The organism is Paraburkholderia tagetis (assembly GCF_022213065.1).
Taxonomy (GTDB): domain Bacteria; phylum Pseudomonadota; class Gammaproteobacteria; order Burkholderiales; family Burkholderiaceae; genus Paraburkholderia; species Paraburkholderia tagetis.
On sequence record NZ_JAKLJA010000031.1, the window covers coordinates 1 to 89213 of the forward strand.

At 59.9% G+C, this 89213-nt stretch carries 75 protein-coding genes and 7 pseudogenes; 48 read left to right on the top strand and 34 right to left on the bottom strand.

All coding sequences use genetic code 11. The annotated features are described in order from the left end of the window. Nucleotides 1–151 precede the first annotated feature (151 nt). The 4 genes from L5014_RS27540 to L5014_RS27555 form a co-directional block, all read right to left on the bottom strand. Nucleotides 152–1594: an aldehyde dehydrogenase family protein gene (locus L5014_RS27540; protein ID WP_238466967.1), complete on the bottom strand. Its 1443-nt coding sequence runs from the start codon at nucleotides 1592–1594 to the stop codon at nucleotides 152–154. A gap of 76 nt (nucleotides 1595–1670) precedes the next feature. Continuing rightward, entirely contained in the window at nucleotides 1671–2975 is a 1305-nt protein-coding gene (locus tag L5014_RS27545) for an MFS transporter (protein ID WP_238466968.1), read from the bottom strand. 78 nt (nucleotides 2976–3053) lie between these two features. After that, the gene (ydiJ, locus tag L5014_RS27550) at nucleotides 3054–6104 is read right to left on the bottom strand and encodes a D-2-hydroxyglutarate dehydrogenase YdiJ (RefSeq protein ID WP_238466969.1); all 3051 of its coding nucleotides are present in this window, start codon (nucleotides 6102–6104) and stop codon (nucleotides 3054–3056) included. 228 nt (nucleotides 6105–6332) lie between these two features. Then, the gene (locus L5014_RS27555; protein WP_028221464.1) at nucleotides 6333–7139 is read right to left on the bottom strand and encodes a phytanoyl-CoA dioxygenase family protein; all 807 of its coding nucleotides are present in this window, start codon (nucleotides 7137–7139) and stop codon (nucleotides 6333–6335) included. Between the two features lie 104 nt (nucleotides 7140–7243). Between L5014_RS27555 and L5014_RS27560 the strand changes: the two genes are divergently transcribed. Further along, the gene (locus tag L5014_RS27560; RefSeq protein WP_238466970.1) at nucleotides 7244–8152 is read left to right on the top strand and encodes a LysR family transcriptional regulator; all 909 of its coding nucleotides are present in this window, start codon (nucleotides 7244–7246) and stop codon (nucleotides 8150–8152) included. A 670-nt stretch (nucleotides 8153–8822) separates the two neighbouring features. Beyond that, nucleotides 8823–10012 (top strand): annotated as a pseudogene (locus L5014_RS27565) (IS110 family transposase). A gap of 485 nt (nucleotides 10013–10497) precedes the next feature. On the opposite strand, the gene L5014_RS27570 reads toward L5014_RS27565, so the two are convergent. Then, the gene (locus L5014_RS27570) at nucleotides 10498–12183 is read right to left on the bottom strand and encodes a sensor domain-containing protein (protein WP_238466971.1); all 1686 of its coding nucleotides are present in this window, start codon (nucleotides 12181–12183) and stop codon (nucleotides 10498–10500) included. 246 nt (nucleotides 12184–12429) lie between these two features. Here L5014_RS27570 and L5014_RS27575 point away from each other — a divergent pair, with 246 nt between their 5' ends. The 7 genes from L5014_RS27575 to L5014_RS27605 all read left to right on the top strand — a co-directional run bounded on the left by L5014_RS27575 (nucleotide 12430) and on the right by L5014_RS27605 (nucleotide 18691). Then, nucleotides 12430–13131, top strand: coding sequence for a FadR/GntR family transcriptional regulator (locus L5014_RS27575; RefSeq protein ID WP_238466972.1), 702 nt, complete (start codon nucleotides 12430–12432; stop codon nucleotides 13129–13131). A 132-nt stretch (nucleotides 13132–13263) separates the two neighbouring features. Further along, nucleotides 13264–14472 (top strand): porin, encoded by a 1209-nt coding sequence (locus tag L5014_RS27580; protein WP_420800150.1) that lies wholly within the window; start codon nucleotides 13264–13266, stop codon nucleotides 14470–14472. 47 nt (nucleotides 14473–14519) lie between these two features. Further along, a complete protein-coding gene (locus tag L5014_RS27585; protein WP_238467033.1) occupies nucleotides 14520–15239 on the top strand; it encodes a ribonuclease activity regulator RraA in 720 nt (239 codons plus the stop codon). A gap of 136 nt (nucleotides 15240–15375) precedes the next feature. Continuing rightward, on the top strand, nucleotides 15376–16698 hold the full coding sequence (locus L5014_RS27590) for an MFS transporter (RefSeq protein WP_238466973.1): 1323 nt from the start codon (nucleotides 15376–15378) through the stop codon (nucleotides 16696–16698). Between the two features lie 160 nt (nucleotides 16699–16858). Continuing rightward, nucleotides 16859–18040, top strand: a complete 1182-nt coding sequence (locus L5014_RS27595; protein WP_238466974.1) for an alpha-hydroxy acid oxidase — start codon at nucleotides 16859–16861, stop codon at nucleotides 18038–18040. Nucleotides 18041–18336: 296 nt separating this feature from the next. Next, the gene (locus L5014_RS27600; protein ID WP_238466975.1) at nucleotides 18337–18534 is read left to right on the top strand and encodes a hypothetical protein; all 198 of its coding nucleotides are present in this window, start codon (nucleotides 18337–18339) and stop codon (nucleotides 18532–18534) included. Between the two features lie 55 nt (nucleotides 18535–18589). Next, nucleotides 18590–18691, top strand: a complete 102-nt coding sequence (locus L5014_RS27605; protein WP_238467034.1) for a response regulator — start codon at nucleotides 18590–18592, stop codon at nucleotides 18689–18691. On the opposite strand, the gene L5014_RS27610 is transcribed toward L5014_RS27605, so the two are convergent. From L5014_RS27610 to L5014_RS27670, 13 genes are all read right to left on the bottom strand, one after another. Continuing rightward, the gene (locus L5014_RS27610; RefSeq protein WP_238466976.1) at nucleotides 18647–18925 is read right to left on the bottom strand and encodes an EAL domain-containing protein; all 279 of its coding nucleotides are present in this window, start codon (nucleotides 18923–18925) and stop codon (nucleotides 18647–18649) included. The two genes, L5014_RS27605 and L5014_RS27610, sit on opposite strands and share 45 nt — an antisense overlap. Before the next feature lie 391 nt (nucleotides 18926–19316). Further along, nucleotides 19317–20447, bottom strand: a complete 1131-nt coding sequence (locus tag L5014_RS27615; protein ID WP_238466977.1) for a porin — start codon at nucleotides 20445–20447, stop codon at nucleotides 19317–19319. Nucleotides 20448–20568: 121 nt separating this feature from the next. Beyond that, entirely contained in the window at nucleotides 20569–21621 is a 1053-nt protein-coding gene (locus tag L5014_RS27620; RefSeq protein ID WP_238466978.1) for a 2,5-dihydroxypyridine 5,6-dioxygenase NicX family protein, read from the bottom strand. A 49-nt stretch (nucleotides 21622–21670) separates the two neighbouring features. Then, nucleotides 21671–22294 (bottom strand): N-carbamoylsarcosine amidohydrolase, encoded by a 624-nt coding sequence (locus tag L5014_RS27625; RefSeq protein ID WP_238466979.1) that lies wholly within the window; start codon nucleotides 22292–22294, stop codon nucleotides 21671–21673. Between the two features lie 19 nt (nucleotides 22295–22313). After that, nucleotides 22314–23093 carry a maleate cis-trans isomerase family protein gene (locus L5014_RS27630; RefSeq protein WP_274389539.1) on the bottom strand — a complete coding sequence of 260 codons (780 nt, stop codon included), beginning with the start codon at nucleotides 23091–23093 and terminating at the stop codon, nucleotides 22314–22316. Between the two features lie 16 nt (nucleotides 23094–23109). Further along, nucleotides 23110–23934: an alpha/beta fold hydrolase gene (locus tag L5014_RS27635; RefSeq protein ID WP_238466980.1), complete on the bottom strand. Its 825-nt coding sequence runs from the start codon at nucleotides 23932–23934 to the stop codon at nucleotides 23110–23112. A gap of 22 nt (nucleotides 23935–23956) precedes the next feature. Further along, on the bottom strand, nucleotides 23957–24619 hold the full coding sequence (locus tag L5014_RS27640; RefSeq protein ID WP_238466981.1) for a hypothetical protein: 663 nt from the start codon (nucleotides 24617–24619) through the stop codon (nucleotides 23957–23959). Further along, the gene (locus L5014_RS27645) at nucleotides 24616–27027 is read right to left on the bottom strand and encodes a xanthine dehydrogenase family protein molybdopterin-binding subunit (protein ID WP_420800153.1); all 2412 of its coding nucleotides are present in this window, start codon (nucleotides 27025–27027) and stop codon (nucleotides 24616–24618) included. The genes L5014_RS27640 and L5014_RS27645 overlap by 4 nt, the downstream gene beginning before the upstream one ends. A gap of 5 nt (nucleotides 27028–27032) precedes the next feature. Next, nucleotides 27033–27548: a (2Fe-2S)-binding protein gene (locus L5014_RS38855; RefSeq protein WP_238466983.1), complete on the bottom strand. Its 516-nt coding sequence runs from the start codon at nucleotides 27546–27548 to the stop codon at nucleotides 27033–27035. 11 nt (nucleotides 27549–27559) lie between these two features. Next, a complete protein-coding gene (locus L5014_RS27655) occupies nucleotides 27560–28207 on the bottom strand; it encodes an SRPBCC family protein (protein WP_238466984.1) in 648 nt (215 codons plus the stop codon). Further along, nucleotides 28204–29118: an FAD binding domain-containing protein gene (locus tag L5014_RS27660; RefSeq protein ID WP_238466985.1), complete on the bottom strand. Its 915-nt coding sequence runs from the start codon at nucleotides 29116–29118 to the stop codon at nucleotides 28204–28206. Before L5014_RS27660 ends, L5014_RS27655 begins: the two co-directional genes overlap by 4 nt. Next, nucleotides 29115–30218: a PEP/pyruvate-binding domain-containing protein gene (locus L5014_RS27665; protein WP_238466986.1), complete on the bottom strand. Its 1104-nt coding sequence runs from the start codon at nucleotides 30216–30218 to the stop codon at nucleotides 29115–29117. Before L5014_RS27665 ends, L5014_RS27660 begins: the two co-directional genes overlap by 4 nt. Beyond that, nucleotides 30211–32076: a PEP-utilizing enzyme gene (locus L5014_RS27670; protein ID WP_238466987.1), complete on the bottom strand. Its 1866-nt coding sequence runs from the start codon at nucleotides 32074–32076 to the stop codon at nucleotides 30211–30213. The genes L5014_RS27665 and L5014_RS27670 overlap by 8 nt, the downstream gene beginning before the upstream one ends. Nucleotides 32077–32540: 464 nt before the next feature. Here L5014_RS27670 and L5014_RS27675 point away from each other — a divergent pair, with 464 nt between their 5' ends. Then, the gene (locus L5014_RS27675; RefSeq protein ID WP_238466988.1) at nucleotides 32541–33974 is read left to right on the top strand and encodes an ammonium transporter family protein; all 1434 of its coding nucleotides are present in this window, start codon (nucleotides 32541–32543) and stop codon (nucleotides 33972–33974) included. A 202-nt stretch (nucleotides 33975–34176) separates the two neighbouring features. Then, on the top strand, nucleotides 34177–34890 hold the full coding sequence (locus L5014_RS27680) for a GntR family transcriptional regulator (RefSeq protein WP_238466989.1): 714 nt from the start codon (nucleotides 34177–34179) through the stop codon (nucleotides 34888–34890). Nucleotides 34891–35340: 450 nt separating this feature from the next. On the opposite strand, the pseudogene L5014_RS27685 reads toward L5014_RS27680, so the two are convergent. Next, a pseudogene (locus L5014_RS27685) lies at nucleotides 35341–35703 on the bottom strand (integrase core domain-containing protein); the annotation flags it as partial. Nucleotides 35704–35856: 153 nt separating this feature from the next. Here L5014_RS27685 and L5014_RS27690 point away from each other — a divergent pair. From L5014_RS27690 to L5014_RS27700, 3 genes are read left to right on the top strand one after another with little or no spacing between them, the layout of a single operon-like run. Beyond that, entirely contained in the window at nucleotides 35857–37080 is a 1224-nt protein-coding gene (locus L5014_RS27690; protein WP_238466990.1) for a tyrosine-type recombinase/integrase, read from the top strand. Next, the gene (locus tag L5014_RS27695; RefSeq protein WP_238466991.1) at nucleotides 37077–38021 is read left to right on the top strand and encodes a tyrosine-type recombinase/integrase; all 945 of its coding nucleotides are present in this window, start codon (nucleotides 37077–37079) and stop codon (nucleotides 38019–38021) included. Before L5014_RS27690 ends, L5014_RS27695 begins: the two co-directional genes overlap by 4 nt. Next, nucleotides 38014–39012: a tyrosine-type recombinase/integrase gene (locus L5014_RS27700; protein ID WP_238466992.1), complete on the top strand. Its 999-nt coding sequence runs from the start codon at nucleotides 38014–38016 to the stop codon at nucleotides 39010–39012. The genes L5014_RS27695 and L5014_RS27700 overlap by 8 nt, the downstream gene beginning before the upstream one ends. A gap of 101 nt (nucleotides 39013–39113) precedes the next feature. Here the strand turns inward: L5014_RS27700 and L5014_RS27705 are convergent. Then, nucleotides 39114–39663: pseudogene (locus L5014_RS27705) on the bottom strand (transposase); the annotation flags it as partial. Between the two features lie 585 nt (nucleotides 39664–40248). Between L5014_RS27705 and L5014_RS27710 the strand changes: the two are divergent. From L5014_RS27710 to L5014_RS27765, 12 genes and pseudogenes are all read left to right on the top strand, one after another. Continuing rightward, nucleotides 40249–40518 (top strand): annotated as a pseudogene (locus L5014_RS27710) (IS110 family RNA-guided transposase); the annotation flags it as partial. 261 nt (nucleotides 40519–40779) lie between these two features. Then, nucleotides 40780–41091: pseudogene (locus tag L5014_RS27715) on the top strand (IS110 family transposase); the annotation flags it as partial. Nucleotides 41092–41119: 28 nt separating this feature from the next. Continuing rightward, entirely contained in the window at nucleotides 41120–41338 is a 219-nt protein-coding gene (locus L5014_RS27720) for a hypothetical protein (RefSeq protein WP_238467042.1), read from the top strand. A gap of 118 nt (nucleotides 41339–41456) precedes the next feature. Next, nucleotides 41457–42011 (top strand): 3'-5' exonuclease, encoded by a 555-nt coding sequence (locus tag L5014_RS27725; RefSeq protein WP_238466995.1) that lies wholly within the window; start codon nucleotides 41457–41459, stop codon nucleotides 42009–42011. 602 nt (nucleotides 42012–42613) lie between these two features. Beyond that, on the top strand, nucleotides 42614–43126 hold the full coding sequence (locus L5014_RS27730) for a Csu type fimbrial protein (protein WP_238466996.1): 513 nt from the start codon (nucleotides 42614–42616) through the stop codon (nucleotides 43124–43126). Nucleotides 43127–43142: 16 nt separating this feature from the next. Further along, entirely contained in the window at nucleotides 43143–43868 is a 726-nt protein-coding gene (locus tag L5014_RS27735; protein WP_238466997.1) for a fimbrial biogenesis chaperone, read from the top strand. 31 nt (nucleotides 43869–43899) lie between these two features. After that, a complete protein-coding gene (locus L5014_RS27740; RefSeq protein ID WP_238466998.1) occupies nucleotides 43900–46158 on the top strand; it encodes a fimbria/pilus outer membrane usher protein in 2259 nt (752 codons plus the stop codon). A 23-nt stretch (nucleotides 46159–46181) separates the two neighbouring features. Beyond that, entirely contained in the window at nucleotides 46182–46619 is a 438-nt protein-coding gene (locus L5014_RS27745; protein ID WP_238467036.1) for a Csu type fimbrial protein, read from the top strand. 568 nt (nucleotides 46620–47187) lie between these two features. Continuing rightward, nucleotides 47188–47424, top strand: coding sequence for a hypothetical protein (locus L5014_RS27750; RefSeq protein ID WP_238467037.1), 237 nt, complete (start codon nucleotides 47188–47190; stop codon nucleotides 47422–47424). A gap of 69 nt (nucleotides 47425–47493) precedes the next feature. Continuing rightward, nucleotides 47494–47703, top strand: coding sequence for a hypothetical protein (locus L5014_RS27755; RefSeq protein ID WP_238466999.1), 210 nt, complete (start codon nucleotides 47494–47496; stop codon nucleotides 47701–47703). A gap of 53 nt (nucleotides 47704–47756) precedes the next feature. Next, nucleotides 47757–48551 (top strand): EAL domain-containing protein, encoded by a 795-nt coding sequence (locus tag L5014_RS27760; RefSeq protein ID WP_238467000.1) that lies wholly within the window; start codon nucleotides 47757–47759, stop codon nucleotides 48549–48551. 188 nt (nucleotides 48552–48739) lie between these two features. After that, nucleotides 48740–50188 carry an EAL domain-containing protein gene (locus tag L5014_RS27765; RefSeq protein WP_238467001.1) on the top strand — a complete coding sequence of 483 codons (1449 nt, stop codon included), beginning with the start codon at nucleotides 48740–48742 and terminating at the stop codon, nucleotides 50186–50188. On the opposite strand, the gene L5014_RS27770 is transcribed toward L5014_RS27765, so the two are convergent. Next, a complete protein-coding gene (locus L5014_RS27770) occupies nucleotides 50185–50526 on the bottom strand; it encodes a helix-turn-helix domain-containing protein (RefSeq protein WP_238467038.1) in 342 nt (113 codons plus the stop codon). The genes L5014_RS27765 and L5014_RS27770 overlap by 4 nt on opposite strands. Before the next feature lie 333 nt (nucleotides 50527–50859). Here L5014_RS27770 and L5014_RS39080 point away from each other — a divergent pair. Together L5014_RS39080 and L5014_RS38860 are read left to right on the top strand one after the other, a co-directional pair. After that, nucleotides 50860–51042 (top strand): annotated as a pseudogene (locus tag L5014_RS39080) (GntR family transcriptional regulator); the annotation flags it as partial. A 51-nt stretch (nucleotides 51043–51093) separates the two neighbouring features. Beyond that, nucleotides 51094–51609, top strand: coding sequence for an aminotransferase class I/II-fold pyridoxal phosphate-dependent enzyme (locus L5014_RS38860; RefSeq protein WP_238467002.1), 516 nt, complete (start codon nucleotides 51094–51096; stop codon nucleotides 51607–51609). 27 nt (nucleotides 51610–51636) lie between these two features. Here the strand turns inward: L5014_RS38860 and L5014_RS27780 are convergent, their stop codons facing one another. Beyond that, nucleotides 51637–52950: an IS256 family transposase gene (locus tag L5014_RS27780; RefSeq protein ID WP_238467039.1), complete on the bottom strand. Its 1314-nt coding sequence runs from the start codon at nucleotides 52948–52950 to the stop codon at nucleotides 51637–51639. 277 nt (nucleotides 52951–53227) lie between these two features. Here L5014_RS27780 and L5014_RS27785 point away from each other — a divergent pair, with 277 nt between their 5' ends. Then, a complete protein-coding gene (locus L5014_RS27785) occupies nucleotides 53228–53881 on the top strand; it encodes a TetR/AcrR family transcriptional regulator (RefSeq protein ID WP_238467003.1) in 654 nt (217 codons plus the stop codon). Between the two features lie 51 nt (nucleotides 53882–53932). Here L5014_RS27785 and L5014_RS27790 read toward each other — a convergent pair. After that, a pseudogene (locus L5014_RS27790) lies at nucleotides 53933–54037 on the bottom strand (IS5/IS1182 family transposase); the annotation flags it as partial. 142 nt (nucleotides 54038–54179) lie between these two features. On the opposite strand from L5014_RS27790, the gene L5014_RS27795 reads away from it, so the two are divergent. Continuing rightward, nucleotides 54180–54398 (top strand): hypothetical protein, encoded by a 219-nt coding sequence (locus L5014_RS27795; protein ID WP_238467004.1) that lies wholly within the window; start codon nucleotides 54180–54182, stop codon nucleotides 54396–54398. 8 nt (nucleotides 54399–54406) lie between these two features. Here L5014_RS27795 and L5014_RS27800 read toward each other — a convergent pair whose 3' ends face one another. The 6 genes from L5014_RS27800 to L5014_RS27825 form a co-directional block, all read right to left on the bottom strand. Then, on the bottom strand, nucleotides 54407–54631 hold the full coding sequence (locus L5014_RS27800; RefSeq protein ID WP_238467005.1) for a hypothetical protein: 225 nt from the start codon (nucleotides 54629–54631) through the stop codon (nucleotides 54407–54409). Next, nucleotides 54628–55398 (bottom strand): IS21-like element helper ATPase IstB, encoded by a 771-nt coding sequence (gene istB, locus L5014_RS27805; RefSeq protein ID WP_238467006.1) that lies wholly within the window; start codon nucleotides 55396–55398, stop codon nucleotides 54628–54630. Before istB ends, L5014_RS27800 begins: the two co-directional genes overlap by 4 nt. Continuing rightward, a complete protein-coding gene (gene istA / locus L5014_RS27810) occupies nucleotides 55379–56887 on the bottom strand; it encodes an IS21 family transposase (RefSeq protein WP_238467007.1) in 1509 nt (502 codons plus the stop codon). The genes istB and istA overlap by 20 nt, the downstream gene beginning before the upstream one ends. Before the next feature lie 1533 nt (nucleotides 56888–58420). Continuing rightward, a complete protein-coding gene (locus tag L5014_RS27815) occupies nucleotides 58421–59416 on the bottom strand; it encodes a hypothetical protein (protein WP_238467008.1) in 996 nt (331 codons plus the stop codon). A gap of 143 nt (nucleotides 59417–59559) precedes the next feature. Then, nucleotides 59560–59757 carry a hypothetical protein gene (locus tag L5014_RS27820; protein ID WP_238467009.1) on the bottom strand — a complete coding sequence of 66 codons (198 nt, stop codon included), beginning with the start codon at nucleotides 59755–59757 and terminating at the stop codon, nucleotides 59560–59562. A gap of 54 nt (nucleotides 59758–59811) precedes the next feature. Next, nucleotides 59812–60717 carry a hypothetical protein gene (locus tag L5014_RS27825; protein WP_238467010.1) on the bottom strand — a complete coding sequence of 302 codons (906 nt, stop codon included), beginning with the start codon at nucleotides 60715–60717 and terminating at the stop codon, nucleotides 59812–59814. Nucleotides 60718–61098: 381 nt separating this feature from the next. Between L5014_RS27825 and L5014_RS27830 the strand changes: the two genes are divergently transcribed. Next, nucleotides 61099–62004 (top strand): M48 family metallopeptidase, encoded by a 906-nt coding sequence (locus L5014_RS27830; RefSeq protein ID WP_238467011.1) that lies wholly within the window; start codon nucleotides 61099–61101, stop codon nucleotides 62002–62004. A 228-nt stretch (nucleotides 62005–62232) separates the two neighbouring features. On the opposite strand, the gene L5014_RS27835 is transcribed toward L5014_RS27830, so the two are convergent. From L5014_RS27835 to L5014_RS27845, 3 genes are all read right to left on the bottom strand, one after another. Next, nucleotides 62233–62640, bottom strand: a complete 408-nt coding sequence (locus L5014_RS27835) for a DUF3800 domain-containing protein (RefSeq protein ID WP_238467012.1) — start codon at nucleotides 62638–62640, stop codon at nucleotides 62233–62235. A gap of 84 nt (nucleotides 62641–62724) precedes the next feature. Next, the gene (locus L5014_RS27840) at nucleotides 62725–63267 is read right to left on the bottom strand and encodes a hypothetical protein (RefSeq protein ID WP_238467013.1); all 543 of its coding nucleotides are present in this window, start codon (nucleotides 63265–63267) and stop codon (nucleotides 62725–62727) included. After that, complete coding sequence (locus L5014_RS27845; RefSeq protein ID WP_238467014.1) at nucleotides 63264–65096, bottom strand: hypothetical protein; 1833 nt, start codon at nucleotides 65094–65096, stop codon at nucleotides 63264–63266. Before L5014_RS27845 ends, L5014_RS27840 begins: the two co-directional genes overlap by 4 nt. A 3351-nt stretch (nucleotides 65097–68447) precedes the next feature. On the opposite strand from L5014_RS27845, the gene L5014_RS27850 reads away from it, so the two are divergent. From L5014_RS27850 to L5014_RS27860, 3 genes are all read left to right on the top strand, one after another. Further along, nucleotides 68448–69101 carry a ParA family protein gene (locus L5014_RS27850; protein ID WP_238467015.1) on the top strand — a complete coding sequence of 218 codons (654 nt, stop codon included), beginning with the start codon at nucleotides 68448–68450 and terminating at the stop codon, nucleotides 69099–69101. Between the two features lie 2 nt (nucleotides 69102–69103). Then, nucleotides 69104–70132: a ParB/RepB/Spo0J family partition protein gene (locus L5014_RS27855; RefSeq protein WP_238467016.1), complete on the top strand. Its 1029-nt coding sequence runs from the start codon at nucleotides 69104–69106 to the stop codon at nucleotides 70130–70132. A gap of 1198 nt (nucleotides 70133–71330) precedes the next feature. Further along, nucleotides 71331–72173, top strand: coding sequence for a replication initiation protein (locus tag L5014_RS27860; RefSeq protein ID WP_238467017.1), 843 nt, complete (start codon nucleotides 71331–71333; stop codon nucleotides 72171–72173). On the opposite strand, the gene L5014_RS27865 is transcribed toward L5014_RS27860, so the two are convergent. Beyond that, the gene (locus tag L5014_RS27865; protein ID WP_238467018.1) at nucleotides 72127–72813 is read right to left on the bottom strand and encodes a hypothetical protein; all 687 of its coding nucleotides are present in this window, start codon (nucleotides 72811–72813) and stop codon (nucleotides 72127–72129) included. The two genes, L5014_RS27860 and L5014_RS27865, sit on opposite strands and share 47 nt — an antisense overlap. Nucleotides 72814–73276: 463 nt before the next feature. Between L5014_RS27865 and L5014_RS27870 the strand changes: the two genes are divergently transcribed. Genes L5014_RS27870 through L5014_RS27935 form a run of 14 tightly spaced genes read left to right on the top strand, consistent with a single transcriptional unit; the run spans nucleotide 73277 to nucleotide 88124 of the window. Further along, complete coding sequence (locus L5014_RS27870) at nucleotides 73277–73981, top strand: VirB8 family type IV secretion system protein (protein WP_238467019.1); 705 nt, start codon at nucleotides 73277–73279, stop codon at nucleotides 73979–73981. Beyond that, nucleotides 73978–74850 carry a TrbG/VirB9 family P-type conjugative transfer protein gene (locus tag L5014_RS27875; RefSeq protein ID WP_420800151.1) on the top strand — a complete coding sequence of 291 codons (873 nt, stop codon included), beginning with the start codon at nucleotides 73978–73980 and terminating at the stop codon, nucleotides 74848–74850. Before L5014_RS27870 ends, L5014_RS27875 begins: the two co-directional genes overlap by 4 nt. A 4-nt stretch (nucleotides 74851–74854) precedes the next feature. Continuing rightward, nucleotides 74855–76129, top strand: a complete 1275-nt coding sequence (locus L5014_RS27880; RefSeq protein WP_238467020.1) for a TraB/TrbI/VirB10 family type IV secretion system protein — start codon at nucleotides 74855–74857, stop codon at nucleotides 76127–76129. Further along, on the top strand, nucleotides 76122–76931 hold the full coding sequence (locus L5014_RS27885; RefSeq protein ID WP_238467021.1) for a transglycosylase SLT domain-containing protein: 810 nt from the start codon (nucleotides 76122–76124) through the stop codon (nucleotides 76929–76931). The genes L5014_RS27880 and L5014_RS27885 overlap by 8 nt, the downstream gene beginning before the upstream one ends. A gap of 56 nt (nucleotides 76932–76987) precedes the next feature. Then, nucleotides 76988–78163, top strand: coding sequence for a TrbG/VirB9 family P-type conjugative transfer protein (locus L5014_RS27890; protein ID WP_238467022.1), 1176 nt, complete (start codon nucleotides 76988–76990; stop codon nucleotides 78161–78163). Beyond that, nucleotides 78163–78579: a lytic transglycosylase domain-containing protein gene (locus L5014_RS27895; RefSeq protein WP_238467023.1), complete on the top strand. Its 417-nt coding sequence runs from the start codon at nucleotides 78163–78165 to the stop codon at nucleotides 78577–78579. The genes L5014_RS27890 and L5014_RS27895 overlap by 1 nt, the downstream gene beginning before the upstream one ends. 5 nt (nucleotides 78580–78584) lie before the next feature. Continuing rightward, nucleotides 78585–79232 carry a TcpQ domain-containing protein gene (locus L5014_RS27900; RefSeq protein WP_420800152.1) on the top strand — a complete coding sequence of 216 codons (648 nt, stop codon included), beginning with the start codon at nucleotides 78585–78587 and terminating at the stop codon, nucleotides 79230–79232. Nucleotides 79233–79234: 2 nt separating this feature from the next. Further along, on the top strand, nucleotides 79235–80851 hold the full coding sequence (locus L5014_RS27905; RefSeq protein ID WP_238467024.1) for a type II secretory pathway protein: 1617 nt from the start codon (nucleotides 79235–79237) through the stop codon (nucleotides 80849–80851). An 8-nt stretch (nucleotides 80852–80859) separates the two neighbouring features. Continuing rightward, nucleotides 80860–82158, top strand: a complete 1299-nt coding sequence (locus tag L5014_RS27910; protein ID WP_238467025.1) for a hypothetical protein — start codon at nucleotides 80860–80862, stop codon at nucleotides 82156–82158. Beyond that, nucleotides 82145–82900: a hypothetical protein gene (locus L5014_RS27915; RefSeq protein ID WP_238467026.1), complete on the top strand. Its 756-nt coding sequence runs from the start codon at nucleotides 82145–82147 to the stop codon at nucleotides 82898–82900. The genes L5014_RS27910 and L5014_RS27915 overlap by 14 nt, the downstream gene beginning before the upstream one ends. Then, a complete protein-coding gene (locus tag L5014_RS27920; protein WP_238467027.1) occupies nucleotides 82900–85146 on the top strand; it encodes an ATPase, T2SS/T4P/T4SS family in 2247 nt (748 codons plus the stop codon). Before L5014_RS27915 ends, L5014_RS27920 begins: the two co-directional genes overlap by 1 nt. Further along, on the top strand, nucleotides 85143–86282 hold the full coding sequence (locus L5014_RS27925) for a type II secretion system F family protein (protein ID WP_238467028.1): 1140 nt from the start codon (nucleotides 85143–85145) through the stop codon (nucleotides 86280–86282). Before L5014_RS27920 ends, L5014_RS27925 begins: the two co-directional genes overlap by 4 nt. A gap of 12 nt (nucleotides 86283–86294) precedes the next feature. Next, nucleotides 86295–86894 carry a type 4 pilus major pilin gene (locus L5014_RS27930; protein WP_238467029.1) on the top strand — a complete coding sequence of 200 codons (600 nt, stop codon included), beginning with the start codon at nucleotides 86295–86297 and terminating at the stop codon, nucleotides 86892–86894. Nucleotides 86895–86903: 9 nt separating this feature from the next. Next, nucleotides 86904–88124 (top strand): hypothetical protein, encoded by a 1221-nt coding sequence (locus tag L5014_RS27935; protein ID WP_238467030.1) that lies wholly within the window; start codon nucleotides 86904–86906, stop codon nucleotides 88122–88124. 612 nt (nucleotides 88125–88736) lie between these two features. Here the strand turns inward: L5014_RS27935 and L5014_RS27940 are convergent. Further along, the coding region (locus tag L5014_RS27940) for a hypothetical protein (protein WP_238467031.1) at nucleotides 88737–89213 on the bottom strand (477 nt) is incomplete at its 5' end.

Sequence of the window (89213 nt, forward strand, 5' to 3'; positions counted from 1 at the left end):
CGGAAGAAAGTCAAAGTCAGTTTGTGTGTCAGTCATAAGTTGCGTCCGCAATGTTGAAGTTGCGGACGCAGCTTGATCCTCTTGATCCGGCCGCGCTAGGCGCGGCAGAAACTACCGCTTACCATCAAACAATGGGGCGAGGGACCCTAGGTCACACGACACCCGCCGCGATGTAAGCGGTCTTCACCGTCGTGAAGAACTCTTGCGCATAGCTGCCCTGTTCTCTCGCTCCGTAGCTGGACTTTTTGCGGCCGCCGAACGGCACATGGTAGTCGACCCCGGCCGTCGGCGTGTTGATCATCACCATGCCGGCCTCGACGTTTCGCTTGAAATGGCTTGCGTACTTGAGCGACGTCGTGCAAATTCCTGCGGACAATCCAAAGCGCGTATCGTTGGCTACGGCAAGCGCCTCGTCATAATCATTGACCTGAATGACCGACGCAACCGGGCCGAACACCTCTTCCTGATTGATCGTCATGGATGGGTGCGTACCGGTCACCAATGCAGGCGCAAGAAAAAATCCTTCCGTGTCGGCATCTACACGAGCACCGCCGAACACGCTTCCCCCTTCACGCCCTGCGAGTCGAATATAACGTTCGTCCTGCGCAAGCTGCCTCGCATCGACGACCGGCCCTATTTGCGTCTGCGAATCCAGCGGGTTGCCTACCTTCAGCAGTCTCATGCGTGCATGCATTGCTTCGACGAACAAGTCATGAATGCCGCGACCGACGATTAGACGACTCGATGCAGTGCAACGCTGTCCAGTCGAATAGAAAGATCCGTTGATGCAGACATCGACCGCGACGTCCATATCGGCGTCGTCGAGCACGACCATCGGATTCTTCCCCCCCATTTCTAGCTGGACCTTTTTTCCGCTCGACACGCATTTTTCGGCGACAGTCTGACCCGTCATCGCCGAGCCCGTGAAGCTTATTGCATCGACGTTGGAAGACCGCACGAGCGCTTCACCCACGGCCGCACCGGGTCCCATCAGCAGGTTGACGACACCAGGCGGCGCCCCGGCGTCAGACAGAATTTTCACGAGTTCCCACGCACATCCCGGCACCAGTTCTGCTGGCTTGATCACGACACAATTCCCGTACGCAAGAGCCGGTGCGATCTTCCAGGCCGGTATTGCGATCGGGAAGTTCCACGGTGTGATGAGACCAACCACGCCTATCGGTTCCCGGGTGACCTCGACCGTCAGACCTGATCTAATCGATGGAAGTAGTTCGCCATTGATTCGCAATGCTTCTCCGGCGAAGAACTTGAAGATCTGCCCCGCTCGCTGCACTTCGGCGGCGGCTTCCGAAAGCGTTTTGCCCTCCTCTCGCGATAGCAGTCTCGCCAGCTCCGCCTTCCGAGACAGGATGATCGAGGCCGTCTGGTCTAGTAATTCAAAGCGTTCCTGTGGACCACTCTTTGACCATGAGCGAAAGGCCTCACGTGCCGCAGCGGCTGCGATCTCAGTCTGCAGCGCATCGGCGTCGGCGTACTCACCGATTACATCTTTGCTATCTGAAGGACTCACATTGGGTCGCCAGTGATCGCCGGCCACCCACTCACCGTTGATCAGGTTTCTATACTGATTCATTTAACTTCGCCAAATAAAAGAAGTCTTTCCGTGTATTGGAGATCTTATGAACGGTTATACCGCCCTGCGAAAACCCTCACGTCGCGAGCGGCGGTGTCGACACGACGACCTTCGGCTCATCGACGCGCTTTCCCACCACAAATGCATAGACGAGCGCAGCCAGAAGCGCGATTCCGGCACTGATAAGGAATGCGTCGACAAATGAATGCGTCCGATCGACGACAACACCGGTGACGAAAGGCGCGAACGAGCCGCCGAAATAACCGCCGAAGTTCTGAATACTCGCAAGGGATGCCGCCATGTGCCGGGGCGCAGCCACAGACACGAGCGCCCAACTCGCACCACATGCCATCTGGACAAAGAACATCGCTACGCTGAGATAGAAGATCGCAAGTGTCAGATTCGGGGTGAACGCGGCGGGAACCGTGAATACAGCCCCGCCGATCAGACCAACACAGATAGGCCATTTTCGACTGCGAACCGGCGCGACACCGCGGGCCTGCAACGCATCAGCGACGAAGCCGCTCGATAGCATGCCGATCGTGCCGAAAAGATAGGGGATCGACACCAGCCATCCCGTGCTGGCGAGCGACAAATGACGCTCGCGCTCGAGATACGCAGGCAGCCATGTCAGATAGAGCCACAGCATATAGATAATGCCCGCATTGCCGAGAATCATGCCCCAGGTGGTACGCGTCAGAAACAGATTGCGCCATTCCGACATGGTCATCTTGCGCTCGACCTTAGCATCGCTCGCACCTTCGTTCAGATAGGCAGTTTCTCCATCCGAGAGCTTTACGCTTTTCCGGTCACGATAGATCAAGTACCAGCCGATCGACACCGCAATTCCGAAGCCACCCATGATCATGAACATTTGCCGCCAGCCGAACGACAGCATCATCACAGTCAAAATCGGGGGCGCGAGAGCCGGCCCAATCGTCGAGGAAGTAATGAAGATGCCCGTCGGTCGACCTCGCTCACGAATGCCAAACCACTCGCTGACTACTTTTGCGCCAGCCGGAAAGTTTGGCGATTCACCTACTCCGAGCGCGATACGCGCGATGATGAACTGATGAAGGCTTGCTACGAGTCCTCCGCTAAACTGAGCGGCGGACCAGACGAACATCCCAAGTCCGAGCATCACTCGCGAACCAAATTTGTCGAGAAGCACCCCGACCGGCAGTTGCGCAAAGGCGTAAGCAAACGAAAAGGCAGACAGCAATATTCCCATCTGAGATGCCGACAACCCTAGTTCACTGCTGACGGAATGGTTCGCGATAGACAACGTGCTCCGATCGAGATAGTTGACAATCCCGGCCAGCGTCAGAAGCGCTATTGATGCTACCTGTATGCGCTTTAATTTCTTGGACTTCTCGATCATTCCGTCTCCTTATATTCTCGGAAAGTAAGTATCAGTTTACGTATTGAACAGCGCGACGTCCGGAGTTACATCTAACGACTATCGGCGGTAGATATCCGCGAGCACCTGCACGGGGTGACGAAGCGTCTTGCCCCGCAGACGCTTGACCTGACAGCGACAGGAATAGCCTGTCGCCAGGACCTCTGGGCTTTCTTCGTTGATGGTCGGGTAAGCAGACTCAGGAATCTGGTACGCCCACGACAGCGCGAAAATGTCGGTCGATGTAGCCAGGTTCCTCGCTTCATGACCGTAAGTGCCCGACATCCCGCAACACCCCGTCGTGGGCATCGCCAAGTCCAGACCCGCCGCGGCAAAGACCGCTTTCCAAAGCGCCGTAGCTTGCGCGGCATTCGTCTTCTCCGTGCAATGAGCTAGTAACTTGAACGACTTGCGTCTCTCGATAGGCGTGTGTGACGAAGTGATCGCAGCCGCGAGCCACTCTTGTGGCAGCAACACATTCGGGACGTTTTCGCTCCCGAGTACCTTGGAATATTCCTGGCGATACGTCAGCGTCATGGCCGGGTCGACTCCAACCAACGTGACGCCCGTATTAGCAATATCGAGCAGCGTCTGGGCGTTCTTACGTGCGGCTCGCGCAAATCGTGTCAGAAAGCCCAGAACGTGAAGCGGCTTACCATTTGGATGAAAGGGTGCAAAAAGGACGCGAAATCCCAAAGATTCCGCGAGTTCGACAAAAGCAGTTTCGACGTCTCCACCAAAGAAACGCGTGAAAGTGTCGCGAACAATGACCACGCAACGCTCGCGTTCGCTTGCGTCCATGCGCATCAGAAGCTCAGGCGTCGCAATAGCGCACCGGATCGCTTTCCTGACTTCGCTCTGGGCGATACTCGGTGTGTCGACCACTCCAACAACGTGCTTGAGCAATAGTCGCGCGAACCGGCTTTCCACAACGCCGTTGTAAAACTGTCGCCCACCGGGCATGGAGACTAGCCGTGGGATAGTGTATTCGAGAGAAGCAATCATGTAGTCGCGAGCCGGGCGAAGATATCGCGTGTGGTAATGCTCCAGGAATCGCGATCGGAACTCCGGGACGTTCACCTTGACAGGACACTGGGCGACGCAAGATTTGCAGGCGAGGCAGCCGCTCATCGCCTCATACACCTCGTGCGAAAAATCTTCTTTGTTTCGACCGCGACGCAGCGAATTCAAGAAACGTACGGGTAAGCGCATCGCACGCGGTCGTGCGATCACGTCGGTACCTGCCGCTACCTGCAGACGTAACCACTCACGCATCAACGACGCACGGCCTTTCGGCGAATGAATGCGTTGACGTGTCGCTTTCCATGACGGACACATCGAATCGTCCGGATCGAAATTGAAGCAAGCGCCATTTCCATTACATTGAACTGCGTCACTATTCGCTTCCCATACGGCGTCGCTGATCTCACGATTTAGCTCACCTGATAAGGTGATGGCATCGATCTTGAGAAGCGTGCTATCGACGCCTTCAGGTACGGCGATCTTTCCCGGATTGAGCTGGTTAAACGTGTCAAACGCTGCCTTGATTTGCTGCAAGGAGGGGTAAAGGCGCCCAAAGAAGGCCGGTGCATACTCCGAGCGCACACCCTTCCCGTGCTCGCCCCAAAGAAGTCCGCCGTACTTCATGGTGAGCGCGGACACGGCATCCGAGATGGGCCTGATCAAGGCAACATCATCGGGGTCTCTCAGATCGAGCGCAGGACGCACGTGCAGCACGCCAGCGTCGACATGGCCGAACATCCCATACTTCAAACCATGGGAATCGAGCAACGCACGAAACTCTGCGATGTACTCCGCAAGCTGCTCCGGAGGGACAGCCGTGTCCTCGACAAACGGCTGTGGCCGCCTGCTACCGCGTACGTTGCCAAGAAGGCCGACTGCGCGCTTTCGCATTGCATAAACACGGTTGACCGCCACATGTCCCCAGGCGATCGTGTGGCCGAGACGCCGAACGCTCTGGTCCGTCCTGATGTGCTCGACAAATTCAGCGACACGGCTTTGCAGCTGACCGAGATCATCGGCGCTAAATTCAACGAGGTTGATACCTTGAGCGCTTCGCTTGTCGTTATAGTCCGGGAAGAACTCGGATATGGAAGTCCAGACAACGTCATCGCGGGCTAGCGCGAGTACCGTGGAGTCCACCGTCTCGATAGACAGCGGTCGATGTTCCATCAGAGCGCGCGCATCCCTCAGCGCATCCATGAATCCTTCATACTGGACGTTCACCAGCGCCGAATGAAGCGGTATCGGCAACACGTTCAATGTCGCCTCTACAACGAAGCCGAGCGTACCCTCCGCGCCGCAAATCAGGCTATTCAGGTTCAGCCTTCCGTCCCGTTCGCGAAGATGCGCGAGATCGTAGCCCGTCAGGCAGCGATTAAGCGGCGGGAAAGTGTCTCGTATGAGTTCAGCCTGGTTGTCGGAAATCTCGCGGGCAGTTCTGTAGGCCCGTCCGACAATATCCGTCCGTGCGCAAAGCTGTTCCAGTGCTGCATCATCGACCGGCTCGGAGACGAGCGGAACGCCTCCAAGCAACACGCTTTTCAGAGCGATGACGTGGTCGCGCGTTTTTCCATAGGTGCAGCTGCCTTGTCCGCTGGCGTCCGTGCTGATCATTCCACCAATTGTGGCGCGATTCGACGTGGACAGTTCCGGAGCAAAGAATAATCCGTGCGGTTTGAGAGCCGCATTCAATTGATCCTTGACGACGCCTGCCTCAACCCTTGCCGTGCGTTTAATTGGATCGATTTCAATGATGCGGTTCATGTGACGGGACAGGTCGACGACGATACCGTCGGTCAAGGACTGGCCGTTGGTGCCGGTGCCACCGCCTCGGGGCGATACCACGACGCTTCGAAATCGCTCCTCGGCGAGCAGCCGCGCGATGCGCTCAACGTCAGCGGCGTTGCGAGGGAAAATCGCAGCCGTGGGTCTGCGCTGATAGATCGAATTGTCCGTTGCGAGTACCGTGCGCGTCGCATGGCTGACGTCGATCTCGCCCTCCAGTCCCGCAACCCGCAGAGCTTCGAGAAACGCTGCTTCGGAAGTAGTGTCTCGTGCTTCTTCCAGTTTTATCTTTATGACCTTCATGTCGCTTACCTTTCATGCGTCCTTGCGCGGCACTCTGCGTACGTATCGCTTCACTTGCGTCCATCAGAGCAACAGGCCCGACGCGTTGTCGTGATGGCCGCATTCGGAGAGAAGACGCGAGGTCACGCGTCGGCTGCCCGACATTCAGGAGATAAGGCTTACCCTGTTGATGTGACTTGCCGCTGCTCGCCAGGTACATGCGTCCCGGCGAGCGGCGCGCGCGCAAGTTCAGCCGATCTGAACTCTGTCGAGAATCTCGTCTGAGCCAACCTCGAGAGGAACGAAATTAGTCGAACGCACATAATCCGGTCGCGGCTGCTCGACCTGTTCAGGCTTGTTCTTCACCTGGTTGTAGACGACATAGGCCTGCCATCGATCGTCACCGGAGAGGTTGTGACCCGAGGAATGCACGATGTTGGCGTCGAAGAACACGACTGTTCCCGGGCGGCCCATGATAGGCACGGCCTTGGGATGACTGGACAAAATATCGAGCATCGTCGGCTTGGGTACAACGTAGAAGCGGTAACCGGTTGCCTCATCGAACGTCGGATCGAGTGAACCAAGCTTGTGGCTTCCCGGGATGAAGTAGAGACATCCGCCCATTTCGGTCGGCTCGTCGAGCATGACCAACGCGGTTGTCATCTGCGGTTCTTTCACGCCGTCGATATGCCAGGTGCCGAAGTCCTGATGCCATTGCCAGACGGAGCCGTCGATAGCCGTCTTCAGATTGCACTTCGTGTGATAGACGTAGAGTTCGGGATCGCCGATCAGTTGTTGGGCCGGCTGGAGCAATCTGGGGGAGCGCACTGCCGAGTGAAAGACCGCCGATGCCGTCGGACTTTCTGTTTCGTGAACTTTGTAGATCGTCTTCGCGATGCCGCCCGTTTTTTCACGGACGAGATGGTCGGTGTCGATCTTCTGAATCCGGCGCAACTCGCTCTTCATATGCTCGACTTCTTCTTCCGAGAAAAGCTCCGGCAGAACAACGAATCCATCGCGCTCGTACGCTTCCAACTGTGACGCGGTAAGTTTCATGAGGGGATCTCCTGACTTGTTGGTGTGCTGTCATGATCCTAAGACCCCACGAGTCCAATGTAAAAGATATAATAAGTTGCGTATTGATACCTAAAAGGTTCCAAATGGAGCTACGTCATCTTCGCTACTTTCTGGTAGTGGCACGCACACTCAACTTCACGAAGGCGGCGGAGGAACTGCACATGGCCCAACCGCCGTTGAGCCGGCAGATACGGGAACTGGAAGAGGAACTCGGCGTGGCGCTTTTCGAGCGCCAAGGCAAACGTGTCTTTCTTTCATCGGCGGGCCAGGTTTTCGAAGAACGGGCCAGGCGAATTCTGGCGGACACGAACTCCGCGATCGTGGATTCACAACGCGCAGCAAGAGGGGAAATCGGCCGGGTGGCGGTCGGGTTCTTCGAGCACATCGCGTACACACTGCTGCCACCGCTCTTGCGTGAATTCCAGCATCGTTATCCCGCGGTGACAGTCGAACTTCGATGGTTTTCCTCTGCGGAACAGATCAATGCTCTGGACCGAGGGGAGGTCGATCTGGCGTTCGTCCGCTCGTTGCCGCCGGATACTCAACTGAACAGCGTCTTGTTGCTTCAGGAGCCGTTTTACGTTGCCATCGCCAAGGACAACCCTCTCGCAGCCAAACGGCAGATTTCCATCAAGGACTGTATGCACCTGCGCGTCATCAATTACCGGAAAGATGTCGCGCCGGACTATCACGCCACCATAAACCAGTTGTGCGCACTGGCCAGCTTCTCTCCCTCCACGAGCTTCGAAATGGGACAGATCTACGCGTCCCTTGGACTCGTAAGCGCCGGGTTTGGTGTGACGCTCGTACCTGCGTCGGTTCAGCGAACGCACATGGACAACGTCGTTTATCGTCCGCTGCGCGAACAGCACGCGCAAAGCGAACTCTACCTCGCGTGGAAGGAACCCAACCCGCCCGCTGCGCTAGGCTCTTTTGTTCAACTCGCGTGCGAAATAGCCGCGCACGCACCGGGCAAAGCGAAGGTCGAGTAAGGCAAGCGGTACGACTTCAATTGCGATGAACAGGTTAGTTTTTCCGGTTGAACTGTCAGCACAACTGCTTTGATTTGCGTCCGACGTATGTAGCGTTGATTTGACTGCTTGTCCGGTCGCGTTAGAAAGCAGTGTGAAGCCGCTGAAGCAGTTCATTTAACGTCATGTCTCGCTTTGGCACGATCCGCATCAGCTAGGACAGCGGCCAAATTATCGGGGGATATAGTCGGCGCACGGAGATGTCTTGATCACAATAGCTGGGTGACGGACAGCTATACGGTGCAAAGCCGCCGTTCGACTGTCCTTTCATGCCGTCGAAACCAACGATTGCACATGGCCGAGCCCGGCCAGACGTGGACGGCGCGCGAGGTCGGCCATAGATTGGCCTCGTCGGCCAGCAGTCGACTATAGATACTCCGTCCCGCTTTCATCGATACACTGGTGGGACTGGCAGCTCGCTGCCAGTCGAGGCGGGACATGCACCTGTGGACTACGAATAAGTCGACCCAAACGCCTGGACGATTGCCGAGTTAGCTTCGAGTCCACCGGGTGCGCTTGCGTCCGATAACGAATACTCAGGGTTCGCCGTCGCACCGGCTCACTATATTGCCTTCGCTGAACGCAAGCATGCATGTCCCTACCGGGTAATCTATCAGTTGCGGAGGTTCAGATGGCACCTCTATCAAACCAGCATTTCAAGGCTTTCGTCGGCATCGACTGGGCCGATACCAAACATGACATCTGCCTGCAGCAGGCTGGCGACGACAGGCGCGAGTTCGACTGCATCGCTCACCAGGTTACACGCATTGCTGAATGGGCAAAGGCGTTACATCAGCGCTTTGGTGGCCCCATCGCGATTGCTCTGGAGCTGGCCAGAGGGCCAATCGTCTCCGTGTTGCAGAAACATGCGTTCTTGACACTGTTCCCGATCAACCCATCAATGCTTGCGAAGTACCGTGAGGCGTTCAAGCCGAGCCGGGCCAAGGACGATCCCACCGATGCCGAACTGGCACTCGACCTGCTGCTACGCCATCCCGAGCGGTTCAGCGCGCTCAGGCCGCAGAGCGCCGGCATGCGTTCCTTGCTGAGCCTGATCGAACCTCAAACCCTGGAATGGTTCGAGGACATCGATACGGTGCTGTTCTGTGATTTCCTGACCCGCTGGTCAACTCTGCCAGCAGTCAGGCGTGCCAGCAGGAAGACCCTTGAAACTTTCTTCCATGTGCACAACTGTCGCCGGGCCAAACTTATCGAAGAACGTCTGCAGTCGATCCGCTGCGCTGTGCCGCTTACTGACGATCCCGGTATCGTTGCACCTCACCGGTTGCTCGCCCTGATGCTGGTGGCGCAACTGCGCACAGCGCTCGCTGCGATCGACGTGTTCGACAAGGAAATCGCGGCAGTCGCACGCACGCTCCCTGACTTCGGCCTGTTTGACAGCCTGCCCGGCGCAGGTCCGCATCTGATGCCGCGCCTGCTCGCCGCATTCGGCGAGCAACGTGACCGCTTCCAGGGCGCTGATGAACTGCAGAAGTACTCCGGCATCGCGCCGGTCACCGAGCGCAGCGGCAAGAAGTGCTGGGTCCACTGGCGCTGGCAATGCCCGACCTTCCTGCGCCAGACCTTCGTTGATGGGCCGCCCAGACCATCAACAAATCGTTCTGGGCGGGCGCCTATTACCGGCAACAGCGGGCGAAGGGCAGCTCGCATCAGGCCGCCGTCAGGGCATTGGCGTTCAAGTTGATACGGATCCTCTACCGCTGCTGGCAGACCGGAACGCGGTACGACGAGAGCATCTACCTCAACGCCCTCAGGAAGCGCGGCTCGTCACTTCTCAAGAACCTGGAACTTCCGGGGTAACCCGTTCTGGTCGACGGTTACGTAGCTGGTCCTCGGGTCGGTGGGTTCCGTTTGATGGCTTGTCGCGAGTTGTCCACGGGCCGGCCGGCGGGCTTTCAATGGGGGAGGTTCGACCTCCCACTCCTCGTCGTGCGGCGTCAAGTGTGGACGTAGTCCAGCGAAGCGAACACTTGACGCCACGCAAGCAAAATACGCTACCTGAATGGCCGGAAGCGGCGCCTTCTCGCTTCCGACCATACAGACCAACAGCGAGCATTTAGGAACCGAATCGCTCATGACTTCACCAGCGGTCTCAATATCAACCACAGATTTCGCCGACGACACCCCCGAAAAACCTTGACTGACCATCTCAGGGCATGACTCGGCCGTTCAACTCTGGGTACACCGAGCGTGTCTTGACGAGGTGCAACGGCCAGTCGCTCGCCATCCCCGACGGCGCGTCGCCGGCCGCGGCCCACGTTCAACGAAAGTGCAAGGTCCGACGGCTATCGACTTTCAGGAGCAGCAACTGCTTTATGTGGCGACGACGTGGCCCGTGCAGCGAACTGCAATCTTGCATAAGGATCGAGGCCGGCAGCGGGCACTGGCTTGCCGATGAAGTATCCTTGCGCGGCATCGCACCCAAGCTTACTGACGAACGCGAGTTGCTCCTCATTCTCCACGCCTTCCGCTACCGTTTCCATACCAAGGGCGCGAGCGAGCGCCACCATCGCTTCAATCGTCGCACGAGCCTGCCGGCGAGTCTCATCGACGGAGAGTTGCTGCACGAACGACTTATCAATCTTGATGCAGTCGACGGGCAACTTGGTCAGGTACGAAAGGCTCGAGTAGCCGGTGCCAAAATCGTCGAGCGAGACGGTCGCGCCCAGTTCCCGGACAGCTGCGAGCGAGCGCGAAACGGCCACGAAGTCACTCACGATGACCGTCTCAGTCACTTCGATGTCGAGGACTGAAGCGCATACGCCGGCCGCCTCGGTTGCCTTCGAGACCAGTGCAGCAAGATCGGAGCTCTGAATCATCTCAGCCGACAGGTTCACGGCGACCTTGAACCGCATAAGGTCGGCGACCTGCCATTCCGCCGCCTGGCGTAATGCGTGTTGGATCAACCACTCGGCCGTCGCCTCGTAGGTTGGCGAATCGAGCAGGACATCGAGGAAAGCGGCAGGCGCAAGGAGCCCTAGTTCGGGATGGTTCCATCGCAAGAGCGCTTCTGCACCATAGATACAGCCGGTGTCCAAGTTCAGTTGCGGCTGATAATGCAATTCGAACTGGCGCGCCGCGCTAGCACTCTCCAGATCCGCGCGTAGCCGAAGGCGATGCGAGAGACGCTGCGCGTCCTCCTTGCTAAACGACCACACATGCGAACCGCCCAGGCGCTTCGCCTGATACATGGCGGTGTCTGCATTGCGCAGCAACAGGTCGGCACTCGCCGCCGACATGGGGTACCGCGCCAACCCGATGCTTGCGCTTACCGACGCGCGCACGGACGGCGTCTCAATGCGCTCCCGCAACCGACCTATGATGTTGCGAGCAACGCGCGCGGCGTCGTCTTCGGGCGCGTCAACGAGGAATACCACGAACTCGTCACCGCCGATCCGCGACGCATAGGCTCGTTCACCGAGCAAGCCAGAAAGACGCTCGCCGATCACGCGGATGACTTCATCCCCAGCCGCATGGCCAAACGAATCGTTGATTTCTTTGAAGCGGTCGAGGTCGATGAAGAGCACATCGACGGAATCGGCGGTGCCATCATCGACGAGACGGTGAAGGCGGGTAAGCAGTTCCCGGCGGTTAATGAGGCCGGTGAGCGCATCATGCGTGGCTTGCTCCGACAAACGCGCTGACATCGCGCGCGCCTCGGTAACATCGCGCACCAGCACGGTGATGCCGGATTCGCAGGGGGATGCCCGCGCTTCGAACCAGGTATCGAGCGGCGCGTAGAACTCAGTCGTGGTGCTAGGCAATCCGGTCTCGGCAGCCTGCCGATAAGCTTTCTCGTAGCTCGATCCGACAAGGTCGGGATACTCAGCCCAGATTTCGCGACCGATCAACTCCGTCGACGGACGTCTGAACAGCCGCGCAGCGGTGCGGTTGACGTTTCGAAACTTCCACTGCCGGTCGAGCAACATTACGCCGTCCGTGATGTGATCGAGCACTTGAAAGTCTTCCACGCCTGCCCTCCGTTGACAGACTATCGAAGTCTGCCATATGTCTGATAGCCACAAGCCGATATCGTAGGACAGTTTCGCCACGTTTGTGAACGGTGAACGAGGCCGCCCGGCAAACGCCGGCGCTCGGGCAATGGCAACGGTGACGACGGTCGAGCTTTCCGAGCGCCGTAGTTCCCGGAGCCCATCGGCGTTGACACGGCGCGCGTAACGCGCTATTGTCCGACAACCTGATCAATCATCTACGCAATGCTCGAACTTGAAAGACCTGACTCGCTGGTGCAGCGGGTAGTAGGAGCGATCCGCGCTGAGATTCAGGCGGGCAACTTCCCCGCGGAATCTCGCTTGCCGACCGAGCAGCAACTCTCGGAGCGGCTCAATGTCAGCCGCTCAGTTGTCCGCGAGGCGATCGCTCAGTTGAAGTCCGACGGGGTGCTGACCGCGCGCCGGGGCGCCGGATCGTTTATTTCGGACACGCCTTCGGGCACGGTTTTCCGCCTTCCCAGCCACGACGGCAATCGCATCAATCTTCCGCAATTGTTCGAGCTTCGTCTGTGGATGGAAACGCAGGCAGCCACCGCGGCTGCGCGACGTCGTACACGCGCGGACCTCAAGCACATGAGTGACGCGATCCGCGAAATGGAAAAGAAACGCAACGATTCCAAAGCGGCATCGGCGGCGGATGTCGCCTTTCATCGCGCAATCGCGGCGGCGACGAAAAACGAGTACTTTGTCGCGTTCCACGACTTCCTGCATAGCCAGCTCGCGATAGCGCGGCGCGCGCAGTGGGAAAAGACGGCGCACCACGCGGGCGACTTCGCTTGGCGCGAGCACGGTGAACTCTTCGACGCCATCGAACGCGGCGATTGCGCCGAGGCAGCCGCCTCGGCCGAGCGCCATTTGCGCGCAGCGGCAAAGCGTCAAGGCATTGACCTGCCTCGCAACGACTAACGCGGCGGCATCCATGTCCAGCGTGGGTGCCGCCATTCTTTTCACTACTTTGTCAGACAACCTGATTTTCTGACCAATGAGCGATACACGTCTCGCTTTCGATACCAACCAATTACAAACCGGAGACATTCAGTGAAAGAGCAATTCCAAGTCCGAACCTACTTCAAACATCTTCCGCTGGCAGGTCTCGTTGCCGCATGCGCCTTGACGGCGGCCGGCAAGGCACATGCGCAAGGCAGCGTCACGTTATACGGCATCGTCGACGAAGGCGTGAACTACACGAGCAACGTGCAAACGAGCGCGGGCAACGGGCATAACCTGTTCAGCCTCTCCAGCGGCATCCTCAGCGGCAGTCGCTGGGGGCTGCGCGGCGTGGAGGACATGGGTGGCGGGTTCAAAGCGATCTTCGTGTTGGAGAACGGTTTTGACGTGAACAACGGCAGGATGGGCCAAGGTTCGCTGGAATTTGGTCGCCAGGCTTATGCCGGACTCTCCACGAAGTTCGGATCGGTTACCCTCGGCCGCCAATACGATCCGGTCGTCGATTATGTGCATGCACTCATGCCTAGCGCGATGTTCTCGGGGAGCATCGGCGCACATCCGGCTGACGTCGACAATCTGAACAACGCGAACCGCGTGAACAATGCGATCAAGTACCGCACCGTCACTTCAAACGGTTTTTCGGCTGAAGCGCTTTATAGCTTCGGCGGCGTTCCCGGTAGCGTCGGCGCGAATCAGATCTGGTCCATGGGCGTGGGCTATTCGAGCGGTCCGCTCAACGTGGGCGCGGGGTATCTCAACGCACGCAACCCGAATGCCTCGTTCTTCGGCACGGCGGTTGGCGCCACGGCGGCGAGCAACAACTTCGGCAGTTCGCCCGTAATCAACGGTTATGCGTCGGCGCAAACCGAGCAGATCATCGGCGCCGGCGTAACCTACGCGATCGGCCATGCGACGCTAGGAGCCATTTACTCCAACACCAAGTTCAAGAACCTGAGCGGTACGGTAAGCGCCTTGAACGCCACAGGAGCGAGCGGCACCGCGACCTTCAACAGCGCCGAACTCGACTTCCAGTATCAATTGACGCCGGCGCTGTCGCTCGGCGCGGCCTACAGCTACACGAAAAACAGCGGCGCACATGACGCCAGGTATCACCAGGGCTCGGTCGCTGCCGACTATGCGGTTTCCAAGCGAACCGACTTCTATCTGATCTGTGTTCTGCAACACGCATCAGGTACCGACTCGACCGGCCACGCGGCACGCGCTGCGCTCAACGGCCTCACGCCGTCGTCGTCGGACCAGCAGGCGGCCATTCGTATCGCCATGCGCCACAAGTTCTGACGAGTCGCCCACCTCGCCTCACCTTCAACAGGATGTTTCCAGTGAATATCACCCGCTCCCTCACCGGCGAGAACCGCGCGCGCCTTCGTGGCGTCAGCACGGCGACCTTGACCACTGCACTCTTCAAGCGGGGCCTGCGCAACGTCTGCGTCCAGGGCGTGCTCCCCGTCAATCCAGCGGCGGCCCGGATGGTCGGCGAGGCGTTCACGCTTCGTTATATTCCGGCGCGCGAGGACCTCGACACCATGTCCGTCTTCACCGATCGCAGTCACCCGCAGCGGCGCGGCATCGAAGAAATTCCGGCAGGTCATGTGATGGTCGTCGATTCCCGCAAGGATCCGCGCGCCGCTTCTGCGGGCGGCATCCTTATCACGCGGATGAAGATGCGCGGCGTCGCCGGAATCGTCACCGACGGCGGATTTCGCGATACGCCGGATCTGCGCGCGCTCGATTTCCCGTGCTATGCGGTCCGTCCGTCCGCACCGACGAACCTGATCCATCACCATGCGGTCGATCTGAACGTGCCGGTCGCGTGTGGCGATGTCGCCGTGTATCCCGGCGACATCATCGTCGGCGATGCCGAAGGCGTGGTCGTCATTCCCGCGCACCTCGCGAACGACATCGCCGAGGAAGCGGCCGCGATGACGCTTTTCGAGGACTGGGTCGATGCGCGAGTGCGCGAAGGCCGTTGCACGTTCGGCCTCTATCCGCCCGACGAATCGACGCGCACGGAATTCGAGGCCTGGCAAGCAAACCGCAGCACGTAGGCCAGGCTGGGGCGCCACGACGCGCGCCAGCCCCATTTTGCCGGAACAGTGACGCGATGCCTTTGGCGCGCCGCGCAGCCACAAAAACGTCAAGCGCCACGGCGAGCGGTGAAAGCCGCCGGGCATGGAGACCATAATGACAAACCGTAGTCTGGAAGCTCAACTTTTCACGCGCGTGGCGTGGCGGCTCGTGCCGCTGCTCATCGCGATCTTTCTCACCGCCTATATCGACCGCGCGAACATCGGATTCGCCAAATTGCAGATGCTCACGAGCCTGCATATGAGCGAGGCGTCGTACGGGTTCGCATCTTCGCTGTTCTTCATCGGCTACCTGCTGTGCGAGGTGCCGAGCAATCTGGCGATGCATCGGTATGGCGCGCGCCGCTGGATTTCGCGCATCATGTTCACGTGGGGCGTCGCGACGCTGCTGCTGGCGTGGACGCCGTCCGAAACAGCGTTCCAGGTGCTGCGCTTCTTGTTAGGCGCGGCCGAAGCGGGACTTTATCCCGGCATCATTCTTTATCTCGGCATGTGGTTTCCGGAGCGCCAGCGCACCGGCATCATCGGACTGCTCACGCTCGGCAGCAGCATGGGCAATATGCTCGGCTCGCTCATCGGAGGCTTCTCGCTCGAACTGCATGGTTTGCTTGGCCTTGAAGGCTGGCAGTGGGTGTTTCTTACGACGGGCACGCCCGCCGTGCTGCTGACGTTCGTCTCCCTGTACTTCCTGCCGGACAATCCGCGCTCGGCGCGCTTTCTCTCCGAGCGCGAGAAGGAGATCATCGAGGACAATCTGCGCCGTGATCCTGCGCCGGTCCAGGCGACCGGCGGCGCTTGGTCATTCAACTCGCTCGTGACCGTGGCGCTGTTTTCGGTCGGCTATGGCACGATCTCCATTGCGATCTACGGTATCGCCTACTGGCTCCCTACACTTGTCCGGGGCTTTGGCGTATCGAGCAGTGTCAACGGTATGCTCAACATGATTCCGTGGTTCCTGACTTCACTCATGCTGCTCTGGCTCCCCCGCCGCTTGCGCACGCCTAGAACCGTGCTGATGGCAGCGTTCGCTGCCGCGTTCCTCGGCATTTTGTGCTTCGTCGCGAGCGTCGGGCCGTTTTCGAATGCGGTGCGTTTCGCGGCGCTTTCTCTCGGCGCGCCGTGCCTGTATCTGATGATCCCGTGCTTCTGGGCGCTGCCGCCGCGACTCTTGCCCGCATCGTTCATGAAAGGCGCGGGCGGCGCCGCCGCACTCGCGGTCATCGCCGCGGGCTCCAGCGTCGGCGGCTTCCTGGCGCAAAACATCATGCCGTGGGTCGGCAAGACGATGCATAGTACGTCGGCGCCGATGCTCGTGCCCGCGGTTAGCTTGCTGTTGCTCGGGGTCGGAGCGCTCGTCGTGTGGCTGCGACTGGGGCTTGCGGGGCGCGACGGAAGCAATCCCGTGACGGCCACGCGCTGATTCGCGCTGAAGCCTGTTCTCACTCCCAGGTATATTCGAACGGTCCCCGCGCTCGTCTCCCCCTACGCGAGCAAGACGGATAAGCGCGGGGCTACTGGAAAACTGAAGGTCGTTGCGCGGCATGATCATGAATAGGCAATCCAAAAGCGTCTCCCGGCGAATGAGCGGCTTCCTGTCGCTCGCCGATTTCGAAGCAGCGGCCAGACGCAAGCTGCCGCGCCCTCTTTTCGGCTACGTCGCGGGCGCGACGGAAGACAATGCGTCCCTCGCGGACAACCGCGCGGCGTTCAACGAACTCGGCTTCGTTCCACGAGTATTGCGCAACGTGTCGCAACGAAGCCAGTCGATTGAACTCTTCGGCATACGCTACGAGTCCCCAATCGGCATCGCGCCAATGGGCATCAGCTCGTTGACGGGCTACCGGGGCGACCTCGCACAGGCACAGGCGGCGCGCGCATGCGGCGTACCCATGATACTCAGTGCAGCGTCGCTCGTCCGGCTTGAGGAAGTCGTCGAGGCCGCACCGGGGACATGGTTTCAAGTCTATATGCCAAAAACGCTCGAGGAGATGCGCGCGCTGGTGGACAGAGTCAGCGCCGCCAATGTATCGACGCTGGTCGTCACCGTGGACTCGTCCGTGGTGCCCAATCGGGAGAACAACTTGCGCAACCGCTTCAGGACTCCGCTCAGGCCGAACTTTCAGCTGTTACTCGACGGCCTGACGCATCCGGCCTGGTCTCTCTTCACGTTCCTGCGCACGATGCTTCGTCACGGCATGCCGCATTTCGAGAATGCCTCGGCGCAACGAGGTGAGCCGTTGCTCTCGCGTCGGGCCAACCGGGATTTCAGCGGGCGTGAGCACCTGGACTGGGATGCGATCGGCGAAATCCGCGCGCGATGGAAGGGCCCGCTCGTGATCAAAGGCATCCTGCATCCGGATGATGCCGCGGCTGCCCGCAATCTCGGCGCAGACGGCATTATCGTGTCCAACCACGGCGGTCGACAGCTCGACGGCTCCGTCTCACCGATACGCATGCTCGCTCCCATCGTGGAAGCCTGCCCGAACATGCCGCTCATGATCGACAGCGGCTTTCGACGTGGCACCGACGTATTGAAGGCAGTCGCTCTCGGCGCAAAATGCGCTTTCATCGGGCGGCCGATGAACTACGCGGCGTGCGTGGGCGGTCAGGTGGGCGTGGAGCATGCAATCGGTCTCGTCAAGGCGGAGATTCATGCCGATATGGGTCTGCTCGGTGTCAACCGCCTCGACGAGCTGGGGCCCGAGTTTTTGCGTCTGCTAAGGTTCGAACTCGGCGATCTGAGTGCGGACCGAAATCGATGATTGCATGCGAGCCTCCGGAAGGCGATGACCTCATCGCGCTGGCTGTCCGTTGGCCGAGTCTGTCTCCGATGCCAGCACTCGTGCGTAACGACCCGCATCGCAGCCCAAACAGTCGACAGGTAGCAGCCTGACGGCCCACCACCGGTTCCTTGCCCTACCGTTCCAATGGCTGCCTGAGCGTAAGCATCGGCAAGCGGGAGAGGTCCAAGCGGCGGGCAATCACGGTGCAATGAAATCGTATGCGATTGAGGAGAACACACGGCAGGCAGACGGAATTGCGCGCATTGAGATGCGACATGGGAAAAGGCGCCACGGTAGAGATGTGGTTGCCGCTCGTGGAAAAGGAAACGCAGGAAATCGTCGCCGGTTCAAACCTGGACAACCGCGCTGTGGAGGGACGCCATATCCTTGTCATCGAGGACGACGAGGAAGTCCGAAGCATGCTTGTCGAATGCCTGCAGGCTTTCGGGTACACCGTTTCTGAAGCTCGTTAGCGGTCTCGAGCGCCTTCGCGTCGACGACCCTGACCTGCTGATGGTCGACTATGCCATGCCCGGTATGAACGGATTGCAGGTCATGGAGAAGGCCCGCGAATTTCGCGAGAATTTACCGGTAATCGTGGCCACAGGTTATGGTCTCCTTCAGAAATAGTCGCTGGAATCTTCCACCCTTGAGCTCATCGAACGGAATGTCGCGAAGGTGCGCAAGCGATGCGTGACTGGTTCCAAAATCGTCTATGCACAAACTGACTCGCTTCAGGCGCAGCCGCGTGACGATGTCGAGCGATATGAGGCGGTCCGGCATCAATCGCGTCTCTGTGATCTCAAGCGCCAGCCTCGAGAGCGGAAAGCCCGTGGCATCTGCGGCGCCGACGATGGCTCGCATGAGGTCGTCGACGAGACCAATTGCTCGGCCCATCCTGCGGATGTCGCCATGAGGATGGCTTGAACCTGAGGCCCTGAGGGGCTCTTTAGCGCTCGATAAGCTACGTTAGCGCCCGCCCTGCCGGATTCGATTGATCGGCATGGCGAACTCACCTGCAGCCGTAAGAAAACCGTTTCCACACGCCCTCGGCCACTAGCCGTCGACAACCCGGTTGCCTATCGCTTCCGACACCCATTGACCGCGAAGCGGCAAAGTCAATGCGGTAAGTCAACCGCGTTCCGACGGGCGTGGTACGTGCGTGGCTTTGGAGGACGCCGCCGCGATCGCACCGCATCCCGGCATGGCTTTCCGACGCGGCTTGAGCGCATCGCGCGTCCCAATGAAATCTAGCTCAAAACGCGTGCCGTAGCCCGACCGCCACCGCTACCTGTGTGTGCGTCGACGAAGGAGCGAGCGTGTTGATCATCGCCTGGCCGAGCACGGAATTAGGCGGCGCGCCGCGCACGTGCTGATAGACGCCTTCGAGATCGACGTCGGTGCGCTTTGAGAAGCCGTAATCCGTTTGCAGCATTACCGTATTCCACGACGGATACGCGACCGACGCTGCATTGCCGTACGCACCGTCGGTATAGGTGTATGCCGCCGAAACACTCCACGCCGGCGTAATGGTATAGCGCACATTGGCTTCATAGTTGTCGAGCCGCAACGTGCCATCGAGCGGTATGTAGCCGGCTCCGAGCGACAGTACGCTCGCCATGTCGTCGATCTGCGTGTGACTCCAGACGAGACCGACCGTCACCGGACCGAACGCCCCGTTCGCGCCCGCGCCCCAGATGCGCTGGCGCCCCGCGACGAAGTTGGCGCTCCCGTCGTTCACGGATACCGCGCCGCCGGGGTTCGTAGCCGCTATTCCACCGCCTGCGTTGTTCAACTGGAGATAACCAGCGGCTAAATTGAAGGGTCCCGCTGAGTATGACGCGCTGAAGCCGTATGCGCGGTTGTCGCCGAAACCACCCGCCCGGTTGCTGAACGAATACATGCCTTCGGCCGTCATCCCATGATAGACCGGACTCACGTACTTCACCGTGTTGTTGATGACGACCGAGTTCGCCGCGAGATTGTCGTTCTCGAACGGATGCGCCGCGATGCTGCCGCCCCATGGGTTGAGTTCGGCGGTGAGGGGACCGACCAGATCGTTGAACACGTCAAACTGACGCCCGAACGTCAGCGTGCCATATTCCCGATGTTCCAGACCCACCCACGCCTGTGAACCGAAGCCGTCGCCCGCGAACGCCGCTGTGCCGTTGTTGGGATTGAAGCCCTGTTCGAGCTTGAAGACCATCTGCAGGCCGCCGCCGAGATCTTCGGCACCCTTCAGGCCGAACACGGTATTTTGCGTCACGCTGCCGCTCTGCTGCCAGTTGTGTCGTCCGCCCTGATTGTTGCTATAGACGAGGCCTGCGTCGATAAGCCCGTACAGCGTGACGCTGCTTTGCGCATGCGCCGGCGTCGCCATCGCCATGGGCAGTGCGAACGGCAGCGCCCAGCCCAGCCATGTTTTATCATTCGATGATTCTCCGTGAGTGAATGTAGGGGTATTCGTCCGCGGCGGAAAGAGATTTCACGCCCGTGCAGCGGTCCCTCTACGCGTTGTTGGCGGCTGGTATATCGACGGTCTTGCCATCGATGACGACAGGTCTGCCGTCGAGCGACACAGTGCAATGGCGCATCGGAATATCCATGTGACAAGGCGTGTTGCGCAGTCCGCCCACCTCGGTATTCGATCCGGTCGAAAAGAGGAAATTGCCTTCGAACGCACGGGCGTCCATGCCGATGGAGGCGTCCTTGTCGTTCAGTCCGAGCGCGGTCCATTGCGCGCGGGGCTGCAAGCCCCAGCCAAGATGCGATAGCGCATGGACCTCGGGGTCGTCGAACTGGTCCATGTATGTTCGCAGATAATCCGCATCGAAGCCGCCGTGGATTTTTCGAATATAGCCTTCCACGATCTCCAGCGTCACGCGCGATTCGACATAACGCTTGAACGGCAACAGGATGTCGCCGACGTCGAGCACGATCGTGCCCTCCGCGCTGCCTTCGTTGGGCCAAGAGAACAGAAAGCCGCTCGGCCAGTGATCCCAGCGCCCTGGCTCGTCCGCGAAGCCGTATTCGGTCATGACGGGGAACTGGCCGAGTCGTGCCGAGAAATCGGTGCCCGCCTTCGACGTCACCCGAAGCGACGAAGCCGCCTTCAACATTTGCGCCGCCGCGTTGACGCGCGCCTTGTCCTCTTCGGCGGGCAACATGCGCGCAAGCGTTTCGGGAGGCTCGACCGCCAGCAGCATGCGCGTGCCGGACGCCAAAATCTCGCCCTGCTCCGGCGAATGCAGAAGCATCATCGTATCCACGACGAGGTCGGCGGCCATCAACGCTTCCTTCGCTGCCGCGTTGCCGGTCAGCGGCGTCTTGCCGACGATCGCCGTGAGGTCGTTGCTGGCGGCGCGCGGGTCGTGCACCGCGGGCAACTCGACGCCGTAGACCTGCGCGCCGAGCCTCTGTGCCGCGTCCATGGCCGCCCTGACGATGCGCGGATTGGAATAGTGGCTTTTCAAAACAGCGACGCTTTGCGTCGCATCGACCTTCGAGAGCGTGAGCACGTGCTCGAACATCTGCGTCAGTTGCGTATCGCCGACTGGCATGGGTTTCGTCCTTCGATGACTTCAACGGTGAATGATTCGATGAGTTCGATCATCGCGCCAGGTGCGCAAGAAACTCGGCCTTCGCGATGACATCGCCGTACTTGCTGTCGATATCGAACAGGTTCGCTTCGTGCGGACCGTCGTGACGATCGCCTACCGCCTCTCGCACGACCATCACGCGGAAGCCGTGCTGGACGGCATCGACAGCCGTCGCGCGAATACACCCGCTCGTGGAGCAGCCCGCGAGCACGATCGTATCCACGCCCTGCGCATGCAAGGTGCTCCCGAGCGTCGTGCCGAAGAAGGCGCTCGGATACTGCTTGCTGATGACGAGTTCGCTGGGAAGCGGCGCAACCTCGTCGCAGAATTCGGCATGCGGATGGCCTTCCACCATCGCCCTCATGACAGGCGCCTTCTTGATCCAGATACCTCCGTCGACAAAGTCCGCGCCGTAGCGGATATTCGTATGCACAAGGGGAATGTTGGCCTCGCGCGCAGCGGTAAGCATGTCCTTCGCGTGGCAGACGGCGGAGACGACGCCCAGCGCATAAAGCGGCGCACCCTCGGTCGTGTAGCCTTTCATGAAATCGACGAGCAGGAGCGCGCTCTTCACGCCAAAACCGATGCGCGTATCCCACACACCTCTGTAGTTGCTTGCGGCGTCCTGTGACATGGGTGAGGTTCCTTCTTCTTCAGCGCGTGAGCTGCGAGGGCAGCGGATAACGCCCGCTCAGCAGCGCGCCGGCGTTCGGGACGACTGCTTCGAGCCCGAGATGATCGAGCATGCGGCGCGTGGTGCAGACCGCCGTGGAAACGACCGGAACGCCGAGCCGGTCTTCCACCGTCTGTATCGCGGGGAAAGAAGGCATCTGCACGCACGCCGATAGCACGACCGCATCGACGCCCGCCGTGTTCAGCGCGGTCACGTCTTCCGCGAGACGTAGCGGATCGCGCCGTCCCACTTCGAGGTTGTCGGGGATTTCGAAGCAGCGCCAGTCGGCCACTTCGATGCCCTCGTTCTCGATGTACTGCACGACTAGTTCCGTCAGCGGCCGCATGTACGGGGCAAGCAACGCAACGCGCTTCGCGCCGAGAATCTGCAAGCCTTCGATCAGCGCGCCTGCCGATGTCATGACCCTTGCGTCGCAACCGTTCTCGCGAGCGACCTGCTGCAATTCCTGCTCGACTTCTCTGTGATAGCCGGGCCGCATCGCCATGATGGCGACGAGACACGCCGTGCTCATCACGTCGACGCGCGCATCCGCGAGTTCGGCGGCGCAGCGCAGCCCTTGACGGTTCATCGTTTCGAGTTCCTCGCGCACGACCTTGTGCATGCGCATGCGGCTCGAGTGAAACGTGAAACGTTCGGGGCGAATGGCCTCGCGAGCGCGCAGCATCGCGGGAATCTCGGTTTCCATCGTGGTGTTGGAACTCGGCACGATCTGGCCGATGCGGAAATGAGTCTGAATCATTCGTATTCCTAATGGTTTATAGAGGCGCACCGAGGAAAGACCCGAATGCGGCGAAGAATCCTTCGTAGTCGTCCCACGGAATCATGTGTCCCGCTCCTGCCACTCGCACGGTCTGGATCGACCCGTTCAGCCGCGCAATCTCCTCCTCGTCCGCCGGAAGGATGACGTCGCCCTTGCCGGCCGCGATCAGGAGCGTGGGCACGTCGAGGCTTGGCAGGTCGGCATGGATGTCGTCCTCGTGAAAACCGTTGAAGGTGTCGATCACGGCTTTTTCATGACACGTATGCAGCCATTCGGCGCGCAGACGCAATTGCTCGTCGGTCCACGTGGGACAGTACTTGCGCATGGCATCCACGCCCGCGCCTTCGCGGCATTCGCGCATGGAATCGACGTACCAGGGCAGCTTCGCCGGGTACGGCCGACGGCCCGGCCCCGAAACCGGCGGATCGATCAGCACGAGCTTGTCGATGCTGCGATCGCCGCGCGCTCCGCGCGCAGCGACGCGAATGGCGAAGCGCGCGCCCATCGAGTGGCCTGCCAGCACGTGGCGATTGAGCGACAGTGCAGCGGCGAACGCGGTGATATCGGCAGCACAGGTGTCGATGCCATAGTCGAGCGCATCGCCCGTTTCGGACAGCCCGCGCCCGCGCACGTCGAGCACGTACACGTCGAAATGCCGCGCGAGCCGCTCGGCGACGAAGCCCCAGGTGATCGCCGGGCTCGTGATGCCCGGCACGAGAATCATCGGCTGCGCCTGGCTGCCGTTGCGCGAATACCGCAGATAGTGCTGACGGATGCCGTTGGCGCGCACGTTCGCGCCATACACAAAGTTGCTTTCCAAGAACGAATCTCCCGAGCGTGCGTTATGCGAGACCGAGCTGAAAGCGTCGGTCGCCTGCCACCTTGCGCCGCCATGCCAGGTCCATGTCGATGCGATCGGCCATCTCCAGCGTCTTCACGGCCTGTTCGTAGAGCGGCAGAGCGATCTTCACGGCAAGCGGCGGTCGAATGCGTTCGAGGCTGTAGCGCAGTTTCTCGCGCGCACGCTCGACGCTGTAGATGCCGCGCCGTACCCAGTCGACCGTGAGCCAGTCGAAGACTTCGAGGAACGACAGCGAATCGGCGGCCTGGAGAATATCAGCCTCCGCGCCGCCGCCTATCTCATGCCTGAGAATCAGCACGCGCACTCGCTTGATGAAGCCCGCATCGACGACATCGGCGCGCTCGCGCAGCCAGGCTTCGACGATGTCCGCCGAGCGGATCGAATGGGCGAACAGATAGTCGGGATTGTCGAAGCCATTCTCCGGCGTGTCGGTCGGGCCGCCAGGAAAGAAACGTTCGGCATCGTGCGTGATGGCCGCGAAGCGCAGTTCCGGCGATGCCGCCTTGTTCGACAACTCGATTGCCCACATGCGCGTGTTGAAGAGATGTTCGAGCTGATAGAAGCCGTCGAGCCAGCGCGTCGCGTCGAGTTCGAGCGGGCTCATGGCCGGGTCCGCATAGCGTCCCTCGATAACCGGTGTCATCGGTTCCCCTTTTCGTGGTTGACGGACGCGCCGGCTGCGAGCTCGCGCCACACCGACTCGGGCGTAATGGGCAGCTCGGACAGTTCGACGCCGTAATCCTGCAATGCATCGCAGATGGCGTTGGCGATCGCTGCGCCCGGCGGAATGGTGCCTACCTCGCCGACGCCACGCACGCCGAAGGTCGTCACGGGCGACGGCACTTCGGTGTGCAGCAGGTCGATCGGCGGCACGTCGGCGGCCATCGGCACGAAGTAATCGAGCATCGAGCCGCTCACGAGCTGGCCGGTCTCGCGGTCATAACGCAGTTCCTCGCCGAGCGCCGCGCCGAGCCCCTGCACGAGCGCGCCGCGCACCTGGCCCTCCACGATCATCGGATTGACCGCCACGCCGCAGTCGTGAACCATCACGAAGCGTTCGACGTTGAATTCGCCCGTTTCCGGGTCCACGGCGACCGCCGCGGCCGCCGTGCCGAACGAAAAGGCGGCGTCCGGCGGCTCGAAGAACGAAGTCGTCTCCAAGCCCGGCGCTTCGTCGGCGGGAATGCCCTGCCCCGTGATCGCTCGCGCGAAGACCTGTGCGAGCGGCATGCGCACTTCAGGGTCGTCGCGATGACGAACTTCGCGTTCGACGATGATCGCGTCGTCCAGCGCGATGCCGAGTGCGTGCGCGCCCACGCTGAGCGTCTTGTTGCGGAAGGGAACCGTAGCCTCGCGCAACGCGCCCGCCGCCGCGATGAGAGTGCGCGAGGCGAACGAGCCCGTGTTCAAGGGAGACGCGGACGTGTCGCCGGTATGCACGCGCACGATGTCGTAGTCCACGCCGAGTACTTCAGCGCACAGTTGCGCGAACGCGGTTTCGCTGCTCTGGCCGATCGACGACACGCCCGTGTACACGTCTATGCCACCGGATCGGTTCGCGCGCAGCGTAACGCTTTCGTGTGCGCCGAACTGCGAGCCGCGATGCGCGAGAAAGCGCGCGCTCGCATAGCCCGTGCGTTCGACGAACGAGGCAAAGCCGATCCCGACGATGCGGCCATCGTCGCGTGGCGTGCGCGGCTTGTCGCGATGCACGTCATAACCGACTGCCTCGGCGGCCATATAGAGCGTTTTCAGATAGTCGCCGCTGTCGTAGACCGCGCCGCTCGGCGTCGTCCACGGCAAGTCTTCGGGACGCAGCATGTTGAGCGCGCGCAGTTCGACCGGATCGCGCTTCAGCTTGCGCGCGAGCCGATCGACGAGCACTTCCAGCGCGAAGTTCACTTCGGGCTGGCCATAGCCGCGATACGCGCCGACCGGCGTCTTGTTCGTCAGCGCGACGCGCCGTTCGACGAGCGCATCCGCGATCTTGTACGGGCCCGTGAACACGACGCTGGACAACTGCGCCGAGCCGAACGGCGAGTTCCATCCGCCGATGTCGGTCGTGTAGTGGTTCGTCATCGCGATGAAGCGGCCGTTGGCATCGGCGGCGAGGCGATAGTCGTGAACCGATTCCCGTCCGTGCGTGCTCGCGCGGAAATGCTCCATGCGGTCCTCGATCCACTTAACCGGCCGCTTGAGCGCCATGGCGTGCAAACAGGCGAGCACGTCTTCCGGAAAGGCGCCTAGCTTCATGCCGAAGCCGCCGCCTACATCCGAGGCCGTTACCCGAATGCAGCTCTCGTCGATGCGCAGCGACTCGGCAAGCTGCTTGCGCACGAGGTGCGGCACTTGCGTCGACATGTGCACGGTCAGTTCTCGCGCGCCGGCCCGCCACACCGCGACGATGCCGCGCGGTTCCATGGGCAGCGCCGACACGCGGCCGCTGCGCATGCGCCCTTCGACGACAACGTGCGCTTCCTCCATGCGCGCTTGTGCGTCGCCCGCACGGTTCACGTTGGCCGTCATCAGGTTCGAATTCATCACTCCGGGATGCAGCACGGGCGCTTCGGGCGCGAGCGCATCGAGCGCGTCGCTCACGTGCGGCAGCGGCTCGTAATCGATGTCGATGAGTTCCAGTGCGTCTTCGGCGATGGCGCGGCTCGTCGCAACGACGCTGACCACCGCCTGTCCCTCGTGGGTGGCGACGTCTTGCACGAGCGCGTAGTAAGGCAAGCTCGGCGCGCCCGGCACCGGGCGCAACACGGTCAGCGGATCGCTGAGCGCCTTCACTTCGGCGCCGGTGAGCACATGCTTCACGCCGTCGAGTTTCAGCGCCTGCGAGACATCGATCGAACGAATGCGCGCATGCGGGAACGGACAGCGGCCAACGGCCATTTCGAGTTGGTGTGCGTACTGCACGTCGTCGGCGAAGCGGCCGTCGCCGCGCAACAGGCGTTCGTCCTCCTTGCGCGGCATGCTTCTGCCGATCACGCGAAACGACGCCTGCCTGTGGTCTTCTTCGTCGCGCTGACGACGCAGCGCCTCGGTCATGTCGTTCATCGCGCCGCCCCGCTTGTCGCCGGCTCGTGCCTCCCTACCACGCACGAATGCAGATAGTCGTCGATGGCGCGCACGATGCCTTCATAACCCGTGCAGCGACACAGCACGCCGCTGATCTCCGCGCGTATCTGTTCGCGCGACAACACCGCGCCGCGCGCGGCAAGCGTCGTCGCGAGCATCAGAAAGCCGGGGGTGCAAAACCCGCATTGCAACGCGTGATGACGCTTGAACGCCTGTTGCAGTTCGCTCAATTCGTCGCCGGCAGCGAGCGATTCGACTGTCCTGACGTCCGAGCCGTCCAATTGCGCGGCGAGCATCAGGCACGACTTGACGGCCACGCCGTCCACCTGGATCGTGCACATACCGCACTTGCCCTGCTCGCAGCCGACATGCGTCCCGGTCCGCCCGAGCCGCTGGCGCAAGAAGTCCGCGGCATGCATGCGGCAGGGCGCGTGAGCGCGAACGTCTTCACCGTTCACGCATGCGTTGATTTCGATTTCGTTGTACTCCACTCGCGTTCTCCTTAGGCCACATGCCACAGCACGATCAGGCTCACGACCAGCGCGGCCGCGCTCAACATGGCCGAAATGCGCGGCCACGGGTCCATGCGCAAGGCCGACGGCATCGCGCCGGCGGAGACTGTCGCGACCGGCGCTGCCTCGCGCACTGGCTCGCGGCACGGCTTGCCGGGCGACGCATCGGCGGCTCGCGCGGGCGCTGTCGCGTCGCCGGACAACACGCGCTCCAGATTCTTCGAAAACTCGGTCGTGACCTTTTCCGCCTGTTTGGCGATGACCTTCTGCCCGACGCTGCCGAGCGCGCCGCCGAGCGCCACGTCTCCCACCACGGTCACGCGCGTTTGCGCGCCCTCGGCCGCGAGGGAAACCTGATTCGTGCTGCGAAAATTGCCGATCGCGCCGCGCACCGCCTTGCCCGTCGATGCGAAAGCGATGCGCTCGCGCGCCACGCGCTCGGTGATCTGCACCTTCGCTTCGAAGGTCGCCGCCATGGGTCCGAGACGCTGCGTGAGCGTCACGGTGACGTTGTCGGCATCCGCGATCTCCACTTTCTGCATTCCCGGCATGCACTGCGCGACCTGCTCGAACTGCTCGAAAAAATTCCAGACCGTCGCGACGTCCTGCGCGACGACGAACGCTTGCTCGTATTTCACGTATGCCTTCCTCCAGTAGTGCCGGGTCCGTTGCCGCTCGCGTGCTCGCTCCCTTGCGCATGAGCGCGCAGCTGTTGCAGCGCGCGCCGCACATACACCGGCACCAGATGGGCGCGGTACTCGGCGCTCGCGCGGATGTCGCTCGCGGGATCGGTGGCGCTGAGCGCGGCTTGCGATGCCTCCGCGATGTCGTCGTCCGTGAGGCGCGTTCCTTCGACGAGCGCGGCCGCTTCAAGCGCCAGCACCGGCGTGTCCGCGACGCCGCCAAGGCCGATGCGCACGCCACGCCAGCGGCCATCCGGCGCGCGCTCGCCGACGGCGGCGACCGACAGCACGCAGAAATCGCCATGGCGACGCGAGAATTCGGTGAACGCGAAGTGCGGCGGGTGCTTCGGAAACACGATCTCCGTCAGCATCTCGTCGTATTCGAGCGCAGTGGCATACGAACCTTCGTAAAACGAATCGATGGCAATCTCACGCGCGCCGCCGGAGCCATGCGCGACCGCTCTCGCGCCCAGCACGAGGCAGCCGAGCGGCATCTCGCCCGTTGGGTCCGCCTGCACCAGACTGCCGCCTAGCGTGCCGCGATTGCGCACCTGACGATCGCCGACGAAGCGGATCATATGCGCGAGAAGCGGCAGGCGCTCTGCCGCCACGGGCGAAGTCTCCAGCGTTGCGTGGCGCACCATCGCACCCGCGACCGTCTCGTCGCCGCGCGAATGAAGTGCGTCGAGGCCCGGCACGCGGTTCACGTCGATCAGCGCCGACAGGCGCCAGAGCCGCATGTTGAGCATCGGCATCAGGCTCTGGCCGCCCGCGATGATGCGCGCGTCGCCGCCGTAATCGGCAAGATGCGCGACGGCTTCCTCGACCGTCTCCGCCCGCAGATAAACGAAGTCGGCAGCTTTCAAGATTTGCCTTCCTCCGCGACCGCCGCCTGCCTGGTCACGCGCGTGCCCGAGAGCCGCGCGAGCACATGTCCCACCGGCGAGCGCGCTTTCGCGACAAGGCTGGATGCCGCCTTGCGGCTCCACACCGTCTCCGGGCGCACCTGCAGCACGCGCACGTCGCCTTGCTCTGAAATCGCCCATTCGATGTCTTGCGGCGCGCCACGCGTGCGCTCGATGTGCTTCGCGAGAGTCGCCAGCTCGCGCACGTGCGAGGCTTCCAGGCAAACCGCGTTCGTGCGTTCGGGGGCGATCGGCATGATATCCACGGTCCCGCGTTCGGGGACGAAGCGATACTCCTCGGTCTGCGGCGTCCACTTGCGATCGACGATTTCGAGCGTGACCTTGTCCACCACGAATTGCGCCGGCGTGATGTCGCCCTTCACGACGCCTTCGCCCAGACCCCAGCACCCTTCCATCACGATCTTGGAGCGGTCGCCGTTCAGCGGATTGAGCGTGAACATCACGCCGGCCGCGCGCGCCTCGACCATCTGCTGAATGCCGACGCACATGCCGTAATCACCCTTTGCGATGACCGTCTCGCCGTCCACACGATACGACAGCACCGCTTCGCCGAACATGCCCGACCAGCACGCGCGGATGTGTTCGAGCACGGAATCCGCGCCGCAGATCCACAGGAACGTGTCGTACTGGCCCGCGAAGCTCGCGCCCGCCAGGTCTTCGGATTCGCCGCTGGAACGCACGGCGACGGGCAGCGCACTCACGCCCGTCTTCGCTTCGAGTTGCGCGTAGCTTCCGCGGATCTGCGCTTCCAGGTCCGCGGGCATCGGCGCGTTCGCGATGCGTTCCAGTAGATGCGCGGTCGCGTTTCTGATCTCAGGAAGCGTGAGCGCCGAGCACATCTGGCAGACGCGGCGCGCTTCTTCGGCGAGACCGTTGGCCGTCATGAAATAGCGATAGGCGCTCGTCGTGACGCCGAAGCCGGGCGGCACCGCAAAGCCTGCGGTGGTCATCTGCGCGAGATTGGCGAACTTGCCGCCGAGTAGCGGGCTGCCGGAAGCGGCGGGGTCGTCCAGCCACAGAATGAACGGTGCGTTATTCATGTTCGCTGCCCTTTTCAATGATTCGCACGACGCCGTTGAAGCCGTCGACCTCGATCAGGTCGCCCGTGCGGATGGAAACTGTCGCGAAGCCGGTGCCGACCACCGCCGGCAGGCCGTATTCGCGGGAGATGATCGCGGTGTGCGCCATCATGCCGCCCACATCCGAGACCGCTGCCGCCACGCGCTGAAACACGGGCGCCCAGCTCGGCGCGGTGATGCGGCAGACGAGGATTTCGCCTTCCTGTACGTCATAGAGTTGCGACGACTCCATGAGGACGCGTGCGCGTCCCGTCACCTTCCCCGCCGACGCGGCGACGCCGCGCAGCTCGCTGCCGACGGTCTCCGGATCGACGCCCAGCCATTCCTCGATCGTTTCCTGCGTGATGCCCCAGAGCATGATCGTGAGCGGCTCCGTGATCGCTTCGGGCGGCACGCCGAGCGCGGGCGGCGGGGACCACTTGCAGAGGGCGTTGCGAATACGCTTGCGCTTCTCCACGATCGGACGCCAGTAGACTTCGCCGCGCGCCGGCGTCGAAACGGCCCATCCGATCAGCAGGTCGTACAGCGCGTCGTAGATCTCGTGACGGTGCAGATAGAAGATGTCTTCACGGTCGTCGAAGAAGTTGTGCGCGACGAACACATCGCCCAGCTCGCGCACCTTCGACCAGAACAGCGAGTGATGCCAGTGCTCGACGTAGAAGTTGTGGTCCTCCACATACGGATAGACCTTGCGCGCCAGTTCGACGAGGCCGTCGAACGCTTCGCGGTCGTCTTCGGTGGGCAGCAGTTCGCGGTACTCGGCGGTCACGCGCTTGCGCGTTTCAAGAATTTCGTCGAGCGGTCGCCGAATGTCTTCTCCGCGATGCAGCGCCTCGATGTACCCGCACAGCGCGACGAACGGCAGCCGCGGATCGCTGATCCACACCGGGTCCGAGTGCGTATAGCCGATGCCAGTCGAGAACCAGAACCACGGTTCTTTCGCCTGCTCGTAGGCGTCCAGCCAGCGCCGGCCATTCTGCGTCTGCCCGAGCGCGGCGAAGGCCTTTTCGTGGTCGCCGCTTTCGAGGATCACGTTGCCCAGGTCCAGTTCCGTCGCGAGTTCCGCGAGGCGGCGCAGTTCGTCGTCTGGACGGAACAGGAGGATGTCGATGCCCGAGACCATGTCGGTGATGGTTCGGTCCGTGATGCCGGGAAAAGCATCCTGACAGAACTCGCGGAACGTCAGATAAGCGCCGTAGCCGAGATTGAGCATCTCGAAGTGGTACGAGCCCATCTCGAACAGGTTCTCGACGAGCCTGTTATACGAAGAAAGCAGCTCGTGCGACGAGTACATCCCGTGATGCGAGAAGACCTTCTGTTCGGGTTCGAGCGCCGGCAGCGGCTTGAATTCAATCGCCTTCAGACGTTCGATGCAATTTTTCGCCTTGTCGATCCATTCGGCGTAGATCGCGTCCCAGTTCTCGTAGTAGTGCCCTGCGCGCACGCTGAACTGCTCGGAGCGCGCCGCGATTTCCGCCGGATCGTCGATCGAGTTCGGGCTTACGTACAGATAGCCGTTGATGATGCGCTGATCGATGCCCAGCGCGAGCGGTATCGGCCATACGCGCGTCGTCATCTGACTTGCGGCGACCCACCAGTTTTCCGTCATGATCGTGTCGAACGGATAAAGCGGCTCGGGGTTGTGCATGCCATCGAAGTACCAGAGCTTGGCCTCTTCCATCTCGCGGCGCTCAGGGCTGATGTGCGCGTAGTACGGATAGAGTTCCTGCCAGCCCTCCGCTCCCTCCGGAGTCGGTACGGCGAACGGGCTCTGGAACTGACGTTTCGGCGGGGACGATGCTGGCGGTTCCTTTTCCATCGTGCGGCTTCCTCTTCGTGATTCCGTGCGTTAGGGACGGTCGTTGCGACCGGGGCGCTGCTTGACCTTGCGCTCGCCGCGTTTCCGACGCCTTTTAGGCGATGGCTTAATTGGCTGAGCGACGAACAAATGGTATACGATCAAAAAAGCCGCAACACACGGGCTTACCCGAATCTCTCACTGCGCGAAACCGATATACGATCTGCCCGCGACGCCTTCATCCTCTGCTAACCTCTTGTAGGATGTCGCCATTTCCGCCAGAACGGGTCGGTGGTTACTGCCAGGGATGCGTCGCGTCGCACGGGCGTCGCCCGTTCTCGTTTAAAAATGGTATGCCATTTTTTATTTTCGACGCATGATTTGTTTGCCCGGACGTCATGCAGACGGGTTCGCAGTCCGAGCCAAACGCCGGCGCGCTCGCGCTGGATGTCCCCCAACGCAGTCCCCAAAAGGAGCAGGAAGCCGTGTTGAAACTCTTCCACGAGCAGGTGTCGACCAACGACATACTGCTGACCTTCGTATATCTGGTGGGCGCCGTCAGCGTGCTCCTGGTCGTGCTCGGTGTCGGTTTCATCGACTCCGGGCTCGCACGCGCGCGCAACGTGCTCGACACCTGGGCGCAAAAGATGACCGCCGTGATGATCGGCGGCGCGAGCACACTACTCTTCGGCTACGCCATATGGGATGTGCAGTTCGAACAGGCTTTCGGCGCGCCAGACCCGCTCGCTGCCGCGTTGCGTGGCTGGTGGGCCGGCGGCGCGGCGATGAGCAGCGCGTCGGTGTATATCGACCCCAAGCTGATTCCCGAAGTCGACGTGCTGCAGGTGTTCGTGGTCTTCTTCGTCACGTTCACCATGGCGACGATGGCCCTGATCCATAGCGCTGCCATCGAGCGCATCAAGAACCGCGCGCTGTACGTGATGAGCTTCTTCGTCGGCGTGGTGCTCTCACCGCTCGTGGGTTATCTCTGCTGGGGGCCGCTCTCGCCGCTTACGCGCCGTGGCGTGCATGACTTCGAGGGCTGCTTTCCGCTCTATATCTTCGCGGGCACCTGGGCGCTCGTCCTGGCATGGCGACTCGGGCCACGTCGCGGCGCATTCGCGAAAGACCCGCAAAGCGTCGCGCCGACGCCAGGCAATCTCGGCCTCGTCGCCGCCGGCGTGCTCATGATCCTGTTCGCACTGCCCTTCGTCGCGGTCGGCTCGACCTTCATCATCCCGGGCGAAGGCGTCTTCGGCATCTCGTTCACGCGCACCGGGCTCGGGCTGATCCTCATCAACCTGTTCGCGGCGATGCTCGCGGGAGGCGTCGCCGGCGCGTCGATCGGCTATCGTCTGCGCGATCCGCGCTGGGTGTTCCTCGGTCCTGTCGCGGGCACGGTGATGGGAAGCACGCTGTTCGATATCGGCACGCCACTCGAAAGCCTTCTCTTCGGCGCCATCGGGCCGTTCGTAGCGCTCGCGACAGCGAAACTTCTGCGGCGGCTCCACATCGACGAGCCGAAAGTCGTGCCGCTCGCGCTCGGACCCGGCATCGCAGGCGCGCTTCTGGTCGGCTTCACACATTGGGGCACGGCGACGGGCGGTTTTCCGGGGCTATCGGGCGAGTTTGCGCCCGGTCACGCGCAGATCACGCCATGGTGGCAGCTTGCCGGCGTCTTGGCGACGGTGCTGGTCTCGGGCGTACCAGCCTGGCTGCTGTGCCTCGTACTCGAAAAGCTGGGCGCGCTGCGTGTCTCGAGCGATGCGGAACTGATCGGTCTGGACATGACACAATGGGAAACGCACTGCCAAGGCGACGATCTTCAGCCGCCGGCATTCCGCGCACCCTCGAGCGCGACCGCGCTGACGCGTCAATCCGACGACCTGAGACCCGATCATCAGGCGCCGGCAATCTGAAACGACGCACGTCGGCTGGAGGTTCTGCCGGCCGACGATTCGCTAGGCCGCTGCATCGACCGTGGTCGCCGCCATGCAGAGCGTTACCGGCTGCGATTAGAGTGCGACACGTCGCCCGCGACGCACAAGGGACAGCCCGACTCGGCGCGCAAAATAGAAAGTGCTAAGCTTGCGAACCCATTTCAGAACACCGTGGCCGTCTATGCAGGATGATTACTTCAAGGACCTGTATGCCGAGTTCGAAGCCGTTCAGCAATCCAGCGTCAATGCGTCTTCTAAACGGCTGAGCGAGAACCTGGCCTATGTCATCCGCAAGGCAATTCTCTCAGGCGTGCTGCAGCAAGGCATGCCGATACGCGAGCGAGTACTCGCGCAGGAATTGAACGTGAGCCGCACGCCGGTGCGCGAGGCGCTTTTCGTGCTGCAAGGCGAAGGGCTCGTGACGCTGAACCACAACCGCAGCGGCAGCGTCGCACATTTCTCCGCCGAAGACATCCGCAACATTTATACGCTGCGCGGCATGCTGGAAGGATTCACGGCGGAGTGCGCCGCAAAAAAGGGTGACGCGCAAAAGATCGAGGACATTCGCCAGGCACTAGGACGCTACCAACAACTGAACGCCGATGCCTCGTGCATCGCCCAGGCCCAGGCGGACCTAGAATTCCATGAGGCTATCTGCGCGGCGTCGGGCAGCCAGATGCTGATGACCATCACGCGTCAAGTGTTAGCGGTGACGATTACCCATCGGTCGCGCTATGCCTATACGGCTCAGCAACTGGCGCAAGCCCAAACGCAGCACGAGTCGATTTTCAACGCCATCGCGACTGGCGACTATGCGCTTGCAAAGTGGCTGATGAGTGAACACGTTAGCAAATCCAGTGAGCTTGCGATGCAGCATCTCGCTAGTGGCCTTTAGCTCGTAACATACCCGGCACTGAGCCCGGCGCAGCCTACAACGCCTATGCTGACCGAGTATGCCGAAATGGCTGTGTTGTCGGATGCCACCGAGAACGCATACCGCGCCGGCTGGGTGAAGCCTGCTAGCTCAGCTGTCTCAAAATCTCGTCAACAGCGTCGCTGATCGACCTTTGCTCACTTTAAGGCCCGCTGTTTGCCTTGAGCGGGAGCCTAGATACCCCTGCGAAGACTTCGTCGGGTGGGCGCAGTTGGCCGCGACCTGTCCGACGCCCTGCGCCGGCGGCTCGGCATAGGCAACGCTCGCGGGTCAAGCCTCGTGCGGCTGCCGCGCGTCAACCAGCGGTGATTGTGGTGCCTGTGCAGATGAACGTCGGATTACGGGGGCAGCCGATGAGCATGCCTCCTTTAGCGGAATTTTCAAGGTAGTCGTCGCCTCAACGATTAGATTTCAGGCAGCCTCTCTGTCTTGATTTCGGTGTTGTGGGTCGTCGCCCCGGTTATCGATTCGATCCGGGTTCAGGTGCACAGCATCGACGCGTTGCCAGTTGCGCGTACGGCCTTTCCATCGAAGTGGATTGCATTGCCTGGCATTCTCGTAGAGCGCCGCGCGTCGAGCCAGAATGTCCTGATCGAGGTTGGCATGACGCTGCGCCGGCGTCACGAACCGAATCGCGCTGTGACGATGCTCCTCGTTGTACCAACGCACCAGTGCGCCCACCCACGTGCGCGCGGCAAACAGGGTAGCGAATGCCTTGAGCGGGTAAGCCGGTCGGTACTTCAGGGTCTTGAACAACGACTCGGAGTATGGGCTATGAGCCAAATCACATATCCCTTAGTATGTTGCCCCAGAATATATGTTGTCGACCGAAGGTTTCTGAGCATATAAGAGCCGAAATCCGACACTCTTGACACCACATATATTCGAGAGTGTTCTGGTGAACCATCCGTCGTACGGAGGTTCATCATGTTTCAGAGATTACTGTCGTCCGCATCCGGCCTGCATCGCCATCAGGATGCGCCGTTTGCGGCTGAACGAGAGCGCTATCTACAGCACTGTTTCGATTCCGGTGCCACGTACGGATCGCTTCGTATAAAGAGCAATGAGTTGCTACGGGCTGCCCTGCTGCTCGGCGCAGATGCGTCACACGGCATTGACATGGAGAAGCTAAAGACGATTGCTGCTCGGCGAACTGCTGTACGGAATTCGCCCACGACCGAACGAAGGTTCATTGACATCACCCGTCCATGGCTTAAGTTTCTCGGCTGGTGGAAGGAACCCATCGTGGCGTTTGAATATCAGTGGGTACTGGATCAGTATTGCAGGTGGATGCTCGACGAGCGAGGCTTCAGCGATTCAACCATCGTCAGTTGGCGATATCGCGTGAGGAATTTTCTTAAATGGTGCAGCACAACCGGACGGAAGTTGCGCCTTCTTCAGCCGAGTGACATCGACGACTACTTTATCGATGAGAGTAACCACCGCTGGAACCGGGTGACGGTCGCCACCATGGCCGGAGTGCTGAAGATATTTCTGCGCTACGCCGCGTCGCAGGGATGGTGCAATCCTCGACTAGCTGAGGCGATACGTGGTCCGCGGATCTACAAGCAAGAATCGCTTCCGTTCGCACCCGATTGGGCTGATGTGCAAAGGATATTGGCCGACACCTTGACCGACGATCCTCGTGATGTCCGCGATCGCGCGATCCTGATGCTGCTATCCATCTATGGCATGCGTGCCACTGAAGTCGCATCGTTGCGGCTTGATCAGGTGGACTGGCAACAGCATCTCATTCGGATGTTTCGTCTCAAGCGGCGGCAACCCCAGGTGTATCCGCTGTTGCCATCGGTTGCGGAAGCGTTGGCTCGCTACATCGACATCATCCGCCCATCAACATCTCATCCGGAAGTGTTCATTGGTCTGAACTCGCCACAGCACCCACTTACGCGCGCAGGCATCTATACCATCGTCAGTGCAAGGTTTCTAGCCCTTGGTATCGAGGTTGCCCATCGTGGTCCGCACGCATTGCGGCACGCCTGTGCGACGCGCCTTATTGCCGAAGGGTTGCGCCTCAAAGAGATCGGAGACCATCTGGGCCACCGCTGCACATCGGCCACACGCGTATACGCGAAGGTTGATCTGGCGGCTCTCCAAGAAGTGGGTGATTTCGATCTGGGAGATCTGCAATGAAGCTAATCAGTGTGATCAATGCCTACATCGAATTGCAACAGTCGATGGGCTTGCGTTCCGAAACGGCTAAACGGACATTGCGTCAATTTGGGCGTCAAATGGGGGATATTCAAATCGGCGAAGTTCAGGCACAGCAGGTCCTACTCTTCTTGCGAGGCTCGGGGCCGCCTACCTCAACTTGGCGTGTCAAGTACAGGTTGCTGTCCGGCCTGTATCGATTCGCAATCAGTAGAGGCCATGTAAGGAAGTCTCCACTGCCGCAAGGTTTGCCCAGGTTTCCGCCGCAGCAAACACCTTACATCTATTCGACTGAAGAGCTTCATCGACTACTCGACGCCACATCCGGACTGGACAGTATCTACAGCCGGCAGCAAGCACCAATGTTTCGGACCTTGATCTTGCTGCTATATGGCAGCGGCATGCGCATCAGTGAGGCGCTTGGATTGACGATGCGCGACGTTGATCTTGTGCAGAGAGTCATCACAGTGCGTAACGCCAAATTCTACAAGACTCGACTGGTCTCGATCGGCCCAAAGCTTGCGCTGGAATTGACCGGGCATGCTGATCGGCGCCGCATGCTTCCCATGCCATCAGGCGAAGATTCATCATTTTTTACGTCGCGCACTGGAGCTGCTTGGACATATCAGCGCGTCATTACTCTGTTCCAGCGCGTGCGCCGCACTGCATGCATAGAATGTCCGCCGGGTGAACTGCGGCCGCCGCGATTGCACGACTTGAGGCACACCGCAGCGGTTCACCGGGTTCTGTCGTGGTATCGGTCCGGCCAGGATGTCCAACGCCTGTTGCCACTGCTAGCTACCCACCTTGGGCACGTTGAGATCAGTTCGACCCAGCGCTATTTGCAGACGACACCAGAGTTACTTCAGGAAGCCAGTCAGCGCTTTGCCCGGTACGCAAATTGTGGAGGTAGCCATGAATGATAAAAACCTGTTGGGACCATGGATCCGTCGCTTCCTTCTGGAGTACCTGGTGGGCGAACGCAATCTGGCTCGAAACACGCAGATCAGCTACCGCGACACGCTAACGTTGTTGCTGCCATTCGCGAGCAAACGTACTGGCATCGCGATCGACCGGATGACTGTCGAGGATCTTTCCCCCGAGGTCGTGCGTCAGTTCCTTGATCACCTGGAACGAGATCGACAGTGCACCCGGGTCACCCGCAATCAGCGTCTTGGCACTATCCATTCTTTGGCCCGCTTCATCGGGATGCGCTCGCCGGTGCACCTGTCGTGGTGCACGGAGGTGCGACTGGTTCCATTCAAAAAAGCGGACAAGACCATGATCGGTTACCTTGAGAAGGTCGAGATGGACGCATTGTTGAGGCAGCCAGACCGTGATACAGCGATCGGACTGCGTGACTATGTCTTACTCCTGTTTCTCTACAACAGCGGCGCCCGAGCCGACGAGGTTGCACGTCTGACCATTGGCGATCTTCATCTCGGCGATCCTCCCGCAGTGCGAATTCTTGGCAAAGGCAACAAGGTTCGGATGTGTCCTCTTTGGCCAATGATGATACCGCTGCTGAGGAATTTGGTGGCCGGCCGAGGTGCCGATCAGGTCGTCTTTCTTGGTCGTGCGAACAAGCCCCTGACGCGTTTCGGCATCCATCGTCTCGTCACAAAATACGCCGCCACGGCCAGCGAAACAGTCCCATCCATGGCGACCAGACGAATCAGCCCGCACAATATTAGACACACCTCGGCGGTTCATCTGCTACGCGCTGGCGTTGACATCAACACGATCCGGGCATGGCTAGGCCACGTATCGCTCGATACGACCAACATTTACGCCGAGGTCGACATGGAAATGAAGGCCAAAGCGCTGGCCAGTGTGGACGTTTCGGGACTTCCGGTCTCACCATCGCACCAACGCTCGTTGCCATCGTTAATGATGTTTCTCCGTGGGCTATAACGGCAATCCAAGCACATTCTTATGTGCGGATACGAGCCAGGGCTGCCATGCGTCCCTGGCTTTCCGCTCGTCGGGCACATATTCTTTTTCGCAACATATTAAGGGTTGTCGTTGCTCACGCCCGGGCGGCTCAACGACGGCATGACGCCCAGCGCCTGAAGAGTGGCGAGCATCGTCGCGCCTTTCATCGGGCCGCCGTTGTCCGAATGCAGAATCACCTGGGCGGGCTGTATCGCTTCGCGCGCGCAGAGATCCCTGAGGACTTCGCTGGCCAGCATGCTGCTTTCCTCGGCATAGACCTGCCAGCCGACAATCTTGCGGCTAAACACATCCAGAAACAGATACAAGTAGAAATACTGCCCACGAACCATGGTCGGCAGGTACGTGATGTCCCAGCTATACAACTGGTTCGGTGCATCGGCGCAAACTGAACGGGGTTTGCTGCGTGCCTGTGCCGGCCGTTCGCTGCGCCGATGGGCGAGTTGCTTCTCGGCCTTCAGGACCCGGTAGAACGTCGATTCCGAGGCGATATAGCGTTGCTGCGTCTGCCAGTCGAGGCACGATCTGGCTTGGCGGTAGATGACCGAATTCGGGCGAGTTCGCGATCGCCAGAAGCTCGGCGCGTTCATCGGCAGAGAGCTTGTGACGCGGCTCATGGTGCCGTAACGAGCGCCGGTCCACCGCATCAGGTTCGCCGCGCTGCCAGCGCTGAACCGTTCGGGCACTGAGCCCCAGAATGTTGCACGCACGCGCCTGGCGAGCCCCGGCCAGGGTCGCCTCGCTGATCAGGCCGATCAATGCCTTGCGCTCTTCAGGGACCGTCATTCGGCCTCGCCCCCGAACAGCGCACGGTGCTTTTTTTGCAGCACCAACAGCGCCGCAGCTTCAGCCAGCGCTTTCTCTTTGCGTTTGCCCGATGGCACCACGTGCGGTCGCGAGGAGCACCCGCTTCATGTAGGCCGAGTTCATGAACGCCCAGACGTAGGTCGGCGAGACCAACTTGCAGTCAACCCGCAGACGGATGAAGCAGCCGTCGGATATATCAGGATCTGCAAGCGCCGGTCCGACCGGTTCGCCATGCTTGCCACTTCTTGCGCAATCGCGAAAGAGATGAATGGGGGGCGACAATTATGTTGGCCGGCGCATTGACTCAGATGCTATGCGGGAAGGCTGTGGAAGTAAGCCCGCTGGAGTAAAACGGGGTTTCCAGAATCGTTTCTCTAAAGGAGCACGCAAATGAACGCGCCTGACACACCCCTCCGCGGGCAGAGTACGACAGTAGGTGGCCGGATGTACATGGCCTTTGAACTGGACGAGAAGAGCTGGAAGCTCTCACTGGGTGATGGCCAGCGTGCACCCAGCCGCTGTACGATCGCCGCAGGCGATACCACAGCGGTCCTCACCGCCATCGCGAACGCCAAGGCGCGCTGCCACCTCAGCGCGGATGCTCCCGTCTACAGCTGTTACGAGGCCGGCCGCGACGGCTTCTGGCTGCACCGCTGGTTGACCACCTCGACGAGACTAGTTCTGTAAGAGTGGCGCCTTGAAGGTTGCGATGGGAATCGAGAGTGATGGCAAGACAGGGCGGACCGTGATCTGCGAAACCTGAATGGCTCCAAGAGCTACAAGCTCGTGAGACAAATGAGGCGAAGATCAGCGGATTCCATAGTGGCCCGCAGCGGAAGGATCGGCTGCATTAAGGCTGATGGCATGGACTCCCGCCCCCTCCGGGGCGACACTTGGCACTCAAATCCCGGGAGAACGTCAATGCCTGCTCTTACCATCGGTCTGGATATCGCGAAAAATGTCTTTCAGATTCACGGCGTTGATCGCCACGGGAAGGTGGCCATTCAGCGAAAGCTTTGCCGAAGTGACGCTTTGAAGTTCTTCGCGAAGCTCGAACCTAGTCTGGTTGGCATCGAAGCCTGCCATGGATCGCATTTCTGGGCTCGTGAGCTGACCGTCCTTGGCCATACGGTCCGCCTGCTACCGACGCAATATGTAAAGCCATTTCTTGTTGGAGGCAAAAACGATGCGAATGACGCGGCCGCAATATGCGCAGCAGTAAGCGGCCCTGGCCCGGACGAAGGCGCACATCGAAAGCACGATGGGTGCGGAAGTGGCGGCAGAGATTCTGCGTCCGTTCTACGACCCGATCGTCTCGCTGGCAGCGCCCGCGACGCTCGACATGCGCGGCGGTCTCGAAGCTGCGGCGCGTCGTTTCGCGGAGGGTGGCACGCCCTTCAGCCTGCCGAATGAGGAAGCGGTCATGACCATCGTGGGCGACGCGATGGACGTGGAATCGGACGGCGGCAACTGCGACTGAGGATGACGGACATGATGGTTTGCACATTCAGCCAATTTGGCACGGTTTTCGGCGTCGGGGCAATTGTTGGCGCAATCGCAATCGGCGCGGTGGCAGTTTTCGTGGCGAAGGTGTTCAAGTGAGACTGGTCTCCGGTTTTGATATAGAGACAACAGGGCTGTCCAAGAAGGACGGTCATCGAATGATCGAAGCGGCGATCCTGCACTACGACTTCGATACGCGGAAGCTCGTGGACAAGTGGGTGCAGCGCATCGACCCGGAGCGCTCGATTGACGCGAAGTCGCAGGCGGTTCACGGGATCGCCTACGACGATCTGGTGGGCTGTGCGAAGTTCGACGCGGTGGCACCCCGGCTGGTGCAGGAGCTAAACTGGTCGGACCTGACCGTCATCCACAACGGCGGGTTCGACGCGCCGTTCACGAACGCCGAGCTGAAGCGCCTGGGGCTGCACGTTCGCCCGGACAGTTGCATAGCTTCTCCAGTTCATTCCTCGGCTTCCGGCCGTTTGGGCGCTGGCTCTGCGCCGCGCGATCGACATCATAGCCGGTCCGACGCCAGTCCTGAAATCTGTTGGTGCGCTTGGCAAGCTTATCTGATGCAGTTTTTCTGCGCGGTTGTGAATCTGTTTTTTTGTGCTCTCAACGTTCAAACTGATAACTGCGTGGGCGCGTGATACACGGTGCAGCCGTATAGGTGCCTGCTTGCAGAGACGAACTGCGGGTCGATGTGCTACAGCCGCCATGGCCACGCGCAGGAGGATGGGTGGCGCCGAACCCTCTTATTGATGCGTTTGGTAGCCGGCGCCTGAATAGTCGAGCACCACATCCGCTAACGTCGTGAAGGAACTTGGTTGCTCCGCCCCTCGGAACTTCCGGTTCGTCGCCCCCCGACGATCGGAAGTCTTTGGCGCCGTCTAAGCGGCGCTTTTTTTTGGGTGGCGCCAATCTCACGCGATGCACGGAGCGACAGCAACGCCGGATATACCTGCCGAAAAGCAGACATGGGGCGTCGCCGTAAAAGTGGGAAAAGTGCGGGGCGTGTAGTTCGTGTTTCAAGTTTTCTGGTTGTCTAGCGGTTAGCCTTACGAGGTGTTAAGTGCTAAGGGTGTACGTATTTTATTTTTGTGACTTGCCACTTCTCCCGATGGCAGCCTTGCTGTAATCGCTAAATGCTAAATCCGTTTCCCACAGTCACTTCGTATGTTTTTTCTTTGCAGCATTGAACAGTTCTCAGAATGACTGAACATTCGTTTTATAACTTAGTAAGGAGTGAAGCATGAAGGCATTCAAACTCAAGACCCTCGTGTTTGCGGCGGCTCTGGTTGGTTCGGCAAGCGCAATGGCAGGAAGTGCAACGGCCACCATGACCAATACGACAACCATCCCCACAGTCTGCAGTATCAGCGCGCAGGGCTTCACAAACAATTACGACCCGGTCGTTGCAAATACAACTACCGCAGTGAAGGATGCGACCGCATCCGTCACGTATACGTGCACAAACGGGGGTACGGGTGCACTTATTTCTCTTTCTGGCGGCAACAACGACACCGGCACAAGCGATGCCCCAGCTCGACATCTTACTGGTGCCGAATTCCACGATCTTCTCGCTTACAACCTGTATTCGGATACTAACTATCAAACTGTTTGGGGGTACGGTGCAGCCGACACCGTTAGCGCTATCGAAGACGGCGCGGCTCACACTGCAACGGTGTACACGCAAATTCCGGCGGGACAGAACTTCCATGCCGATACGTATAGCGACACTGTGACGGCCACCATAACCTTCTAAAAAAAGGGTTTGCGCCGTGCTACGTAAAATTACGTGGGCGGCGCAGGCCACGGCACTTCTGCTGGCCTGCGCCCACCCAATGCAAGAAGCGGTGGCGAGTTCTTTCATCGCTAGCCCTGTCACATTCGATCTCACTCCGAATAAGCCAACGTCGATTTTGCGTTTGACAAACAATGGCGAAAACGATCTTCGTTTGCAAGTACATGCAGTGAAATGGGGCACCGATGGGTACGACGAAACGCAAGTCGACACCGACGAGATAATTCTTAATCCGCCAGTGTTCACCATCAAACCAGGTCAGCAGCAGTTCCTGCGGTTTGGTTTGCGCTCAGTCACGCAAACAGCCAAGGAGCAAAGCTATCGTTTGATTGTAGATGAAATACCGGACGAAACATCGGTTGTAGAAAACCTTGGTATCCGTACAGCGCTACGAGTCAGCATTCCAGTGTTTATAAATCCGATGCAGAAAAATGAACGTGTCACATGGCATTTTGTCAAGAAAGACAACCGATATGTACTCGTGGCCGAAAATGGCGGAAATGTTCATATAAAAATAAATGGCTTCGTTATTGTTGATGGCAGCGGAACGCCTGTATTTAGGAGCAGCAATCTGGCGTATGTTATGCCCGAACAACGGAAAGAGTGGCCTTTAATGATTAATCATAGTCTTGATCGAATTACATTGAAACTAAATACTCAGACTGGGCAAAGTGACGAGGTACTCAGCAAAGAGGTTCAGTAACGAGGTTGCATGCGGTCTACTGATTTCAGCGATGATGATGTCGAGTCTGCATGCACAAACGAATAGGCCAATCAATACGCCAGAAGTTATCGCTGTTACGATTAACGGCGAGGAGGTTGCAGATTTTGCGAGCGTACTCAGGACAAACGACGGGAAGATTTTTCTCTCTGAGAATTTGCTACCAAAAGTGCGTTTGAATATCGTCAACGCGGAGATTTTTACCGTTGATGGGAATGAATATTACCGCATTGATAACCTGCCAAATACACAGGTTACCTTTGACGACGCAACTCAAACGCTGCATATCGTTGCTAGCGGTCCGGCGTTTAACGCGACTACCTACAGTATCGGCGGACAGCAACGTCGCAATGTACAAGAACCAGCCATCGGTGGTTACTTGAACTATGACATGACGTACAGTAAAGCCTCCAATAACTATAATTTTGGTGCGTTGCTTGACGCAAATGTGTTCGGCATCTCCGGCGGAGAATTTGAAATCCGCGAGATATATCGACAAACTTCCGTAATAAACTCTCTTTACCGGCTCGACACCAAATACGTCAAGGATTTTCCCGATTCGGTTGCAACTTTGACGTTAGGCGATTCAAGCACAGTGTCAAGTAACTGGTCAAACCAGGTTTATTTCGGCGGGATACAATACAATACCAATTTTTCTATCCGTCCAGATATTATTTCAACACCGTTGCCGACGCTTTCGGGTGTTGCGCAAGCGCCATCAACCGTAAATATTTACGTTGACAGCGTTCTGCGTTCTTCAACCAATGTAAACACCGGTCCTTTTGCGCTTAGTAATGTGCCGGTTTTCACAGGGCAAGGCAATGTGCAAATGGTTGTGCAAGACGCATTGGGGCGTCAGCAGGTAATTTCCCAGCCTTTTATTAACAGCGCACTTATGCTGCGCGAGGGAACTCATGCCGAGTCGGTTGAGGCCGGATTGCTGCGTGAAAATTACGGTCTTGCAAACAGCCGTTACGCACAAGCTTTTGCTTCTGGAACGTATCGTGAAGGCTTCAAATATGCAACAGTTGAAACTCATGCAGAAGTCGCTGTTCGAGGTCAAGATCTTGGCGTTGGCTCAACCTTTCCCTTATTAAATTCCGTAATTTTGACTACCAGCGTGGCCGGAAGCACCTCAGAATATGGTTCTGGTGGGTTGGCCCAAGTGCAATTATCCCATCAGTCACGGTATTTTAGTGTTTCTGCTAGCGACACAGTCGCAACCAAGAATTACTGGCAGCTTGGTTACGGCAACGGTAACCGGCCGGCATCGCACGAGTTTATAGCGCAAGGAAGCCTGTCTCCATGGTCCCGCGTCTCCTTGTCCCTTAGCTATTTGAACGATGCAAATCGTGATTTGCCGAACATCAAAACGGTAGCAGCGGGCCTCACGTTTGATCTGCGGCACTATGGCAGTGTGTCGTTTAGCGTTAGCAAGGGGTTATCGAGCATACGCACGACAACAGCCGGTGCTCTGTGGGTTATTCCGTTCGGCCATCAATCAGTTGCGACGGGTCAGATTGACTTCGCTCCACACAATACGGTAGCAAATTTTGAAGTTTCCAAGACTCCGGATCTTGAGGGTGGTTGGGGTTATCGTGCTCGCACCACTGCTCTAAACGACGACTCTCAAGACGTTGGTGTAACCTACCTGAGTAAGTTCGGGCAATTCGAACTTGATGCCAATCACATCGCTGGTCAGGTAAACGAGCAGGTTGACGCTACGGGTGGAATTGCTGTGCTCGGCGGTATTGTACGTCCGACACGGTGGATTGATAGCAGTTTCGCAATGGTCGAAGTCCCGCTTAAGCAAACCGTTGATGTGTACTCGAATAATCGGGTGATTGGTCACACTGATGGGAGCGGCATTGCACTGCTTCCTAACCTAGTGGCATACGAAAACAACAGCATTCACCTTGACGACTCCGAAATCCCATTGGACGTTACTCTTGATCTTGCGGAACGTACAGTTACCCCGCCGAAAAAAGGCGGGTACTTGCTGAAGTTTGAGGCAAAGAAGGTGAGCGGTGCAACTATTATTTTGGTTGACGAACGCCATCAACCGTTACCCGCAGGTGCGGTAGTTCGCGTTGGTGATCAAGCAAGCGAGCAAATCGCACTAAATGGTGAAGTGTTTATGCCTGATATTGTACTGCCCGCCACTGTCACGGCAACTTGGGGTGCTATGCGATGCACTGCAAAGGCGCTTGCCCCTGCCTCGCAAATCGTCCTCCCGACCGTTGGTCCTTTTGTTTGCGTTGCGCAAAAATGAAACTGCTTAAACTTGTTACGTTAATGTTGGCGGTATGTACTTGTGTAAATGCCGACGCCGATCCAACTTGTTCAGTGACGGCGAGCGGAGTGGCGTTTGGAAATTGCAACCCACTCGCCAGCCAGAACTCTGACAGTACTGGTTCGGTCGGCGTTACTTGTATTGGCTCGACAAGTGTGTCCTACACTATCGCTGCTTCAGCAGGGGCTGGCTCATATTCAACTAGGCAACAAGTGTCGGGGAGTCACACGCTCAATTACAACATTTTTACTGATAGTAGTCGAAAGATGGTCTGGGGTGATGGAATTAGCTCAGGCACTAATGCAATTTCCGGAAGCATGATTGCGACGTCCACTGGAGCGACTGAATCATACACTGTATATGGACGTATTTTTTCCGGTCAACAAACAGCGTGGGTTGGATCTTATAGCGATATATTGACCGTGACGATTGCGTATTAGTTTGATGTGTTACTTAGACCACGACGGCCTCACCGGGATTAAGGGCGAACTTAGCTTCATTGTGCCATGGAAGGCTCGTTCATTCGCGTCAGACCGGAATAGGTCGACGAACGTTCGCTTGCCATGTAGTGCCTCGACTGGATATGCAGAAGACTGAGTAGCCTGGGAGGCCGAGGACCAGACGCATCAGGAGCAAAGTTTCTGGTTATCCGTCTTACCTGAGCTGATCCAGTTTTTTAGCAGTAGTCTGAGTCTATTTTTTCTTGCCGTTTACTTGCAAAGTAGTGGTCGCGCAAATGCGCGCCGCGACAGCTCGCCTGGGGTGGGGATGTGTATTGAGAAAGATTCAAGGTGTTGAATCGCGTCAAGAAGGAAGGCGACACCCGCCAAGTGCCCTGAGCTAGAGGTTCGCAATACAAAGTCTGCCCGATGGTAGCAGCCGGTGTGTCGTCGCATAGACCCCCTAAGAATCGTGCGAAGGACCAAATTCCCTGTGGCGCAAACTGCGTTGTAGCGCAAGTAACAGGGCGCAGCCGAGTCAAGGGGAACGGGGTTGAAGGAGAAAATGGTGGCTAGCGCAGAAAACTCTTTGCGTTTGCTGGTCGAAAAATGGCTTGCGCCCACTCCGGCTACGCCGGTTCGGGTGACCCGATTTACTCGCACACGCTCGAAACGGCGACGCTATGTGCGCGTCGAGGCGGTGGGACCGGCAGGCTCGCTTGCAATTTTCTTCTTTCGACACGATGACGGCACTTGGCGCGTGTTTCCGGCTGAGAGCGAACGTGCGGCGATGAGCGTTTCCTAGCGTGCAATGTGATTAGGGTGTCTGCGGGCCACCTAACGCACGACTGTTCTACAGTGATTGGAGTCATCGATGCTCGACAGATTCAACCAGGTCACGCCCGAATATGCGCGTGACCTGGACGCATGGGCGCGCGCGTGGTATGTGGAAGCCGCCGCAGCCGGCTTTATCAGCTCGCCCTACCACCCTGACGCAGCGACCATAAAGCTTATGCGGGACTACTTTGTCGCCGGCCTGTGCCCCGCTGACGCCGCTGAGGCTTGCTTCGGACGGAAGCACTAAGGATCTTCGTTTTTCGCGTGCTAATCAGGCGGAGACCAGAAGCGAGGGTAAGAATGGAAAACGCTGCAATTGTTCGAGAACGTGAAGAGAAGATGGCTCGCATACAGGGAGTCCTGAGAGGCGATGAGCCTTCTATCGTTTACCAGCCGATCTACTCGCTCGCTCCCCGCCGCATGGTGGGCCTGGAGTGCTTGTCGCGGTTCTCGTCCACGCCGACTCGTGGGCCAAACCAGTGGTTTGCCGATGCCGACGAGGTTGGCATGGCCGTGCCACTGGAACTGAAGGCAATCCGCAAGGCACTTGCGGGTTTGTCGGCCGTTCCGGATTTCTATCTATCGGTGAATGCGTCACCGGAAACAATCTTGACCGGTGAACTTGAGGCTGCGTTTGCTGACATGGAGACCGATCGCATTGTCCTGGAAATCACGGAATCTGCCTGCGTCTCCGACTACGAGAAACTGATCCAGGCGCTCGAACCACTGCGGAGCCGTTCAGTCCGGATTGCTGTGGATGATGTGGGTGCGGGCTTCGCCAACATGCGACACATCATCAATCTTCATCCTGAGTTTATCAAGCTCGATTCGAGCTTGATTCGAGGCATCGATACCGATGCCAGAAGACGCGCACTTGTGGCGGCGATGGTCTCGTTTGCCACCGAGACCGGCAGCCAGATTGTCGCGGAGGGGGTCGAGACGGCCGAAGAGTTGGACGTGTTGAAGTCGCTCGGTGTCACAAGTGCGCAAGGATATTTTTTGGGTCGCCCAGTGCGAGCCGCCATCGCGGCCCGTCTGCTCGGAAGTTCCAGTGAGGAACGCCTCGCCGTTCGCACACAGCGGCGAGGTGCCTGACAAAGCCAAGTGCGTTGCACGAACATAAAGAAGGATTTTTTGCAGTAAGCCAAAAGCGCAATGCCATGAGATCAGTTTATAAATCATCATTTCGCATAACTAAATTAATATTTGTCATGCTGTTTCTACTCGCCGCGTTGGAGCCTTCCGCGCACACGCGCACGAGCCAAGATAGTGCAATCGGTGACATGAGTCGCCGCATCGCGACCTTCTTGCAAGGATTGTCGGAGATGATTGCTCCGACGCACGTTGCGCGTCTGCAATTCGGCACCGTCTGCACGCTTCCCGTCGTGCTACCGGCACCCGCAACGCTGGCGGGGCCGGTCGCAGCCCCGATAGGGCAGGTGGACGCTCGCCAACTGCATTGCATTTCAATGCTCCCCCCGTTGGAGATTGGCGTCGGGGCGTTTGTCGGCGCGTCCGACACGAATGTGATTCCTGACGCATCCGTAGCAGTAAGCCCTCTTATCGTCGCTGAGCCCAGCGTGCCGTTTAGCATGGACGCGTTGGCCCCGGCGCCCGTGTCGGCGCCTGCTGGGGATGCTATCCAATCGGCGGCAAGGTTGCCGATGCTGACCGAATGCGGAGAGGGTCGCGCGTGTGCTGAGCGGGCCGTGCCTGTGCAGAACAAGGAGATATTTCCCGCCGAGCCGTCGTCGCAAGCGATCAGTGCACCTTCTTTCGATCCTTGGGCCGTGCGTTTGGGCGCCTACGTGTTGCTCGTTGTGGGGCTTCTTGGTCTTTTGGCCCTTGGATGTTGGACGCTCTATAGGCGGCAGTTTACGCCGCAAGCAAGGCTCGTTCGCGCGGCAAAAAAGGGATTGAGACGTGGGGAATTTTGCCTGGAGTATCAGCCAGTGATCCGTATCCGCACTGGCAAATGCGTCGGCATTGAAGCGCTGCTTCGTTGGGGTAATCTTGAATTTGGTCTGGGAGGGCCAGCGCACTTCATGAATCGTCTCGAACACAGCAAAGTAGTTGGCCCACTGACTCGATTCATGCTTGCTGCCGTAGCCCGCGATTTCGCCGAGTTAAGCGTTGCGAATTCGTTCTATATCTCGGTGAAGGTCTCCGCTGCTCAAATGTCCGCCGACAGCTTCGTATCAGACGTGCACGAGTCGGCCAATGGAATATTGCCCCGTCTGGTTTTGGAAGTAACGGAGAGCGATTGCGCGGACACCGAGTCACGGGTGCTGGAATCGTTGGCATTCTTGAGGAAAAATGGGGTTCGATTTGCGCTCGCTGGTGCAGGCTTAGGCCCGGTCAACTTCCGCTTGCTCAGGAACTTCGATTTCGATGTGATCAAGATGGACCGGCAGGTGCTCGCTCTTGACAGCGACGAGCGCGCGTCGCGCCTTGCGACGATGGCAGGTGTCGCTCACGACGTAGGCGCCATGCTCGTGGCCGACGGAGTCGAAAGCGCAGCTCACCACCAGGCACTCCACGCCTCCAGAGCCGATTTTGGACAAGGTTTCTTTTACAGTCGCGCGCTGACTATTGCCCGACTGGAGGCATTCCTTGAGAGCGGTGGACCGTCACGTCTTGCGGTTCAGAGAAGGCGCAGTGCCGAACGAGGCGGTTCACTACGCCGGCACTCGCCTTCCGAGACTTCGAATTTGCAAGCTCGCCGGGTCTAACCTGACCTGGACGACTGTAGAAGTCTGTCGGCAAACACTGTTAGCCATTCGATAAGTAGGCGTCGATCAGCACCTGATAACCGGCCCACGATGGTCAAGATGGCCTTCGCTTGGTCATCTTCCCTGTCGGAGGTTTCCGTCACCAATTGATCAAGTTTGCACCCGTAGATATCCGCCAACTCCGCCAAACGAACTACCGTTGGAATCGCAACGCCTCTCTCCATCCGAGAGATAGCTTCTTGCCCGATGCCGAGCCTTTCCGCGACCTGCTCTTGAGTGAGATTCGCCATCGTGCGGCGGTAGGCAATAGCTCTCCCCACAACTCGTGCCAGTGGCATTCGGTCATTCTCGTTCACTTCACCTCCGGTTAATTTGCCACCCGAATAGTGGCAATGCAACCTATTGACATGAAGGGCGTAATAGGGTGTTATACACCTTATTAGGTGGCATAGTAAAGCGAACGATTGTACGTAAAAGTTGCCGGGCGAGGGCTATCAGGGCGGGTAGGTTCCGACCAAAGGGCTTGCGTCCGAAGCGAATCGCCGAAAGACGGCGGCTGACGACAGCCTTGAAACCCGAATTTCATTGACTGCGTCCACGCCCTGATCGATAGACGCTGGCAAAAGGCGAGGCAGTCATACGACCGCAAGGGTCATGACAGTGAATATATTATGCGTTACAAGAAATTGGCGACGGAAATCGCAAGGCTTATTAAGCGCGGCGATCTCGCCCCAGGTATGCGTCTCCCGTCTGTGCGGCAGGCGACCAAGTCATATGGTGTAAGCCCGGCAACCGTCGCGCACGCATATCAATCGTTGGAATCTCAGGGGCTGATTGAGACACGCCCACGTGCAGGGCATTTCGTGTCGAAGCTAGCGGGGCAGACATGGCCTGGACCGTCGTTCGTGAGAACGACCGAGGTCTCCCTTACGCCTGAAACAGACGATCTCTTATTTCACGTCCTCAGTTCGTTCACGACACCCGGTATCGTGCCGCTTGGCGCCGCGTTTCCGAGTCCGGCGATGTTCCCGTCAAATACGTTGGATCGCTCACTCGCGTCAGTTGCGCGGACGATGGGTGCCGGGGTGGCGTGCATGGAACTGTCTTCAGGTAACGAAGGTTTGCGCCGTCAGATTGCTCGTCGCTACATGGCTGCGGGGATGGCGGTTCCGATTGATGAAGTGGTCGTGACGGGCGGAGCGTTGGAAGCACTAACGCTTTGTGTGCAGACCGTAACGCGCCCCGGCGATGTCGTCGCAATCCAGGCACCGGCCTTCTACGCAACGCTTCAGATACTCGACAGGCTACGGCTGAAGGCTGTTGAGATTCCCGTCCATCCGAAGGAAGGTCTCGATCTTTCGGCGCTTGCCGATGCACTTAAACAGCATCCAATTCGCGGGCAATGTCCCATTGGCAGTTGAAGGTTGGGACGGCGGGTGCGGCATAGGTTAGGCGACCTTTCGATCATGGTCAATGTTCGTTGTTGAGGGCGGACGCTTCAGCGCCGCTGCGAGTACCCAGAGCTCACTCACACCGAGGATTTTGCGGAAGTTTTTCTCGGCTTCCAGGAACCCGGCGGCCGCCCAGCGCACCGCCATGTCGGCATCGCGATAGCGCTTCACACGGCCCGCAACACGGCGTACCGCACCGTTCGGATTCTCGATGAGATTGGTCGTCGACAGGCCGCGCATGAGCGCCGGCGTCAGGCCCAGCTCGTTCACCGTGAACGTCTCCTCCAGTCCTTCGAGCAGCGAGGCCGAGGCATCCGGGTGGTCGGACTGGAGCCACGCCGCGTGCGTCTTGAGCTTGGCCATGCCGTCCTTGGCCGGCAGCTTGTACGCTGCTTTCATGATCGCCGCGGTTTGCGAGATGCATTCTTTCGGCAGGCGCTCAAGGACGTTGCGCAGCTTGTGCGTACGGCAGCGTTGCACGTGGGCGCGCTCGCCGAAGAGCTCTTCGATCGCCGAACGCAGCGCCTTGGAACCGTCAATCACGAACAGGTATTCCAGGTCCGTGGACAGGCCGCGATCGATCAACCCGCGCAACAGATCCTTGACGACCTGGGCGTTCTCGCTCGATCCGCTCACGAGTCCCATGAGGTGTTTCTCGCCGGTGCTGTCCACACCAATGGCCGCGATGATATGCCGCGTGCCGACGATGATGCCGTCCATGTAGATCGCCAGAAAGTCGCGTTCATCGAAGCGCCGTGCCATCAGCTCGCTGAGCGCCGCCTGGCTGGCCTGGATGAACTCGCGCGAGACGCTGCTCTTCGAAATACCGACGGTGCCCGCCATCTCGGGCAACACCTCGGCATATTTGCGCGTCGACACGCCTGTGACCATAATGTCGTGCACGCGCTCGGCCAGTCGCGGATTCTCGTTCAATTGCTCATAGGCAGGAACCGGCACTTCGCCGCCACCTCGACGCCGCAGGCGCGGGCGTTCGACATTCAGTTTGCGCTCGTCCATCACTATCTGGCCTCGCTGCGAGCCGTGCCAGCGGATCTCGCCGCCCTTGCGACCCGGATGCTTCTCGCCGGCGACGTCGGTGGCGGAAATCACCAGCAACTGCTCGACCAGGCTGCGACCGGCGTCGTACATCAGCTCGTCGATGCTCGTGCGAGTGTTCTGGATCAGGTCGAGCATCGGCAGCAGGAGCTGACTGTTCTCGGCGAAACAGGCCCGCAGCCGGTCTTCGTTCTGCTTGGCGACGATGTTCAACGGCGCGCTGGCCTTGGGGGCCTTCTTCCTGGTAGGCTTCATGTGGCGGTTCTCCTTGGTTCCCTGTCCGGGAAGGTTGGTCGTGGAAACCCGATTCTCTCGGATTCCCAACGGGGAACCGCCGCCTTCAACCTTCAACTACGCTTGGGACATTGCCCTATCTCCTCTGTCTTTGAACTCTTGTGCGGATAGCTCAGTCTAGGCATACTAAAGCGCTTTTTCTACTCGCATTCAACGCTTTGCCAGAGGCACGCAAGCCATTGATAGATAAGGAAAATCTCAACTTCATCGCAACTCAGAAAAACAGGACTTGCATTTCATGAATTCGACGCCAGCGCAGCGCCCCAAAGACCTTTTGCCCCAGCCCCGCAAGCAGCCCATACAGGCACGCTCGAAAGCGCTTGTGGATGCAGTGGCACAGGCCTGCCTGCGCATTCTTGAAAAAGAAGGCGAAGACGCGCTGACCGTGAACCGCATTGCCGAGGTGTCGGGCGCTACTGTGGGCTCGATTTACCAGTACTTCCCCAACAAGGAATCGATGATTGCAGCCGTGTACGAGCGCATGCTTGATCAGGAATCCGAGCAGCTTTTCGCCATGCGCGAGCAGTTGCAGGGCCTGTCGCTGGAGGCCCTGTTGCGGCAGGTGTTTGCAAACATGATCCGGGTGGAGCAACGGCTGCACAGCCTCAGCAGCGCATTCCACGCGCGCTATCGCTCCGCTCTGCATCTGGGGCTGTGGCATGCGCCGCAGGCCAGCCGGCAGGAATTCATCAACACCACCTGGCTGCCGCTGCTGCAGATGCATGGCGCAGAGGTGCAGACCGACAACCCTCAGCTCGCCGCCTATCTGCTGGGCCAGGGTCTGCGCGAAATCATTCACAGCGCCGTGCAGGATGTGCCGGAGCAGACCCAGTCGCCCCAGTTTCTCGATGCCCTCGTCGCCATGGCCATGAGCTGCGTCACGAAGCGCTAGAAAAACAAAGCTCGACAACGGATCGCGTGATTGGCTTTGCTTAGAACGTTTTCAAAGTCTTTTGAGCAGCAGCACCAAGAAGGCGAAATGAACGCACTGCAAGCTGCTGTTCAGCCAGCGTTCGCAGTTCTTCCATAGCCTCCTGTTTTTCTGGATCGTCGGCGGAACCTATGGGTGAATTATTTGTGCGCGGCTAGCCAGGTGAAGCTCGATTCCGATACTTATAGAGCTTGCGACATGTTGCATCGAAGGAATCCTGTTCGGACGGGGAGATAGCTGGCCAAATGAGGGGTCCGCCATGTTCTTCGATGAGTTCGTCCAGGAGGGTTTCCACCGGGAGGGCAAGGCGATCGGGATCTTCATGGCGGCTTCGAATCATTTCGCCGCCGAGCATCCAGATGTGATCGCGGTGCCGAAGCAATGTGTTGGCGGTTTTGTAAATCCGACACTACACGGCGGCGCAAGGTCGAGTAAATCGCTCAACAATGGTCCGGCAGCCGATGCCGGCTACCGGTAAGAGTCGATTCAGAACGGTTCCGAGAGATCGTTGATGTCGCTGAGGTTCGGCGCAGGCCACCGCTCTCGGCGGATCAGCTCGATTACGTCTTCGCCGTAACGTAGCCAGATGCGCGTGCGCAGATCGTTGAGCAGCTCGTAAACGGCGAGTGCCTGCTCCGGAGACCAGTTCGTGTCGATCAGGAAGTCCAGCCCGCAGGACAGGCCAGAAGGCAACGGGGTGCGCCTGCTCATGGCTTTTTCTCCGGGCGTGAAGCGTTACGTTTGCGGGCTCGTTGCTCGGCGCGCTCCTTTGCCTCCTTGACGCGATACGACTCTCCCTCGATGGCGATGACCTCGGCACGATGCACGAGGCGATCGACCAGCGAGACCACGCATGCGGCATTGGGGAACACCTCTGACCAGTCAGAGAATGCTTTGTTGGTTGTGACCACCGTACTTGCGGCGCCATATCTGCGGCTCACCAGCTCGAACAGCAGGTCAGCGTAACGGTTCGAGTAGGCCAGGTATCCGACCTCGTCAATGACGAGCAGCGCAGGTGATGCGTAGTATCCGAGGCGCCGGCGCAGCGCTGCATCGCTGTCGGCGGCGGCCAGATCGCCCAGCATCTTGCCAGCCGTCGTAAAGAGCGCCGTGTAGCCATGGATGAGCGCCTGGTACGCCACGTTCAGTGCGAGTGTCGATTTGCCCACGCCGTTCGGGCCGATGAACACGGCGTTGGACTTCTCCTTCACGAACTCCAGCGCCATCAGTTCCTCGACGGCAGCGCGGTCGCAACGCGTGGGCCAGTTCCACTCGAAGTCGACCAGCGGCTTGAAGCTGCCAAGGCGCGCGGCACGGATGCGCCGCTCCAGCGAGCGGCGCGTGCGCTCCTCCTCTTCCCACTGCAGCAGCGGTCCGAGCCACGGTTCGCCCAGCACCTCGGACCAGTGAGCAAGCAACCCGTGCAACCTTAACTCGCTGGCGCGTTCGCGCAGGATGTCAGTCATGCTTGTCGTCATCGTGTCCTCCGGTGAGCTGATCGTAGATTTCCAGGCGGTGCGGCGTGACCACTGCGTCCTTGCTGCGGATGTGCTCGGGCAGGTTCAGCGAGACCGGTGGTGGCGCCTGGCGCGCGATCCGTCGACGCTCGAGTGCTTCGCGCACCGGGTTCGGATGGGGCGCCGCGTCGCTGGCGAGTGTTTCCTCGATGGCGGCCTGCAGCTCGAGCGCGCCGTAGCAGTCGAGCAGTCGCAGCAGTTGCGTGGTGATATTGCCGATATTGCCGCCCACCTCGGCTGCGCGCAGCATCAGCGCGCGCGAGGCCGGCGCGGCATGGGCCAGGTGGTCAAGGCCGCGATGCTGGCGTGCGGCGCGCTTGCGCTGGACCAGTTCATCGATATGGGCAGGGTTCTCGACCTGCTGGCCGCGATCGTAGCTGCGCATATGCTCGGCTACAACGTCGGCGCCATCGAGAATGCGCACCCGGTGTGGATCCGCGCGCACGGTGAGCGTGCGTCGTACATAAGCGGACGGCACCGTATAGTCGTTCAGGTCGAACCGGACGTAAGGCGTCTTGCCGACGCTCGCGGGCTCCTGCAGGTCGCATTCAAAGGGGTTGTCGGGCAGTGCGAGCAGACTGCCTTTTTCCCGCTCGAAGGCTTCACGTACGGTAATATCAGGCTCATCGGGACACGGGCGATCGGCGGCCACCGTGGCGCACCACTGCGCGGCCTGCGCGTTCAGGTCATCAATGTCGGTGAACTTGCGGGCTGCAAAGAATGAGGATCGGACGAAACGTATGGCGCGTTCCACCCGGCCTTTTTCGTTGCCGCGGCGAACGGCAACGGGTCTTGGCTCGAAGCGGTAATGACTGGCAAACTCGAGCAGTTGAGGGTTAAATCGGATCGCATCACCCTGGCGTTCGAGCACGGCACTTTTAAGGTTATCGTAGAGGAGGACGCGGGCCGACCCGCCCCAGGCCTCGAACGCGCCTACGTGGCCGAGCAGGAAGCTGTCCATGCGCGCATCAAGGAAGAACTTCAGCCAGATCTGCCTGGACCATGACAGCACCATCACGAAGGCCATCAGGGGTCGACTCGCACGACCAATCTGTAGGTGTCCGAAGTGGGCCCAGTCGACTTGACTTTGCTCCCCGGGCAAGGTGCGCAGACGCAGATAGGCCTCCGCTGGAGGGCGTGGCCGGTGCAGGGATATCAGATGTCTGAAGTGGTCCGGCCCTCCCTTGTAGCCGCGCTCTCGCACCATCGCGTACAGCCGGCTTGCCGTGAGCGAGGGGAATTTCTTTAGCGTGTCGTGGATGAACGGCAGGAACAGTTCAATCTGCGAAGGCCGCTGAACCCCTCCCACCCTTGGCAAGCCCGCCTGGGCCAGCACCCGCTGCACGGTGCCCCGATGCACATGCAGCTGACGGGCGATGGTGCCGCATCGCCACTTTTCCACGTGATAGAAGCGCAATATCTTCGCCTCCAGTTCCGTGCTGATTGTCATGGATCAAATCCCCTTGTTCCAGTAGTAGTCCGAAGCGGACGGATGACCCGGCGACGTAACGGCCCATGACGTACAAACTCGCACGCGCAATGGCAGAAGTGGCATTGTCCGGACGCGCGCGAGGCGCTCGCGATGGTGCCCGGCGGACTGGCCGCCGTCGCCGAAGTCGGGCCCAGTAGAGCATCAGCGGCGGGCGGGGACCAGGGGTGATGCGTCACTTTCGGCTGGCAGTGACGATAGCGGCGCCACCTGGCGGCGCGCTGCGACGGCAATGGTCCAACGCGTACAACCCTGCACGTGCACTCACAACAGTGGCAGCATCCGGAAGGATTCGCCCCGCCCATCGGGGGAAGCGACGCACTGGCCGCTGTCGTCGAATTCGTGGCCGGCGGCGCATCAGCGGCGTCGAGAACACAGGGAAGATGCGCCATTTCCCTCAGGCGCTGACGATAGCGGCGCTGCCTGGCGGCGTGCTTCGTCCGCCCGGGCAGGCTGTGCTGGTACCGGCGGCCTGCCGCGAGCAGGCTGGCCCGACGCGCGTCATCGGCGCACTCAGGACTGCAGTACGACTGTCCGAAATCGCAAGTTCTGCATACGACCACCTGCGCCCGGCACCGGGCGCACAGGAACAAACGGCCTGAGTCCGGCATCGGCGCCCCCGTATACGCCGAACGCACTCACTATCGACGGTAACGGCAGGCCGTGCCATACTGGCGCGGCACCGTACCTGTACGGTGAGTTGTGTGGGGCCCGGCACCGCTCGAACCTGGCAGTTTGAGGTGTCGGGCCTGTTTTTTTCGGCGCTGTGTTCTCAACGCCGTTCTTCTACCTCATTCCGGATTCGCCGTCACGTGCGTCGTGCGTGTATGCGCTCGCCCTACGGGCTCCCGCATACACGCACGACGTCGATACGCCTGCCTGCATCGCCAGTAACTCAGGAATTAAACGAGACGCATTTCTTTCTGTAAAGCCACGACGGCGCCATCTTTTGTCGCATCCCCACCGCCGTTCACAGGAGCTGCCGGGCACCGCTTCATGTGGATGTCGCGCGCAGGCAGTTGCGCGATCCAGCGTAATGCGCAGTCGTTCCCGAGTGAGGACTCACATACCGTTGACGGCTCCACAAACAGGATGTGCCCTCTTCCACCGCCTACTCGAGGCAAAACACGACAGGAATTCAGGGCAGCTGCGTCGAGAATCGTCAACCCAGCCAACGCGCTGAAGTTTGCTTGAGGAATGGGCGCGTCACGATGGCCTTAAGATAACTGCCGATTATCACGATGCACTTGTTTTTTACTGTGCGAAGAAAATCCACCCGAACGAGATTCCCGCCCCTCTCCGCTGAACCCGCCGGCTTTCGCGACGCAGACGAACTCGCCGTACTGCGGCCGTGGTACAACAAGTTACCGGTGCGGCGGCGTGCTGTGGCGTGTTATCTGCCTTCCGCTCCGGACATCGGGCCGCCGGATTTGACGTGCCGCACTGGGACCCCGAGCAAGGCGGCTGCTTCCTTCGCGCCGAGGTGCGGGATTCCTATTCGCCACTATGACGTTTTAAACCAAGTGTTGCCAAGTGTGCGTGTAGATCTTGTTTCGTCGTTACACTCACCGCCCAATCGGGGATTTGTCGAGCCAGATCCATCCTGAAGACTCCGACTGTGTGGTCCCAAGGAGCCTGAAACTCATCGTCCGTAGGACATGTGGAATTGATTTGGTCGCCGCCACCGTTAAGGAGTTTCAGAAACGCGACGACGTTGCCAATTGACGCGCTGAGAAGGAACAGCAGTAAAGATGTCTGCTCGGCACTCCAGTTGAGATAGTGGCGCCGAGGCGTGAAGCTCCTGTTGGATTTCGCCGTTCCGCCTACCCGCTCGATGCGCAAATACGACGAACCATACTTGCTTCCTCCCAAATCAAACTTAGTGGTTCGCGCCTCTACCTGCTCATTGTCGGCGACGTCCATAGACAGTTGAAATCCACCGGCCTGCACGCGAAAGCCGTGTTTGACGCTGTTGTACTCGTCAATGTTCTCGCGCCTGAGAAACAGTCGAGCACTGCGCCCCCACAGGTCGGCGAAGCCGCTAACGACGCGTGCACGCTCTGCCTCGCTTACGTCCATTCTGCTGTGGACCACCGCCGAGATCGTCTCCCACGTTACCGGGGCCCCTTGTACGACACTCAGCGAATTGAACCTGTTCTCTGATATCTGTTCAACCAGCGTTCGCAGCGATTTCGTCTCGCACTGCTCCAACCAACCATACACGCAAGTAGGTGCCTGTACCAGCGCCCCGGCAAGCGAAAAGAAAGTCTCTAGCGCATGGTGATAGGCAGACCGCAGGGCGGTTGCCGCGCGGCGATCGTCATCGACAGATGCCTCTGCGGAACGCATACGTTCGGCTATGAAACTGAAATAGGCGGGGTCAATGCCATTCAAGAACTCCAGGTTGTTATTGTCTTCAGGGTGTTCCCAAACGCAGTACGGTTCGTCCAGCACGGAAAACACGTGACTCTTCATCGGGCTGTCGCTCATGGGTATTGTTTCGCCTGGTAGCCTGCTCTCGTTAAGTAGATCGCGCCACGCCCATCGTACTACGCGGGACTTCGCCCCAAGCACATGCGTTCAGTCGCATAGGAGTGAAAGCAAAGCCGTCACTTTGGCGACGAAAAACGCCGTCAGGCCGAGACCATACTAGTGACACTTTTGTTGCGTCCTACGGCGGCCGCGGCGATGCCCCCGTTGAACGCGAAATAGCTCCCGCGCCGTTGTCCGAAGCTTTCGGCGACCAGCTGGAGCGTCGAGGTCTTGCCCGCGCCGGCAAAGGCCTTGATCTCCAGGTCTCCGCCCCGCCGCGCCAACTCAACGGCGGGCACGCTGCTCCTCAGTCGGCTGAAACAGGACGGTCATGATCGGCGTGAGTGCGGGTTTCAGAGTAACCACTTCGCGCCTATCTTTTGCGCGCGTTCAAGCAATCCCTCATCTCGCCGAGCACGTTCCTTGGGCGTATGAATTAGGCGCTCAAAGCGCTCCGCGTCGAAAATGATCTCGTTCTGGTAGATGGTCGGCGCGACTGTCGCATCGTTGGACGACGTTAAGTCCTGTACCCTGAGTTTCATGCTCTCGCGCAGCTCCCCGGTATCGATCTTCACCTCCATCCGATGATGCAGACACTGGACATAGAGTTCTATCCACACGCCTTTGTCAAGCCGACCTGTCTCCAGTATCTTCGCGCGCGGCACGCATTCCCGGATATGGTTGGCAAGCTCGTCGTTTTGGCCGATCGGCTGGCCAAAGAGTTTTTGCGTCGGTCCAAAGTAGGCGATCATCCACGGGAGATTTCTCAGATGGGCGCCGGTGTAGCAAAAGCCGCGCGAGTCGAACCACTGATCGAGCATTCGCTCTGCGAACGCGTCGGAAAAGCGGAAGCCAAAGTCGTCTCGAAGGATCAGCACGATCCGGTCAAACTCCGAAACCGCCAGGTCGATCAGCTGGCGCGCAACCGGACCCATGGCCCGACGATCGCTCTTGCCGTGCGATTTGCGACTGAGCCGAAACGGACAATGCTCGAGGTCAGTCAGGTCATACGCGAAGCCCTCGACCGGTGTACCAACATGGCTGCCGTAAGCGCGGGGGCTCCTCTCGTGCCTATGGTAAACGCCCTTTAGCTGAATGGCGTTGTCGCAGTACGGACATACTGCGAAATGTTTGTCATCGCCCCGCAGCGGCCCCGGCCGAAACCAGGGTGCCCGCCGTCCCAGGCGATCCTCGACCTGCTCCCGGGTGACCGGATAGATAGCCGTGCGTCCCGCGCTAACCTTGAAGTGCGCCGTCATTTTTGATATTCGTTACCTGTCTCTTTTGGAACCAGAAAGTGATGCAGCGTGCCTTGCGCACCACCGTAGCAATCAGGTCTCCGCTGGGGGCGTGTCGAATCTCGTCAGCAACATCGACGTCTAGGTTCGAGGCTGCGACAACAGATAGGACGTTGAGCGTCTTGACCTCATCGTAGCGCAATACGAATATCACCCGCGATCGGATGGAAGCGCGCCCCGTCGTCGACGAACAACCCAGCCTCAATATTGTAGGCCGGTCGCGCTCAAGCTTCCGGCGCTGCGCCTGGGCGACTATCAACCGGTCACGCTGGCTGTCTGATGCCTAAATTTTTGCGAGGCGCTGCCGATAAGATGCTTACCTGAATTCCAAAAAAGCAACCGATGAGAACGCATTCGTATCCGCAATTTGCACGCAGAGGCCTTGCTTTCGCCATTGCGGTTTTCTTTGTGACTGCCCTAGTGATTGAGCTGTCGAAGTCACTTGCGCTACCTGGACCTCTGCTCATCGTAGCCCAGGCCATAAGTGCTTTTCTCTTGTTGCCGTTGCTCGCGACCGGCGGATTCGTCACGAACATGGCCGAACAACAAACGAAGGGAATCCCGTTCACTGAAGACAAGAGCCTCCGCGCCCTTCTCGAGCCGTTCCTCTTAGACTCAGAGCAAGGCATCGTATTCGGCTATTGCGAGTCGGAGGTTGCGAACGCCTATGCGTTTGACCCTCTCTTTGGCGGGAAAAAAATTATTGCGATCACAAGCGCCCTTCGCGACCGAGCCTCCCCTGACCAGCTCGTTGCGATCGGGGCTCACGAAATCGCTCACTTTCGACATGGAGACGCACGTAACAAATGGTATCTGTTAGCTTTCCATCACATGGTAAGCACTTGGCCGCGCCTGTTCGCGATGGTGTCTGATGCTGTCCTCAAAAAGGCGTTGCCCGCGGGAGTATTTTGTGCCGTCCTGGTGGGGCTGGTTTTGTTATGGGCGCGAGGACCGTCTGCAATGGTTAGTTTCTTGCTGTCATTGGTGACGGCAAAGCTAATTCTCTACATTAGCTCTGCCGTGGCGCTAATCTGGGCCGGACGCCTATTTGATCGTAAGCTTCATGCGCGGTTTTGCGACTACAGCAGAGAGCGAGAGTTTGCTGCCGACGCCTCCGCCGCGAAAATGACTTCACCAATTTTGATGACCTCAGCGCTTGAACAACTTGATGATCCGGGCAACGTAGTCGGCATCTTCGACACCCATCCGCCGATTCTGGAGCGCAAGGCGAGATTGCTAAAGATGTGACCCTCCAGCTTAACGGTCAGTCGATCGGAGACGTATCGATCGCTGCCGGCCAGCTACGAAGACCTTTCCCCGCACGCGTCGCCAACGCGGGGGCTTCTGGACTCCAACCTGCTCGGACAGGCGCGCCCTGACCGGTAATCGCTGAGAAGCCGCCTCCGGTTAGGCGCGCAAACGCGTATCACTAGTGCTGTCGTCCGCGATGATTGCGTGGACCTGACGGCGCACCATCTACGCAATGCCTAGCAGCATTGGGCGAGTATAGGCGCCCATCATTCTCAGCAACCGGGAAACCGGTTGAACGACGCGTCCCGTTTGATCCAGCGACACCAGTGAAATCGGTGGCGCATTGTGCTCACGCTGAAGCATGATGCGACCGAGCGCGGTCGCGATGTCCTCCGGTTGGTCAAACCCGCCTCGAAGCAGCCGCCTTACGCCACCCGCAACAAGGTCGGCAACCTGAATTCCGGGGCTGGAGTCGGAATCGGCGAACTCGAAGTCCTCGTAGAGGACCTTCCCGAGATTCGTTCCCGAGTTGATCGTTATCCCGTAGTCGCGCTGCAGGTATTCGGGCGCCTCGCCCTCTTCGTATTCGAATCGCCGGAAAAAGCTGTAATCGGCGCCCTCCAGCATAATCATCGGATCCTGGAGGGAGCGCGATTGCAGGAGGCCGGCAAGAATGTCCTTGAACGCTCGCTCGTATTTCGTCGGCGACTGGGCTTTTCAATCTATGCGCCAACGAAACGCGGACAGCGCGGACGGGTCCCGCTGTACAAAGTACAGTGGAGCTTTTGTCAGGATCGTGTGGAACAACCCCACCTGGCAAACGAGTTGCGTATATAGCTGCAACGGCAGCGTTTCGATACCGTCGGCAAGCGATGCGAGGGCGGCACGGCCCTCCTCGTACAGCATCTTCGGAACGTTCTCCCGAATCTTCCGCGCCTGCATGTTCCGATGGTGCTCTACCTGCTCGGAACGATGAAGACCAACATCGACGGCCACGGCGAAGGCCAATCCACCCAGCCTGCCGAGGCTACCGAGAAACGCGCCATAGCTGTCCTCCGCAAGGTCGCGAAGCTTCGTTTCAGCGCCCGCGCCCGAGTCCGCTCTCAGTGCGGAGATAAGATCGGCAACTTCGTTCAGTTGCCGATCAGGAATAACGTAGGCGGCAACGACACAGAACGCGCTCTTCCGGTTCGAGAGGACGAACGTACCCGATTCGTCCACGAAAATGTTGAGGCCGTTCGGCGATTCGGGGTGACTCACTGAAAGCCTTCATCCGATTGCGCGAGCCATGTGAGCAGTCGCCCCTCCTTGTTGGCCTCGAGTTCTCCAAGAATCCTATTGAGCGTGTGTGCGCGCCGATCAAAATATTCGTTCGCACTCTTGAGCGTTGGCTGAACTTGCAGTTCCACCAGGAAACCGTCAAGCGCGTACTTCAAATAGACCTCGAGGTTCGCACACAGCAGTCGGGCACTCCCTATCCGTCTCGCGCTGTGAACCACGTCATTTCGGGCTTGGTAAATCCGGCGAATGTGCCATTTCAGGCGCTCCACGTGGCTACTCAGTTTCCCTTTAAGTCGCCCAAGATTCGACAGCGCGTCAAGCAACTCCTTGGCAGCGGACCAAATGTAAGGATGATCGGCACAGGCGGCCAAAACGGCGGTTACGACCTCTGGTTTTCTGAAAAGTGAATACAAATCGACGAGCGTCATGTTTCCCAGGGCAATCGCAACCTGCGTATCGGGATCAACCAGTTGTGCGCCCAGTTCGATGAGCGCGAGACGCAGTGCATGAAGATGCTTGGGAAGGTACTCCAGGGTGACCACAGGCGCCAGTGCGTTCTCGACCGTGACGCCGATGTTGGTGCTATCGACATCGTTGGTCATAAACTCTAGCGCAGTCCACCAGTTGACGAGCTTGTTTTCGAGATTGGTCGTCTCGCTACCGAGTCGGTAGAGCCGGAACGCAGAATAGATCCGATCCTGCGCGCCGGGTTCGACGTTCTCGTGACCAGCGAGCCGCTGGATCTGCGCCATGAAACGCTCGAACTGCGCCGTGCTGACGGACGCGCGCGGATTCGGGATCGACTCCCCGGCAAGGTCGACCAACCCTGGGGCCCGGCGCGACGGGGTAGATACGAGAAATTTCTCGGACAGCTGGATCTGCCGCCGTTCGTAGCTATAGCGCATTACGTCGAGCACCCGGGCGATGCGGTCGCGAGCGATTGCGCCAGCCATGCGCGCTTCAGATGCTAGAACTGTCGTGGAGGCGAACACTTTGCCCCCGCCCTCCGTGGCAAACCGACGCGCGCCGCTCTTGGTTCCTTCGGGAAGCTCCGGCGCAGCGGTCGAGAAATTGATATCCGCAATCGTGTCCGGAAACTCTTCGGGCCGGGATACGCTCGCCAACGTATAGATCACCGTATAGTCTTGCGGCGGACGCTCGATGCGCGCCACGGTCCGACGAAGTGCAAGATTGAAATCGTACGGATGGCCATTGGTCGGGGACCACTGGCCGAGATGTTGCTTATGAAGCCAGAAGAGCGTTTCCAGGGTCCAGCCCGTATCAACGAGAACGCTAAGGAGCGCGCCGACGACGTTGCCGAGGGTCCTGAGCGACTCGGCGTCGTCGTTGATGTCAGCCCCGTCCGGCTGCGCGACCAGATCCCTGACCAGTGAAATCGACCGGGTGATATAAAGAGACTGCAGATCCACCTGCAGTTCACGGCAGAAGGTATCGATCAGTCGCCACGACAGCGTGACTTGCCCTGAACTCTCCGTCAGCTTTCCAGAAGGCTTCTCCAGCAGGTCGATCAAGTCTTTGGCCCGGCGAGCGAATTCGGAGGGCCGATTGACAACCGCGTCGAATTTGAGAATGGAGCGGGTCTCCGCGGCAACCTGGAGCCGATGTCCTTCGCTCACGCCGTCCACGCAAACGCGTCGAAGTTCGCGGATCGCGTTGCACGGGTTCATCGTCCGCAAGCGGAATGCGTCAAGCGACGCCTCGTGAACCAGGTTGTACCAGCATTCGGCAAAAAAACGCTGATGCCGCGTAACGGCCGGTGCGGCGGACATGCGGGAATCGATGCGCATGGATTGCGTTGGGACGGGAAAACGCCTATTCTATAGGCTCTGTCGCGACAGCATCTGGCGACTACCGAAAAAAGGGGCAAGGGTTCTGTCCGGTCTGGGCGCGTTCCCGCGGCAGTTCCCTCCCCGCCTACATGGACGGCCCGCAAATTGTTGCGGGCCGTTTTTTTTGCGGGTGTGCAACCCTGATAAGTCGTGTAATCAGACATGCGGTTTCTTTTGCCGGGCCGGGGTCAATGGCGCCAATTCGGACGGGCCGTCTTCGAGGTGAATTGACCCGACGGAGTTGCCGTAACTTGAGGCTGGAATTCGCGGTTCGGAACTGCAGACCGGCCGGCGCCACGCTCCTCGTACGATTAAGTCCGTCAAACACCGAGCTTGCGACGCTTGAGGATTACTACAAATTACGTAACGTTCTATACATGCATACCTCAAAGACGAGGGCTCGGACGTTTGGCCGGCCTTCCCAGCGAAATTTGCTGACGCTCAATCTCGGATTCCGTGAAACAAAAACGCGCGGAATGTCCGAAAGTCCCATCACATATGGTTCTCAGGCGGGATAGCTTGCTCATTCGAATGTTTCACGATTTTGTACCGAGCGCTCCGATGCCATTAAAGCCGTTCGTGGCTTTGCGCCCGGGTTAAGTTAGGTAGGAGCGCGCCCGACGGTCCGCGAGACTGCTCATCGTGTCTCGCTCGCGCTTTCAACTCCCGCGTAAGGAGTGTCTGGCGGCGACGCCATTGCCACTTTTTGCCTTGCCTGCAATGGCGCGTCCGAGCGGACACTGCCCTGCGCCGCAGGCGTTTTCTGTGTATTCGAGTCGCTGACGGTTAGTTGTGAAATTCCGTGCGTTGCAGAGATCATGTCGGCTGGGCGACAGATCCCCTGGGACTGCGCTCGACGTGGTCGCCACGCTGCGCGCATTTCGCGTTGCTCATAGACTGATGCGGCCCTTATCCCCAGCGTGACTTTATCGACACGGCGGTTGCGTTGGTATTGCTGGCGATTGAGCGCGGCGATGCCCCACTGCCTGGAACAGGTTCGGAGGAACCAATAGGGATTTGCCGTGAGACCTTTGCGCCAGTCGCCGGCAACCGACTCAGCGCCGAGATTCTTCCCTGACCGCTATCCGTACGGGGTCCCGAGAGCGGAAAGCGCAGTCGAGCGCGGCGAACGTCAGCATCATCGGATGCGTACTCGAGAGACCCGTGAAACCGAAAACACCCTACTCCCCCGTTCGCTTTTGCGCTGAGAATCGCGACCGCACTCGGCGCAGTCCCTTATCAAAACAGACCTGCTTACCGCACTCCCGCCGGTGATTTATCGTCACGCGAGAAAGGGAGACCCCCTAAAACGTCACTCGGTCGTTCCCTCGCCCGCTGCTGGCACTCTTTCGGCGTGGCAGCAGCGGATAACCAAGGGGGCTTCGACGTCGTAGAGAAGATTCTCGATCAACATCCGGCGCGGATCGAGTCGAGCAACGTCTAGCGGAGAAGCCTCCGGGGGAGAACGTCGGAGATAAACTCCGGCTCTATCCCGGAGAACGGATCGTGCGCAGAGCCAAACTGCGACTTTATCTAGGAGTCAGTGACGCAGACCGACCCGGGCGCCTCGGGATACGTCCGCTTCAACAAGGGGGCTCGCCCGTCTTGTGGGCGGAGAAGGCGAGGCTACCCGTACGTTTCGTCATCGGGAAACGTGCTGCTTTTGCCGCTAGCGCACTATCCCGACCCGTTTACCAATCATTGCCTAGATACTGCGTACCTGACTTGCCAGTTTCTACGTAGAAACTCGTTTCACCCGGCCCGGTTCAAAAGCGCGGGCGATACGCGACCGACTCCGTATCTGCTCGGAAATCGGTTCTTCCTCTAACTGGCTGTGATTCGGCGGAGCTTCGAAAGCAGGCGTTCATCAGGCGTATCCAAACACCAGGCGGCGGCGAAAACATAGCGAATAGGTCGCTCGTTGCTTAAAACGAGTTGCCATCTCCGTGCGCGGAAATTTCCACGAAACTCGTTTGTGCCGGCCTCGCGCAAAGCCGATCGTGGATGGCACGGGGCGCTCACAGTCGTCAGTTTCTACGTGGAAACTGCGCTTTCCTTCATCGCAGTGTGTAACGCAACTACTGGACGATGCGCCCCGAGAATCGAATTTAAATGCCACTGGTGACCGTTGACGCTCAGAGAGCTAGCGACCTTCACGGACTCGCCAGCTCCGCGTGAACTCCTATTCGGAGCGAAAAGGCCGTTCGTTTCTATGTCCGGTTGCCATCTCGGTAATGGGAAGTTTCTACGTAGAAACTCGTTTGTGGCGGCCTCGTGTTAATCCATTCGGCGAGGGATCGGGGCGCCAGAGTCGCCAGTTTCTACGTAGAAACTGGCCGGCGCCCAGTTAGCATCAAGCTCTCAGTCGGTAGGTCGAAGGCTCAGTTTCTACGTGGAAACTGCGATTTCCTTCGCCGCTGGGTGAAACGCAACTACGGGATGATGCGTCCCGAGAATCATATTTAAATGCCACTGGTGCCCGTTGACGTACAGAGAGATTCTAGCGTCAGCCAACCTTCATGGACTCGCCGCCTTTTAATAAAAGTCTGCGTGGACGCCTGGTCGGAGCGGAAAGGCCATTCGCTTCTACGTCTGGTTGCCATCTCGGTAATGGGAAGTTTCTACGTAGAAACTCGTTTGTGCAGGCCTCGTGCTAAGCCGATCGTAGATGAAACGGGGCGCTCACGGTGGCCAGTTTCTACGTGGAAACTGCGCTTTCCTCCGCTGCGGTGGTCCAACGGAACAATGGGACGATGCGCTCGGTAATCGACTTTTTAAATGTCACCGTTGATCGTTGACGTACAGAGGAGCTAGCTTCAGCCACCCGTCACGGACTCGCCGGCTTTTACGGAAAGCTGCGTGAACGCCGCGTCGGAGCGAAAAGGCGGTTCGTTTCTATGTCCGGTTGCCACCTCGGTAATGGGAAGTTTCTACGTAGAAACTCTTTCGTTGCGGGCTGTACCACGTCACGCTATTTGATAAGGCGCGCGGTGTGCCTGTCGCTCGCGAAGGTCTACAGATTTTGCGGCGTGTGGCTCCGGGGAGAACTCGACCTCAAATCTAATCTCCAAATGACTTCCGTAGCGCTGATCCAAAACCTCCGTTGTTGAACATCTTCTCTCCCGAACTTCCTTCGGCACGAGATAACGAAGACTTCAGGCTCGGTTCCCACAAAATTTCATTGAAATCGGCAAATTTCCTTGAAATATTTTGCCGCGCTGCCTAACATTCTGCGAACCTTATATCTGCCGGTTTCTACGTAGAAACCGCACGTGATGAGTCGTGAGCGGAACAACGAATGGAGCCCGCATGGCAGCAAAAATAATTACTGTCTTTAATCAGAAAGGTGGGTCCGGGAAGACGACAACCTCCTGCAACCTCGCCGGCGTTCTCGGCTTACGGGGACATAAGACCCTGCTCGTAGACTTGGACGAACAAGGTACGGCAACTCTTTCAGTTGGCGCAGCGTCTGATGATCGGCCGTTCCCGGCTGCACTAACGAGCCTGTCTAGAAGCCCACGGCCGGATCGTGAAATCGCAAAATTCGTTGATGACTATGACTTCATAATCATCGACTGCCCGCCGGCGATTCGGTCCAGTGCCCCGTCCGTTGCGCTGCTGATCTCCGATCTTGGTTTAATCCCGGTTGGCGCCTCGGGCGGCAACCTCTGGGCGGTTCAAGAAGCGAAAAAGCTTGGGGTTACCGCTCAGGTGACAAATCCCGACCTAAAGCTTCGCTCGCTCGCCAACATGGATCAAAAGGTGACGATTGTTCAGCAAATATTTGAAGCCGCTGAGCAAGATGAAGATATTCCGATGCTAAAGACGCGTCTGGGCTTCCGGACTGCGTACAAGGAGGCGGAGGTCTCCGGGAGCACCGTTTTGCAGATCCGCGGTGCCAAAGCAGCGCACAAGGAGATCAACGCATTCGTCGACGAAGTACTGAAGGTCCTAGGGGAGTAACGATGGCGAAGAAGAACTTCTCAGCGGCACTGAACGCCGGCGTGCAACGCGATAAGGAACTGCGGGACACGAGCATCGCGTCTCGCTTTGAGCGTGTTGAAGCCGCCCTCGACGGTCGCGCGACGCTTCTGGAAACCGCTTCGGACGAGTCCCCGATCCGTGCGGTGGCTCCCAACACCTACGTGGAGACGCTGGAGCGCGATGGCAAGATTACAGCGATCTACGCTATGTGGCCTATAGACAAGATTGACGATAATCCGCTGAACAGCCGGACCATCTATCAAGAGGAAAAGATTTCGGCCCGTGCCGCTTCAATGGCAAAGGACGGGCAGCTTGTGCCCGCGCTTGCAGCGAGACACCCTAGCGACAATACGCGAACGATACTGATCGACGGGCACTATCGGAAGCAAGGGGCACTGCGGAATCGCGGCACCACGTTAGACCTCAAGATCCTGGATGGCCTCGCGCCGATCGATTTCTACAGACTCGCGCGGGCCGCGAACAATGAGCGCGAACAAGAGACGGTCCTTGACGTGGCACTCGGATACAAAAAACTGCTCGACGAGGGCTATGCGAAAACGAATGACGAACTCGCTCTCTTGGTTGAGGAGGGAAAGTCCAAGGTCAGTAAGACCCTGGCCGTGCTGGAGCTGCCGACGTCGGTGCAAGAGTTCATCGCTCTGTATCCAGAGCAATTCGGTCTCAACATTTCGTACGAACTCTCGCAATTTTTGAAGGCAACTGACGAACCGAAGACGCGTGAGCTTGCTCAGAAAATCGTCGATGAAGGCTTGTCATTCCTGAAGGTGAAGGCGATACGCGAGGGACTTTCGCAGGGCCGCGCTCCACGAAAGACGTTTTCGCGTCAATACAAGATCTCCAGCCCTGAAGGCGCGTCGATCGGTGCTATCAAAGAGTGGGGCAACGGCAATATCCAGGTTAGCTTGGCGTTGGACAATCCCGAGCGCGCCGAAGTCTACATCGAAGCACTGAAGAAGCTTCTCGATGAAGACGGCCACAAGGCACATTGACCTCGACTGATCTTCTGGGGAGCGGGTGATCGTGCACTCCAGGCCGTGCCTTGAGGAAGCCCGAAGGGCGCCCGTACAGCCGGTAGATAGAAAGGTGACGTTTTCCGGGCTAATCGGGCGATGGACGGTGTCGGCAGAGGCGACACCATAGCCTTAGCCCGGAAAAGGTCACCTTTCCCGCAAGCTTTTCACCTCACTCCTGTTGAAAGAGCGGCGCACGCGAACGGCTTTCGCGCGATGGGTCGGAAAGTGTCACCTTTTGCTCAATAGTCTCTATCGACGATGTGAGCATTCACTTCCCACCCGAAATCCATGACTTTAGGTCGGCCGGCGTCACCTTTCACCCGGCCAGCGCTCAAAAGCGGGTCGCCAAACGTCACCTTTCATCGACGCAGGCCCTCCTGGGTCGGAAAACGTCATCGGTGGAGGGACGATCTCCAAATCGACGGGTCGGAATACGTCACCCTTCGTATGCTCGAGAGGCGCATTGACCCGTCCACTCCCTGAATATTGGCAGTCTCGGGCCGGAAAACGTCACCTTTCGGGCGCGAAATCGGCCCGGAATACGTCATCTTTCGACTGCGGCGTCGTGGAAAGCAGGTCGGGATTTGTCACCTTTTGATCGAAAGTCGTTACCGGGTCGGTTAATGTCACCTTTATTCGCCCGTCGACCGGAAACCCCTTTCAAATCTGGGACTTACAAAACACAGCTGGGCGCGAATACGGTGGAACCTCATACTCCGAGAAATGCGCAGCGATAGCGTCTACGAACGGTGACGTTTTCCGACCTAAGTGATGGCATTGAGAAGCAGTCATCCCAGCGCATCAAAAGTGACGTATTCCGACCTCTGACGGCCCTTGGAGCAGCTGTTGCCCTGCAATGCGAGGGGCTTTGGGGGCTGCCGTTGTACGAGAGCAACTTTATCCAGGCTTCTTTTGTAAGATAGTTAGTAAACTCGTTTGTAGAACCTTTTGTAAACGTTCAGCGGGTCTCTCTAACTATTTGTTTTATCGTAAATTTTTAGCTTCCACTTTTAGCTTGAGGTGACACATTCCGACCTCATCGTGACAGATTCCGACCCTAAGTGGACGTATTCCGGTCTGGAGTGGACAGAATCCGACCGTTATCCACAATGGTGACTTGCGTAGTTGCGATGTCACCTTATAATTGTGACGTCCTTGGCGAGGAGTCACTTTTGTGCCGCGAAAGAAAAAACAACCCGAAGAGCAACCGCAGGTAGAGATTGTAGAAGTTGAGCCGGTCACAATCGAGAGCTCGGATGAGCCTGCAACGGACGGCGACGGTCGAATCAGAGGGACGGTCGCGATGAGTCGAGCGTTAGTCAACGCGCAGCAAGGCCTCTCGTTAAACGAGAAGCGCGTGATGATGGCGGCCCTCCGCTGTGTCGACAGCAAAAAATCTCCCTTCTTGCACGGCCGTTCGAACGGCTATGTATCGGTTCGCGTGAGGGCGGACGAATTCGCTGCGTTGGCGGCGCTGGCCCCGAGAACTGGCGAGAAGCAGGCTACAGCTGCGTACGAGGGCCTGCGGGATGGTTGTGCAAGCCTTCAAAAGAGGACGCTGACTTATATGGATGGTCCGCGGAAGGTGTCTCTCAACTGGGTCTGGAAAGCCGTGTATCACGAAGGCGAGGGGTGGGCTGAGATTTCATTCTCGCCGGACCTCACGCCGCACATCTTCATGCTGCAGCGACGGTTCGTGTCGTATCAAATCGAGTTCGCGCGCGGCCTCCAATCGCTGTATTCGTGGCGTCTCTTGGAGCTACTCATGCGTGAGCGAGACCGCGGTCGTTTGTTGATTACGCTAGAGGATTTTCGCAACGTGCTGGAGATACCGGACACGTATCGATTTGCCGACATCAAGCGTCGAGTGATCGAGATGGCTGTGAACGAGTTGAACTCGAAGGCGGATCTGGTGATCAGCTGGAAGCCCGTAAAGCTGGGTCGCGCGGTAAATTCTTTGGACTTTCAGTTTATCCAACATCCGCAGAGCCGTCTGGACCTTGGCGACGCGGCTTAACGTCTCGCCTGGGCCCGTTTCTTGGGCCCGGCGTTTTCGTCCTCAGTAGCCGCAGAGCACTGTCGGCCGCGGCAGCATTCTCAGCTGCGAGCGTTGCCTTGAAAATTATGAAGGACGACGAAATAAACATCTCTAGTCGTGGAAGATGCGGCAGCAGATCTTCGAGATCAGGAATGTCGACATGTAGTGACTTTTTGTTGCGCGCCAAGCGAACTTGAATCTTGCTCGGTGTGCGCCGTGGGATTCGATCGAACACAGCGAACTCCAGAATGTCGTCCAGCGCGGCGTAACCGACACGCACGGCCTCGCGCACTCTCCTGATGAACGGGGCTTCACCAATCTTATCGATCGCGTCCAACAAGAGTGCACCCATGCGGAAGCTAATTTGTTCCGGCCCACCAACGGCGTGGACGACTTCCATTGGAATACGCGTTAAGGCGACCGCTTTCGAAATATTCGGTCGAGAAACACCAAGTGATTCCGCTAGATCACGTTGTGAAGACCACAGACGCCTCTTAAGCATGGCCTGGTAGAACAAGCCAAGCTCGTAATGCGAAGCGTGGTTAGCGCGCATTCTGGTATGGACCGCTTTGGCAGTTACTCTGTTGGGAATCGGTTTGGGATTGGTTTTCGGATCCATGATGGTCAACGTTGTCGGACCTTCAAAGCTTAGTTGCCTTGAGTCAGTGTCAAGCGCAGTCGCCGCAAGTTACTTTTTGGGGCGTATTGCCGACGAAAACTGAAATAATAGAACTGTACACGGCTCGTTATTTGCGAAATTGATGAAAAATCAGCAAAAGTCCCGTTTAGGCGCCTAAACGGAAACGCGTCCCGCCGGCGCTAAGCCAATGTTTTTAAAGAGTTTGTGACTCCAACGAAAGTGTGAACCGCTTGAACCGCAGGCTAGCACTGTCGTGCAACCGGAATCGGGTCAAAAGCTACACAAAAACTGCACCATTCCGGGTTTAAGCGTTTAGGCGCCTAAACGGAAGGGCTTCCAAAATGCTGCCGCCGCAATCGTATGCAAAATAGCTTGTCTTTTGCTCCGGGGACTCGCACCCTGGACTGATTCAATTGACGCGAGCCCACAGTCCGCGCGCGTCATGCCCTTCCTCCGTCGTCCCCGTAAAGATGTTGCCCTCTCCACTGCACCGGGGGGGTATTCCGAAGAAGATCCCGAAGCGATCGTCTTCGACCGCGGCACGCGGCTGCGTGTCGAGGCGAATCACTGGAAGCTGCTTTGCTTTGTACTCGCGGCGATCGCGGGCGGGGCGGTGTGGACGCGGCAACCGCCGCCGTCCGTCGTGAAGTCTTACGGCATTTCCGCCGATGCCGGCGGCCGCCCGCTCATCCGGCAACTCGCGGCCTACAAGCCAGACGATCAGGCGCTGCGTTCGTCCGTCAGCGAGTCGGTGCAGCGCTGGTTCACGATTGAGCCGGTCCTGACGCCCACCATCGAGACGTCGCGCCTCGCGCGCAACATCAACGCGGTCAAGTCGCAAATGGTCGACAACGGCAAGAACCAGTTTGCGGCCTGGCTCAAGGACGATGCCCCGTTCCAGGAGATCACACGCAATCCGAAGCTCGTTCGTGAGGTGAAGGTCGTCAACGTCTCGGTGCTGGACGATTCAACCGTGGTGGTGGAGTTCACAACCTCGACGACTCAGTTTCCCGCCGACAAGCCAGTAGTCCAACGTTACGCGCTGACGCTGCGCTACCAGACGATCCCGGCCAGCTCTGACGACGCTGTCGGCACAAACCCGTTCGGGATCTTTTTCCCGTTCTTCACGCTCCAGAAAACCGCATGATGATCCCGGCATCCCGCTCACTGCTGCCGCTTGCCGCGCTCGCCTGCGCGCTGGCGCTTTCCCATCCGGCGCTCGCCGCGCGAAAAGTGACGTCAGCCGTCGGCTCGCTCGATGTGGGCGCCATCCTGGGCGACCCGATGAGCCCGGTGAATCCGTACAACTCCGGCACCGATCCGGTCACGATGCCCAACGACGCGCGCATCGTAGTTTTCAATTACAGCCGCGACCAGATCTTCCGCATCATGGCCGCGCCGCTGAAGCTCACGACCATCGAACTTGCGCCCGGCGAGAAGCTGATCACCGATCCGGCTATGGGTGACTCCGTGCAGTGGATCATCGACACGGATGGTGCGAACCACGTCTATATCAAGCCGGTGAAGCCGGGGCTCGTGAATACGCTTCACCTCACGACCAACATGCGCGAGTACGACATGACGCTCGTCTCGTCGCCTGTGGGCGGGCTTTTCTACCAGAGCGTGCGTTTTCACTATGCCGAGTCGCTTATGGCGAAGGTCCGCGCCCGCGACAACGCGGATGGGACCGGCATGGCTGGTGCGGGTGGACCAAACGACACTGGCCCGCTCGGTGTATCGCCCGACAAGCTCAACTTTGATTACAAGGTAGACGGGTCTGCGCCATTCAAGCCGGAGACGGTATTCGACGACGGCAAGGCCGTATGGCTGCGCCTCCCTGCGGACGCGCCGTTCGCGGTGCCGATCGTCAATGATCACGGCGACGACGTGAGCCCGAATTTCATCCGTCGAGGCCAGTACATCGTGGTCCAGCAGATGGCAGACAAGATCGTGCTGCGCGCGGCTAACGACGAGGTGACGGTCACGCGCCGTCGCCCAGGCCTCTTCGGGTTCTGAACGCATGTCGACGCAGAACTCCACTCCGACCTCCGACCAGGACCGCGTCGTTAAGGGCAAGTCGCCCCGCAACGCGCTTGTTGCTGTCGGCGCGATCTTCGCCGTGCTTATCGGCGCGATGGGCTACTACTATCAGTCGAAGGCGAGCGACAAGGCCGAACAGCAGGCAAAAGACGACAAGGCAGCGAAAGCCGCCGCGTCCGTCGACCACGGGCCAAGCGGGAACGACATCGATCGGATCATCAGCGATCAGCAGGCCGCGGCGCGCCGCGACGAAGAGCGCGCGCGCAAGGCTGCGGCTGCCGGGGCGTCTGCGCCTCAGACCGCCAGTTCTAAGCCGGCGTTGTCACTCGACCAGTTTGAAGCTGGGTCGCGTACTTCAGACCTGTCGGCTGGCGCAAAGGAAGACAGCGTCTACGCCTCGCCAATCTTCATCCCCGGTGTAAAGGTGAAGGCACCGGCCGACGCGCAGAACGCGGGCACCGTGAACGGCATCCTGACGCCCCAGCAAATGGTACTGCAGCAAATTGCCGCGCAGCAGGCAGCGGCGGGCAGTGCAGACGCGCAGGCAAAGGTGCTTGCGGCTGCAATGGGTCAGGGCCACGCCCAAAGCTCGTCGGCAGACCGCGATCTCGATTTCCTCAAGGACGCCAAAGCGCAGTCCGCGTCGGGTGAGGGCTTCCTGAGTGCCGGCTTCGTTGGACAGTCAGGTTCCTGCACACTTTCGCCGCCGCATCACATCGGCGTGCTGGTCATCGAGGGCGAGAACTCGGATCGTCCCGGTACTGCTGCTCTCATCGTCGAGCGGGACATCTACGACAGCGTGACGGGCACGTGCCTGATGATCCCCAAGGGCTCGATGATCACCGCGCCGTATCAGAGCGACATCAAGGTGGGCCAGGAAAGCATCCTCGTCGCCGCGACTGAGCTGCGCCTGCCCAACGGCAAGCAGGTTCCGCTCTATGGCTCCGAGGGAGCGGACCAGAACGGCTACGCGGGATTCTCCGGCGACGTGAACAACCACTTCCTGAAGATCTTCGGTGCATCCTTCCTGACCGCAGTCCTCCTGAACCACTTCACCAGCGATACGAGTTCGACCACGACCGGTCCGTTGGGCGTGACGCAAGTGGGTAACACGGCAGGGCAGGTCGCGGCGCAGACGTCGCAGTCGATCCTCAACCGCTACCAGAACATTCCGCCGACGATCACGATCAAGCCGGGCCAACGCTTCATGATCAAGGTGAACCGCGATATCCATCTGGAGCCGTATCGTGGTTAAGCGCGTCCTCGGCTTTCTCGCAGTGTCGGCGGTCCTGACCGGTACGGCGCACGCGGCCTCCATCGCGCAACTCATCAGCCCGGCGTCGCTCGTGCTGTCCTCGAGCGGTGCTCGCGAAGTTGCGGCACTGGATGGAAAGCCTGTGCTGTACTGCGGGCTGGCCGCATTCGACTCATGGGCGTCGCCGCTAGTCGGGCAGTCCGTGCGTAGCACGCCTGAGCAGGGCATGACCGTCTCCGTCGACGCGCACGACGTCTCACTCGCCCGCCTCATGGTCCGTAGCGGCTGGTTGCAGCCCGACGAGCTCGACGACGACGCGCAGGCCGCGATCACGGAAGGCCGCGGCGGATGGGCATGCGCACGAGCGGAGACGCCGTTCGTGCTGATGCATACGAGCGTCGATCCGAAGGTGCTTGCGGGCATCGCCCTGAACGAGTCGGCCTATAAGGGACGCGCGTGGCCGTGGACACTGAACGTCGCGGGCCGCGGATTCTTCTTTCGCTCGCGCGACGACGCGTACGGCGCCATTCGCGCGCTCATCGCAGCGGGCCGCTGCGACTTCGACGTCGGCATCATGCAAATTAACTGGTGCTACCACCGGCAGCGCTTCGCGTCGCCGTGGGATGCCATTGCGCCCGCAACGAACATTCACGTTGCCGAAGCGATCCTCAACGAGAACTACAGCCGCACGCATTCCATCTCGAAGGCGATCGCGTACTACCACAGCGCGAACCCGGTGCCGGGCAGTGCTTATCTTGCGCGTTTCGTGCGCAACCTCAACCAGATCCAGGCGGGCCTATGACGCGCAGGCTTCTTACTTTCGCGACCTTGTGCGCGTTCAGTGCAGCACACGTCGCAATGGCTGCGAATACCGATCCGTTCGATTTCGACTACGAGATAGCGGGCGGCATCGCCGAGCGGCCCGCGCTCGTTTTCAATGATGGCTCGAAGACCTATATCCAGCCGCGCGCGGGACAGACCATCTCGGTCGCGGGCAGCCATCAGGAAGGACCTTACGTCGTGGTGGAAGGGACACCAGCTACGATCCAGTTCAGCGTCGCGGGCCATACGGCCGTGGCGACCTGGAACCGCGCGAACGCGTTCATCGGCGGACACGGTGTGGTGCCCGGTGCAGGAGATGACCAGCCTGTCGCATTCTCTGGCTTCAGCGGACGCCTCGCGGTCATCGGCGAACGCGGCCCGCTCGAGCCGGTACGCAGCCTGAACGCGACCATGCCGGTCAGCTCCATCGTCAAGGCGCTGGTGCCCCAGGGGTGGAGCGGCTCCGCCCAGAAGGACGTGGACCTGACGGCGGCCAACCGCTTCGAGACGCAGCCAGGCGAGAACTGGATGCACGCGCTTGACCGTCTCATGACGCAAATGGGCCTCTACGCCGACGTCGATTTCGACATGCGCCATGTGCGGCTGCGCCGTGATGTGGAGAAGTCGGGAGCGCTTGCCTACGCGGTCGCAACTGTGACGCATGCCGACCCGGCGTCAGTGACTTCGGACACGGTCGCGGCTATGCCGCCTGCGGACTCGCTGCTCGCGAAGTACTTCGGCGCGAACGCGATCCGCGATGGTGACGACATACATACGCAGATTCGATTTGCCGCAAAGCCGAAGGACCTCAAGGTCACGAGCACCGATGGCAAGTCACTGAATCCGAAGTGGGATTCCGACACAGGCGTGATGACGATCGATCGCGCGGATCGCTTCGTTGTTGCTGACGCGACGAACCGCGTCGAGGTCGCGCGTAACGCGGGTACGGTCTATGACTTCGCGGCCAGCAACGGCGCCCACCTCGAAGCCGTCTTCGACGAAGGCGGACAGACGTACTTCAAGTTCGCGCCCACCGTCATTAACGTGACGGTGGCCGACGTGCATCACCTCGGATCGGGTGAGCAGAAGGGGCGCGTCTACAAGTTCAACGGCACGTCGGAACAGTTCATCGTCACGGCCGACGGCAACACGGTCAGCGTGCTTCGCCGCCGCGATGTGAAGTACTTCGAGCGAGCGGGGGCGGCTTCGTGATGCGCTACGTACTCCTGCCTGTTATCGCTCTTCTGATCGTGCCCGCCGTGACGCGCGCCGACTGCCTCGACGACGCCGCGACCTACCGGCATATCAGCCCGCGTCTCGTGCGCGCGATCGCGCAACAGGAGTCGGGCATGCGCGCGAACGCGATCAACGTCAATGCGAACGGCAGCGAGGACATTGGCCTCATGCAGATCAACTCCTCCTGGCTTCCGAAGCTCGCACGCTTCGGCATCCGGCGCGAACACCTCTTTAACGCCTGCGTGAATGCCTACGTGGGTACCTGGATTCTCGCCTCGAACATTCGCCAGTTCGGGCCGACCTGGAAGGCCGTCGGCGCGTACAACGCGACGTCGAGTTCACGCCAGCTCGTCTACGCCAATTCGATCTACCGACGCCTGCAGGGTCACTAAAAATCATGAGCAAACATTTCCCGAAGGACTCCGGTGCTCTTACCCGGACGATTGCGCAGGCCCTGCTTGCACTGGCGCTCGGTAGCGCGATGACGATGGCATCGGCCGCCATGGAACCGGACCAGTCGAAGGTCCCGGCGCCTGCCGGCGACGGCTGGCAGATGCTCGGCGGTGGCGCTCCCGCCGCGCCGCAGCCGGCGAGCGCAGGCACGGCTGCGCCGGGTCAGCAACCTGTCGCGGCACCGGTGTCCGGCCACGCTACTGTCGCGCCGACGATCCTCGCCTCGGCTGCACCGATCACGGCCGCCACGCCGCAGGCTTCGACTCCGGTCCTGGCAGACGTGAAGACGGTAGTTCTTCCGGGGGCGGTGAACGGCGAACCGACAGGCACGATGTCATTCTCGATCACCCCGCAGGACACGAACCTGCGCAATGCGCTCGACCGCTGGCTGCAGACCCAGGGCTGGCAGCTCGCCTGGAAGATCGACGATGACCTTCCGGTCGAATTCAACGCGACGTTCACTGGCGACTTTCACTCGGTGCTCACGCAGGTCATGCAGGCCACCGACCACATGCGCACTCCCTCTCGCGTCTGCGAACACACCAACAACGTCATTCGCGTGATCGCCCGCTCGGCCAACTGCAAGGACTGAACATGCGCCTTTACCCTATCCGCACCGTAATCGCCGCTGCTCTGGCCGTAGCACTCGCAGGCTGCGCGGTCATGCAAAGCGACGTCAACGGCGCGTACGACCATGCCGATGCGACGGCGAGCGCTGCGCTCGATGGTGCGGGCAACAGCATTCCGCTCGTTGAGGTTGTGCCCAGCGCGTTCCTCGGCGATCGCCCGGTGCCACTCGCGTATGAGGCCACGCTGCCTGCCGTGTTCCGCGAGAAGAAGGTCACCTTCCCGCCGAAACTGGACATGAAGACGCTCGCGACCCTAGTGTCGAATGCTTCCGGTTATCCGGTGCGTGTGAGTCCCGACGTCTACATTCCGCGCGACAGCCTGATTCCGCGCGCCTCGAGTGACGGGAAAACCACGCAGGCGAGCTTCGGCACGAAAACGTCCGAAGTCCCCCTGTATGACCAGCCGTGCGAGTCGTGCGCGATCGGCCGCTATCTGCACGACGTCACGGAGGACCTCGGCCTCGACTGGTCCTTTGATGGCTCGACCATCAACATCAGCCGGTTCGTCACGCGCATGTACCAGATCGCCGCGATCCCGGGCAAGGTGTCGATCGAGTCACGGATGTCCAAGGGTACGGACACCTCGACAGGCAACCAGTCGACCGGTTCAACGGGAGGGGCGAGCACGGATACGGGGTCGTTCTCGGCGATGACCTCGAGCGGCCGCAAGGGCGACTTCGACCAGATCGACTCGATCCAGGCGACGCTCAACCAGCTGAAATCCCCGATGGGGCGCATCACGGTGAACCCGCAGAGCCGCCTTGTGATCGTGTACGACACGAGGGAAGCGGCGGATCGCATGGGCGAGATGCTCAAGCGCGAGAACGCGATTTCCACGCGTCAGGTCATGCTGCGCGTGCGCACCATCCAGATCGCGCTGAACCGCGGCAGTCAGGCGGGTGTGAACGCCGACATCGTCTACAACAGCATCCAGGGCGGCCTCGCCAAGTGGGCAGTGAGCTTCACCTCGCCGACGTCACTGTCCTCGGGCGGCGGCACCGTTGGGCTCTCTGTCCTGCAGGCGAACGCGCCGTTCTCGGGGACGAACGCGGTCATCAATGGCCTGAACCAGTACGGCCGCACGATTTCCGACAACACGGTCTCGAAGCTGACGCTAAACGGCCTGCCGGTGTCGGTGGCGAACTTCCAGAGCGACGACTACCTGCGTACGACTTCGCCGTCGTCGGGGAGCATCACCGGCACGTCGAGCGGTGTGGTGGGCCTCACGCCTGGGACGCTTACGACCGGCGACTTCCTGCACATCCTGCCGGCGGTCAACGATCACAACCAGATCCTCCTCGCGTACTGGCGTGACAGCTCGAAGCAGAACGGTCCGTTCACGTCGGCGGGCGCGGGTTCCGGCCAGACGCAGCAGGCGATCCAGCTCGCCCACACGATCGGCAGCAAGGACGATGAGACGATCGCTCTCTCGGACGGACAAACCGTCGTCCTGTATGGCGCGGTCACGGACACGGCCGACAGCACGACGAACGGCGGTCTTGCCGGTATCACGGGCACGTGGAACAAGTCGCGCACCTTCCAGGTGGTGATGCTGACCGCCACCGTTGTTCCCTCGATGTAAGGGCGGACATGCATATCACCGAACCGCTGCCCGGAGAGAAGCGCGCGCGTCTGGCGTTCGGCCTCGACTGGAGCGCCTATCCCGAGAAGGATGCAAAGGAAAGCCGCGCGCGCTACGCGGGCGACTTCTCCGCGACGCACTACGTCGAAATGAAGGTGGGTGCCGAGCTCATCGGCGGCTTCTGCGCACCCGACACCGGTGAACAGCGCGGTGTGAAGCTTTTTTCGGGGGCCGCACGCATCGCGATGCTCGAGCGGGTGAAAGCGAAGCCAGCCGTGCTCGTGCTCATGCAGGACGGGCCGCAGGTGCACCTCGTTCACGTGGTGCGCGGCGCGGTGCGACGCGACGAAGTGTTGACGGAGGCGTCAGGGGCAAAGCGACGCGACGAGATCGCACGGCAATGCGCGAAGCTCGGGCTGGCGCTGACGGTGATGGTTTCGGGCGATGCGATCGAGCCGGGCGATGAGCCATTCAGCCCGGCGGAGTTGCTTCAGCAGAAGAAGGCTGGCCGCATCGCGCGCGTGCCGACGGGCATTCCGAACTCCATCGTTGTGCTGCTCGCGCTGGCGATTGCCGGATTTGGGGCAAAGCAGATGTGGGGTGCGCTCAATCCGGCTCCGGTCGTGAACGCGACGCCCAGCTGGGACCTCCGATACGAGCAGGCGATGCGTCAGGTCTTCGCGGGTCGCACGCCGCTCGCGTCACAACTCGCACCGGATGCGCTGGCGTTGCTCGACTACATCGACACCAATCGCATGGGCTGGCAGTTCCAGAAGGCCGAATGTCCGTCGACCGGTTTCTGCTCGCTGACCTATGAGCGCGCGGGCGGCTCATTCGAGGACTTCGCGCGCGCCGCGCCGGCGGCGATGCTGCCCGTCACGTTCGCGCCTGACGGGCGGCATCTGTATGCGCGAGGTCCGGCACTGCCACTTACGGCCATGCTGAGCGTCACGAGCATGAAGACGTGGCCGGATGAACAGCGCCTCATCGAGCTGCTGCAGACGCCGCCGCAACGCATGTCGGTCAAGCCACTGGATCTCAAGAGCTTTGGCTATGAGGTGAAGCTGGAACCGAGCCATGCGCTGCTCGCGTCGTCGCCGCCCCCCGGCGAGGTTCATCGCGCACTGCTGCGCGAAGGGCGTTGGGAGATCGATGGCTACCGGTGGCAGGCGCCGTTACTCGCGGCGCTGCCGTCAAACATGATCCTCGAATCCATGGACGTAAAACTCGACACCGCTGCACCTGAGGAACTGGGCAAGGTCGGCATCCATTTCGTTGCGAAGGGCAAATACTATGTCGTGCAATAAATCACTTCGCCTCGCGCAGGCGCGAGCCGTCCCTCTCGGCATGGTGCTGCTAGCGGCCGCCGTGGCGGCGCACGCAGCCGCGCCATCGTTCTCGTCAGCTATCGCGCCCGCTGCTGGTGGGGCGACACCTGCTTCGCATGCCGTGGCTTCGCCAGCGACCGCTACGACGACGGGTTCGCAGGCATCGCCGCGCGCGGCCGCGGCCGGAACCGTAGCATCGGCAGCCGCACCGGCGAGCGTTCCCGGAGCCAACGGCGAAACGCACCTTACCCTTCGCGATATCGATGACCTCGCACGCAGCAAGCTCACGCGCGCGTTGCGCGGCGACGGTGATGGGGCTGCGAGTAGTGCGGCCGTCACGCTCAAGACGCCCGCGCCGGTGGAGAACACTCCGGTGCCTGTACTCCGACCGTACGTGCCGAACGCACGTACATCGCCCGTCACATTTGTGGGCGCCTACACCGACGGCAGCGGCCAGCACGTCCTCTACGACTATCAAGGCGCGGTCTATCCCGCGCGCCTTGGCGAGAAGCTCCTGAACGGCTGGGTCGCGCGCCGGGTGGACGGACTCTCGGTCACCGTCGCCGAGGGCAAGCGCACCTGGAGCGTGCCGATGAGCGGTAAGGCGCCGGAATCCTCGAATTCAACCCTCATAACCGGGTCGGCTCTCGGTGACCTCTCGGCGCCGCTGCCGCCGGGCGTGAGCATGGCTCAACCGGTCTCAAGCTTCGGGAGGCAGTAATGTCGCTCTTTGGAAATCTGGAAAGCAACGAAAAGCCCCGCAGCGGGGTGATGGCGCGCCTTCGCGCGTGGCGCGGCGGCTTCGTGGAGGATTCGGAATCCGCTGTACCCATTGAGCCAGTGCTGGGCGCGACGCGTCCCGTGCGCAAGGGGCCCGGCGCACCCGCTGGCTCACTTGGCGCGTATCTGCGTGACGCGGAAGTGACCGACGTGGACGCGAGCGATGTGAAGTCGTTTGAAGCGGCGGCGGGCGCCGCGGTGCACCGCCCGGCTGCGCATGGTGCGGCAACGGAAACACCCACCCCCGTCGAAGATGTTGAAGGCCGGATCGTGCAACCGTCGACCACTGTATCTCACGGCGTCGGCCGCGAGGATGTGGGCGACGTGTGGCGCAGCGCCGATGAAGGGGATCGGGACACGACGCACGGCAACGCGGTGAACGAAGAAGCCATGCCGTTCGACGAACCCAGAGACGGCGCGGATAGCGAGGCATTGAATGGTGATGCGTGCGACGATGCGCGTGACGAGCCGCAGCCTGCCGAAGCTACGGGCCATGCGGTCGCAGTTCCGGACATCGAATACACGCCGGTCGGCATGCCGAAGCTGAGTTCGGTGCACGCGCTCGCCGACTTCAAGCGCATCCTGTGCGACACCACGCCGGAGGCGACGCTGCGTATCACGCCTGAGGCGCGCCGCGACTTTGTCGCAGTCGACATGCAGGCGGGCATGGCGGTGGTGATCGCGACGCGCGAGTTCCAGGAGACCGCGCTCTATGCGACGTACCTGAGCGACCTTGAGCGCGCGCATATCTCGGTGCGCGAGGAGATGGTCGCGACGGCCGCAGTCATAGCGGACGTCTACGACCGTGCGCGCATCCGTGTGTCGAATCACGTACCTGAAGGCTCGCGCGCGATCGCGTTCTTTCGCGACGTGTACGAGGCCGCTCAGGGCTACGATGCAAGCGACGTGCACTGGGAGTCGCGCGACTACCAGTCCGACGCGGAAGTCCGCTTTCGCGTCGACGGCGATCTCTATACGTATCGCCGGATGCCGAAGGCGACTGTTCTGCGAGCGCTCTCCGCTGCCTATCAGGATCTCGTACAGCGCAATACGAACAGCGGCAATGCGTTCCAGCCGAGCGCACCGCAGTCGGCCATGATCCCGCTCGCACTCGCGACGGCCACGCTCAATCTTCGCTGGCAGAGTGCGCCCCAGATGGGCGGCTTCGACGTGGCGATGCGTATCCTGGATGGCAACTTCCGCAACTACACCGTGCGCATGCCCGAGACGATGGGGCTTGAGGCCAGCCAGCTTGCGATCATCAACTCTCTGGGTCATGTCAGCGGCGGCGCTGTGCTTCTGTCGGGCGAAACCGGGTCGGCGAAGAGCACGCTCCTGCGCGCGCTCTCGTACATGGTCGATGGGCGTGAACTCAAGAAGCAGTACGCCGTGAGCATGCCGTCGGAGTATCCGATGCCCTGGCTTTCCGACCAGTCGGTGCCGCGCGGGCTGGATGAGACCGAAGAGGATTTTCGTCGCAAGGTAGCCACGATCATCCGCACGCTCATGCGGATGGACCCGGACGACCTGACCGTTGCGGAAATCCTCGATTCGACTATCGCCGGTCTCGTGGTCGAGCTTGCGCTGACCGGCCATCCGGTGCGGACGACGATCCACGCGGACAGCATCATCGGCGTCTTCATGCGACTGATGGGCGATCGCCTGCGGCTGGCCGCCGATGAGGTGGCCTCAGACAAGTTCATCAACGCGGTGGGTAACCAGAAGCTGATACCCATGTTGTGCCCGGACTGCAAGAAGGCTGCGGCCGACGTCATGAGCCCGGCTTCGCTTGAACTGTTGCGCTCGAAGTTTGGACTCGACACGTCGGAGATGGCTTGCCGCAACGACGACGGCTGCGAGACTTGCCGCAAGAAGGGGCTGTTTACGCGCGACGGCAAGGTGGCCGGAGGCACGAAGGGCCAGACGCTCGCAATGGAGTTGTACCGCCCCACGCCTGAGTTCCTCGAGCATATCGTCGTACGCGACTGGCGTGGCGCGGAGGCCGCGTGGCGCAAGGAGCGGGTTGCAGGCTTTGATTCCGCCGACATGACGGGGAAGACGATTTACGAGCACGCGCTCTACAAGGCCTCGCAGGGGCTGATCGATCCTCGCTTCATCGACCGCTCGATGAAATCGTTCAGCGTCTACAACGTCCTGCCGGATCGTGACGGGAGGCTGCCGTCATGATCGGCCGGGCTTTCTACGGCATCTGCATGCGCCTGCCGCGCGCCGAGCGGCTCAAGGTCGCAAAGTGGCGTTTCCAGAAGGTGCGCGAAGGTTTCTATCGCGAATCGCGTCTCGATATCGAGCAGGCGACGAGCCTGCGAAATCGCGAGACCCTGATCGAGCGGCTTCAGGTGCTCAAGAAGCGCGCCCGCGATCGCAGGCAGATTGTCTGGCTTGCGTATGACTCGATGGAGGAGCGTATGCGCAAGGGCGACGGTCTTGCGCTTGCTATCAAGCCGTTCGTGCCGCTCGACGAATATTCGCTGCTGGACCTGGCGTTTGCTTCGGACAAGGAAGACGCAGCACGTCGCGGCTTCGACCTGTGCGAGATGGCCGCTTCGGCCAAGCGCGTGCTGTCGAACACGACCGCGATGCAGATGGCGTATCCCATGGTGCTCCTCTGCTACATGTATGGCCTGTCCATGCTCTTTGGTGGGATGGTTTATCCGCAAGTGCTTGAGGTGCGTCCGCTTGACCAGTGGATGCCGGCGGGCAGGGTGCTGTATGCGATCGACACGTACTGCTACGACTACTGGATGCTGAACGTCGCTTTGATCGCGGCGGGCGTCACGTCCTACTACTACGGCCTCAAACGCTGGACAGGCACGCTGCGCAAGCGAATCGACGCGGCGCCGCTGGTGTGGCGCAACCGGCGCGATCTGCGCGCCGCACTGCTGATCGTCTCGTTGTCGGGTCTGCTCGACTCCGGGCTGACGCTTGCCGGCGCGCTGGCAAGCGTCCGCCGTCACGCCGATCCGTGGCTGCGCTGGCACGTGTCGATGATGGAACGCCGCCTCAAGGCATCGCCTGAGCAACCGATGCGCGCCTTTGCCACAGGGATCTTCTCTGCGGAGGTCGTGGACCGCATCGCCGACGCGGAGCGACGCGACAACTTCGTGGATGCGATCAAGTCGCTCGGACGCAGTTCGCTCGATCGTGTCGTTGAGGCCGTGCGCCGCAACGCCCGTATTACCCATTACGTGCTGCTCGGCATTGCCGCAGCGGCGTTCATCGGCATCGGTGTCGGCTCTTACGTTGTCACCGGCGTCACGAGCATGCAAAGCGCGCTCGGCGCAACGAACGGCAATACCAACTAACCAGGGATCCACATGAAAACCAACGTCCTGAAACGCACGCCCGAGCAGAAAGAGTTCTACCGTCGCATCGGCCGCATCAAGAAACAGAGCGGCGAACTGTCGCTGATCGAAGCGGGGGCGGTGCTTGGCGCCGCTGCCTTGCTGTCGCTTGCGCTCTTCTACGGCGTGCCGTTCGTGCGCAACATGGTTCAGTCGTCCACCTTCAAGAGCGAAGCGGGCATGTTCCACACGGGCATCCAGAACGCCACGGCGAACGATTCGGACTTTTCCGCGGAGACGCTGTCGACGCTCGCGCAGAATCACGCGTTCGATGCGGCAGGCGCTCGGGTCGCATCCGACTATTCGACCGTGACCGGCATTTTCGGGGGGCAGGTGACAGCGCAACCGGGCACGGTCACGTCGTCGAACGACGCGATCGTGACGAGCTATCCGGTGCCGAAGGCAGTCTGTTCGATGTCGCTCAGCGCGATCGCGAACGTCTTCACCGAGGTATCGGTGAATGGCACGGTGGTGTCGAGCCCGTCGACGAAATTCAGCAGTGCGACCGCGGGGAGTGCATGTGCCTCTGGCGGGGACACGGCCACGGTCGAGATGTACACGACGCGCAGCTGAGGACCGGTCATGGGCAGCATCATCGAGATGGTGGTTTTCCTCGCGGCGTCGGCGATCCTGACGGTGTACTCGATTCGCGAGGACATCCAGAAGCATCGGGCGTCGCTGCTGGCGACCGAAGGGCAGAACGAGGCGGTGATCGCAGACGCCCTCGGCAGCTGGGCCAACGAAAACTATTCGACGCTGCTCACGCAGTACACGCAGTCGGGCAACTCAACGCTCACCGCGCCGACGATTGCCGACCTGCAGACCGCCGGGAACCTCAAGCAGGCATACCGCGCAGGGCCGTTCTGGGGCGGAAGCTACACGATCCAGATGAACATGCTTCCGGCTGGCTGTACTGAAACGGCGGGCAACTGCCATGTGTCCTGGATCTTCTACCCTTCGCTCCCGTACACGCGGAACGGCAAACCGGACGTGTCGGGTGCGGCCCAGATTGCGCTCGCAGCAAGCTCCCAGGGCGCGCAGTTCGGCTACTCGTCGACCCTAAATGCGGCAACGATCTCGGGGCTCAACGGGGCGTGGACTGCGAGCAACCCGCTTTCGGGAACGCCTGCGGCCGCGATTCTGGCGACCAACGGACCGAACGCCGATGGGAACTCGCTTTACATCAGGCGTGACGGCAGCCTGACGTGGACCGGCGACCAGAACGTCAACGGCGTGAGCCTGCACAACGTCAACAGCATCGACGCCACGGGCACGATCGCAGCCCCCACAGTGTCGGCGTCAGACGTGGCGGTTTCGAATGCTGTGCGCACGCCCTCGACGCTCTATGTGCAGAACTCTTCGGGCAGGGCTCCCGCGCCGATCGACACGGGCGCGGCCTCCGTGCATGGCAACGCGACGGTCTATGGCGCACTGGAGGTGGCGAACACCGCGACGCCCCGCGCGACCTGCACGTCGACCGCCGGCACGACGCGGATCGCGGCCAACGCTGACGGATCAGGGCAGTTGCTCTCCTGCCTCTACAACCAGTGGGTGCCGGTCAGCGGTCCTGCGCCACGCTTCGCTTACTACAACGTGGCATATGGAACGTACGTTCCGGCGCCGCAGTGTTCTGCCGGTGGAAGACCGGACATCCTGCTGGTGCCGCAGGTATTCACCGTCGATACGACCGCCCAGATCAACGCATATACGACGGGGAGCGGGCCGTGGTACGTCTATTTGACTGACGGCTCAAACAGCAATATTGGCGCTCAAGGGGTCGTCGAGACCTATTGTGCTTACTAGGAGAACAGAACAATGGAAAACGGGATGTCGCGCTGGAAGTGCGTTGCGCTTGGACTGATTCTATTGCTCGGCGCGGCGAGCGCAAAAGCGGAGGCCCCTGCGCATTGCTCCTATGGCTATCAGGATTCGAGCTGCATCACGCCGCGGTGGCGCGCGCCGCAGACGCCGCCGACCTGCTCCACCGATGCCGGTTGGACCACGCTTACACCAGCGAAGTGGATGGGCTCGGGATTTACGCAGCCGCAGTGCAACTACCAGCCACCGCCGAGTTGCCCTACTGGATGGGTAACAACGGCTTCTCCAGGATGGACAGGTAGCTCGTGGACGGGTCCGTTTTGTCAGATTCCGCAGCAACCGGGACCAGGAACCTGTCAGTACGGCTTTGCGAGCGGACCCACGTGGAGCGGTAGTGCGTGGGTCTATGCCTGTAACGCGCAGCCGCAGAATCCAGCCGCGATTTGTACTGCTGCTGTGGCAAACGGGACGATCATCGTTTCCGGGAATGGCTATGGTGCAGCGTCTGTGCCAGGTTCGCGGTTTACTCAATACCAGAACTTCTCCCAAATGCTTTGGGGTCAAAATACGGACTACTACTTTCGATGGCCGTCTTGGTCAGAGGATGATACGTTTCCGAATATCCAAATAAATAATTCGCGGTTGAGTATGGGTCTGCCGCAATCCGCCGACACGGTGGACACCTGGTATTTCGCCACCTATACCGGCCCCACGTTTGAAGCTAACGAAGGGGGCGAGGCGTACTACAACACGTTCCTGGCTGGCTGTGCGATAACCCCTGCCGGAAGCGTTGACGGAGTGCAAATGACACCAGTTTTCCCAGTAAGTTACAGCGCAAACTAAGATGCGCCACCACGCGCGCAAAGCAGGTGGGGCGTTTTTCTCTGGCGGGGTCGCGTGATTGACCAAAGGGATTTGCGCAGAAAAGGAAAAAGCCCCGCATACAAATGCGGGAGCAATCGTCAAGACTGGTGTACGCGGGTCGGGCGGCATGATCAGGCGGCCAGCGCTTGAGGAGCCGGTGTGCTTTCTATCACCGGAGTGCCGTCCTTGAAGGGAATGCCCTTCAGAAGC

Excerpts from the sequence above, each read along its gene's own strand:
- L5014_RS27540 (WP_238466967.1), bottom strand. The coding sequence starts at position 1,594 with ATGAATCAGTATAGAAACCTGATCAACGGTGAGTGGGTGGCCGGCGAT.
- L5014_RS27545 (WP_238466968.1), bottom strand. The coding sequence starts at position 2,975 with ATGATCGAGAAGTCCAAGAAATTAAAGCGCATACAGGTAGCATCAATA.
- ydiJ (WP_238466969.1), bottom strand. The coding sequence starts at position 6,104 with ATGAAGGTCATAAAGATAAAACTGGAAGAAGCACGAGACACTACTTCC.
- L5014_RS27555 (WP_028221464.1), bottom strand. The coding sequence starts at position 7,139 with ATGAAACTTACCGCGTCACAGTTGGAAGCGTACGAGCGCGATGGATTC.
- L5014_RS27560 (WP_238466970.1), top strand. The coding sequence starts at position 7,244 with ATGGAGCTACGTCATCTTCGCTACTTTCTGGTAGTGGCACGCACACTC.
- L5014_RS27575 (WP_238466972.1), top strand. The coding sequence starts at position 12,430 with ATGCTCGAACTTGAAAGACCTGACTCGCTGGTGCAGCGGGTAGTAGGA.
- L5014_RS27590 (WP_238466973.1), top strand. The coding sequence starts at position 15,376 with ATGACAAACCGTAGTCTGGAAGCTCAACTTTTCACGCGCGTGGCGTGG.
- L5014_RS27595 (WP_238466974.1), top strand. The coding sequence starts at position 16,859 with ATGAGCGGCTTCCTGTCGCTCGCCGATTTCGAAGCAGCGGCCAGACGC.
- L5014_RS27600 (WP_238466975.1), top strand. The coding sequence starts at position 18,337 with ATGGGAAAAGGCGCCACGGTAGAGATGTGGTTGCCGCTCGTGGAAAAG.
- L5014_RS27605 (WP_238467034.1), top strand. The coding sequence starts at position 18,590 with ATGCCCGGTATGAACGGATTGCAGGTCATGGAGAAGGCCCGCGAATTT.
- L5014_RS27610 (WP_238466976.1), bottom strand. The coding sequence starts at position 18,925 with ATGCGAGCCATCGTCGGCGCCGCAGATGCCACGGGCTTTCCGCTCTCG.
- L5014_RS27615 (WP_238466977.1), bottom strand. The coding sequence starts at position 20,447 with ATGGCGATGGCGACGCCGGCGCATGCGCAAAGCAGCGTCACGCTGTAC.
- L5014_RS27620 (WP_238466978.1), bottom strand. The coding sequence starts at position 21,621 with ATGCCAGTCGGCGATACGCAACTGACGCAGATGTTCGAGCACGTGCTC.
- L5014_RS27625 (WP_238466979.1), bottom strand. The coding sequence starts at position 22,294 with ATGTCACAGGACGCCGCAAGCAACTACAGAGGTGTGTGGGATACGCGC.
- L5014_RS27630 (WP_274389539.1), bottom strand. The coding sequence starts at position 23,093 with ATGATTCAGACTCATTTCCGCATCGGCCAGATCGTGCCGAGTTCCAAC.
- L5014_RS27640 (WP_238466981.1), bottom strand. The coding sequence starts at position 24,619 with ATGACACCGGTTATCGAGGGACGCTATGCGGACCCGGCCATGAGCCCG.
- L5014_RS27645 (WP_420800153.1), bottom strand. The coding sequence starts at position 27,027 with ATGACCGAGGCGCTGCGTCGTCAGCGCGACGAAGAAGACCACAGGCAG.
- L5014_RS27665 (WP_238466986.1), bottom strand. The coding sequence starts at position 30,218 with ATGAATAACGCACCGTTCATTCTGTGGCTGGACGACCCCGCCGCTTCC.
- L5014_RS27670 (WP_238466987.1), bottom strand. The coding sequence starts at position 32,076 with ATGGAAAAGGAACCGCCAGCATCGTCCCCGCCGAAACGTCAGTTCCAG.
- L5014_RS27680 (WP_238466989.1), top strand. The coding sequence starts at position 34,177 with ATGCAGGATGATTACTTCAAGGACCTGTATGCCGAGTTCGAAGCCGTT.
- L5014_RS27690 (WP_238466990.1), top strand. The coding sequence starts at position 35,857 with ATGTTTCAGAGATTACTGTCGTCCGCATCCGGCCTGCATCGCCATCAG.
- L5014_RS27695 (WP_238466991.1), top strand. The coding sequence starts at position 37,077 with ATGAAGCTAATCAGTGTGATCAATGCCTACATCGAATTGCAACAGTCG.
- L5014_RS27700 (WP_238466992.1), top strand. The coding sequence starts at position 38,014 with ATGAATGATAAAAACCTGTTGGGACCATGGATCCGTCGCTTCCTTCTG.
- L5014_RS27720 (WP_238467042.1), top strand. The coding sequence starts at position 41,120 with ATGGGTGCGGAAGTGGCGGCAGAGATTCTGCGTCCGTTCTACGACCCG.
- L5014_RS27730 (WP_238466996.1), top strand. The coding sequence starts at position 42,614 with ATGAAGGCATTCAAACTCAAGACCCTCGTGTTTGCGGCGGCTCTGGTT.
- L5014_RS27740 (WP_238466998.1), top strand. The coding sequence starts at position 43,900 with ATGATGATGTCGAGTCTGCATGCACAAACGAATAGGCCAATCAATACG.
- L5014_RS27745 (WP_238467036.1), top strand. The coding sequence starts at position 46,182 with ATGTTGGCGGTATGTACTTGTGTAAATGCCGACGCCGATCCAACTTGT.
- L5014_RS27755 (WP_238466999.1), top strand. The coding sequence starts at position 47,494 with ATGCTCGACAGATTCAACCAGGTCACGCCCGAATATGCGCGTGACCTG.
- L5014_RS27760 (WP_238467000.1), top strand. The coding sequence starts at position 47,757 with ATGGAAAACGCTGCAATTGTTCGAGAACGTGAAGAGAAGATGGCTCGC.
- L5014_RS27765 (WP_238467001.1), top strand. The coding sequence starts at position 48,740 with ATGAGTCGCCGCATCGCGACCTTCTTGCAAGGATTGTCGGAGATGATT.
- L5014_RS27770 (WP_238467038.1), bottom strand. The coding sequence starts at position 50,526 with ATGCCACTGGCACGAGTTGTGGGGAGAGCTATTGCCTACCGCCGCACG.
- L5014_RS27780 (WP_238467039.1), bottom strand. The coding sequence starts at position 52,950 with ATGAAGCCTACCAGGAAGAAGGCCCCCAAGGCCAGCGCGCCGTTGAAC.
- L5014_RS27785 (WP_238467003.1), top strand. The coding sequence starts at position 53,228 with ATGAATTCGACGCCAGCGCAGCGCCCCAAAGACCTTTTGCCCCAGCCC.
- L5014_RS27795 (WP_238467004.1), top strand. The coding sequence starts at position 54,180 with ATGTTCTTCGATGAGTTCGTCCAGGAGGGTTTCCACCGGGAGGGCAAG.
- L5014_RS27800 (WP_238467005.1), bottom strand. The coding sequence starts at position 54,631 with ATGAGCAGGCGCACCCCGTTGCCTTCTGGCCTGTCCTGCGGGCTGGAC.
- istB (WP_238467006.1), bottom strand. The coding sequence starts at position 55,398 with ATGACGACAAGCATGACTGACATCCTGCGCGAACGCGCCAGCGAGTTA.
- istA (WP_238467007.1), bottom strand. The coding sequence starts at position 56,887 with ATGACAATCAGCACGGAACTGGAGGCGAAGATATTGCGCTTCTATCAC.
- L5014_RS27815 (WP_238467008.1), bottom strand. The coding sequence starts at position 59,416 with ATGAGCGACAGCCCGATGAAGAGTCACGTGTTTTCCGTGCTGGACGAA.
- L5014_RS27825 (WP_238467010.1), bottom strand. The coding sequence starts at position 60,717 with ATGACGGCGCACTTCAAGGTTAGCGCGGGACGCACGGCTATCTATCCG.
- L5014_RS27830 (WP_238467011.1), top strand. The coding sequence starts at position 61,099 with ATGAGAACGCATTCGTATCCGCAATTTGCACGCAGAGGCCTTGCTTTC.
- L5014_RS27835 (WP_238467012.1), bottom strand. The coding sequence starts at position 62,640 with ATGATTATGCTGGAGGGCGCCGATTACAGCTTTTTCCGGCGATTCGAA.
- L5014_RS27845 (WP_238467014.1), bottom strand. The coding sequence starts at position 65,096 with ATGCGCATCGATTCCCGCATGTCCGCCGCACCGGCCGTTACGCGGCAT.
- L5014_RS27850 (WP_238467015.1), top strand. The coding sequence starts at position 68,448 with ATGGCAGCAAAAATAATTACTGTCTTTAATCAGAAAGGTGGGTCCGGG.
- L5014_RS27855 (WP_238467016.1), top strand. The coding sequence starts at position 69,104 with ATGGCGAAGAAGAACTTCTCAGCGGCACTGAACGCCGGCGTGCAACGC.
- L5014_RS27865 (WP_238467018.1), bottom strand. The coding sequence starts at position 72,813 with ATGGATCCGAAAACCAATCCCAAACCGATTCCCAACAGAGTAACTGCC.
- L5014_RS27870 (WP_238467019.1), top strand. The coding sequence starts at position 73,277 with ATGCCCTTCCTCCGTCGTCCCCGTAAAGATGTTGCCCTCTCCACTGCA.
- L5014_RS27875 (WP_420800151.1), top strand. The coding sequence starts at position 73,978 with ATGATGATCCCGGCATCCCGCTCACTGCTGCCGCTTGCCGCGCTCGCC.
- L5014_RS27880 (WP_238467020.1), top strand. The coding sequence starts at position 74,855 with ATGTCGACGCAGAACTCCACTCCGACCTCCGACCAGGACCGCGTCGTT.
- L5014_RS27890 (WP_238467022.1), top strand. The coding sequence starts at position 76,988 with ATGGCTGCGAATACCGATCCGTTCGATTTCGACTACGAGATAGCGGGC.
- L5014_RS27895 (WP_238467023.1), top strand. The coding sequence starts at position 78,163 with ATGCGCTACGTACTCCTGCCTGTTATCGCTCTTCTGATCGTGCCCGCC.
- L5014_RS27900 (WP_420800152.1), top strand. The coding sequence starts at position 78,585 with ATGAGCAAACATTTCCCGAAGGACTCCGGTGCTCTTACCCGGACGATT.
- L5014_RS27905 (WP_238467024.1), top strand. The coding sequence starts at position 79,235 with ATGCGCCTTTACCCTATCCGCACCGTAATCGCCGCTGCTCTGGCCGTA.
- L5014_RS27910 (WP_238467025.1), top strand. The coding sequence starts at position 80,860 with ATGCATATCACCGAACCGCTGCCCGGAGAGAAGCGCGCGCGTCTGGCG.
- L5014_RS27915 (WP_238467026.1), top strand. The coding sequence starts at position 82,145 with ATGTCGTGCAATAAATCACTTCGCCTCGCGCAGGCGCGAGCCGTCCCT.
- L5014_RS27920 (WP_238467027.1), top strand. The coding sequence starts at position 82,900 with ATGTCGCTCTTTGGAAATCTGGAAAGCAACGAAAAGCCCCGCAGCGGG.
- L5014_RS27925 (WP_238467028.1), top strand. The coding sequence starts at position 85,143 with ATGATCGGCCGGGCTTTCTACGGCATCTGCATGCGCCTGCCGCGCGCC.
- L5014_RS27930 (WP_238467029.1), top strand. The coding sequence starts at position 86,295 with ATGAAAACCAACGTCCTGAAACGCACGCCCGAGCAGAAAGAGTTCTAC.
- L5014_RS27935 (WP_238467030.1), top strand. The coding sequence starts at position 86,904 with ATGGGCAGCATCATCGAGATGGTGGTTTTCCTCGCGGCGTCGGCGATC.